Origin of the sequence: Roseateles terrae, from assembly GCF_014192155.1 — a bacterium.
In the GTDB taxonomy this organism is placed as follows: Bacteria; Pseudomonadota; Gammaproteobacteria; order Burkholderiales; family Burkholderiaceae_C; genus Roseateles; species Roseateles terrae.
Window position 1 is genome coordinate 229711 of the sequence record NZ_JACHXO010000008.1, and the last position, 106220, is coordinate 335930.

Genomic DNA, 106220 nt, shown 5'->3' on the forward strand with positions numbered 1-106220 from the left:
TGCTGGTGACCGGCTACAGCGACGTGGCTCAGAGCGCGAGCGAAGAAGGCTATCCGGTGGTCCGCAAGCCTTACGACCTGGCTTCGTTGCTCAGTGTGCTGGGACGAGGTTAAGGGGCGCGCGCCACCCGGCCTGCGCTGACGGGCACCAGGCACAGCAGTCCGGCCAGCAGCCAGAAAGCGGTGGAGAGTCCCACGCCCTGGGCGATGAAACCGATCAGCGCCGGGCCGAGCAGCACGCCGGCATAACCGGTGGTGGTTACCGCAGCCACCGCAAAGGCCGGTGGCATCGCGCTTTGCTGGCCGGCACGGCGGAACAGCACCGGCACCAGGTTGGAAGCGCCCAGGCCCACCATCACGAAGCCGACGGCGGCCAGTGCCGCCACCGGCGCGAGGATGACCACTGCCACCCCGAGCGCGCCGAGCAGACCGCCGGCGATCAGCGTGGTGCGGTCACCCAGCCGGGAGACCAGCGCATCGCCGGTGAAGCGGCCCACCGTCATCGCGACGGAGAACAGCATGAAACCGAGTCCGCCGTGGGCGGTGGAGACCAGATTCGTGCTGGTCATGAGCAGGGCGCTCCAATCCAGAACCGCGCCTTCAACCAGGAAGGTCACGCCGGCCAGTGCCGCCAGCAGCAGCACGATGCCGCGCGGCGCGACGAACAGTGGTCCGTGGCTGGCGCTGGCGGTGATGAGCAAATAGGGCCAGGCCATCAGCATGGCGGCCGCCATCAGCACTCCGCCCAGCAAGGTGGCGTGCAGTGGCTCGAAGTCCAGTGACAGCAGCAGCGTCATGAAACCCGCACCGGCGAAGCCACCCACGCTGTAGAGCGCATGAAACCCGGACATCAGCGGCCGGCGGCTCTGCTTTTCCACTTCCACCGCATTGACGTTCATCGCCACGTCCAGCGAGCCCAGGCACGCGCCAAAGACGGCCAGGGCCACACCCAGCGTGAGCGGCGTCGACAGGACGGACAGCAGCGGCAGCACCAGCGCCATGCCCAGGCCACTGGCGACGATCAGGGCCTTGGTGCCGTAGCGGGCGCTGATCATGCCGGCCATGACCATGGCCGAGACGGAGCCCAGTCCCAGGCACAGCAGCAGCGCGCCGAGTGCGCCTTCGTCAATGGCGAGGCGATGACGGGCGAAGGGCACCAGCGGCGCCCAGCAGGCCACGCCGAAACCGGCCACCAGAAAGGCCAGCCGGACGGCGAGGCGGTTTTCCGGACGGTCGTTGTGGGCGGCGTCGCTGCGCTCGCTCTCGGGCGGGATCGGGCCGGAAGCGGCGTGCGAAGAGCTGCCATCAGCGCCCGTGGGCCCGGCTTGGGAAGTGACGCTCATCAGAGAGACTCCGCCTGAAGGATGTGAAGACCGCCGTCGCGCAGCGGGCGAATCAGTCGGTCATCGGCGTCATGCTCGATCACCACGGTGTGCAGCTCGGACAGGGCCGCGAAGGGGTAGTGCACCGGCGCGCCGAGCTTGTCGCTGGAGAGCAGGGCGGTGCGCTGGCGGCTGCGGGCCACCAGGGTGCGTTTGAAGACGACTTCGTTGAAGTGGGTGGCCATGGCGCCGTCTTCGACAGTGAGGCCGCAGACGCCGACAAAGCAGCGGTCGATGCGCAGTTGCTGGAGGCTGTGCACCGCTGCCGCATCGACGCTGCCGCCCAGGTGCGGGTCGACCTGCCCGCCGATGAGCAGCAGCCGCAGGTCCTGACGCCGCAACGCGGCGGCGGCGACGTCCACGCCATTGGTGGCGATGGTGAGGTCGGCATCCTCCGGCAGATGTTCGATCATCGTGACGTGGGTGCTGCCGCTGTCGAGGAAGACCAGCTCGCCGGGTTGGACGAGTGCTGCGCCGGCGCGGGCGAGGGCGGTCTTGCGCTCGGGATGCTCATGCAGACGCGCCGTGATGGGGCGGTCGTGGCTGGGAATCGGGATGGCGCCCCCATAGACACGGCGGCACAGACCCTGCGCCGCCAGAGCGCGCAGATCACGGCGGATCGCGTCTTCCGACAGGGCGAATTCAGCCGCCAGCTCGGCTGCCACCACGGGCTGGCCGGCGGCGAGGCGGTCCGCAATGAGGTCACGGCGGGCGCGGGGAAGGTCGGGTGCAGTCATGGCATCAGGAGCGATTTACCGCTCTATGATGCCAGAGGATTCGCGTTTGTGCACGTTGTTGCACGATGTACGCGAGCGAGGAGCATGGCGATGCTCCCCCCAGTCACCTCACCCGACCTGACTGCAAGGGAGGCGACGAGACCGCCGCGCAACCGCTCGTCGCGGCCTTTTGCGCCGGCCTTCTGCGCCGGCCTTTTGCGGCGACCTCAGCAGCCACCTTGGCGGTCAGCCGGTTCGAGCCACCTGTAGGGAGCGGTGATCCACCTCGGCAAGCGTCACACGCGTCGACAACGCATTGAGCGCAATCGCGTTCATCAGCGGGCTCACCGTACTGCACGCATCCTTCAGCACCGTGATGGACCGGTAGTGATCTGCCTGACGGGACAGCGCCGTGTGGGTGACGCAGTTGTGGGTCATCATGCCGCACAGCACCAACGCATCGACGCCGAGCCGCTGCAAGGTCTCATGAAGTGGCGTGCGTTCGAAGCTGTCTGCAAATCGCTTCACGATGACCGGCGCATCCGGCGCTGCGGCGCGGACGGCGGGATGCAGCGCGGCGCCCTCGGTGCCTTCGTTGAAGAAGGGCGCGGTGCCGCGCGACGGGTCGGCGAGATGCTGCACGAGGACGACCGGCATCTGCAACTGGTGCGCCTGCGCGATGGCGCGCAGCACGGCGGCCAGCGCGGCGTCGGTATCGGCCAGCGGGAACGCTCCCTCAGGGAAGTAGTCGTTCTGCAGGTCGATCACGATCAAGGCCGGGCGGTTTGACGGTGGGGTCGCGGGAGATGTTGCTGACCCGGTGGCCGGGGCGGTGGGCGAGGCAGTGGTTTGGGCGGTGACGTGGGCGGTGGCACTCATGGAAGAACTCCTGGTGAGAACATGACCGCATTCTTCGCAGCTGGAGCCTTCGCGGCCAGTGGCCCGAATTCCGTTCACCGGTAAGATCGGGCCAATATGGGCAGGATCGATCCTGCCAAGGACCGTCGCGCATGAGTTCATCACCTTCTGTCCAGGCGCGCATCCGCGTGGCCGTCATTGCCTTCGACGGCATCAGTCCCTTTCATCTCGCCATTCCCGGCGTGGTGTTTGGGGAATCACTCACGGACGCCAATCCGTTTGAGCTGCGACTGCTGCGGGCTGACCCAGAACCCTTGCGCACCCGCGCGGGCTACAGCATCACCGGCCTGAAGTCGCTGAATGCGCTCAAGGACATCGACATCGTCGTGGTGCCGAGCTGGCGTGATGTCGATGAGCGACCGCCGGAACGCCTGCTTCGGGCGCTGCGCAAAGCCCATGCCGACGGCGCCTATGTCGTGGGCCTGTGTCTGGGCGCTCATGTGCTGGCCGAGGCGGGGCTGCTGGAGGGCCGCACGGCCACGACCCATTGGCAATATGCGCAGGACATGGCGGCGCGTTTTCCGGCCGTCACGGTGAATGCCGATGTGCTGTATATCGAGAGCGATCGCGTCATGACGTCCGCCGGCACCGCAGCCGGGCTGGATGCCTGCCTGCAGATCGTGCGCCAGCGTCTGGGGAGCGACCGGGCCAATCAGGCGGCGCGGCGGCTGGTGATTCCGCCGCACCGGGAAGGCGGGCAGGCGCAGTTCATCGAGCAGCCGGTGCCAGCCAGAGAGGGCGGGAGCCGTTTGACGGGTCTGTTCGACTCGGTGCGCTCACGCCTGCACGAGGCTCACGATGTGGACAGCCTCGCGGCCGAGGCCTTCATGAGCCGCCGAAGCTTCACGCGGCAGTTCAAGGCGCTGACTGGAACGACGGTGCTCAAATGGCTGCTGACGGAACGGCTGCAGTTTGCGCAGCAACTGCTCGAGCGCAGTGACCGGTCCATCGAGGAGGTCGGCACGCTGGCGGGATTCGGCTCTGCCGAATCCCTGCGACTTCATTTCAGGCGGGCATTCCGGACCACCCCGACGGAGTGGCGACGGCGTTTCCGCCATCAACCCGCTCAGAGCTTGTAGTTCAGCGTCACGGCGGCATTGCGCGGGGCGCCATAGATGGCACCGTAGGCGATGCCCCGCAGGTACTTCTTGTCCAGCAAGTTGTTGACGTTCAGACGGATCGACGTCTTGTCGTTCAGGTCATAGCTCGCGAAGGCGTCTGCGACCATGTAGGCCCCTTGCGTCGCATTCGGTCCTACAACGACCGACTGCCAGCGTCCGGCCACGCCCAGACGCAGACCCGGCACCGTGTCCATGCGGGTGTCAAACACGGCATTGATGGTGGTGCGCGGCACCCAGTTGTAGATGGCATTGCCATCCGGACCAGTCAGGATCAGCCGGGTGTAGCCGACGGTCATCTTGCTGTCGCGGCTCAGCCGGCCGGTCGCTTCGAATTCAAAGCCCTTGGACCGCACATCCTTCGGCACATAGAACGCCGTCTTGTCGGCCAGATCGCCCGCATAGGTGGCCAGGCCGAGCTGCTCGGCCTTGAAGAGCGCAAAGGTGGTCAGCAGCTGCTTGTTCAGCCACTCGGACTTCACCCCCACTTCCACGTTCTTGCCTTTGACCGGATCCAGGTAGTTCTTGTTGGCGTCCGTCTGGTCCTGGTTCTGGAAGATGGTGGAGTAGGACACATAGCCCATCACATCGGGTGTGAAGTCGTAGGTCAGGCCGGCGTAGGGGGTGGTCTTTTTGGTGTCCGGATAGTTGACGGCATTGGCGGCATTGCCATAAGCCGACGACCCTTCACGCTCCAGCTTGATCGCATTCACGCCCAGGATGGTTTTGAGGTTCTCCGACAGGGACAGTCGAACGACGCCGTACAGGCGGGTCAGCGTCTGTTCACCGCTGCGGTCGAAGGTCCGGGCGCCCCAGGTCGGCTCGGTATAGGCGTCGCCGCCATACGGGAAGGCGGGCAGTGGCAGATACATCTGAGCAGCCGGCGCAGCGAAGAGGTCGGTGCTGGTGGTCTGCGTGGAGCGGCTGATGCCGAACATCGTCGAATGGGCACGGCCCATGGCGTTGAACGCACCGCTGACGCTGAGGTCGAACAGGCGGTTGTTGGTCCTGGTGGACGCGTGATAGGGCCAGCCATACAGACCAGTGTTGTCGAGATTCAGCCCGCCGCCATTGGTGTAGGCATACAGCAGCTTGGTGTTCTCTTCGTTGTGGCGGAAGTTGGAGGTCGCCTTCAGCTCCCAGCCCTTGGCCAGCTCGTGGGTGTATTCAACGAATGCGCTTTGCGACTTCGTGTTCCAGTAGGTCCAATCGACCGAGGTGGAGGCGGACTGATCGAATTCGGCCTGGGTGCCGTCCACGCGCTTCACGATGAGCGATCCCCACATCGGCGAGTGCTGCTTCGAGTCGTTCAGCGAGACGCCGAAGGTCAGGGTGCCGGCCCGGCCAATCTGGCCATCGACCACGCCGTAAACGGTGGAGCGCTTGTCGTTCAGTGCACGCAGATAGGAATCCTTGTCCTCATGCACAACCACCAGTCGACCGGCCCAGCGGCCGTCTTGCGTCAGCACCTTGTTGTAGTCCAGCGCGCCGCGCAGCTGGCCCCACTGGCCGTAGGTCAGGTTCACTTCGCCGCCGTCCACATTGGTCGGACGCTTGCGGATGTAGTTGATGGTGCCGGAGGCATTGCCCACACCCGTCAGCATGCCGTTGGCGCCGCGGATCAGCTCGATGCGTTCGAACAGGTAGGTGTCCTGCTGGCCAACGACAGTGCCCCAGTCATTGGTCATGCCGACACCGTCGATCTGGGTGAGCTGCACTTCGAAGCCGCGCGAATTGAAGGTGGCGCGGTTGGTCTCGTACTGATCGACATTGACGCCGGTGGCCAGCTTCAGGGCGTCATTGGCACCGGTCAGGCCGAAGTTGGCCATGTCGTCCTTGTCCAGGGTGCTGATGGACTGCGGCGTGTCCTTGATGGCGATCGGCAGGCCGACCGCACCCTTGGACAGCCGCGTTTCGCGCTTGACCTGCACGTAAATCCGGTCCAGCGAGCCGTCCGCCGTGCGGGTGGCGGCGCCGCTGGCGCTGGTGCCAGTGCCTGCGGTGCTCGCTGTGGCAGCCGCGGCTGCGGCAGCGTTCGCAGTGGAGGGCGCGGGCTGGGCAGAGGCTGCCGCTTCCTGGGCGCGTGCGTCTCCCAATGCCAGGCAGGCAGCAAAGGCGCAGGCGGTCATGAGGAAGGGGTGCGTCATCGAGTTCTCCATGTAGAGGTGACACCACCGTCACCCAGCCGCGGAGTCTAGATCTAAATGCGAATAATTCTTAACCTACCAGTCTGAAGCGTGCGAATGGAGAAAATCCGTGTGGTTTTTCAGCAAGTTCAGCCGGTGAAGACCAGCGACAGCTGCTCAGGCGCCTGGGCGCGACGAGCGGGCGCCGCCTGGGGCTGTGGCTCGGTCGCTTTCAGGTAGTCCGCGAGGAAGCGGGCGGTTTCCGGCGAGCGGATCAGCTCCAGCGCCATGACGGCTTCCAGATCCGGCGGGGCCACGCTCATCACCTTGCTCAGCTGCAGGAAGCGCGCTTCCATTTCGAGGTAGTGACGCTCCACGGTCAGCTTGCGGCCGAACAGGCCCATGACCTGACCGACGCGCAGCACGTAGTTGTCCAGCAGCGCCACATCGGTCGCGCCCGACCACTTCCGCACGATGCCCGAGGCCGACTTCGGACCCAGGCCCGGCAGGGCCATCAGCCAGTCGCGCAGTTCCCGGCCCTGCAGGGTGGCCGGCACGTCGAAGATGGCGGGCAGAGTGATCGACAGGTACTTGGCCCGTTGTGCCGCGAGGCGATAGGTCACCTGCTGGTCGCCGACCGTCAGCGGCTCGCTCAGCCAGTCCAGGACCTGCGCTTCCGTCACACCGGCCTGTGCAAATGCACCCAGTCCGCGCAGCCGCTCGAAGGCGGCCTGGGCCACCGCAGCGGTCACGCCCTGACCGCCCAGCAGCCATGCGCCCACTTCTTCCGCCAGCGTGCGGCTGGAACGATAGATCGGTGTGTCCTGCTCCAGACGCCAGGTCAGCGCCCGCTGCAGCCAGTACGCCGCGGCGGGGAATTCATCGGCATGGCCCCAGCGCACGCCGGGCATCACTGGCTGGTCGGGGGCGGGGATTTCGCGCTGCAGGGAACCGTGTCGGGTCAGGATGGCAAGAATCTGGGTCATACGGAAATGCTCCGGGGAGCAACGGGATAGGTGTCGTGCAGCCATTGGGTGAACGCATGGCGTTCAGCCGGGTCCATGGCTCTCACTCGGTCTTGCAGGCGCTCCATGCGCCGTTTCAATGTCTGCCGTTCGCGAAAGTTGTCTCCGCGGTGGCGGCTGTCGTGTAGCTGGTCGGGTGGCTCGAAGTTGAACCACAAGGTCTCTGTCCTGACGTCGGTATGGGTCTTGGCTTGAAAGCTTCTCTGATTCCATCCGCCGAGCAGCTCGTCATACAGCGGATGGGCATATCCCGACACGATCACCGGACAGGGCAGCCTGGCCAGCAAGGAGAGCAGCTCCACATGGTCCTCGACCTGGTAGTCGCATCGATACACGCGGGGCTGACGTCGGGTCTCCGGGTGATAGGGCGGGTCCACATAGACCAGTTCGTCCCCCAGAAACGAATAGCGGGCGAGGAATTCCTCCGCCCGCCCGCATATCAGTTCAAGGTCTGGATACGCAGAGTCCGTGGGCGGATCGGCCGTCCGTGCGCGCCATTGGGCGACCACACGTTCATCGGCATCAATGCCGATGGAATGCTCGGCGGGCCGCTTGTTGCGCAGGACGGCACCGCCGCCCAGATGCGTCTCGATGTAGACGCGATGCGGCGGCATCAGGTTGATGATGTGCTGATAGGTTTTGCCCTTGCCGCCTGGATACTTCATGGGCTGAATCATCGTCAGAAATGACGATGATGTCAATGGGTGAGCGATGGGGGCGGGCACTGTCCAAGCGCTGTCCCGGGGATGAACCGGCGATGTCCCGTGGCATGCGGATTGCCAAGTTTGCACCCATGAACATCGATCACAACGAAGACAGCGACGTCCTTCTGGGTGTTGCATCGGGTCTGGCGGCTGGCCTGGTCGGCGCGCTGGTGATGACAGGCTTTCAGTCGGCGCTGGCGCGCGGCGGGGTCACTTCCGGCGTGAAGGGGTCTCCCTCCACCGAGAAGGCCGCCAACCGGGCGTCACGGCTGGTGACCGGGCGGCCGGTGCCGTACGGCCGGCGGGAAGCCGCAGGCGAGGCGGTGCACTACGCCACCGGTTCGCTGGTGGGCGGGCTGTACGGCGCCGCAGCGGAACTGCAGCCGGTGGTCACGGCCGGGCAGGGGGCCGCCTTCGGGGTGGTCGCCGCGACCGTCGTCGATGAGACGCTGGTGCCCGCCTTCCGGCTGGGCGACCCGGTCTGGCGTGCGCCCGCCGCGTCCCACCCCTATTCGTATGCATCGCATGTGGTGTATGGGACCGCCACCGAAGGCGCTCGCAAACTCTTCCGCCGTTTCTTCGGCAAGGTGAAGGAGGGGGCAGATCAGATCCGCCGTTCCGGCTGGACGCTGCGCGAGGCCCTGCGTCAGGGGGCGTCGATGAGGCAGACCGAAGCGCTGGCACGTGCGCGGGATGCGCGGGCGGTGAACGAGGGATCGGCCTCTGCATCGAACGAGCTGGCCGCCCTGGACGGCACGCGGGCGCATCGAAGCGATGCACGTCGACCATCTGCCTCCCGTCAGACGCTGCTGATGGCCTTCCTGCTCGGCGCGACGGCGGGTCCGCGCACCAGCGCTCCCATCACTGCCGTGACCTGGGCGGCGCGGCTGGGTCTGATCTCGGTGAAGGATTCGCCGCTGTCCGGTCTGGCCAGCAACAAGGCTGTGGCCGTAACCACACCGATGGCGCTGGGCGAGCTGGTGGTGGACAAGCTGCCGTCCACGCCGGACCGCACGCAGCCGGTCGGGGTGGTGGCGCGGGTCGCCAGCGGCGCGGTGTCGGGGGCCGCGCTGGCCGGCGGTCGGTCCGCGTCTGCGGCGCTCGCGGGTGCCGCGGGTTCGATCGTGGCGACCTACCTCGGGCATGCGATCCGTACCCGGGTCTCGCGCGCACTGGGCAACGATTGGGCGGTGGCCGCGACGGAAGATCTGCTGGCTTACGGCGGCGCCGCGATGGTGTGCGTCGCCTCACTGGCTCCGGATCGGGACGACGACGCGGCGTGAAGCCCCTTGCTGCGGGCCGCGTCCGGCGACTGCGGCGTATGCAGCGCTTCACGGATGCCTGGAAAAAAACCGCCCCTCGGGGCGGTTTTTCATGGCGGACGCGAGGAGCGCCGCTCCGAGGCTTAACGACGCGAACGTCGCTGCAGACCCAGGAGCGCGGTGAGCATCAGCAGCCCGAATCCCCACGCCATGGAGAACGCGCCGCCACCGCCGCCGCCGGAGCTGCTGGTGGAGCTGCTACCGCCGGTCCCGCTGGTCCCCGCCCCGCTCCCCGATCCACTCCCCGACGCGCTCACCGTCAGCGTCTGCGACGTGCTGCTGGTGTAGCCATTGCTGTCCGTCACCGTCAGTCGCACGACCACCGTTCCCGCCGCTGTGGCGTTCAGTGTGGTGGTGGCGGACGTCGTGGAGCCGGTGAAGCTGGCCAGACTGGTGCCGCTGGTGATGTCCCAGAGATAGCCGGTGAGGCTGGCGCCGGTGCCCGCCTTGGAGGCGCTGCCGTCCAGCGTCACGAGGGTGCCCACCGAGGGCGTCGTCGTCGAAGCGGTGAAGCTGACGGTCGGCTTGGCGGCGGCCACGGTGAAGGACTTGCTCGTCGTGGCGCTGCGGCCGCTGCTGTCGGTCACCGTCAGCTGCACGGTCACCGTGCCGGCACCGCTGGTGAGCAGTGTCGTGGACGCGCTGGTGGTGCTGCTGCTGAAGGACGCCAGGCTGCCACCGCTGGTGATCTGCCATAGGTAGCTGGAAATGGTGCGGCCGGTCGTCACGGTGGAGCTGCTGGCATCCAGCGTGAGCGACTCGCCGGCCAGCACGGTGGTGGCCGATGCGGTGATCACCGGTGTGGGCGGCATCGCCTGGGCGGCCGCCACGGCGGCCCCGGCGTTCAGCATGCCGGCGCCGCAGGTGAAGACGGTGCAATAGCACTCGCTCGTCTGCGGCGTCGCATCCGGGGCGCGGCAGGCGCTCACGCCGGTCTCGGCACCCGGGAAGGCGGTGGCGGTGCTCTTGATCAGCGACGTGACTTGCGCCGGGGTGAGGTTGGGATTGGCTGACACCATCAGGGCGGCCGTGCCGGCCACCAGCGGGGCGGAGAAGCTGGTGCCCGCTGCATATTTGGCGCCGCCGTCGGTGTAGCTGTCCGCGCCCGGCACGGTGGTGCCGGTGTTGGTGGCGGTGATGATCGGATAGACGCAGGTGCCACTGCTGTTGACGCAATTGCCGCCCGGGGCAGCGATGGTGGCGGCGGTTCCCAGATCAGAGAAGCCGACCTTGGTGCCGCTGTGACGCAGGCCCACCACACCGATCACACCGACGCAGTTCGCCGGGGTGCCAACGGCCAGGCCGTCGTTACCGGCAGCGGCCACGACAACCGCCCCTGCAGCGGTGACATCGCTGACGGCGGACAAATAGGCGATGTTGCAGCTGCCCGAGCCCCCCAGGCTCATGTTCAGCACCTTGGCCGGTACGGCCGGCGAGGGAATGCCGGTGCCGCTCAGGCCTGCGGCCCAGCGCATGCCGGCCTGGATGTCGGAGTCATAACCGCCGCATTTGCCGAGCACACGCACCGGCATCAGCTTCACATTGGGCGCGACGCCCGCCATGCCGATGCCGTTGTTGGTGGCCGCGCCGATCAGGCTGGCGGTCTGAGTGCCGTGCCAGCTGCTGTCTTCGACGGTGCAGTCCTTGAGCGTGCCGGAAGCGGCTTCGGTGGCGGTCACCCAGTCACCGGGGTCGGACGGATCGCTGTCGCGGCCGTCGCCGTCATTGGCGATGGTCGTGTCGGAGATGAAGTCATAGCCCGCGACCAGCTTGGAGGCCAGGTCCGGATGGGTCTTGACGATGCCGGTGTCAAGTACAGCGACCACCACATTGCTGTTGCCCTGGGTGACGGACCAGGCCGTCTCCACATCGATGGCCGACTTGATGCTGCTGGTCGGGGCGCGCAAATACCACTGACCGGCCACCGGCGTGGTGGTGGTCTGGTTGTCCGCGTAGAGGGGGTCGTTGGGGGTGTTGACGCCCAGGGCAAAGCGGCGCTGGTCGACCACGGCCCATTCCACATCGCTGTCAGCAGCGAGCTTGTCCGCCAGGCCCTGCGAGCTCATGCCCGATGCGGTCAGCACCTGGCTGTTCGGACTGATGGAGCGGCCGTCCTTCAGCGCGACGCCCAGCCGCGCGCCCATGGCGGACGCCAGCTGGGGACCAGCCATGGCGCTGGCGTGGCCGCCAGTGTCGACGCTCAGGGCGGTGGCCCGGCCGGTGCTCAGCACCGATGCATTGTTGCGGTACTTGACGATCACCCGGGCCGAGACGCTGCTCGCATCCGCCGCAGGCATCTTGCGGGCCACGACCTTTTCCTGCTCGCCGGAGACCGCAGCCCCCAGCAGACCTGCCCCGGCCAGCAGGGCCAGTGGCAACAATGTGCGACGCAACAATGACATGTGTTCCCCACCTAAATCGGCCAGTGGCCGCAGTGGCGGCAGTCTATGCGGGGGCCGGGCGAGTCACAGTTGCGAATGTTGGCTGGTTCGTGTCAGTTTGAACACGAAGACGATCTGGATCCAGCGGACCGGGCACCGGCAGGATGGGCGCCCGGGATCCACGTCAAGGATTTAGCGGCGGGCGCCCAGGTCCATGGTCCAGTAGGTGCCGTAGTCGTTCTTGGTGGAGGCGGCCAGGCGGCAGGACACACCCACTTCCTGGAAGGTCGGATTCATGATGTTGGCGCAATGGCCCGGGCTGGCCAGCCAGCCCTTCATCACCGAGTCCACCGAGGTCTGACCGGCCGCGATGTTCTCGCCGAGGGCGGTCCAGGGGTAGCCCACCGCGGTGACCCGTTGGCCCAGGGTGCTGCCGTTGGAGCCGGTGTGGCTGAAGAAGTTGTTGGTGGACATGTCGATCGACTGATTGTCCGCAGCCTGCGCAAGCAGGGCGTTCCAGCCGAGCGGCGTGGTGGCGGCAAAGGTGCCTGAGGTGCCGCAGTTGGCTCCGGCCGCGCGGGCGGCGTTGATGGCGTCCAGCAGCTGCTTCTGGAAATCGGCGTCGGCGGCCAGCTTGCAGGTGGCCTGGCCATCCGGGGCGGCGCCTGAGCCAGAACCGCTGCTGCCGCTGCCGCTGCTGCTGTCGCTGCCGCCGCCACCGCAGGCCGCGAGCGTCAGCGTCAGCAGCAGTGCGGGCCATCCGGCGCGCCGGGTTGCAGCGGTCGAGACGGGGGAGGTGCGCGGGGTGCCGGCAGCGCGGCCGTGTGTCAGAAACGTGTCCATGCCGGAATCATAGAAAGTGACATCCGATACGTCTGGAACCAAACGTATCGCTGGGCGTACAAGCGCCGAAGATGTGCAAATGTTCATGAATCCTCCGCCGGATGCAGGCGACGGTAGGCATTCAAGTGTCGCAAGGACGCCTGCGTTCGTCCGAGCCGTTCCATCAGGACGCCAAGATTGAAATGGGCGTCGGCCAGGCCCGGGTCGAGAACCAGCGCCCGTTCGTACGCCCCCACGGCGGCCAGCAGGTCGCCGGTATCTTCCAATGCGGTCGCTCGGTTGAAATGGATCAGCGGGGTGTCGCCGCAGTGGTCCAGGGCTCGCTCGTACAGAGCCACTGCTTCCCGGCAGCGATGGGTTTCGCAGAGCATGGCCCCGAGATTGACGTAGGCCACGTCCAGGCAGGGGTTGTGCGCAATGGCATCGCGGTAAGCGGCTTCTGCGGAGGCGGCATCGGTTGCTTCCAGCTGAAGCGCCTGCTGAAAATGGCGCCAGGCGACGGTGTGGGCCTCTTCAGCGGAGCGGTCGCTTCGGGGCAAGGGCCTTTGTGGCGCTGAGGCTGAGGCTGCCAATGTCGATGTCGATGTTGGCGTCGATGTCGATGTTGGTGCCGTTGTTGATGTTGATGTTGATGTCGGCGACCGTGACGGTGTTGGTGCTGGTGTTGTTGGTGTCGGGGCAGAGGCGGCCGCGGATTCGGATGCAAGCGGGGATGCAGAGGCGGATGCAGGACCCTGGACAGAATTGGCCACGGCGGAACGCGGATCCGCGCCTTCATCCAGCGGCAGCAGCAACTGACCGGACAGGGCGTCGCGCCGCGTCCCTGCGTCGCTCGCCTCGATGGCGCGTCCGCTGGCACGCAGCCGCACGCTGGCCAGATGCGCATCGTCCGCCAGCGAGGCCTGGACCGTGCGAAGGGCTTGCACCACCTTGCGATGCGGAATGCGCGCGTCGCGCAGCGCCTTGGCGGTGCGCAGCACCACCATGTCGCGAAGGCTGAATCGCCAGTCGTTGGCGGCGGTGCGGGCGGCGGCGGGGGCGGGGTGCAGGATGTCCTCCTGCACCAGCGTTTCAATGAAGCGCCGGCTCAGCCCGACGAGTTTTTCCGCCTGACGCAGGCTGTAGCCGCTGTCCAGGGCCGACATCACTTGCGGGCGCGGCTGCGCGGTGCCGGCGCGGCCGCAGGCTCCGGCGCGGTGACGGCGCGTTTGGCCGGCTTGCGGGTGGCGGAGGGGGACGCGGCGGTGGCGCTGGCAGTGGCGGGCTTGAGCTTGGTGACGTTGGTCTTCTTCTTCTGCAGGCTGGACCGCAACGCGTCCATCAGATCAATCACCTGACCGCTGGCGGGTTCGTCCTCGCCATGCGCGGAAGCCACGATCTGCTTGCCTTGCACCTTCTCATCGATGGCCGCCAGCACCCGGGCCTTCTCTTCATCCTGGAACTGGTCCGGGTCGAAGGTGTCGGCGGCGATCTGGTCCACCAGTTGCAAGGCGAGCTGCAGTTCGGTGCTCGAGACGTTGGCGGTCTCAATGTCCAGGTCGGCCAGCGAGCGGACCTCTTCGGCATACCGCAGCTGCTGCAGGATCAGTCCGTCCTCATTCGCGCGCACCTGCACGATGTACTGCTTTGCCTTGAAGGCCCATTTGGCCAGTGCGCACCGGTCGGATTGCCGCATGGCCTCGGCAAGCAGCGCGTAAGGCTTGGCGCCGCGTTTGTCGGGCGCCAGCAGGTAACTCTTGTCGTAGAACAGCGGGTCGATCGAACTCAGCGGCACAAAGCTGACGATGTCGATCACATGGCTGCTGCCTTCTTCCAGGTTCTTCAGCTCCTCGGGTGCGAAGAGCACGAAGTGATCCTTCTCCACCTCATAGCCCTTCATCATGTCCTTGCGCTCCACGACCTTGCGGGTGCGTTCATTCACATATTGCTGCTTCAGGCGGGAGCCGTCCTTGTCCAGCAGATGAAAGCGCACGTCGGAACCGGACTCGGTGGCGGAGTACAGGCGCACCGGCACGTTGACGAGGCCGAAGCTGAGGGTGAGCGAGGCAATCGATCGGGCGGATGTGGCCATGGCGAACTCCTGGGACGTCCGGTGCCGCGGAGGCGGTCGGTGTCCGATCCAGGGTACGGCGGACCCAGGCGCGCAGACATCAGGCAGCGCTCCGTCCTCATGTAGGACGACAGGAGGGGATGTGGCGAGGCTTGTTTCCGCCGACTTCAACGGGGGCGATCGCCCGCCCGAGGTGTTCGGAAGGTGATGGACCAACGCATCGCATCCACCGGCGCGACGCTGTGCTGCCAGCCCCAACGCGCCACGCCCGTGATGGCGTAGACAGCCCGTGGCTCGACCTGCAGCCGCACGACGTCTTCCTTGCGTGGTGATACCGGGGGGTAAGGACGAAAGCGCAGCGTCGCCGGGCCGCCCAGCGAAACGCCGAAGATCTGCTCGAACTCGGGCACGTCGCGGTGCCAGCCCAGCGGTGTCCCGGGGGTATAGGCGGCCACCAGGGTGTGCACCAGGGACTCGGCCGGCACGCCCGCCCATGCCGCCACACGATCCCGCAGCGGATGCAGCGCTTCAATCAGCGGCTGGGCGGGCTCGAGGCGATTGGTGTCGTAGTCGAAGCTTCCGCCATAGCTGATGACCTGACGGCGTGCGGTGTACTGCTTGTAGCGAGCGGCCGCCAGCGGCAGCGCCGTCACGATGTCGAGCAGCTGGGCCTCTTCCTCGCGGGACAGAAAGCCTTCCTGCAGACGCAGGCCGTCCGGCAATTGGTCGGCCGGAATGGGCAGGTCGTCAAACAGGCCCGATTGCGAAGGAGCGGCGGTCATTGCCACCTATTGTGGGCCCTCACCATGCCACCGCCACCGCCCACACCACGGCCCTCCAACGTCACCGCGCCAGGGAACCCCGCTTCTCCGCAAAAGAAGACGTCGTCCCAGCAGGCGCGATGGCGCGGCGCCTTAAAGGTCCAAGGCCTGCGTCAGGTCGCCCATCGGCTTGCCGCCGTTGGCCGTCAAGGCCTGGTCGCGGGCCGCCAGCCCTCGCAGCGGCGTCAGTCCGTAGCGCCGCGTGATCAGCCGCAGCACGGAGGCGGTGTCGTACTGGGTGTGATCCACCGTGCCCATCTTCGAATACGGCGAGATCACCAGCGCCGGCACCCGGGTGCCAGGGCCCAGCTTGTCGCCCTTGGGCGGGGCGACGTGGTCCCATTGACCGCCGTTCTCGTCATAGGTGATGACGATCACCATGTGCTTCCACTGCGGGCTCGCCTGCAGTTTGGCCACCAGATCGGCAATCTTCTGGTCCGCATTGGCGATGTTGGCATAGCCGGGGTGCTGGTTGTAGAGACCTTCAGGCTTGTAGAAGGTCACCGACGGCAGCGTCCCTGCCGCCGCATCGGCGACCAGATTGTCGTAGTCCTTCAGATGGGCCGCACGGTCGGTGGCGTGGGTCACCGGATCCATGTCGGCGTAGTAGTTGAAGGGCTGGTGATGCGGCTGGAAGTCCACCGCATCGGTGCTGGCCACGCCGCTGCTGTTGGCCGCGTAGATCACGCTTCGCTTGACGGTCGGCGCCTGCGCTCCGTCCTTCAGCGCCGCAGTCCATGCGCCGCCGTACCAGGCCCAGCTGACGTTGCGGGCGGTGAGCTGGTCACCAATATGGGTCTGTGTTTGCGCAGGCAGCGTCGTGGGCTTGGACGGGTCGGCATACAGCGCGTCATTGCCATTCACATCCACCGGGGCATTGCCGCTGGGCTGGAACGGCGCCTGCATCGTATTGACCGCATAGAACTTGCCGTCACCAAAGTAATTGGCCGGTGTGATGTTCCCGGAAAGCTGGAACACCGGCGCGGCGTCCAGCGCCGATGCCTTGGAACTCACCGCCACCGACAGCTGGTGGGTGTAGCTGCCGTCCGCGTTCTTGTCGAGCACCGCGATGGTGGGCTTGGCGGCGGCGGTGTCCGCATTCGGATATTCCGGCGCGCAGGCGCAGATCAGGTATTGGTGGTTGAGGAAGGAGCCGCCGAAAGCGCCCTGGAAGAAGTTGTCCGCCAGGGTGTATTGCTGCGCCAGCTTGTACAGCGGTGAGGCGCTGTAGTCGAAGTAACCCATCAGCAGACCGCCCGAATCGCCCCAGGCGGCGAACTGGTCGTTCTTGCCGTCGTGGATCTGCATCTGGTTTTCGAAGAAGCGGTGATAGAGGTCGCGGGTCACCACCGTGCCGTCGATCGTGGCATTGGCGCTGGCGCGGAATGCGGTGCCGATGTTGAACGGCGCATTGGGCAGGCCGGCGCTCTGGGCCTGCGTCACGGTGACCGTGCTGCCGGGCGCCGTGACGCCACCCCACACCGGCGGCAGCGTGGCCAGCGTGGTGGTGCCGTCGCGGTCTTTCTGCGGCACGTAGGCGGCGGTGACCGAGCCGTCAGCATTCAGCACCGTGTTCAGGCCATTGGCATTGGGAAAACGGCCATACAGGTTGTCAAACGCACGGTTCTCGGCGTAGATCACCACGATGTTCTGGATCTTGTCCTGCAGCGCCGCGGTGGTGTCCACCGGTGACGACGAGTCACCGCCGAAGCAGCCGCTCAGGCTGAGCAGCGCGCCGATCGCGACAGGCGTCAGCAGCGTCGGCCTGAGTGCGCGCACGGATGAGCCGGCCGGTGACCGGACAGCTGAGCGGACAGCTGAGCCGACAACGGCGGACGGTCGAGTCGTCGAAAGGCGATGTGCGCGATGCTGGGTGACGTGGCAGAAAGGCAACTTCATATCGGTCTCCTGAGACGGGCCATTCGGAAAAAACGAACCGGGCGGAGATTGGGGCTGTCACATGACATGTACGTGTCACACCGCGTGGGTACACAGCCCAGCGCGCACAGGCTTTGGCGGCCTGTTGTGTTTGCGGGTCGTTTCGTTGCTCGACATGAGCGCCATGTGTCTGCGAGGTTTCGCTGTGAATGTGTCATCGAGGTGTCTTCTGGGTGTGGTGAGGTCCCTGCGGCCTTGGCATGGGTCTTTGCGCGCTGCGGTGGCGGGCGTGCTGCTGATGCCGGTGCTGGCGCTGGTGACCGGGGCGGGGGCCCAGGCGCCGCCCGCAGTGCCTTTCTATGCGCCAAGCTTTCCGCATCAGCCGGATGCGGCACAACTGACTGCACTGGGCCGCCAGCTGTTTGCAGAGAAGGCGCTGTCCGGCAGTGGGCGGATGTCCTGCGCGTCCTGCCACGATCCCGCACATGCCTATGGACCGCCCAATGGCCGTGCGGTGCAGTGGGGCGGCAATGGACTGCGTGGCGTGCCCGGCCTGCGCGCAGTGCCCTCCCTGATGTATCGCCAGACCACCCCGCCATTCAGCGAGCACTTCTTCGACAACGACGGCAATGACTCTGAAGATCAAGGTCCCACCGGCGGCTACGCGTGGGACGGTCGTGCCTCATCGGCGCACGAGCAGGCGGAGGCGCCGCTGCTGTCCCCGTTCGAGATGGCCAACCGGGGCCGCGCGCAGGTGGTGAAGCGTCTCGCGGCTTCGCGATCCGCAGCAGCGATGCGGACGACCTTCGGCCCGCAGGTATTCGACGATCCGGCCGTGGCCTGGAAGGGCCTGGTCCTCGCACTGGAAGTCTTCCAGCAGAGCCCGCAGGACTTCGCGCCGTTCAGCAGCCGCTACGACGACTATCTGCGTGGCCATGCCACCCTGACGCCGGCCGAAGCGCGAGGCCTGCAGGTCTTCAACGATGCCCGGAAAGGCAATTGCGCATCGTGTCATTTGAGCGAGGTCAAGCGCGGCGCGTTTCCGCTCTTTACCGACATGGGCCACATCGCCCTCGGGGTGCCGCGCAATCCGGCCATTCCGGCCAACCGCCAACCCGACTGGTATGACCTCGGGCTGTGCGGTCCACTGCGCCAGGATCTGCGGCAGCACACCGACTACTGCGGCCGCTTCAAGACCCCCTCGCTACGGAATGTCGCCACCCGGCGGGTGTTTTTTCACAACGGCGCGGTGACCCGGCTGGATCAGGCGGTGCGCTTCTACGCCGAGCGTGACGTCCACCCCGAACACTGGTACCGAAAGGACGCACGAGGCCAGGTCCGCAAGTTCGATGACCTGCCGGCCGCCTATCACCGCAACGTCAATCAGGAGCCGCCGTTTGGCGGCTCACCCGGTGGGCGGGCGGCCATGAGCGATCAGGATATTGCCGACGTGGTGGCCTTCCTCAAAACGCTCACCGACCGTCCGCCGCGCGCCCCTTGATATGGTCTTGGCCCGACGCCCTGCAGGACTTCCCAACGATGGTCACAATGGCTTCATCCGACGATTCATTCACGCCTCTGGCGTGTCCCACCATGACCGATCTGTCCCGTTTTCCCATCACCCAGAAATGGCCCGCCCAGCATCCGGACCGGCTGCAGCTGTATTCGCTGCCCACGCCCAACGGCGTGAAGGTGTCGATCTTCCTGGAAGAGGTGGGACTGCCGTATGAGGCGCATCTGGTGAGCTTCCAGACGAATGACCAGATGTCGCCCGAGTTCCTCTCGCTGAACCCCAACAACAAGATCCCGGCGATCCTGGATCCGCAGGGGCCGGGCGGGGAGCCGCTGGCGCTGTTCGAGTCCGGCGCCATCCTGGTCTATCTCGCCGAAAAGACCGGGCAATTGCTGCCTGCGGATCCGACGCGCCGTTATGAGACGCTGCAGTGGGTGATGTTCCAGATGGGCGGCGTCGGCCCGATGTTCGGCCAGCTCGGCTTCTTCCACAAGTTCGCCGGCAAGGAATTCGAGGACAAGCGTCCGCGCGACCGCTATGTGGCTGAATCCCGGCGGCTGCTGGGCGTGCTGGACCAGCGCCTGACCGGCCGCGGATGGATCATGGGCAACGACTACACCATTGCCGACATCGCCCTCTGGCCGTGGGTGAACACTCTGGCCAACTTCTACGAGGCGGGTGATCTGGTGGGCCTCTCGGACTTCAAGGAGGTGCGACGCGTGCTGGAAGCATTCCTGGCGCGGGACGCCGTGCAACGCGGGTTGAATTCACCGGCCCGAAGCTGAACGGCGCAGCGGACCCACTGCTCATCAGGTCGAGCCTGACGGCATCGGCATGACGGCATCAGCCGGACAGGCAAGGCCGGATAGGAGAGGCCTGACAGGGGTCCAGCAAGGAGACGCCTGGCCGGGCGTCTCCGCCTGCGCTCTCAATAATGCGGGGGCAATTCGTCGCGCAGGCTGCGCGGGCCGTCGCCACGGCCGTCGGGCATCTGCCGGCGCAGCTGGGTGATCTCCCGCACCAGCGCTTCGATCTGCTGCTGTTGCAGCGCCACCTGGGCATTCAGCGTGTCGAGCAGGTCCTCGGTGAAGCTGGCCTTGATCTCCAGCTCGGTGATACGCTGCTCCAGCTCGGCGGCGGCGTCGGGAGAGGAGGGTGAAGCCGACTGCGTCTGCGATCCCGCTGACGCTGCCGATAACGAAGGCGATGACGATGACGATGCGAATTCCTGGCTCATGGCCCGGATTGGAACACCATTGACGCCCGTATTGAGCGCCCGTATTGAGCGACCCGTACTGAGCGGCCCGCACTGAGGGACTCGCCAGCCGGCACGAACACGGCCCTCGTCGCGAAGGCCGTCCGTACGCGCCGCTCAGATCAGCGCTGGTTCATCAGCTCGGCAATCACAGGCACCGGTGCGCTGCCATAGCTCAGGAACTCCTCGTGGAAGTCCTTCAGCTTGAAGCGGTCGCCCAGCGCCTGGCGCCGCTGCTCGCGCAGCTCCATGATGTCCGAATAGCCGCTGAAGTAGCTGGTCAGCTGCACCGACGTCAGCTGCACACGGCGCCACTTCTCGCGCGCCTCCCGTTCGGTCTGAAAGGCCTGACGCATCAGCAGGTCCAGCGCCTCGTCCTGGCTCATGCCCAGCACATGCACGCTGTAGTCCAGGAGGGTGTTGGTGACGCTGCGCAGATTCCACTTGCTGTACATCAGCCACATCTCCGGCGCCTGGTTGCCGTAGCCGGACTCCAGCATCATCCGTTCGCCGTAGACCGCCCAGCCTTCCACCATCGCGCCGTTGCCGAACAGCGCCTTCACCAGCGAGGGCGACTTGTTGGCATGCACCAGCTGCGTGTAGTGCCCCGGCACCGCTTCGTGGATGTTGAGGATCTGCAGGATCCAGTGGTTGTATTCGCGCAGCGTGCTTTCGGCCTGGGCGTCGGTGAGGTCGTCCAGCGGCGTGACGTTGTAGTAGGTGCGGTCCTGCGGCCGATACGGGCCGGGCGCCTCGATGCCGGCGCCCGCCACACCCCGCTGGTAGACCGGCGTCTCACGCACCATCAGCGGCTTGCTCGGGTCCATGGTGAGCAGGTCGTGATCGACGATCCAGCGCTCCAGCTGCGGAATCTGCGCACGGATCTCGGACACGAAGTCCTCCCGCTTCACGTGCTGCGCCGACAGCGTGTGGATCACAGCGCCGATCTTGGCAAAGCGGTCCGTCGGCTTGGGCGCGTCGCCCTGGGTCTGCGACCAGAGCTGGTCGGCCAGGCTGTCCATGCGGGTCAGCAGGGCTTCCCGCGCCGCGAGCGCCTTGCGGTACATCTGCTCGGCGCTGTGGGCCGATTGAATGTCGTAGCTGAACTTCTTGTCGTAGAGCGCCTGTCCGAGGCGGAAGCTGCGCGCCGAGCCATCGGCCTTCAACGCGGCCAGACGCTGCGTCAGCTGCTCGCGCCAGCCTTGCACGGCGGTGCGCGCGGCGGTCAGACGCTGCTGGAGCTGGGTGCGGTCGGCCTTGCTCAGGCCCTTGGCCGCTTCGCTGTCGAGCGCCTTCTGGATGTCGTCGAGCACGCTCAGCACGCCGGGCGCCTGGTCGATGGCCAGCTGGGTATGTTCCAGCGTCGGCTGACGCAGGCTGGCCGCGCCGGCGCGGTAGTAGGCGGGCACCTGGGCCAGACGGCCTGAGAGCGCGCGCAGGCGCTGCGGGAGCGGTGCGTAGTCGGTGTTCAGCACCAGGTCCAGCAGGCTGGCCACGTTGACGTTGGCCGGGTTCCATTCGAACTCGCGGAGTTCGGTCAGCGCGAAGTGGTCGCTACGCAGCTTGTTCAGCAGTTGGCCCAGATCGGTGCGCGACGCGGCGCTCAGGCGCTCCGGCTGCACCGCTTCGAAGCGCTGCAGCCATTGCCGCACGAAGCGCAGCTGGGCGGCGCGGCTCTTGTCGTCCGGCACGTTCAGCCGCGCAGCGAATTCATAACGGCCGGCGGCGACGGCAGCGTCCGGGTCCAGGCGCCAGAGGGCTTCGATGAAATCGTGGGCCAGGCGCTGGAAGCGCTGGTCGGCAGGGGAAGCGGTGGAGGAGGGGGCAACGACTTGAGTGGGGGCGGCGGATGCAGCTGCGGCCGAGGGCGCCACGTCCGCGCTCGATGTGAGCGCGGACGCTGCGGATCCAGGAGTGCCCGCGGGCTGCGCGGCCCCGGGTCCGGCGGCGAATGCGGCGCCGCTCAAGGCGGTGACGGTGGCGATGGCCGTGACGGCCGTCAGCACGGTGGTCGCTACCCGCGTGCGGGCCGCGCGGGCCGGCACCGCGTCCGTGGCCCGAGGGCCTTGTGGTTCGAGCCGCTCACGCGCCTGAATCTCATGAGGCGCCGAGAAGCGCAAAAGGGGTTGCAGCGGCGGCAACACGGGCGAGCCCAGGCGGGTGCGCAGGAAAGCGAAGAGGGGTGCAGTCATGGAGCGCGAGCATAACGACCGCGTCGGCGCTGCCAATCGCGTCAACCCCACCTGCGCGGCCGTCGTGGCGATGATCGCCCGGTCGTCGCAGCGTTCGCGGCATTGCCGCGGCGGCGATCATCGCCCCGCCGCGGGTGCGGCGAAGCGATGACGCCTGGTCAGCTCAACATCCAGCTGCTGATGTGGAAGGTCAGCCACGACGCCAGGTAGGCCAGACCAAACAGATACGCCAGCATGATCGCGGGGATCTTGTAGCCGTTGGTCTCGCGCTTCACCGCCGCGATGGTGGACAGGCACTGCGGCGCAAACACATACCAGGCCAGCAGCGAGAAGGCGGTCGGCAGGCTCCAGGTCTGCACGATCAGCGGCGTCAGCGCCTGCGCGGCATCTTCAGCGGTGGCCGACAACGAATACACCGTGCCCAGCGCACTCACCGCGATCTCCCGCGCAGCAAGACCCGGCACCAGCGCGAGGCTGATCTGCCAGTTGAAGCCAATCGGCTCGAAGACCACGGCCAGTGCCCGGCCCAGCATGCCGGCGATGCTGTATTCGATCGGTGCGCCGGTGGCGCCGGGCGGCGGTGCCGGGAAGCTGGACAGCAGCCACAGCAGCAGCGTCAGCGCCAGGATGATCGTGCCCACGCGCTTGATGAAGATCTCGGTCCGCTGCCACAGCCCGATGGCGATGCTGCGGCCATGCGGCCAGTGGTAGCTGGGCAGTTCCATCATCAGCGGACGCACCTGACGGCCGCTGCTGGTGAAGCGCTTGAGCACCCAGGCCACGCCCATTGCAGCCACGATGCCGGCCATGTACAGCGCAAACAGCACCAGGCCCTGCAGACCGATGCCGCCCCACACGGTGCGCTCCGGAATGAAGGCGCCAATCAGCAGCGCATACACCGGCAACCGCGCGGAGCAGGTCATCAGCGGCGCGATCAGGATGGTGACGAGGCGGTCGCGCGGATTGGCGATCGAGCGGGTGGCCATGATGCCGGGGATGGCGCAGGCGAAGCTGGAGAGCAGCGGAATGAAGCTGCGGCCGGACAGGCCCACCGAGCCCATGATCCGGTCCAGCAGGAAGGCCGCGCGAGGCAGATAACCGGACTCTTCCAGGATCAGGATGAAGAAGAACAGGATCAGGATCTGCGGCAGGAACACCAGCACCGAGCCCACACCGGCGATCAGTCCGTCCACGATCAGGCTGCGGAAGTAGCCTTCGGGCAGCAGCGCGCCGACCTTCTCGCCGAGCCAGGCGATGCCACCTTCGATCAGCTCCTTGGGCGGCTCGGCCCAGGAGAACACCGCCTGGAACAGGAAGAAGAGCAGCACGGCCAGGATGATCGGGCCCAGCACCGGATGCAGCACGACGCGATCGACCTTGTCGCTGGGCAGCTCGCCCTGGTGGCTGTCCAGCTTCAATTCGCGCAGGATCGTGCTGATGCGTTGCTGGTCGTCGCCTTCCGCCGGGGCGATGGGCGACTCGCCTGCGGCCGCACTCGAAGCAGCACCTGAAGCAGCACCTCCTGCGGCAGTCGCTGCAGCCACCGCACCCGTCGCCTGCCCAGCGGCCTGCCAGGTCTCCGGCTGGTCCAGCACCGCACGCAGTTCATCGAGGCCGTGGCCATCGGTGGCCACCGTGCGCACCACCGGCACGCCCAACAGCTGGCTGAAGCGCTGCGTGTCCACCTGAATACCGCGACGGGCGGCCAGATCGGACATGTTCAGCGCCACCACACACGGCACGCCCTGACGCTGCACCGCGAAGAACAGCCGCAGATTGCGACGCAGATTGGTGGCGTCCAGGACACACACCACGAGGTCCGGGCGCTTTTCGCCCTGTGCGCGGCCGGCCAGCACGTCGACGGTGACGCGCTCGTCCGGCGAACGGGGATACAGGCTGTAGGTGCCAGGCAGATCCAGCACCCGCAGCAGCTTGCCGGCCGCGGTGCGCAGCCGGCCTTCCTTGCGCTCGACCGTCACGCCCGCGTAGTTCGCCACCTTCTGACGGCTGCCGGTGAGACGGTTGAAGAGAGCGGTCTTGCCGCAGTTCGGATTCCCCACCAGCGCCAGCAGCGGACCGGCAGGATGGACGTGGACAATCGCCTCACGCATGGGAGGCTCCGTTCGTGCCGTTCATGGCCGACGTCGGCACGATGCAGGAAGCGTCTTCATCCAGCCCCAGCAATTGGACACAGTCCGCTTCCGCACGGCGCAGCGCAAACGTCGACTGCCCGATGCGCACCACCAGCGGATCGTGGCCGGGCATTGCACGTGCCAGCACGGCCACATGTTCACCGGCCACAAAGCCGAGTTCTTCCAGCCATTGCTTCCATTCCGGCGCGTAGGCGGGCGGCTGCAACGCTTTGACGCGGTGCGCCTCGCCGATGGCGGCGTGGGCGAGGGTAGGGATCGGGACAGCGCTCATGTGTGGGGAATCCAGGCGAGCCGAAAGAGCTGGCGAAGTGACAATTCTAAATGAAAGTAATTCTCAACTCTGTGCAGGATGTTGGGAAGCCGGATGGCGAGCATTGGGCGATTGGCGCTCGTCGCTCCGCACCGCGCGGCGTCCCCATGGGCTGCACCTGTCCGGCGCCCGCCCGTTGCCGGAGGTTTAGAGCCGACGCCCCAGTCGCCGAGGGGCCGCAAACGTTTAGCGTTTTCCTTAGACTCGTCTACACTCCGCGATCCTTAAAATCCGCCCCGCTCCGTCCTGCCTGCGCCTGTCTCCGACGCCTCCCTGCCTGCATGCCTGACTTTGCGAAGCCCGTGGCACCTGCCCGCGCTGCAAGGTCTTTGGCAACGGGGTGGCCCGGATCGTGCATGCTGACGGACTTGTGTTTGGACTCTTCCCTCGTTGAATCGGGACTGCAATGAAGCCTTCCATGTCGCTTTCCTCGCTCATGTCCGGCCTGGCGCTGGCACTGATGTCCGGCACGGCGCTGGCGCAAGCCACCACGCCGGCGGTCATCTTCGACATGGGCGGCAAGTTCGACAAATCCTTCAACGAAGCGGCTTACCGCGGCGTCGAGAAGTGGAAAGCCGACACGGGCGGCAAGTACTTCGAATTTGAGATCAGCAACGAAACCCAGCGGGTGCAGGCCATCCGCCGCATGGCCGAGCGGGGCGCCAGCCCCATCATCTCGGTGGGTTTTGCGCAGGCCTCCGCCCTGAACCAGGTCGCCAAGGACTTTCCCAAGACCAAGTTCGTCATCATCGATGAGAAGGTCAACCAGCCCAATGTGCAGTCCGTGCTGTTCAAGGAACAGGAAGGCAGCTTCCTGGTGGGCGCACTGGCCTCGCTGACCAGCAAGACCGGCAAGGTCGGCTTCATCGGCGGCATGGACATCCCGCTGATCCGCAAGTTTGAATGCGGCTACGAGCAGGGCGCCAAGGCAGCGAATCCGAAGGTCGAGCTGTTCAAGAACATGACCGGCACCACCGCCACGGCCTGGAACGACCCGACCCGCGGCGGTGAGCTGGCCAAGGCCCAGTTCGCCAAGGGTGTGGACGTGGTCTTCGCCGCTGCCGGCGGCACCGGCGTGGGCATCTACCAGGCCGCCAAGGACGCCGGCAAGTTCGCCATCGGCGTGGACAGCAATCAGAACCACCTGCAGCCCGGCACCATGCTGAGCTCCATGGTCAAGCGGGTGGACGTGGCCGTCTACAACGTGCTGAAGGAATGGAAGCCCGGCATCCTGGTGCTCGGCCTGAAGGAAGGCGGCGTTGAATACGCGCTGGATCAGGACAACGCCAAGCTGATCCCGCCCGCGGTCAAGACCAAGCTGGACGCCTACAAGGCCGACATCGTCGCCGGCAAGATCAAGGTGGCCGATTACATGGCCGACAACGCCTGCAAGAACTGATTTCCCGGCGTTCACCATGACTGAGTCCTCACGCGGCGGACCCGCGCCCGCGGTCCGCCTGTGCGACATTTCCAAGCGCTTCGGCGCGGTGCAGGCCAACCGGGCGGTCAGCCTGTCGGTCGCGCCGGGCACGGTGCATGGCCTCGTTGGCGAAAACGGCGCCGGCAAGAGCACCCTGATGGCGATCCTCTACGGCTACTACCATGCCGACGAGGGCCACATCGAGATCAACGGCCAGCGTGTCCAGATCGCCAATTCGCATCAGGCCATCGACCTGGGCATCGGCATGGTCCATCAGCACTTCATGCTGGTGGACACGCTGTCCGCGCTGGACAACGTCATGCTGGGCGCCGAGCCCGCCTTCTTCCTCTCGCGTGCCAAGCGTCAGGTGCGCCAGCAGCTGGAAGCGCTGATGCGCGACACCGGCCTGCAGGTGCGGCTGGATGCCACCGTGGCGGACCTGCCAGTGGGCGAGCTGCAGCGGCTGGAAATCCTCAAGGCGCTGTACCGCGGCGCCCGCATCCTGATCCTGGACGAGCCGACCGCGGTGCTGACGCCGCAGGAAACCGACCAGCTCTTTGAAGTGCTGCGTCGCCTGCGCGAGCGCGGCACCACCATCCTGCTGATCACCCACAAGCTGCGCGAAGTGATGGCGCTGTGTGATGCGGTGACGGTGATGCGCGCCGGCGCAGTGGTCAAGACTGCGCTGATCGGCGAGACCAGCCCCGAGGACCTGGCCGAAAGCATGGTCGGCCGCAAGGTCAACCTCGGCCGCGCCGGGGGCGCCGCGCAGCCGCGGTCGGACCAGCCGGTGCTGCAGGCCGATGGCCTGAGCGTGGCCAGCGGTGCCGGCGTGCACCTGTTGACGAATGTGAAGCTGGCGCTGCGCCCGGGCGAGATCGTCGGCGTGGCCGGCGTCTCCGGCAATGGGCAGAGCGAGCTGCTGGAAGTGCTGGCCGGCATGCGGGCGCCGGATGCCGGCTCGCTGCATCTGGCCGGCCGTGAATTCCGCGCCGCCGCCTGGCTGGACCCGCGCACCGCGCGCGACCTCAAGCTGGCCCACGTGCCGGAAGACCGCCACCTGCTGGGCATGGTGCTGAGCTTCCCCGCCTGGGAAACGGCTGCGCTGGGTTATCACGAGCAGGGCCAGTACTGCGCCGGTCCCCTGGGCCTGGCGATGAACCAACGCCACCTGCGGGCCCAGACGGCACGCATGATGGAGGACTTCGACGTCCGTCCGCGCAATGCGGAACTGGGCTCGTCCAAGTTCTCCGGCGGCAATCAGCAAAAGCTGATTCTGGCGCGCGAGATCGGCCAGCAGCCGTCGGTGCTGCTGGTGGGCCAGCCGACCCGCGGCGTGGACATCGGCGCGATCGAATTCATCCACAACCAGTTGCGCCGCCTGCGCGACGCGGGCTGCGCCATTCTGCTGGTGTCCAGTGAGCTGGACGAGATCCTGGCCCTGGCCGACCGCGTGGTGGTGATGAATGCCGGACGCATCACCGGCGAGCTCAGCATCGAACAGTGCACCGAGAAGACCCTGGGCCTGCTGATGGCCGCCACCCCTGACCCCGCGGACGCACCCACCGAGGCCGCTGCCGCGAAAGCTTCCTCATGAGTCAAGCCTTGCAAATGCCGCGCTGGATGGATCTGGTGCTGCTGCCGCTGTGGAACCTGCTGATTGCCCTGCTGGTGGCCGGCGGCGTGGTGCTGTTGATCGGCGCGAGCCCGGTTCAGGCGCTGTCCGTGCTGCTGGAAGGCGCGCTGGGCAGCGCGCGTGGCCTGGGCTATACGCTCTACTACACCACCACTTTCATCTTCACCGGTCTGGCGGTGGCCGTGGCCTTTCACGGTGGCCTGTTCAACATCGGCGGGGAAGGGCAGGCGACGCTGGGCGGTATCGGCGTGGCGCTGCTGTCGCTGTGGCTGGGACCGAAGCTGCCGGCGGTGGTGATGCTGCCGCTGGCGGTCCTTGCAGCGGCGGCCTTCGGCATGCTGTGGGCCGCCGTTCCGGGTTACCTGCAGGCCTGGCGTGGCAGCCATGTGGTGATCACCACCATCATGTTCAACTTCCTGGCGGCCAGCCTCAACGGCTACCTGCTGGTGAACTGGCTGCGTCCCGCCGGCTCGATGTCGGTGGAAAGCTCGGACTTCGCCCCCTCCGCCCGCATGCCGGCCATCCATGAACTGGCTGCACGCTTTGGCTGGGAACTGCCGTCCTCGCCGCTGAACCTGTCCATCGTGCTGGCGGTCCTGGCCTGCCTCTTTGTCTGGTGGTTCCTGTGGCGCAGCCGCGCGGGCTACGTGCTGCGCGCGGTCGGGGCCAATCCCTCGGCGGCGCACTATGCGGGCATCCGTCCGCGCTGGCAGGTGCTGGCGGCCATGGGCCTGTCCGGCGCACTGGCGGGCCTCGTGGGCATCAACGAAATCGCCGGCGTCCAGGGCAAGCTGACCCTGGACTTCGTCGCCGGCGCCGGCTTCACCGGCATCGCGGTGGCGCTGATGGGCCGCAATCATCCGGTGGGCATCGTGCTGGCCTCGCTGCTGTTCGGCGTGCTGTATCAGGGCGGCGTGGAAGTGTCTTTTGAAGTGCCGGGCTTCAGCCGCGAGATGGTGGTGACGGTGCAGGGCCTGATCGTCCTGTTCGCCGGCGCCATGGCCATGGTCAGCGCGCCGATGTTCGCGCGCCTGTATACGTTGCTGACACGCCGCTCGCGCCGCGTGGCCGGCGAGGGGAAGTCCCATGGATGAGGTGCTGATCGGGTCGGTGCTGGCCTCGACGCTGCGCGTCACCACGCCGCTGCTGTTTGCGGCGCTGGCCGGTCTGCTGTGTGAGCGTTCCGGTGTCGTTGACATCGGGCTGGAAGGCAAGATGCTGGCCGCGGCCTTCGCCGCCGCCGCGGTGACGGCGGTCACGCATTCCGCGCCGATGGGCATTGGCGCCGCCATGCTGGTGGCCTGCGCCATGTCGGCGCTGCACGGCTTTGCCTGCGTGACGCATCGCGGTGACCAGGTCGTCTCCGGCGTGGCCCTGAACATGGTGGCCGCAGGGCTGACGGTGGTGCTGGGCATCGCCTGGTTTGCGCAGGGCGGCCAGACGCCGCCGATCGACGCCAGCCAGCGACTGACCGGCCTGTTGCCGCAATTCGCCGAGCCGGTGCCGGGCAGCTGGGTGGGTTCCGTCATCGGCCATGGCCTGCTGAGCCACAACCTGCTCGTCTATCTGGCCTTCGCGCTGGTGCTGGTGGTGTGGTTCTTCCTGGAGCGGACCCGACCGGGCCTGCGACTGCGGGCGGTGGGCGAGAACCCGGCGATGGTCGATGCGGCAGGGGTGTCCGTGCCCCGCCTGCGCTACACCGCGCTGATGCTCAACGGCCTGCTGTGCGGCCTCGGGGGCGCCTATCTGACGCTGGCGCAGAACGCCTCGTTCTCGCCGAACATGACTGCCGGTCGCGGCTTCATCGCCCTGGCCGCGATGATCTTCGGCAAGTGGAAGCCGCTGCCGACGCTGGCAGCGTGCCTGCTCTTCGGCTTCCTGGATGCCATCGCGATTCGCCTGCAGGGGGTGTCGCTGCCGGGCATCGGCGAGGTGCCGGTGCAGGCCATCCAGGCGCTGCCTTACATTCTGACGGTGGTGCTGCTGGCCGGCTTCATCGGTCAGGCCGTGGCGCCCAAGGCGCTGAGCAAGCCCTATGTGAAGGAGCGTTGAGGCGCCCTCCGGCAGCCCATCCACCTTGCGTCGCTGTCCGGACCTGAGCGCCGGGTGATGCAACGGTGCAGGCCAGGCGACCGACAATCCGTCGCTCCGGCTTCAGGCGCCGGGACTTGCCTGCCGGAACCCAGCCGCGCCATGCAGCCACGCCCGGCCCGCCCGGTGACTCACGCAGCGCGCGGCGCCTTGCATGCCGTGAGTCGCCGGTCCCAGGACCTCACCGGCCCAACGATATCGAGGAAGGAAGAGACATGATGCAGATCCCCGGCCTGAACGACGCCTTGGTGCAGCAACTGCTGACCGCCGCCATGAATGCGCGTCAGCATTCGTATGCACCGTATTCGAAGTACCTTGTGGGCGCCGCCGTGCTGGACGAGCAGGGCCGCATCCACGCCGGCTGCAACATCGAGAACGCCGCCTATCCGCAAGGCTGGTGCGCCGAGACCACCGCGCTGGGTCACATGATCATGGCCGGTGGCCGCATCGCCCGCGCCGTGATGGTGACCGGCGCCGGCAGCGAGATCATCACGCCCTGCGGCGGCTGCCGTCAGAAGCTGCGTGAGTTTGCGCAGCCGTCCGACCTGATCGTCATCGCTGGCGACAGCACCGGCGTGCGCGCCCACTGGACGCTGGAGCAGCTGCTCCCCGCCAGCTTCGGCCCCGACCATCTCAAGAACGCCTGAAGGAGAACCTCATGTCCATGCCCTTGCAAGGCGCCGCCCTCGACGCCGCCATCACCACCAGCCTCGCCACCCTGAAGGCCACCTTCGGCGACCAGGCACCGGAAGTCGCCGTCGTGCTGGGCTCCGGCTGGAGCGGTGCGGTGGATCAGCTGCAAGACCAGCAGCACCTGCCCTACGCGCAGCTGCCGGCCTTCCCGCAGCCCAAGGTGGAAGGCCATGTGGCCGAAATCACCGTCGGCCGCGTCGGCCAGCAACGGGTGGTGATGCTGCGCGGCCGCGCCCACACCTATGAAAGCGGCGACTGCACCGGCATGGCCGGCGCCATCCGCAGCCTCAAGGCCTGGGGCGTCAAGCTGCTGCTGCTGACCAATGCGTCGGGCAGCCTGCGCTCGCACTTGCCGCCGGGCAGCCTGATGATGATCTCGGATCACATCAATGCACCGCAGCGTTCGCCGCTGACCGGCCTGCCGGGCAACGACCGCTTCACCGACATGAGCGCCGCCTACGATGGCGAACTGCGTCAACAGGCGGTGAAGGTGGCCCAGGCGCACAACCTGGTGCTGGGGCAGGGCGTGTACGTGTGGGCAGTGGGCCCGCAGTTCGAGACGCCGGCCGAGATCCGCATGTTCTCCGCCTGGGGCGCGGATGCCGTCGGCATGAGCACCGTGCCGGAAACCATCCTGGCCCGTCACGCCGGCCTGCGGGTGGGCGGCCTGGCGCTGATCACCAACATGGCGGCCGGCCTGTCCGAAGAAGCGCTGACCCACGCGCTCACGCTGCAACAGGCCAAGGCCTCCGGCGACCGCGCGGCCGCCTTCCTGGGGCAGCTGCTGGCCTCGCTGACCACGATGGAATCGCTGCGCGCCTGAGCGCAGCAGGGGCACGGCGGCGTGAGAGGCGCGGCCGGCCCGTCTGGGAGCAGTACATGAAGACCGACATGAGTCTCGAACAAGCGGCGCGTCTGGCGCTGCAATGCCTGGATCTGACCAGCCTCAACGACGGCGACACGCCGGCGACCATCGACGCGCTGTGCCGTCGCGCCATCGGCGCGGACGGTCGCGGCCCCGTGGCGGCCGTGTGCGTCTGGCCGCGCTTCGTGGCGCAGGCCCGTGCCGCCTTGCCGGCGGGCATCCAGGTCGCCGCCGTGGCCAACTTCCCGGACGGCAGTCTGGACCTGCCGCGCGTCCTGGCGGAGATCGCCGCCATTGCCGAAGCGGGTGCGCAGGAAGTGGACGTGGTGTTGCCCTATGCTGCGTTGAAGCAGGGCGAAGCCAGCGAAGTGGCTGAATTCCTCGCAGAGGTGCGCCACGCCACCCGTCCGCTGACACTGAAGGTGATCATCGAATCCGGCGAACTCCAGACCACCGAGCTGATCAAGGAAGCGACCCGCCTGTCGCTGATGGCCGGCGCGGACTTCATCAAGACCAGCACCGGCAAGACAGCCGTCTCGGCGACGCCGGAAGCGGCCCGTGCGATGCTGGCCGAAATCCAGTCCAGCGGCCTGGGCAACGCCGGATTCAAAGCCAGCGGTGGCATCCGTTCGGTGGCGGATGCGCGCGGCTATCTGCAGCTGGCGGCCGATGCGCTGGGCGTGGAGGCGCTGCAGCCGCGCCGCATGCGTTTTGGGGCCAGCGGTCTGCTGGACGATATCGAGGCCGTGCTCGCGGGGCAGGCGAGCCAGGCGGTGCAGGGCGCTTATTAGGCTCGGCTGTGCGGCGCTCGGGCGGCCGCATAAAATCTCCCGGTCCACCAGCCTCGCCTCCGAGGCTGGTTTCATTTTGATCCCTCATCATGTCGCTCCCCACCTCCACTCCCTCCGATCCCCACGGCGCCGGTCCGCAGGACGATGCCGCCCCTGGCGGTGCCGAGGGCGACAACAGCCCTGAAGGCGTGGCCCATCGCGCTCGCATCCGCAGCTTTGTGGTGCGCGCCGGCCGCATGGGCACCGGCCAGATCAAGGCGCTGGCCGAGCTGGGTCCGCGCTATGTGCTGCCCTTCGAGCAGCGTCCCCTGGACACCGCCCAGGTCTTCGGCCGTCAGGCGCCGGTGGTGCTGGAGATCGGCTTCGGCATGGGCGGCGCCACCGCGCAGATTGCGCAGAGCCTGCCGGATCACGATTTCATCGGCTGCGAGGTCCATGAGCCCGGGGTGGGCGCGCTGCTCAAGCTGATCGGCGAGCAGGACATCCCCAACATCCGCATCTTCCAGCACGATGCCGTGGAAGTGCTGGAGCACATGATTCCGGAGGGCTCGCTGGCCGGCGTGCACATCTTCTTTCCGGACCCCTGGCACAAGAAGCGCCACAACAAGCGCCGCCTGATCCAGCCGCCGTTCGTGGCCAAGCTGGTGCGGCATCTGGCGCCCGGCGGTTACCTGCATTGCGCCACCGACTGGGCGCCGTATGCGGAGCAGATGCTGGAAGTGCTGGGCGCGGATCCGGACCTGGTCAATACCGCCCCGGGCAACGGCTATGCGGAGAAGCCGACCTACCGCCCCCTGACCAAGTTCGAGAACCGGGGCCTGAAGCTGGGCCATGGGGTCTGGGACCTGGTGTTCCGTCGCAAGTAAAACCGCAGGTCCGGTCCCGGCGATCTTTCATGACTGTTTCGTGCGCCCTGTGAGCGCACGGTACGGGCCCTTCGATGACCAAGGTCAGTTGACCCGCGACGCCGTTGCCGGCTGAAACCCGGTGCGGCGGCTGCGCTGATAGAGTCGCACGCTATGTCCGAATCCAACCCCTTGGCCGGCAAGCATCTGCTGCTGGGCCTCTCCGGCGGCATCGCCTGCTACAAGATCGCCGAATTGACCCGCCTGCTGGTCAAGGCTGGCGCCACCGTTCAGGTCCTGATGACGGAGGCGGCCGAGTCCTTCATCACGCCGGTGACGATGCAGGCGCTGTCCAACCATCCGGTCTACACCAGCCAGTGGGACGCCCGGCCGGACAACAACATGGCGCACATCAACCTGAGCCGTGAAGCCGATGCGATGCTGATCGCACCGGCCAGCGGCGATGTGATCGCCAAGCTGGCGCAGGGGCGGGCGGACGATCTGCTCACCCTGACCGCGCTGGCCCGTCCGGCGCACCGCTGCGCGCTGCTGATTGCGCCGGCGATGAACCGCGAGATGTGGGCCCATCCAGCCACCCAGCGCAATCTCCGCCAGGTGCAGGACGATGGCGCGGTGGTGCTGGGCGTGGGCCACGGCGACCAGGCCTGCGGCGAAGTCGGTGATGGCCGGATGCTCGAGCCGCATCAGCTGCTGGAGCTGGTCATCTCGCACTTCCAGCCGAAGGTGCTGGCCGGGCGCAAGCTGCTGATCACCGCCGGCCCGACCTACGAAGCCATCGACCCGGTGCGCGGCATCACCAACCGCTCCAGCGGCAAGATGGGCTTTGCCATTGCCCGTGCCGCGGCCGAAGCAGGTGCGGATGTGACGCTGGTGGCCGGCCCGGTACACCTGCCCACGCCGCTGGGCGTGCGCCGCATCGATGTCATGAGCGCGCGCGACATGCTGGAGGCGGTGATGCCACTGGCCACCTCGCATGATGTGTTCGTCGCCACCGCGGCGGTGGCGGACTGGCGTCCCGCGCAGACGCAGGCGCACAAGATCAAGAAGAATGCGGCGCCCGGCGAAGCGCAGGTGCCGCATCTGGCGCTGGCCGAGAATCCGGACATCCTGGCCACCGTCGCCGCGCTGCCGCAGCCTCCGCTGTGTGTCGGCTTTGCGGCCGAGAGCCAGGACCTGGTCAAGCACGCACGGGAAAAACGTCAGCGCAAGAATGTGCCGTTGATTGTCGGCAACCTCGGTCCGGCCACCTTTGGTCAGGACGACAATACGCTGGTGCTGGTGGACGCGCGCGGCGAGCGGGAGCTCTCCCGGGCCGACAAGCTCACCCTGGCACGCGAACTGGTGCGAGACATCGCCCAGCGCCTGACGACCTATCCTGCCTTATGACCACCATTGACCTGAAAGTCCTCGATGCCCGCATGGCGGAGCATCTGCCTGCCTACGCCACGCCGGGCAGCGCCGGCCTGGACCTGCGCGCCTGCCTCGATGAAGCCTTGACCATTGCCCCGGGCCAGACGCATCTCGTGCCCACAGGCCTGTCGATCCACATCGGGGATCCGGGCCTGGCAGCGATGATCCTGCCGCGTTCGGGCCTGGGGCACAAACACGGCATCGTGCTGGGCAATCTGGTGGGGCTGATCGACTCGGATTACCAGGGTCAGCTGATGGTCAGCGTCTGGAACCGTGGCCAGGACAGCTTCACGCTGCAGCCGATGGACCGGATGGCGCAGCTGGTGATCGTCCCGGTGGTGCAGGCCCAGTTCCGCCGCGTGGATGACTTCGACGCGTCCTCGCGCGGGACCGGCGGCTTCGGCTCCACGGGCAAAGGCTGATCGGCCAGGGCTGACGCCGCGGCAGCGACCCAGCCACGGCGACCCAGCCACCGCTACCCGGCACGGGCCGAAATGACAACGGCCGGGGAGACCCGGCCGTGATGGAACGAGCGCGCGGCATCAGGTGCGCGCGGGCGGCGACTCAGTGCACCGGCTCGTCCGGCGCGGGGCCATCCAGCACGGTCACGCCGGCATCGCCCAGCGTGCCGGCTTCAATTTCTTCTTCAGTGGCTTCGCGCACGTCGCAGACGGTCACGTGAATCCGCAGGCCGATGCCCGCCAGCGGATGGTTGCCGTCCAGCACCACATGTTCCGGATAGACCTCGGTCACGGTGTAGATGCGGTCGGCCGGCATGTCCGGGGTCGAGGCGCCTTCCGGCAGGCCTTCGAACTGCATGCCCACCACCACGTTCTCCGGCATCACCTCGCGCGGCTCGAAGCAGACGAGGGCGCTGTCGTAGTCGCCAAATGCGTCTTCCGGCTGGAGCGCAACGCTCACTTCGTCGCCGGTGACATGGCCCGTCAGGGCTTCTTCGACCTTTGCAAACAGGTCATCGCCACCGTAGAAGAATTCCATTGCGGGATTCAGTTCTTCCACGGACTGGCCTTGGGCATCTTCCAGTCTCCACGTCAGGGAGACCACGCAGGGGGCAGTGATTTGCATGCGCCAATTCTCGCATGGGCCGATGCACCGCGGGCAGCGCGGGATTTGCGCAGAACGGGGTGAGCGCCGGGGACTGGCACGGTGTCCGGCGGTTCACAGGCTGCCAATCCGGGGACAATGTCGGCATGACAGCCAAGACTTCTGCCAACACCTCCGCCAAGACCTCCGACGTGACTTCCCCGACCGCTGCTTCCGATGCCGTGTCCGCCAGCGGCATCGACATCCACGCCCCGACCGAACTGCTGGGCGGCCTGAGCCCGGAACAGTTCATGCAGCGCCACTGGCAGAAGGAGCCGCTGCTGGTGCGTCAGGCCCTGCCGGGCGTCACGCCGCCGATCGACCGTGCCACCGTGGCGCGGCTGGCCGCCAGCGATGAGGTGGAAAGCCGCCTCGTCAGCCAGCAGCCGCAGGACCGCTGGTCCTTGCGCCAGGGACCGATCGCCAAGCTGCCGGCCTGGACCAAGCCCCAGTGGACAGTGCTGCTGCAGGGGCTGGACCTGCATGTCCCCGCGGCCGAAGCGCTGCTGAGCCGCTTCCGCTTTGTACCGGAAGCGCGGCTGGATGACCTGATGCTCTCCTACGCCAGCGACGGTGGCGGCGTCGGCCCGCATTTCGATTCCTATGACGTCTTCCTCATCCAGGTGAGCGGCCGCCGTCATTGGCATATCGGCCGTCGCGGCGTGGCCACCACCGGCACCCTGCGGGACGATGTGCCGCTCAAGGTGCTGGCCGACTTCACGCCGGAGCAGGACTTCATCCTGGAGCCGGGCGACCTGCTGTACCTGCCGCCGGGCTGGGCCCATGACGGCGTGGCGGTGGGGGGCGACTGCATGACCGCCTCGGTGGGTTTCCGTTCCCCGTGGCGGGCGGAGCTGGCCAATGAATTGCTGGTGCGACTGACCGATGAGGGCGACGAAGATGAAGCCCCCGGCTCCGACCTGATGTACGCCGATCCTCGCCAGCCGGCCACTGGCGCCCCCGGCCAGATTCCCGAGGCGCTGCTGACCTTCGCTCGCGAAGCGGTGATGAAGGCGGTGCAGGAGCCGCTGGCGCTGGAGCGTGCCCTGGGCGAGGCGCTGACGGAACCCAAACCGCATGTCTTCTTCGAAGCCGGGGAGGGCCTGCCGGAAGGCGTGGATGTCCGTCTGGATGCCCGCAGCCGCATGATGTATGACACTGCCCACATCTTCATCAACGGTGCCGCGTTCCGGGCGGGTGGCCTGGATGCCACGTTGATGCGGCGCCTGGCGGATCAGCGCCGCCTGACCGCCGCCGATGTGGCGGCACTGAGCGAAGACGCCCGAACGCTGCTCGACCAATGGGCCGAGGACGGCTGGGTGCAAATCGACTGAAGGACTGAGGGACTGAGGCACTAAGGAACTGGCATGGCATTGAAAGACGGCGTCTTTGAATCGCGGGACGAGATACAGCAAGTCTTGCGGGAGGTCTTGCAGCTGTGTGCCACCGAGGGCGGCCGCGAGCTGTGCTGGATGGACACCGATTTCACCGACTGGCCGCTGTCCGACGGGCCGCTGCTGGAGGCCTTGCATGCCTGGGCCCTGCCGCATCGTCATCTGCGGCTGCTGGCGGCCGACTATGAGCCGTTGCGCCGACAGCATCCGCGGTTTGTGCAATGGCGCCAATTGCATGATCACGTCATTGCGGCGAAGGCATTCGACCGTGCAGAGGCGGTGGAGCGCAGTCAGCCGTCACCGATCGGGGTGGTGCTGGCACCCGGATTGCTGGTCTTCAAGCGATGGACGCCCACTCGGGCGTCATTGAGCCTGCGCAATGCCCGCGAAGAGGCCACGACCCAGGAATGGTTTGACGCTATTGAGCAACGCTCTACCGATTCATTCGCAGGCAGCACTCTAGGCTTGTAAGGAGATTACAAACTGATGGCTATAATCGTTGGCTAGGCGAGGAAAGCGCTCGAGGTTTTCCCCGTCTTGGTCTGCTTGAAGCTCGTGCATGCGTACTCGATCTGGATTAACCCGACGGTGGTCCTCCTGGACTGTTGTACGACTTCATTAATTACCGGTAATTGATTGTTCGTCTAAAAGTTACTTGAGGACAAGTATGAAAAAGTCGATCCTGTTGGCCTCCCTGCTGGCCGCTGTTGCACTGACCGCTTGCGGCAAGAAGGAAGAAGCTCCGGCTCCTGCTCCTGTCGCTACCCCCGCTCCGGAAGCTTCGGCTCCCGCATCGGCTCCGGTGATGGACGCTGCTTCGGCTCCGGCCATGGACGCTTCGGCTCCCGCTTCGGCAGCCAGCAACTAAGACGATCTTTTCGTCCTGAAAAAGCCGCCCGGGCTCTGGCCCCGGCGGCTTTTTCTTTGCCCGTCCTTTGTGGGCCTCGTCTGCGTCCAGTAAATGCGGCTGAAGCGCCGGACTGTCGTCGCGGAGGTTTTCTCTGGACGGGGTTTCATACTCTCCGAAGCAGACGCCGGGTATTCAACCCCGAATTGAATACCCAAAAAAAACGCCGCCCGAGGGCGGCGTTCGTTCGTCGGGGCGCTCCGATCAGCGCAGATCTTCCATCAGCAACTGCAGGATGCGCTTGGCCATCTCGTTGGTCTGCTGCTGGCCCTTGTCGTCCAGGATGAGCACGGTCGAGCGCTCGCCCTCGGACTGCACCGCCACCCGGTAACGCACCGAGGTCGAGGCCTTGTCCGAGCCGAACAGGCGCGACCAGAAGCCCGGTTCATCCTTGCCAGCCTGGTTGGGGTCGGCATAACGGAGGAAGAACAGGCCCTGCTTGCGGTCGCGGTCTTCAATGGTGAAGCCATGGCGGTCCAGCGACTGGCCCACCCGGCGCCAGGCGCGGTCAAAGCCTTCGTTCAGGGCGATGCTGTTGGGCACGTCGGCCAGCGAGCGTGGCACGGCGCCCGGACGGGTCTCAGGCGCTTGCGGTTGCTGCTGGGCCGTTGCCACGGCCTGGGCAGCGTCTTCCTTGCCGCCGAGCTTGAGCAGCAGGCGCGACAGCATGATGGATTCCAGTTCCGGATCCGACGGGCGGGGCTGCCAGGCGGTGTCGTCCTTCTGGGTGTTGGTGTAGACCTCGACCATGCCCCGGTGGGCAATGTAGATGTCCGTCCCGCCATTGGGATTGCGCTCGACGCGGGTGCGGTATTTGTCCCGCTCGCCGGTGGAGTAGACCGAATCCAGCAGCGTGCCGATGCTCTTGCGGATGAAGTCCAGCGGCAGCTTGGCGCGGTTTTCGGCCCAGTTGGTTTCCATCACGCCCACGGCGGGATCTTCGGTTTCCACCTGCAGGCCACGCTCCACCCAGAAGGCCTTGAGCTGGGGCCAGAGTTCTTCGGGTGTCAGGCTGCTGTGCACCCAGCGGCTGTTGCCCAGACGCTGGAATTCGGCGTCGCCGGCCTTGGACAGGGCCACCGCGCTCGACACGGCGCCGGAGGAGCGCTGCGCATTCGTCGGCTGGCTGGCCAGCTGAGCGGCGCTGACGGTACCGCCGGCCGGGCGGGTGTCACGCGGCAGCTGGGTCAGGTCCGGCGGCACATCCAGGCCGGTGGTCTGCTTGGCCTGGGTCTTGTAGTCGACCTTGTCACCGGTGGTCATGCTGTCCAGCGAGCTGCACGCCGCCAGCGAGGCCACCGCCACCAGGCAGGCCAGGCGCACCGGGGTGGAAGCGCAGGTATCGGAAAGGGAACGAGTCACGCTAGACATCTCCGTATGGTCACCGCGGCCCAGCCGCATTCAGAAACAAGGTGAGTGATTAGAGCAGGCTTACAGCAGGCCGGCTTCTTTCAAGGCGTCGCCCACCAGCTGCTGGCCCTGGGCCGTCAGCGGGGTCAGGGGCAGGCGCAGATGGTTGCCGCAGCGACCCATTTGGGCCAGGGCCCACTTGGTGGGGGCCGGGCTGGGCTCGCAGAACAAATGCTTGTGCAGGCTCAGCAGCTTGAAGTGGAGCTGCGTGGCCTCGCGCACGCGGCCTTCGATGGCAGCCATGCACATGTCGTGCATGTCGCGCGGGGCCACGTTGGCGGTGACGCTCACATGGCCGCGGCCACCCAGCAGCATCAGGGTCACGGCGGTGCCGTCATCGCCCGAATAGATGCCGAAGTGCCTGGGTGCATGCTTGATCAGCCAGGCAGCGCGCTCGATATTGCCGGTGGCTTCCTTGATGCCGAACACGCCGGGCAGGGAGGCGCAGCGCAGGGCCGTCTCGGGGCTCATGTCCGCCACGGTGCGGCCGGGCACGTTGTACAGCATCATCGGAATGTCCACCGCTTCGGCGATAGCCTTGAAGTGCTGATAGATGCCTTCCTGCGATGGCTTGTTGTAGTAGGGGACCACCGACAGCGTCGCGTCCGCACCCACCTGCTTGGCAAAGCGGCTCAGTTCGATGGCCTCGGCCGTCGAATTGGCACCGGTGCCCGCCAGCACCGGCTTGCGGCCCTTGACGTGCTCCACGGCCACGCGGATGACCTCGCGGTTTTCTTCCATCGTGACGGTGGGGGACTCGCCCGTGGTGCCCACCACGCCGATCACGTCCGTGCCTTGGTCGATATGCCAGTCGATCAGGGCGCGCAGCCCGTCGAAGTCGATACGGCCGTCTTCATGCATCGGCGTCACCAGGGCGACGATGCTGCCAACAATTGCGTTCATTGAGGATTCCTCGAGATCTGGCGGATTCTACTGAAGCGGCGGACGGTTCCCGGACAGTGCCCGCCCGCCCCACCGGCTGGGGGGTGTCAGACCGGGCTGCCGGAGGGCGGGGCCAGGACGTAGCGGGGGTGGTCGCCCGGGTCGGTGCCGCGCGGGTGCACGGCAGCAACGCGCTGGACATAGCGGCCGTTGACCGCCGAGGAGGACCCGGTGGGCGCAGGGGCGGCACCGGCATCGAGGAAGCCGTCCTCAAAGCCCACGATCCGCATCCCTTCGCACACCCTCAACAGCTCGCCGGGCTGCAGCAGGAACTCGGCCCGGGACGGTCGGCCGACGGTCTGCTGTCCGTCGGTAAAAGTTTCGTAAATCAGCCAGCCCCCGGGCGCCACGGCCGCCTTGATCAGCGGCAGCAGGGGACGCCAGAGGTAATTCGTGACCAGGACCAGATCGAACTGACGGCCGGCCAGCGGCCAGGGGGCGTTTTCGATGTCCGCTTCCACGGTCTCCACGCCGGGCAGGCCGTGAAGACTGGCCAGGGCCTGCGCATCCCGGTCCACACCGGTGACGGACAGGCCAGCCTGCGCCAGCAGTCGGACGTGACGGCCATGGCCGCAGCCGACGTCCAGCGCGGTCAGCCCCGGACGAGCCCAGGCCTGACGCCAGCGCAGCACCCAGTCGCTGGGCGGGCTGCTTCGGGTGGCATGGGCGAGGGCGGAGGTCGGACCGGGTGAGAGGCCGGGGGGCAGGCCGGGCGTGGAGGCTGCACTCATTGCGGCCGCTGCTCCCGCTTCAGCGCCTGCATCGCCAGACGGTCCACCAGCGACGGCGCCAGCAGCTTCAGCCAGCGCCCCAGTTTGCCTTTGGTGGTCATGACGATGTCCCGCTCCCGCGCCAGCGTCCCGTTCAGGATCAGCCGCGCGCAGGTCTGCACACTCATCGCGCCGCGTTCATTCAGGCTGCTTTGTCCTGCCGCTTCACCGCGCGCATTGAACCCCCGGTACCGGATCTGCGTATCCACCACGCCCGGATAGGCAATGGTGACGCTGACCCCGTGCGAGGCCACCTCGGTGCGCAAGGCCTCGAAGAAACCGGTCATTGCGAACTTGGTGGCCGAATAGGCGGTCCGGCCGGGAATGCCCAGCAAACCGGCCAGGCTCGACACCGCCACAATGCGCCCACGGCTGGCCTTGATGGCGGGCAGGGCGGCCTGGGTGATCCAGGCCGGCCCCCACAGGTTGATCTGCATCAGGCGCTGATACCAACCCAGGTCCTTGACCTCGTCAAACAGCGCATGGGCCGACATGCCGGCGTTGTTCACCAGCACGTCGATGCTGCCGAAGGCGCCCAAGCTTGCATGGACGAGGGCCTGGCAGTCGGTCTGGTCTTCCACGTCACACAGCTGCACCAGGGTGCGGGCGCCCAGCGCCTCGCATTCGGCCGCGACGGCTTCCAGCTTGTCGCGCGTGCGGGCGGCCAGTACCAGCGACAGCTTGGAGCCGTCCCGCTGCGCCCATTGCCGTGCCAGTTCGGCGCCGATGCCATCCGAGGCACCGGTGATGATCACCACCATGTTGTCTCCACGCTGAGTTCGAGTTGTCGCTTCAGAAGCAGCCCCAGAGCTGGTCCGCAAAGTGTTGCATCAGCGAGGGCTGGGCGTAGGCCAGGAAAACCAGCGTCAAGGCGGTCGCCACGGCCAGTGCCGCTACTGCCTGCCAGAGCCGCCGTCGCATGGCCGCGGTCCTCGTCAAATGCCGGCAGCCGCCGCCCGACCGGGCGCACCGGGCCTGGCAATGGCGCCTTCCCGCACCGGCAGGTTGGCCAGCAGGGCCATCACACCCAGGGCGATGGCGAGCCACCACACCACGTCATAACTGCCGGTGGCGTCATACAGCTTGCCGCCCAGCCACACGCCCAGGAAGCTGCCGATCTGGTGGCTGAAGAACACGAAGCCCCCCAGCATCGACATGTGCTGCACCCCGAAGATCTGGGCCACGATGGCATTGGTGGGCGGCACGGTGGAGAGCCACAGCACGCCCATCACGGCGGAGAAGACATACACGCTCCAGGGCGTCAGCGGCACCTGCAGGAAGATGAAGATGGCGATCGAGCGCAGTCCGTAGATGGCCGACAGCACATAGCGTTTGGGCATGTGCTGCCCGAGCGTGCCCGCCGCATAGGTGCCGATGACGTTGAACAGCCCGATCAGCGCCAGGGCCGCGGTGGCCACCTGCGGCGACAGGCCGTGGTCCTTCAGGTAACTGGGCATGTGCACGCCGATAAACACCACCTGGAAGCCGCAGACGAAGTAGCCCAGCATCAGCAGCTGGAAGCTGCGGTAGCCAAAGGCCTCCTTCAGCGCTTCGCCGATGCTCTGATGCGGCCCGCTTGCCGCGCGGCTGCCCGCAGGCTCCCGCAGACCGATGGCCAGCGGAATGATCAGGCAGGCCGCGATAGCCAGCACAAACAGCGCGTTCTGCCAGCCGGTATGCCCGATCAGCCAGTTTTCCACCGGCACCATCAGGAACTGGCCGAACGAACCGGCGGCGGCGGCCACCCCCATCGCCCAGGAACGGCGCTCCGGCGCCACCTGCCGGGCGATGACGCCGTACACCACCGCATAGGTGGTGCCGGATTGGGCCAGGCCGATCAAAAGGCCGGCGCTACCGAGAAAGCCCGCCGCGGTGCTCGAGACCGCCATCAGCGCCAGACCCGCCGCATACAGCAGCGCGCCGCCGACCAGGATCCGCATCGCGCCGAAGCGGTCCGCCAGCATGCCGGCCATCGGCCCGGCAAAGCCCCAGGAGAGGTTCTGCACTGCCAGGGCCAGCGAGAAGGCCTCGCGGGTCCAGCCGCGGTCCATGGTGACGGGGGTCAGCCACAGGCCGAAGCCGTGGCGAATGCCCATCGAGAGGGTGACGATGGCGGCGCCGCATAGCAGCACCTGACGCAGGCTGAGGGTCTTTCGCTCGGCGGCCGGGGCGGGTGGGGACGTGTCCATGGGTGTGGGCGTGCCTGTGGCGGGAGGTGCGGATCCTGGTCCGGGTCGGGGCGTGGGCGACGGGGGCCGGGCGCTCATGCAGTCGAATGTAGCGTCACCGGGACGCCCAGCCTGTCACCGAGGGAACCTTCACGCTCAGGGAGAGCCCCAGGTCACTTCTTTGTCGAACTCTTCGTCGAGGACTTCGACGCCTTGCTGCTTGACGCCTTGCCGGACTTGCCCGACTTCGACGACCTGGAGCCCTTGGCCGACGCCCGGTGCGCCGCTTCGCCTTCGGCCAGCGTGCTGTCGCTGCCCGCCGTGGCGGCCACGTCGTCCAGCTGCGTCAGCACCCGGCCCTGCTTGATGCGCAACAGCGGCTTGTCCAGGGCGGCGAGGTCGTCCAGCGGATTGCTGTTCAGCACCAGGAAGCTGGCCTCGCAGCCCGGCTGGAAGCAGCCCAGCTTGCGCTTGGGGAACAGCGCGCGCGGCGTGTCCTGGGTCGCCAGGCGCAGCAGCGTGGCCTTGTCCAGCACCCCCAGGCTGTCCAGGTGATGCACCTCGCTCAGGGCATTCCCGGTGAAGAGGTCCGACCCCACCAGCAGCCGTGCACCGGCCTCCTTGAGTTTGGCCAGGTTGCGCTTTTGCACCGCTTCAATGCGGGCCAGCAGCTCCGGCGCCGGCTGGAACAGCTGGGTGGCGACCGTGGCGGTGATCACGCCGATCTTGCGTTCCGCCGCCATCACCGCCACTTCCGCCGAGATCTCGTGGGTTTCGGGCGCCTCGCCATGCTGCGGGAAATACCCCGGCAGCTCGGCAATGAAGTCGACGCCGGCGCGCACCGCGGCCTCGAAGTCCTTGGCGCTCTCCACATGCGCCACCACCCGCAGCCCATCCTGGTGGGACAGGCGCACCACCTCCGCCAGCACCTCCGGCGTCACGCCCAGCTTGCCGCGCTGCTCGGCCTGCTCGCGCAGCTCGGGCCGGTCGTGGTAGCCCATGATGACCTTGACCAGGTCGGTGCGCCGATCCTTCACCAGCGGCCACTTGCGGGACACGTCCGCCGGGATGTCCATCACCAGCACGGCCTTGTCCACGATCTGGTCCAGCGTCATCGGCGGCTGGGCCGACTGCAGCATGGCCAGCGGCTGGCCGTCCGAGGAGGTAATGCAGGCGGTCGCAAACAGCACATCCGGCGTGTCCGGCTGGTCGATGCGGCCGCGGATGGGGTCGATGGCGGCCGGGTCGGCGCACAGCATCGCGGCATAGAACACGCCGTCCCGCAGATAATCCTGCCCGAAGCGCTCCAGCCCCCAGGCGCCCTGCAGATTGTGGTTGTGGGCCTCGGCCAGCGGCGGCACCAGGGTCTGGCCCTTGAGCTCCATCAGCCGGTTGACCTTGCGGGGCCGCTTGTCGGTGAACACCCCGTCATCAATATAGAGGGTGCCACGCTGCAGCTTTTCGCCGTCGAACCACTGCGCATGGCGCAGCTCGATGGCCATTTCCGGGCTGGCCTTGAAATCGGCCGCCTGGGCACCGGTCATCAGCGCCGCCGTGACCAGAACACCGGACAGCACATCAGCCAGGGGGGCCAGCAGACCGGCCGCGAGACGAGGGGACTTGAACATCAGGCAGAGGACCAGGAAATCAGCCGCCGATGCTACGTCAGCATGTAACCGCCCTCCGGGCAACGAAGTAACCGCATGTTCTGAGATGCGCCCTATGAACGACTTGTGTGAAGAATGCCCGCCGCAGGGGGGACGGTCGAGACGGGGATGCTCCCCTAGAATCCCGCCCCATGGCAACCAAAGCAGTCACTTCCCCCGGCAGCTACAGCGAAGGCTCGATCCGAGTCCTGAAGGGTCTGGAGCCCGTCAAGCAGCGCCCGGGCATGTACACCCGCACCGACAACCCCCTGCACATCATTCAGGAGGTGATCGACAACGCCGCTGACGAGGCTCTGGCCGGCCACGGCAAGCGCATCACCGTCATCCAGCACACCGACGGCTCGGTGACCATCGAGGACGATGGTCGCGGCATTCCGTTCGGGCTGCACCCGGAAGAGGGCGTGCCGGTCGTCGAGATCGTGTTCACCCGGCTGCATGCGGGCGGCAAGTTCGACAAGGGGGCCGGCGGCGCCTACAGCTTCTCCGGCGGTCTGCACGGCGTGGGCGTGTCGGTCACCAATGCGCTGGCCAAGCGGCTGGAAATCACCGTCTACCGGGAAGGGCAGGTGGCGACCCTGGCGTTCTCCGGCGGCGACGTCATCGAGCCGGTGCAGGTCCGCAAGGCCGACCTGAAGGCCGGGGATCGCAAGCAGGGCACCACCGTGCGGGTGTGGCCGGATGCCTCCTACTTCGAAAGCGCCGACCTGCCCAAGGGCGAGCTGGTGCATCTGCTGCGCTCCAAGGCGGTGCTGATGCCCGGCGTGATCGTCAGCCTGACGCAGGAAAAGACGGGCGACGTCCAGACCTGGACCTACAAGGGGGGCCTGCGCGACTACCTGATGCAGTCGTTGCCCGCCGACCCGATGATTCCGCTGTTCGAAGGGGAGCACTATGCCTCCGCCAACGAAAGCGAGAACTTTGCCGAAGGCGAAGGCGCGGCCTGGTGCGTGGCGTTCACCGAAGAAGGCCAGGTCATGCGCGAAAGCTATGTGAACCTGATCCCGACGGTGGCCGGCGGCACCCATGAGTCCGGCCTGAAGGACGGTCTCTTCGGCGCGGTCAAGGGCTTCATCGAGATGCATGCGCTGGCGCCCAAGGGCGTCAAGCTGATGGCGGAAGACGTGTTCTCCCGCGCCAGCTTCGTGCTGTCGGCCAAGGTGCTGGACCCGCAATTCCAGGGCCAGACCAAGGAACGCCTGAATTCGCGGGATGCCCTGCGGCTGGTGTCCGCCTTCGTCAAGCCGGCCCTGGAGCTGTGGCTCAACCAGCATGTGGAGCACGGCAAGAAGCTGGCCGAGCTGGTCATCAAGCAGGCCCAGACCCGCCAGCGCGCCGCCCAGAAGGTGGAAAAGCGCAAGAGCAGCGGCGTGGCCGTGCTGCCCGGCAAGCTGACCGACTGCGAAAGCACCGACCTGCTGCACAACGAGCTGTTTCTGGTGGAGGGCGACTCCGCCGGCGGTTCGGCCAAGATGGGCCGGGACAAGGAAACCCAGGCCATCCTGCCGCTGCGCGGCAAGGTGCTGAACGCCTGGGAAGTGGAGAAGGACCGGCTCTTCGCCAACAACGAGATTCACGACATCTCGGTGGCCATCGGCGTGGACCCGCACGGCAAGAACGACGATCCGGACCTCTCCGGCCTGCGCTACGGCAAGATCTGCATCCTGTCCGACGCGGACGTGGACGGCGCCCACATTCAGGTGCTGCTGCTGACGCTGTTCTTCCGTCACTTCCCCAAGCTGATCGCGACAGGCCACGTGTACGTGGCGCGTCCGCCTCTGTTCCGCGTCGATGCACCGGCCCGCGGCAAGAAGCCGGCGGCCAAGCTCTATGCGCTGGACGAAGCCGAGATGCACGCCATCCTGGACAAGCTGCGCAAGGAAGGTGCCCGCGAGGGCAGCTGGAGCATCGGCCGCTTCAAGGGCCTGGGCGAGATGAATGCCGAGCAGCTGTGGGACACCACGCTGAATCCGGAAACCCGCCGCCTGCTGCGCGTGGCCTACGGCGAGTTCGATTTCGGGGATACCGAAGGCGCCTTCAACAAGCTGATGGGCAAGGGCGAAGCCGCCGCCCGCCGCGAGCTGATGGAGCTGCACGGCGACTCCATCGAAGTGGACGTGTAAGCACACGGCGTGGCCATGACGCTCCACACCCGGGTCACCTTGCGCCCGACGATGCTGTCCGACCTGGACTTCGTCGTGGGGGTGGAGCAGGACGCGGCCAACCGTCCCTTCATCACGCCGTGGGAGCGCACGCAGCACGAAGGGGCCATCCGGTTTCCGGATGCCCGGCACTTTGTGGTGGAACTGGATGCTGCGAGCGTCGGTTTCGTCATCCTGCAGGGCTGCCGCAATCCCAACCGGTCGGTGGAACTCAAGCGCATCGTGCTGCTCTCCAAGGGCCAGGGCGTCGGACGCGAATGCGTGCGCAAGCTCAAGGCGCTGGCCTTCCGGCATTTCGGGGCGCACCGCTTCTGGCTGGATGTGAAGGGTCGCAACACGCCGGCGTGGCAGCTGTATCTCAGCGAGGGCTTTGTCGAAGAAGGCCGGCTGAGGGAGTCCGTGCGCATCGAAGGCGAGGCGGGCCCGGATGGTGTGGATGTCTTCGACGACCTCATCGTGATGTCACTGCTGCGGCGCGAGTTCGACGAGCGCCTGGCGCAGGGAAGGGAGCCGTCATGAACCGGATGCGTGCTGCACTGTTGCTGTCGCTGGGGGCCTGGACCCTGGGCCTGGCCGCCCCTGCCCGGGCCGAGCGGGCGGAACTGTGGGGTTATGTGGATGGCGCCGGCATGGCTCACTTCGCGCCCCACAAGGTCGATGCACGCTACCAGCCGGTGCTGTCCCCGGCGAGCCCGACCCAGCGGGTGCCCGGCAAGCTGGACAACGGCGCCCGGTTGCTGACCTGGCTGGACATCTCGCCGGAGGTCAAGGCGGTCACGCCCTACCTGCGCGAGGCCGAAGCCCAGACCGGCGTGCATGTGGAATTGCTCAAGGCCATCATCGCGGTGGAATCGGGCTTTCGCAGCGATGCCGTGTCGCCCCGCGGCGCGACGGGTCTGATGCAGTTGACGGCAGTCAGCGCGCAGCGCTATGGAACCGCCGAGGAACTGCGCCGCCCCGCCGCCCTGCTGGAGGCGCGCACCAACATCCTGATCGGCGCCCGGATGCTGGCCGATCTGATCCGTCGCTTCGGCCGCATTGATGGCGCGCTGGCGGCCTGGAATGCCGGTGAAGGCACGGTGCGTCGCGCCGGTGGCGGCGTGCCGGACATCGATGAAACCCAGGCGCATGTGCACCTGGTGCTGGAGCTGTACTGGTCGCTGCTGCAGCGGCGCATGGGCGCGCAGGCGCAGCAGATGACGCTGCAGCCGGTGAACGCTCCCCAAGAATCCAATGACCGGCCTGGCCGGTGAACCTGATGACTCAAGAGACTTTTGACTTCGAAACCCAACCCCCAGGCGTGCCGCCCTCGGGGGATGCACTGACGCTGGCCCAATATGCGCAGCAGGCGTATCTCGAATACGCCCTGTCGGTGGTGAAAGGCCGTGCCCTGCCGGCCTGCAGCGACGGCCAGAAGCCGGTGCAGCGTCGCATCCTGTTCACCATGGAGCGGCTGGGCCTGACCTTCACCGGCGCCACCGGTGCCAAAGCGGTCAAGAGCGCGCGGGTGGTGGGTGAAGTGCTGGGTAAATACCACCCGCACGGCGACCAGGCCGCCTATGACGCGATGGTGCGCATGGCGCAGGACTTCAGCCAGCGCTATCCGCTGATCGATGGCCAGGGCAATTTCGGCAGCCGCGATGGCGACGGCGCCGCCGCGATGCGCTACACGGAAGCGCGACTGTCCCCCTATGCTCGCCTGCTGCTGGACGAGCTGGACATGGGCACGGTGGACTTCCAGCCCAACTATGACGGCGAGTTCCAGGAACCCCGCGAGCTGCCGGCACGTCTGCCGTTTGTGCTGCTCAATGGCGCCTCCGGCATTGCGGTGGGCATGGCCACGGAAGTGCCCAGCCACAACCTGCGGGAAATCGCGGCGGCCGCGGTGGCACTGCTGAAGAACGACAAACTCAGCGACGATGAACTGCACAGCCTCCTGCCGGGTCCGGACTATCCGGGCGGTGGCCAGCTGATCAGCTCCGCCGATGAGATCCGCGCCGCCTACGGCAGCGGCCGGGGCAGCCTGAAGCTGCGGGCCCGCTGGAAGATTGAAGACCTCGCCCGCGGCCAGTGGCAGCTGGTGGTGACCGAACTGCCGCATGGCGTCAGCGCCCAGAAGGTGCTGGAAGAAATCGAGGAACTAATCAATCCGAAGGTCAAGGCCGGCAAGAAGACGTTGTCCCCCGAGCAGCTCCAGCTCAAGGGCAGCATCGCCGCCGTGCTGGACAAGGTGCGGGACGAATCCAACAAGGACGCGCCGGTGCGTCTGGTGGTGGAGCCCAAGAGCCGCACCATCGACCAGCAGGACCTGATCAACACGCTGCTGGCCCACACCAGCCTGGAGACGTCGGCGTCGGTCAACATGACCATGGTCGGCGGCGACGGCCGGCCGATGCAGAAGAACCTGCGCACCATCCTGACCGAATGGCTGCAGTTCCGCATGGGCACCGTGACCCGCCGCACCCAGCATCGTCTGGACAAGGTGCGCGACCGCATCCATGTGCTGGAAGGCCGGCACCAGATCCTGCTGCACATCGACGAGGTCATCAAGATCATCCGCAATTCGGATGAGCCCAAGCCGGCCCTGATCGAACGCTTCAAGCTGAGCGACCGGCAGGCCGAAGACATCCTGGAAATCCGGCTGCGTCAACTGGCGCGGCTGGAGTTCCTGAAGATCGAGCAGGAGCTCAAGCAACTGCGCGAGGAAGCGACCAAGCTGGAAGAGATCCTCTCCAATCCGTCGGCGCTACGCCGCACGGTGGTCAAGGAAATCGAGGCGGATGCCAAGCAGTATGGCGACGACCGCCGCACGCTGATCCAGGAAGACAAGCGCGCCGTGGCCGAAGTCCGCATCGTGGACGAGCCGGTGACGGTGGTGGTCAGCCTCAAGGGCTGGGTGCGGGCGCTCAAGGGCCACGAAGTGGACCCGGGCGCGCTGGCGTTCAAGGCGGGCGATTCGCTGTATGGCGTCTTCCCCTGCCGGTCGGTGGATCCGCTGGTGGTGCTGGGCAGCAATGGCCGCGCTTACTCGGTGCCGGTCTCCGCGCTGCCGGGGGGGCGCGGTGACGGCCAGCCGATCACCACGCTGATCGAGCTGGAATCGGGCAGCCAGATTGCGCACTACTTCGCTGGCGCAGCCTCGCAGCGGCTGGTGCTGTCGGGCACCGGCGGTTTCGGCTTGGTGGCGGAAGTGGGCGATTTGGTCGGTCGCCAGAAGGCGGGCAAGAGCTTCCTGAGCCTGGAAGGCCAGGAACTGCCGCTGCCGCCGTCGGTGGTGCCGGCGGGCGCCACGCAGCTCGCCTGCCTGACGCTCACCGGCCGCCTGCTGACCTTCAGCATGGACGAGCTCAAGCATCAGCCCAAGGGCGGTCGCGGCCTGACGCTGATCGACCTGGAGCCCAAGGACGCGCTGATCAGCGTGGCCGCGTTCTCGCAGGCCCTGCTGGTGCAGGGCAGCGGCCGCGGTGGCAAGGCCAAGGAAGAGGTGCTCAAGGGCGCGGCGCTGTCGGCCCATGCCGGCAAGCGCGCGCGCAAGGGCAAGGCGGTGGATGGCCTGCAGAAGGTGATGCGCGTCCTGCCCGCGTGATGACGCGTGCGTGGCCCGCCTGGGGCCGACGCCCAAGGCCCGTGGCGTCAACACACCGGTGATGAGGGGAAGGCTGAGAAGGCGTGAGGGTGAATCCTGCCTCAGCCGTCCCTCCGCCGTTCCCTCCCTGGAACGTTCTTCAGCCTTCTTCCTCCGGCGCCTGGCGTTCGGCCCGGGCTGTCCGTTGCACTCGGGACCGGCGCAGCCCGATGCGCCCTTCGCCGGAGTGATCGACCAGCGTCAGGCCGATCAGCCGCGACACCACCGCCGCCAGGTACATCACCCCGGCAAACATCTCCAGCGTCGTGATGGCGCGCGCGAGCGGACGCACCGGAATGACGTCCCCGATGCCGGTGCTGGACAGCAGGGCAAAGCTCAGGAAGACCAGCTCGGTCCAGGTGCGGGGCTCTGCGGGATTCACCGCCGCAGAGAAGCTGCCCGGCTGGATGGCCTGCACCACCACAAACACATAAGCAAACGCCCACGCGAGCAGGGTGAAGGTCGCTCCGGCGGCGAAGAGCTCGTCGGTGGTCGCATGCTGGTCGCCCATCATGTAGGCGATGAGACTGCCTGCGGCGTAGAAGTAGAACAGCGCCTCCAGGCCGGACGACCACGGCAGCAGGTCCGGCCGATCCATCAATCCCTGGATGAGCAGCAGCACGATGGCCGGCAGTGCGATGCCCACGCTCAGCCACAGCAGTCCCGGGGTGCTGCGCACCATGCGGGTGGTGAAGATCAGGACGATGATCCCCATCGCGCTGAGCGCCAGCGGGCCGGCCCGGCTGCCTTCCACCAAGGGGTAGAGCACCAGGCCCAACAACTGGACCAGCAGCAGGATGGCGGACGGGTGGCGGCGGGTGAGGGCGAGGTAACGGATCATGCGCATGGCGCGATTCTGGCTGCGCGCCGCGCAATGCCGAGAGGAACCGTGCCACGCGTTGCGGTGACGACGCGTGGCGGCGACGACGCGTTGCGTAAAGACGCCTCACTCGCCGGAAGGCGCGTGCCTCGTTTCCGAGGCGGCGCATCAGGCGCTGAAGTAGAACCGCTCGGCGAGTTCCGCCAGCAGGCCGGGGTAGCTCGGGGTCCAGCCGAGTCGTGCCTGGGTCGCGTGGGCCGTGCCGGTCAGGTCGGCACCGGGGAAGTGGCTGAACCACGGTCCGAAATGTTCCGGGGCCTCCTGTGCCGACAGCGACACCGTCGGCACCCCCAGCCCCCGCCCGATTGCTTCGGCGATCTCACGGAAGGCAATGCCGGCCTCGCCGACCGCGTGCAGGCGCTCGCCCGCATCGGCGGACTCCAGCGCCAGTCGATAGAGCCGCGCCGCATCGAGGCGGTGCACCGCCGACCACTGGTTGGAGCCTTCCCCCACATAGGCCGACACACCGCGTTGCCGCGCGATCTGGATCAGCATCGGCACGAAGCCATGGTCCCCGGCGCCGTGAACCGAGGGGGCCAGCCGCACCGTGGTCGCCCGCACGCCACGCGCGGCCAGCGATTGCGCCGAGGCCTCCGACACCCGCGGATACGCCTCGCTGCGCGGCGGGGGCAGGTCGTCTTCGGTGGCCGGCCGGCCTTGAACCAGGCGGGCCAGGCCGCTGGTCACCAGCAGCGGGCGCTGGCTGCCGATGAGGGCCGATCCCAGCGTCTCGATCGCCTGCGCATCCAGGGCGCAAGCCTGGGCAAAGCGGCTGAAGTCATGGTGGAACGCGGTGTGGATCATGCCGTCGGCCCAGTCGGCGCCTTCGCGCAGCACCGCGTAATCTTCCAGCGTGCCTCGCAGCGGCTGGGCGCCGACCCGCGTCAACTGCTCTGCCGCCGCCTCGGTCCTCGCCAGGCCCCGCACCTCATGGCCGAACGCTGCCAGCTCAGCCACCACCGCAGAACCGACAAAGCCGCTGGCACCCGTCACAAACACTCGCATGGCAATACTCCATTCAATGAAGTCGCGACTCTGCCTGGGAGGTTTATCCAGTTAAAGTAGTGTCGTTATCCAGGTATGGGATTCAACAGGATCTGTTCATGTCGCCTCTCAAAACTGGTCCCGGAGCAGCCGCGTCGAGCGTTGCGGAGGCTGCGGCCACGGTACCCGCGATGCCCACCGCTGCGAAGGCTCCCGCTGAATCGGTCCCTCCACCCGGCAGTACGACGCCGCTGGGCCAATACCTCAAGGACTGCCGCATCCGCATGGACGCGCAGGCGCTTGGTTACTCGACCCGTCGGCGCCGCACCGCCGGACTGCGGCGGGAGGAAGTGGCGCTGCGGGCGCACATCAGCCCGACCTGGTATACGTGGCTGGAGCAGGGCCGCGGCGGGGCACCGTCGGCCGAGGTGCTGCACCGGATCGCCAGCGCGCTGATGCTGACCGATGTCGAGCGGGAGCACCTGTTCCTGCTGGGGCTGGGTCGCACACCGGAGGTGAGCTACCGCGGCGCCGGAGACGCGACGCCACGCCTCCAACGTGTGCTGGATGCCCTGGATTTCTGCCCCGCTCTGGTCAAGACGGCCACCTGGCAGGTCGTGGCCTGGAACCGGGCGGCCGCGCTGGTGCTCAGGGACTACGGCAGCCTTGCTCCGCGGGATCGCAACATCCTGCGCCTGATGTTCCTGGAGCCCGCGGTGCGGGAGGCGCAGGAGGACTGGATGTCCGCCGCCCGCTTCGTGGTGGGCGCGTTCCGGGCGGATGTGGCCCGCGCCGGGGCCATGGAAGCCGCGACGCCGCTGATCGAAGAATTGACGCAGCGCAGTCCGGAGTTCGCTGCGTTATGGCGGGACAACACCGTGCGTTCTTACGGCGAGGGCACCAAGCAGCTGCGCCACGCGGTGGTGGGCCGGCTGCAGTTTGAATACTCGTCGATGACGATTGATGGTCGGCCAGATCTCGCGATGGTGGTCTTCCATCCGCTCACGCCGGAGGATGGGCAGAAGATCGGACGGTTGATGTCCGGTGACCCCACCATCGCTTGACGGGCTCATGAGCGCAGCGCGCTGAGCTCAGTGCTCAGTGCGCAGTGCGCAGTGCTCAGCATTCAGAGCCGCGCCATCGCCTTCGCGCATTCCGGCACCAGCGCCGGCCCGCGGTAGATCAGGCCGGTGTAGAGCTGCACCAGGTCCGCGCCGGCCTGAAGCTTGGCACGGGCGTCCTCGCCGCTGAGCACACCGCCGACGCCGATGATCGGGAACTCCCGGCCCAGCGCCGAGCGCAGCAGGCGGATGACCCGGTTGCTGGCTTCGAACACCGGCGCACCGGACAGGCCACCGGTCTCTTCTGCATGCGGCAGGCCTTGCACCGCATCCCGCGCGATGGTGGTGTTGGTGGCGATCACGCCGTCAATGCCATGCCGACGCAGGCTGGCCGCGATCACCGACACCTGGTCTTCATCCAGGTCCGGCGCGATCTTCACAAACAGCGGCACACGGCGGCCGGTGCTGTCCTGCAGCTGCAGGCGGCGGGTCTGCAGCGGGCCGAGCAGGGCGTCGAGCGCTTCATCGCTCTGCAGCTGGCGCAGGTTCTTGGTGTTGGGGCTGGAGATGTTGACGGTGATGTAGTCCGCATGCGGATACACCCCTTCCAGGCCGAGCAGGTAGTCGTCGACCGCCCGTTCGATCGGCGTGGCGGCGTTCTTGCCGATGTTCAACCCCAGCAGCCCGCCGGCAGCCCGGAAGCTGTAGGAGCGATGGACATTGCGCACAAAGCTGTCCAGCCCCTCGTTGTTGAAGCCCAGGCGGTTGATCAGGGCCTGCTTCTGGGGGAGGCGGAACATGCGGGGCTTGTCATTGCCCGGCTGCGCCTTGGGGGTGACGGTGCCGACTTCCACGAAGCCGAAGCCCATGGCGCCCAGGCCGTCGATGCAGCGGCCGTTTTTGTCCAGACCGGCCGCCAGGCCGATGCGGTTGGGGAAACGCAGGCCGGCCACGGTGACCGGGTCCTGGACCCGGGTCTGCGCCCAGGCGCACTGGGCGGGCGTGTTCTGGAGGCGGGCAATGGCGCCCAGCGTCACTTCATGGGCATGTTCGGCGTCCATGCCGAACAGGAAGGGACGCGCAAGAGAATAGGGAATGAGGGACATGACTGCATTTTAGGGGGTGGCCTATGACCGACCGTTGCAGGGGCGCGCCAGCCGATGAAGTCCCCTCGGCGAGGGAGGGCGGCCCCGCGGGGCCGCTGGCGGGCGGATAATCGCGGCAGTTACCGGCTCTACACAGCCCACTGCCATGAATACTCTTGATCATCCGCAGCATGACCGGGAAGTCGGCTCCGCCGACGCCACCCGCGATGCCACCCGTACCGACGACACCCGCATCGACGCCGTCCGCCCCCTGATTTCCCCGGCCCTGCTGCTGGACGAGCTGCCGCTGCCGGAGTCGTCGCTGCGCATTGTGGAGTCGGCCCGACAGGAGATCAGCGACGTGCTGCACGGCCGCGATGACCGCCTGCTGTGCGTGGTCGGCCCGTGCTCCATCCACGATCATGGCCAGGCCATGGACTATGCCCGTCTGCTCAAGGACCTTCGCGCCGAGCTGGACAAAGACCTGCTGATCGTCATGCGGGTCTACTTCGAGAAGCCGCGCACCACGGTTGGCTGGAAGGGCTACATCAACGATCCGCATCTGGACGGCAGCTTCCACATGAACGAAGGCCTGCGGCTGGCGCGCAAGCTGCTGCTGGACGTGACGGCACTGGGCCTGCCGGCCGGCACCGAGTTTCTCGATCTGCTGTCGCCGCAGTACATCTCCGACCTGATCGCCTGGGGCGCCATTGGTGCCCGCACCACGGAAAGCCAGAGCCACCGGCAACTGGCGTCCGGCCTGTCCTGCCCGGTGGGTTTCAAGAACGGCACGGACGGCTCGGTGAAGATTGCGGCGGATGCGGTGCTGGCGGCACGCGCCAGCCATGCGTTCATGGGCATGACCAAGATGGGCCTGGCCGCGATTTTCGAGACGCGCGGCAATGACGATTGCCACCTGATCCTGCGCGGCGGCAAGGCGCCGAACTACGATGCGGCCTCGGTGCAGGCGGCGGCGGAAGTGCTCAAGGGCGCGGGGCTGCGTCAGCAGCTGATGATCGACTTCTCGCATGCCAATTCGTCGAAGAAGTTTGAGCGCCAGATCGACGTGGGTCATGACGTGGCGGCGCAGATTGCGGGCGGCGACCACCGGGTGTCCGGCGTGATGATCGAGTCGCACCTGCAGCCGGGCCGGCAGGACCTGATGGCTGGCCAGACGAAGGCCGACCTGCTGCCGGGGGTGTCCATCACCGACGCATGCCTGGGCTGGAGCCAGACCGAGCCGCTGCTGCGCGAACTCGCCGCGGCTGTGCGTCAGCGCCGCGAGCAGGCGAAGTAAGCCGTTCAAGCCGGGTTGCCGAGGGGCCGATCCTGAACCTCACCGAGTGGGCCGCCGTCGCCGCCGATCCGCGGATCTACCGCGGGTTGGAGGTGGTGCACCTGGTCGGGCTGTCCTCACTCTTTGGCGGCCTGTTGCTGCTCGAGCTTCGCCTCCTGGGGCTCCAGCCGTCCCTGGATGTGCAGGCGCTGATGCGGCTGGCCGTGCCGGTGGCGCTGATGGGCTTTGTGCTCTGTCTGCTGAGTGGCGCCGCGATGTTTGCGAGCCAGCCGGAGGAGCTGTGGGTCAACAGCGCCTTCCGGTTGAAGATGCTGCTGATCCTCCTGGCCGGCGCCAATGCCCTCGCGTTCCACTTCCGGGGCGGTGTGTCCCGCAGCGATCGCCTTGCCCGCGCGCAGGCGCTGGGGTCGCTGCTGCTATGGCTGGCGGTGCTGGTCTGCGGGCGGTGGATCGCGGTGGTGTGACTGATCAGTCGCTGGCGGCTGCGTTGGCTTGGGCAGTCAATTCGGCGCAGGCGTGCATCAGCTCTTCAAAGCCGAGCGCCTTCCCCACCATGAGCTGATCCTCGAGCATGCTGGCGTAGTCTTCAGAGAGAGCGTCACGCGCCCGACCTGTCGGGACGATCCGTAGTGCGCCGGCGACTGCGGCGAAATAGTCAATGGTCTGACCCTCGGCGTCCTTCTCACTGAAGAAACACGACTTGTGCGCTGCCACCGCATGAGCCACCGCACGATCGTGGACGGCGGCTTTGAAATGGCCGCTCCGCATGATGGCTGCGAGGTCGTGCCAATGGCGCGCGTATCGTTCCCCACGGATTCGGCCCTGGGCGCAGTAGACATGAGCAGCGGTCGCCTTCTCCCAGAACGTGCGCGCCACACTCATGACGGTCGGAGACGCCGAGGGAAAGGTGACGTCAGGGAAGTGGCCATCAATGTCGCAGGTGACCGGCATGGCCGCATGAGGTTCACCTGTTGCCCTCCCGCCGAACTCGAGTGTGACGACTGGGGCGACATACCCGGTGCCTTGCTTCACTGCACGATAGCGAAGCAGCAATTTGTCCATATCTGATCCTGCGAGCTCTAGCGTCGCGTCGGGCACGCTGCTGTCCAGCGCGGCCTGAATCAAGGGTTGCACCTCACTTCGAATCCAGTCGGGAAGACGGTCACGAACGGCTTTGGACCATTTGGCCGCCTGGCTGCGGCTACCGGGTAAAAACTCGTCAGCGCCCGTCAGGTCGCCAATGAGCTGTCGGATGTCGTAGGTGAGGTCGAGATCCTCGGAAAATCTGTCGATGAGTCGGTAGGCTTTGGACAGCGATGTGCCGCCTTTGAACGTGAGGCATTGTCCAATGGGGGTTTGGAATACTGCATTGAGTGTCCAGACCACCCAGATGTCTTTCTCCAGCAAATGCGCGGGCCGTCCAGTGCGCTCCTGACCGAGATTCAGAAGAAGGCGCTGGTCGTCGCGGCTGAGGTCGAAGTAAAACTCAGCCACGAGTCGCTTCTTCACCGATCGCCTTGGCCATCCAGGCCGGCAGCGCTGAGCGCTTCGCAGCGAGTGTTTGCCATTCTGCGGCAGGCAGTGTCTTGTGCAAGGTGACCAGTGACCGCTGCACATGCGCTGGCCCCATCCACGCCAGAGCACGGACCGCAGCACCTGCCGGTCCGCTTCCCAGCGCCAGCATCCAGCGAGGCGCGTGTTTGACCGCAATCTCGTACCGGCCCAGCTTCAGTTTGCGGCTGCGGCCAGAGGTCAGATACACCTCCCGGATGGGAACCTGTTGCGTCAGGCCCAGCGCATTGGCCGCACTGGCGCCATGAGGGGCGACCAGCTCTCCACGTTGCTCGGCCAACGATGTCAGCACTTTGTCGGACTCGGGCGCTCGGGGGCCGAACCGGCTTTCCAGCGGCTTTACATAGGTAGCGCGCGCCACCCGGAGCAACTTGCCTTGTTTGGTCAATCGCGAGAAAGCCTGGTCCACGGCCGCTCGGCTCCCGAGATGCAGGAACTCCTTGGGCGACAGCACGCCACCTTCAGGCAGAGATGCCGCATGCAGCAGGATCAATTGGGGAAGGGAGTTCATGCCAGGGCCTTTCATGTCAGAAGTTTATACAAATTTCTGACACTCGTCTTGAGGCCATGGTTTTTCGCACTCGGGGGGGTTTAGGCGGGGTGGGCGTCCCGCAGGGAGCGAATTGGCTCAACGCATCGAAGCGGCGTGTATGGGTGCACGCGATAATCCCGTATCCCCCCCCCGCCTCCAAGCTCCCATGACCCAAGACGAATTGAAGACCCTGGTCGGCCAGGCCGCTGTGCAGTACGTGACCCCGCACACCATCGTGGGTGTCGGCACTGGCTCCACCGTCGACAAGTTCATCGACGCGCTGGCCGCGAGCCAGATCCGTATCCGCGGCGCGGTGTCGAGTTCCGTGCGCAGCACCGAGCGCATGAAGGCGCTGGGCATTCCGGTGCTCGAGGCTTCCGAGGTCGAGTCGCTGCAGGTCTATATCGACGGCGCCGATGAGATCGATCACCGCGGTCACATGGTCAAGGGCGGCGGTGCCGCGCTGACCCGCGAAAAGATCGTGGCCGATCTGGCCGAGCGTTTCATCTGCATCGCCGATGAGAGCAAGCTGGTCGACACGCTCGGCCGCTTCCCGCTGCCGGTCGAGGTCATCCCGATGGCCGCCGCCCAGATCGCCCGTCGCTTCAAGGCCATGGGCGCGACAGCCACGCTGCGCGCCGGCTGCGTCACCGACAACAGCTGCCACATCCTGGATGTGCGCGGTCTGAGCATCACCGACCCGGCGGCGTTCGAAGCGGACGTGACCCTCTGGCCGGGGGTGGTCACCGTGGGTGTCTTCGCCCGCAACAAGGCTTCGGTTTGCCTGCTGGGCACTGCCGAGGGCGTCAAGACCTTGACGTTCTGACGCAGGCCGCGGGTGCCGGGCACCCGCTCCGCTGCATCATGAAAAATGGGGACCCTGCGGGGTCCCCATCGTCTTTGGCGGCGCGCCTGTCGCAGGCACGCATCCCGTCGGTCGTTCAGCGCAGCCGGAACACCGAGATCGCCCCGGCCAGCCGCTGCGACTGTTCCTTCAGGCTCTCCGCGGCGGCGGCAGATTCCTCCACCAGCGCGGCGTTCTGCTGGGTCATCTGGTCCAGATGGCCAACGGCAGCATTCACCTGGTTGATGCCGTCGCTCTGCTCACGCGCGGCGGCGCTGATCTCGCCGATGATGTCGGCCACGCGCTGCACGCTGGCGACGATGTCGGTCATGGCGCCGCCCGCATCCGACACCAGACGCGAACCGGACTCCACCCGCTCGACGCTCGCACCGATCAGCGACTTGATTTCCTTGGCCGCTTCCGCGCTGCGCTGTGCCAGTGAGCGCACTTCACTCGCCACCACCGCAAAGCCGCGACCCTGCTCGCCCGCGCGGGCCGCTTCCACGGCCGCATTCAGCGCCAGGATGTTGGTCTGGAAGGCAATGCCGTCAATCACGCCGATGATGTCGGCAATCCGGCGAGAGCTTTCGGTGATGGCGCCCATGGTGGCCACCATCTCGCCCATCACCGCCCCGCCGCGCTGAGCCGTTTCTGCGGCCGAGCTGGACAGCTGGTTTGCCGTCATGGCGCTGTCCGCCGTCTGGCGCACGGTGCCCGTCAGCTGCGTCATCGAGGCGGCCACCTGCTGCAGGTTGGACGCGGTCTGCTCGGTGCGGGCGCTCAGGTCGTGGTTGCCGGTGGCAATCTCGGCGCTGGCCGTGCCAATGTTTTCAGCGGAGCTGCGCACATCCCCGATCAGCTTGAGCAGCTGCTCCTGCATGCCGCTCAGCGAGCCTAGCAACTGGCCGGTCTCATCGGCGCCGCCTTTGGGCACCTGACGGCTCAGGTCGAAATGCGCAATCGCATCGGCCACGCCCGCAGCGCCCCGCAGCGGATGGGTGATGGAGCGGGTCAGCGTCACGGCGAACCACACGCCCAGCGCCAGCGCGATCAGCGAGAACACCAGCAGCGTGGTGCGGGCGTTCGCGTTGGACTGATCCACCTTCTTCGCCGCCTCGTCCAGTGAGCTGCGCTGGTTCTGGACGATGGCCTGAATGGCCTCCTGGAACCTGGCAGCGGCCGGCTGGAACTGCTGGTCGAAGATCTGGCGGGCCTTCTCCGCATCGCCGCCTTTCTTGGCGGCCATGACGGCGTCACGGCTGCTCAGATAGGCCTTGCGGGCTTCGCCCAGTTTCTCGAACAGCACCCGCTCTTCGGGCGTCTTCATGAAGCCGTCCAGCTTCTTCTGGAGCTCACCCGCCTGCTTGGTCGACTCAGCGACGCTGGGCGCGAAAAACTCGGTCAGGCTGGTGTCGGCGCTGATGGCAATGGCCGTCGTGCGGTTCACGCCGTTGGTGATGTTGCGGTTCCAGTCGCTGGCGGCGCGTTCGGCCACCAGATCGTCGTTGAACATCGTGTTGGTGTCGTCCGCCACCCGCTTGAGCGCCACGTAGCTCAAGCCCGAGCCGACGAAGGAAATCAGGAGGACGAGGCCGAGGACCAGGCCGAGTCGCTGGCCAATCGTGCGGCCGGCAAGCGTTGAGATCATGAAGTGCTCCCCTTGATGAGGTGTCTGTCTATTCGCGGAAGCCGGCCCATGCATCAGGTCGGTGCATGGCGGCTGTTACGCCCTGTGACGGGGCATCTTCGCGTCTTATCGGCGTTGCAGGGAGAGTCTTGAGGGCAACAATTCCACGCTTCTTTCGAGCGCATGCCAACAGCCGTGTCAAAGCGGTTGTTTTGTCAAAGATCGGTGCGGACTGCGAGCAGCAGGATCACGGCGATTTCCTGGGGTTTCGGGAAATCAGGCAGCATGGATCGCAACATCCGACCCTGGAGAATTCATGTCTGATTCGAACTCGTCCGTGCCGTCGCATTCGGGCTCGACCTCGACCTCGGCCTCACCGGCAGCGGCGCGTTCGGCCGCGTCCGCTCCCTCAGCATCCTCTGCCGCCACGCGTTCGGCGTCGCAGGCTCCCTATCTCCAGGTCATCGCCCACTACCACGCCAAGCCTGGGTTGGGTGATCAGGTGTGCGCGCTGCTGGGGGAACTGACCGCCGCCACGCGTGAGGAGCCGGCCAATCTCTCGTATGACTTTTTCCGGTCCCCCCAGGACCCGGACCGCTTTGTGATCCTCGAGCAGTACACCGATGCGGCCGGCCTCGATGCGCACCGCGCCTCCGAGCATTTCCAGCGACTGGGTTTTGGCACCATCATCCCGATGCTGGTGTCCCGCGCCGTGACGAGCGCGATGGTGCATCCGGCGGAACCGGGCCAGCCGGCGCATGCGGTGAGCCGCTGAGCTGCTAAGTGACTGCACCGCTAACGCGCTCAGCTGGTGACCTGCTGACCTGCCGAGCCGCTGAACTGCTGAGGTGCTGAGGTGCTGAGGTGCTGAGGTGCTGAGGTGCTGACCTGCTGAGCTGCTGACCTGCTGAGCTGCTGAGCTGCTGACCTGCTGAGCCGCTAAACCGCCTCAGGTCGAGCGCCGTTGCAGCTTGGCGCCGAAGCGTGCCGGGTCCAGAAGGTCCACCAGATCCGCCTCCAGCGGCAGCGGCTCGCCGGTAATCTGCGCAGCGACCAGCTCGCCGCACAGCGTGGCCCAGGTGATGCCGCGTGAAGCGAGCCCGCCACACACCATCAGCCCCGCATGCCGCGGCCAGAACCGCGCCTGCTCGGCCCGCTGGCCGGGCACGCTGCAGGGCAGGGCGCCGACAATCGGCAGACGGTCCGGCACGAGGCTGCGCCAGCCGACCCGGCCCATCACTGGCAGACGGCCGTCCTGCGCAGCTTGCGACGGGCTCACGCCATCCAGCTGCAGGCCGGGCAGCAATTGCCCCAGGCGCTGAAGGTTCTGGATCTGGTCCTGAATGCGTAGCGTCGGATCTGCGTCGCCGGCATCGGCACTGGCGCCAAAGGCCAGACGACCATCCGGCAGCGCGAGTGCATAGCCCACGCCAGCGACCGGCAAGACCGGGGTCACGGATGCCGTGCCCGGCGCCACCAGGCTCAGCTGCCCGCGCTGCGAGACCCAGGGCCATGCAGGACCCGCCAGCCACGGCGCCGCCAGGGCCTCGTTCGCGGTGCCTGCGGCCAGGACCACGGCGTCCGCTTCGGCAAGCACGCGTCCGTCCGCATCCAGTGCCCGCCAGCATGACGCGGACGGGCCCGGGGAGGGCAGGACGGCGCCACCTGCGCCACCTGCGCCACTCGCGCCGCTTGCGCCGCGGGTGCCGAGGATGCCACCTGCTTCGGAGATCGCGGAATCGCCGCCAGAAGCCACCCGCTGCAATGCCGCGACTCGCGCACCTGTCACAGGCTGTGCGTGCGCTTCCCTCAGCCAGGTCGCCACCAGGGCCGCAGGCGACACCGCGCCGCCGCCCGGGAAGCACCAGGCCGGCTGCGACAGCGGCAGCCCCGCCAGGCGCGACGCCTCAGTCGCAGACAGCGCCTGGACATATTGCGCCGGCAGACCGGTCCTGGCCAGCAGCGCCTGCATGATCTCCAGAGCCTGCTGAGCCTGCGGATTCAGCAGCGCCTGCATTTGGGCCGCTGGCCCCCCTTCACGCTCGACGCGCAACAAGCCCCATTGCAACCACGGCAGGTCGGCCTGCACCCGTTGGAGCTCCCGTTCCGTCGCGAGTGCTGCGGTCCGGTTGAACCGTGCATGCGGCCCATCATCCGGATGGAGGGTGCCGTGGAACAGGCCGCCGGGATTTCCGGACGCCTGTCCGGCCGGCCCGCCGCCCGCCTCCAGCACCGTGCAGGTCAGCCCGCGGCGGCGCAAGGCACGTGCGCAGGCAGCGCCTGCCAACCCGGCGCCGATGACGAGCACCTGCCGCGCCTGAGGCGCCGCCGCCAGCCGACCCGGCGCCACTGGCGGCCGGTGGCGCGGCGCAAACCGTGCGGTCGTCATTTCGCGGCGTCGGGCGAATCCCGGGTCCAGACGAACCTCAAAACCCGCCGCCGTCAGCCCATCCAGCAGCCGACGCGCCAGACACCAGGTCGCGACGGTGGCATCCGGCGCCGCCAGCCGGCTCATCTGCTTGAAGATCTCCGGCACCCAGAGGTCCGGATTCTTCGACGGCGCAAAGCCGTCCAGATAAAACGCGTCCACTTGCGCCACGAGTGAAGGCAGCCATTCCAGCGCATCCCCCAGCGCCAGCATCAGCCGCACCTGACCACCGTCAAAGTCCAGCGTGTGCAGGTTGGGGGTGAGCGGCGGCCAGGCGTCGATCAGTGCCCGCGCCAGCTCCGGCTCCGGCGATGCAGCCTGGGCACGCGCCAGGTCCTCGCGTCTTAGCGGATGCTTCTCGAGGCTGATGAAGATGAGCCGGTCGCAGCGCGCCGGATCGGCCCGCCAGGCGGCCCAGGTCGCGAGGAAGTTGGTCCCCAGGCCAAAGCCGGTTTCCAGCACCACAAAGCGGGTGCGCCCGGACCATCGAGCCGGCAGCTGATTGCCGCCCAGGAACACATGGTGGGCCTGGCCGTAGGCGCCGGAGGGGGTGTGATAGTGGTCGCCGTAGGTAGGCGAGAGCGGAGCGCGGGCGTCAGAGAAATCGACGACAGCTGGAATGATGGGCGCGGTCTTCATGGCGAGGCCCGAAGTATGCCGCGCAAAGCGTCGGGCAATGGGTCGCGCAGAGGGTCGCGCAATGGGTCGCGCAAGGGATCGCGCAAAGGGTCCTGCACCTTGCCGCGTGCATTCCGGTGAACGAGCCCACGGCCGGAAATGCAACCGGCCCATGAAGGGCCGGGGAGGGACAGCAGGCCAGGACGGACCCGGCCAGCCATCAGAAGCGAGCGATCCCGGTGCACGGCCGGAATCGACGGATCGGCTGGCCGATCAGCTCTGCGACTTCGGACGCGTCAGCGCGCCGCCGGAAGCACGGCCGCCCTGGCCCGCACCACCCGCCGGACGGCGATCGCCCTGGCGACCGGCGCCCTGGCCTTGATGCGCCGGACGCGCCTGGCCTGGAGCGCCTGCCGGGCGGCCGGAGCCACCACCAGCACCGCCCTGACCTTGACCCTGGCCGCGACCGCCCTGGCCACCCTGACCGCCGGAGCGGCCCGAGCCCTGGGCCGGACGACCGCCACCGGAACCGCCCGGACGGCCCTGACCGCCCGCGGAGCGAGCACCGTCACGACCGCCGCCATCACGATTGGCATCACGACCGCCATCGCGGCCACCGTCACGGTGTCCATCACGGCCGCCGCCACCGCCGCCACGGCGCTGACCACCGCCGCCGCCGCCCGACGGACGGCCGGAACCACCGGAGCGGCCAGCACCCCCATTGAGCACCATCCGGCCCAGCACGATCGGTTCCGGCTTGGCATTCGGATCCGGCTCGAAGCCCGGCACCACCTCGCGGGGAATCTCGCGCTTGATCAGCTTCTGGATGTCGCGCAGGAAACCTTCCTCGTCGACACAGACCAGCGACAGGGCTTCGCCCTGGGCGCCCGCACGGCCGGTACGGCCGATGCGGTGCACGTAGTCTTCCGAGACATTGGGAAGCTCGTAGTTCACCACGTGCGGCAGTTGGTCGATGTCGATGCCGCGGGCCGCGATGTCGGTGGCCACCAGCACCTGCAGATCGCCGCTCTTGAACTCGGCCAGCGCCTTGGTGCGCGCACCCTGGCTCTTGTTGCCGTGGATCGCCATGGCGCTGATGCCCTGCTTGTCCAGGAACTCAGCCAGGCGGTTGGCGCCATGCTTCATGCGGGTGAAGACCAGCACTTGATGCCAGTCGTGCTGGCGGATCAGATGCGCCAGCAGTTCCTTCTTCTTGTCGCGATCCACCGGGTGGATCTTCTGGGCGATGGTGTCCGCCGTGGCATTGCGACGGGCCACTTCGATCAGGCCCGGCTTGTCCAGCAGACGGTCGGCCAGCGCCTTGATCTCGTCACTGAAGGTGGCCGAGAACAACAGGCTCTGCTTCTTGGCCGGCAGCAGGGCCAGCACCTTCTTGATGTCGTGGATGAAGCCCATGTCCAGCATGCGGTCGGCTTCGTCCAGCACCAGGATCTCGACGTGGGACAGGTCCAGCGTGCCTTGCTGCGCGTGGTCCAGCAGACGGCCCGGCGTGGCCACCAGGATGTCCACGCCCTTGCGCAGCTTGTCGATCTGCGGCTGCATGCCGACGCCACCAAACATGACCATGCTGGTCAACGGCAGGTATTTGCCGTAGGTGCGCACACTTTCTTCCACCTGAGCGGCGAGTTCGCGGGTGGGCGTCAGCACCAGGGCGCGCACGGCGACACGGCCGCGTCCGTCCTTCACCGGCTTGCCGGTGGAAAGACGCTGGAGAACGGGGAGGGTGAAACCGGCGGTCTTGCCGGTGCCGGTCTGGGCGCCGGCCATGAGGTCGCCGCCGCTGAGCACGGCCGGAATGGCCTGGGCCTGGATGGGCGTGGGAGAGGTATAACCGACTTCGGCAAGGGCGCGAAGCAGGGGCTGGGACAGGCCCAGTGCATCAAAACTCATAAGGCTGCTTTGTTGTGGTGCCCACGCGGGGATGCCGTGCGGGACTTGTGCAGCACACCGTCCGGTGAGGAGGTGCCAGTCTTCGGCTGCTGTGGAGATGGCTGTGAAGAGAGGTCAGGGCGACTTCTGCCTCATGGGGCAGGCTGGCCTTGGACAGCACTCAATACATCGGGCCGCGGCAAGACTGTGGCCGCGGCGTTGGTTCGTATTGTAGCCGAGGCACGCCCCACCTCCGGAGGGAGCAAGACCCCCTTGGCAGGATGTGCGAGTAGCAACTTCAGGCCTTCCCCCACCTCGTGGGGACCTGTGCAAACCGTGGGCACACCCTCTGCGGGACGACTGCAAAAAGTCTGCAAATCGCCCGGAATAACAGGCGCAGATCGCTCGAATTTGTCGGCGGACGCGGTCGTGTATCAGGCTCGTAAAGCGAGGGTAAAAAGCACTGGGAGACCGGCCCAGTTCCGCCTCTAAAGACGATTCTGTCGGCATAGTCTTGCCGCAGTCACCACTTGTGCCCCCGTCCCACAATGAGTTCTCCCTTCCCTGATCCCGCCATCGGCACCCACCTGCTGCTGTTGGACCCGGACAGCCATGCTCGGCTGCGTTGTGCCGCCTTGCTACGGGCGTGGGGATATCGCGTCACGGACAGCAGTGAACCTGCGCTGCTGGACCGCATTCCTTTACTACCGGTAGACCTGTGTTTGCTGGATCCCAGCGATGCCCGTGAGGCCGGCTGGTCGGCACTGACGCGCCTGCGTCAGCGGTCCCGCCTGCCGGTGATCGTGTTGCTGCAACATGACAGCACGCTGGAGCGGGTGCTGGCCCTGGAACGCGGCGCCGATGCGGTGGCACCCAAGGACGGCGAACCGCGCGAGCTGCAGGCCCGCATCAAGTCGTTGCTGCGTCCCCGCGAAGGCGATCCCACAGAAGTGCTGATGTTCGGCCGCTTCAAGCTTGAACCGATGACGCGCCGCCTGTCCGGTCCGGGCGGCTTCTGCGTGGTGCTGTCGCAGAGTGAATACAAGCTGCTGCGCGCCTTCCTGGAGCGCCCGCATAGCGTGTTGCAGCGGCAGGAGCTGCTGCACCTGGCGCGCGGGGACGGCGTCACGGCGCTGGAGCGAAGCGTCGATCTGATGGTCTCGCGCCTGCGCCAGAAGCTCAATGACGATCCCAGCTCGCCACTGATCCGCACCGTGCGCGGCGTCGGTTACCTTTTCGATCCGCCACTACGCTGACGGCCGCGGAGGGGTCAGCCGTTCAGCGCCCGCTCGATGAAGTCCCGCGGCACCTTGGGCTTGGACACCCGTACGCTGAACCAGCGCCGCACGTCCTGCTCCAGCCCGATGCCGTGCATGAAGTTGTAGAGCGCCTTCTTCAGGGCGTCGCCCATCGCGTCGTGGTCGGTCCCGGTCGGGTCGACAAAACCGACATCGTTCTTGGCAAACGGGGCGGGCGGCAGCGGCAGCAGCTCCACGCCGAAAGCCTCGGGATTCTTGCCCACCGGTGAATGCACCGTGCAGGCGAAGCGGTGGAAAAAGCCGCTCTGGATGCAGCCGTTCTCAAACAGCTGCCGCACATATTCCAGCGCATCCACCGTGTCCTGCACCGTCTGGGTGGGGAATCCGTACATCAGATAGGCATGCACCAGGATGCCGGATTCGGTGAAGGCACGGGTCACCCGCGCCACCTGCTCCACCGACACGCCCTTCTGCATCAGCTTCAGCAGACGGTCGGAGGCCACCTCCAGGCCGCCGCTGATGGCAATGCAGCCGCTGTCCGCCAGCAATTGGCAGAGCTCGGGCGTGAAGGTCTTTTCAAAGCGCACATTGCCCCACCAGCTGATGGAGACGCCGCGGTCGATCAGTTCCTGCGCCAGCGCCCGCAACACCTTCGGCGGTGCGGCTTCGTCCACGAAATGGAAGCCGGTCTGGCCGGTTTCCTTCACGATGGCTTCGATGCGGTCCACCAGCGTCTTGGCGGAGGCGGCTTCGTAGCGGGAGATGTAGTCCAGCGTGATGTCGCAGAAGCTGCACTTCTTCCAGTAGCAGCCGTGGGCCACCGTCAGCTTGTTCCAGCGGCCGTCGCTCCAGAGCCGGTTCATCGGATTGAGCATGTCCAGCAGGGACAGATAGCTGCCCAGCGGCAGGCCGTCCCAGGTGGGCGTGCCGACGTCCTCGAAGGGCACGTCAGGTTCGGCGAAGTTGATGTAGCGGACGAAGGCGTTGGCGCTGCTGGTCCCGTTGCCGGTGTCGCCGCCGACCCCGCCGACCCCGCCGACCCCGTTGCTGGCCTTGGTCACGACGTCCTGTTCGTTGCCGGTGCTGGCGTCGGCGGGGGCGTCAGCCACGGTCGGCACGTCGCCCCCGTCAGCTGTCGCGTGCGGAATGGCGCCGAGAGGTGCGTCGTCCTTCGACTGCCGCACGAAGGTCCGCACCAGCCGTTGCCGCCCGCGCTTGCCCGCCAGATGTTCCAGCAACGCCAGCAGCGGGCGTTCACCTGCATCCAGCGTCACATAGTCGACGTAATCAAACAGCCGCGTTTCGGTCAGCTCCCGCAGCTCGGTGTTCACAAAACCGCCGCCCAGCACCACCGGTACATGAGGCCGCACCCGCTTGATCGTCTGGCCGATGCGCAGCGCTGCATACACTGCACCCGGGAAGGGCACCGACAGCAGCACCACATCCGGTTGTTCAGCGTCGAGGGCTTCCAGCGTCAGCTGCTCCAGCAGCTGGTCCACCAGATTGGGCGGCGCGGACAACGCATCGTGCAACGGGTCAAAGGTCGGCTGGCTGGTGGCCAGCTGCTCGGCATACCGCACGAATTCAAACCGTGCATCCACCGACTCGCGCAGCACATCCGCCAGGTCATTCAGGTAGAGCGTCGCCAGGTGTCGCGCCCGGTCCTGCAGCCCCAGCGCCCCGAACGCCCAGGCCAGCGGATCTTCCCCTTCCTCGGACACATACACGTCCAGCGACTGGAACCGCGCCCCTTCCGGCAGAAAGCCGCGGGTGTTGATGCGGTGGGCCAGCGTGGTGTCGCGTCCCTGCAGGAAAGCGATCGTGGCGGAAATCGTGGAAAAGTACCGGTCGAAGTTGCCTGCGAAGTGGGTCGAGGCCGGTCCGCGATCCTGCGCGGGAATGGCCTGCACCGCCGCCAGGACCTGCTGCAGCCCCTCGCGTGAGAACAGCCGCAGCACCAGCGCCAGCGCCAGGTCACGCTGGGTGGCGGTCACCCCGCGCGAGCGCAGGAAGCCCGTCAGATAGGCGGTGGAGGGGTAAGGCGTGTTGAGCTGCGTCATCGGCGGGATGAGCGACAGCACGCGAAGGGACGACACGGACATGCAGCAACTGTAGAAGCAAAAAAACAAACCCGGCGAAAGCCGGGTTTGCGGGAAGGCCACGCAGGGCCTTCAGCAGACGAATGCTGCCGGAATTACTTCTTGGCGGCCTTCTTGGCGGCGGGCTTGGCGGCCGGCTTGGCAGCAGCCTTGCGGGCAGCAGCCTTCGGATCCACGGCGGCCTTGAAGCCAGCGCCCGGGGTGAACTTCGGCAGCTTGGCGGCAGCGATCTTGATCTTGTCGCCGGTGCTGGGGTTCACGCCGGTACGGGCGGCACGAGCGTGCTGCTTGAAGGAGCCGAAGCCCGGGATGGACACTTGGCCACCCTTCTTCACCGTAGTGACCACGGCGTCCAGCAGCGTTTCCAGGATGCGGCCGGCTTCGGCCTTGGTCAGTTCGTGCTTGGAAGCCAGGTGTTCGATCAGTTCGGTCTTGTTCATTCGATTGACTCTTGCAAGTTAAGCCCGGCGTGTCGCCGGACGCCGCGTATTGTGCGCGAGAAATCACCAGTGCAACTGCGGGTTGCCCCGCAAATGCACGAGGAAAGCTCGCGGAAAGCACGATCGAAGCACGATGAAATCGCACATCCGGGGCCAGGTCTTGAGGAATCCCCGTGTTGATCGGGGTTTGCGACGATTCGTCAGCGAGTGAAACCATCCCGCGCCGTGTGCCCCGACAGACGCGCCGCCGCTACACCAGCAGTCGGTGGACGAGGTCCGGCGTGCTCGCTGCGCCATATTTCTTCATCAGGCGGGCCCGGTAGACGTCCACCGTCCGCGGGCTGACGCCCAGCTTGCGGCCGATCAGCTTGCTGGTCAGCCCCTCGATCAGCAGCGCGGCGATCTCCCGTTCCCGCGGCGTCAGTTCCGCCTTGAGCTGTCGCCGCGCGGACAGGTCCTCGAAACTCCAGATGCCGCTGGCATGCGGCTGGGCCGGGTCCAGCGCCCGTCCCGAGACGTGACACCAGAACAGCTCACCGGCGCGCGGCCCGCCCACACGCTTCATCACCCGTTCGTCGGCGTAATAGCCGTTGGCATCGAGACTGGCGAGGATGCGCTCGCCGGTGCGCTCGAATTCCACCGGGCTCGGATAGAGCAGGGCGAAGCTGTGGCCGATGAGCTGGTCGCGTTCGGCCCCGAAGATGGCCAGCAACTGGCGGTTGCAATCCCGGATCAGGCGGTGTTCAGAGATCACCAGGCCAATGGGCGCCTGGTCGAAGGCAGTACGGTAGTCCAGCGGCATGCTCAGGTGGAAAGCAGGGCATAGGTGGTAGTGGCCTGGACGGCCAGGCGGTCCTGATCGTCCAGCAGGTCGATCTGTCCAAAGGCCAGCTGGCGGCCCTGGCGCAGCAGCCGTGCGTCGATTCGCAACTCGCTGCCAGTGACCGGTCGCAGGAAGGTCGTTTGCAATTGCACGGTGGTCATGGGCCGGAATTCCCCCAGTTCGCTCATCATCAGCAGCACCATGGCGGTGTCAGCGGCGGCCATGCTGGCCTGACCGCAGAGCACGCCGCCGCCGTGGATGAGATCGGGGGTCAGCGGCATCGTCAGGCGCAGTCGCCCCGGCTCGGCATGGACGGGTTGCACTCGCAATGCGAGGATCCAGGGCGCAAAGATGCGGGGCATCTGCTGCTGCAGGGCGTCCAGGCTGATCGGCATCGGGTCCTCGCGGCGGTCGGGTTAGTCAATTCTACGTACCCGCTACTTAAGCGCTTACGTAGTACGCTTTTTCAAGGGGAACCTCTGCATCACTCCCGCGAAGCGGAGTCAACAGGAGACATTGGATGAACAAGCTTTATCCCAGCGCCGCGGCGGCGCTGGACGGCATCGTGCGCGACGGCCAGTTGATGGCCGTGGGTGGATTCGGTCTGTGCGGCATTCCTGAAGCGCTGATCGCGGCGCTGCGGGACAGCGGCGTCAAGGATCTGACCGTGATTTCCAACAATGCGGGCGTTGATGGCTTTGGCCTGGGCCAATTGCTGGAGACGCGGCAGATCCGCAAGATGATTTCCAGCTATGTCGGCGAGAACAAGGAATTCGAGCGCCAGTACCTGGCGGGCGAGCTGGAGCTGGAATTCACGCCGCAAGGCACGCTGGCCGAGAAGCTCCGGGCGGGCGGTGCCGGCATTCCGGCTTTCTTCACTCGCACCGGCGTGGGCACGCTCGTGGCCGAGGGCAAGGAAATCCGCGAATTCGACGGCCATGCCTATGTGATGGAGCGGGCGCTGAATCCCGATGTGGCGCTGGTCAAGGCGCATGTGGCGGACAAGAGCGGCAACCTGATCTTCCGCCGCACCGCCCGCAACTTCAATCCGGCCTGCGCCATGGCCGGCAAGCTGACGGTGGTGGAGGTGGAGCAGGTGGTGGAAGTGGGCGACCTGGATCCGGACGCCATTCATCTGCCCGGCATCTACGTGCATCGCATCGTGCACAACCCGACGCCGGAAAAGCGCATTGAAAAGCGCACCATCCGCCCTGCCGCCTGAGGAGATCAACATGCCCTGGACCCAAGACCAGATGGCGGCTCGCGCCGCCGAAGAACTGCAAGACGGCTTCTATGTGAATCTCGGCATCGGCATTCCGACGCTGGTGGCCAACTTCGTGCCGGCCGACAAGGAAGTCTGGCTGCAGAGTGAAAACGGCATGCTGGGCATTGGCCCCTTCCCGACGGAGGAAGAGGTGGATGCCGACCTGATCAATGCCGGCAAGCAGACAGTGACCACCATCCCTGGCAGCTCGATCTTCGGCAGCCATGACAGCTTCGCCATGATTCGCGGCGGCAAGATCAACCTGTCCATCCTCGGCGCGATGCAGGTGAGCGAGAAGGGCGACCTGGCCAACTGGATGATTCCCGGCAAGATGGTCAAAGGCATGGGCGGCGCCATGGACCTGGTGGCCGGCGTGCCGCGTGTCATCGTGCTGATGGAGCATGTGGCCCGCAAGAAGGACGGCACGGAAGACCTGAAGATCATTCCGTCCTGCACGCTGCCGCTGACTGGCGTGGGGGTGGTGAACCGCATCATCACCGACCTGGCCGTCATGGATGTCACCCCGGAAGGCCTGAAGCTGGTGGAACTCGCCCCGGGTGTCACCCGCGAGTTCGTGCAGAGCAAGACGGGTGTGCCGTTGCAGTAAGCCGTCTCTGACCTGGCTTTGACCAGGCCTCTCTGCACGCCAGATTCCGCGGCCCCAGCGACACAGCGCGCTGGGGCCGCGGTGTTTTCAGCAGGCCAGCTGGTCACTCGCCGATGCATGAATGAGACAGCCGCTCGAACGCGTGTGGCCCGTGCTTGTTACGTTCAGATCGAAAGTGCATGTAAGCTTTGAAATGACTTGATGCGCAGGGCTTGCCGAATCAGGGTTACTACGAGAAAAATGGGTGGCGGTGAGCTCTGACTGACGATGTACGGCTTACCCCGCTCTGCAGTTTTCGCGCAGTGCAGAAATCACATCTTTCCGGTTTGTTTCCGCACGATGCACCTGTTATACAAATGACGGTGCGCAAACCGCGCAGTCCCGACACCATGCGGTCATCCACTGAAGCCCATGTGTCGCGATGCACACCATTGAAACCTACGGCGCCCCGGCGCCTGACCTGGCCGACGCGCCCCGCGTTGCCTCCTCACACCAGCTCCAAACGGCGCTCACCGGCACTGACGAGCCGGTCTTCCGTCCTGGCGCCCTGACGGCGGCTGCGGCGGCGGCTGCCGTGCTGGCCGCCTGCGGCGGCGGCGGTGCCTCCGACAGCGGTGACACGCCCAACACGGTGCCGCAAAGCGCCAAGCCAACCACCGACATCGAAGCCGCGCGCTTCCTCGGCCAGGCCGGTTTCGCGGCCAGCGATGCAGACATCACCAAGCTCAAGGCGGACGGTTTCACCGCCTGGCTGGATCAACAGTTCAATGTGCCGCGTACCACCAGCCATTACGACTGGCTGGTCGCCAAGGGCTACGGCGCGGAAAGCTACAAGTACAGCCTCTCCGGCATGGATGCCACGCTGTGGCGCAAGCTGATCGGCTCGCCGGACCAGTTGCGTCAGCGGGTGGTGCTGGCGCTGTCCGAAATCTTCGTGGTGTCGATGAACGGCATCCCCGTGGCCTGGCCGCAGTTCGCGACGGCTGCCTATGTGGACATGCTGGAAGCCCGCTGCTTCGGCACCTTCCGTGACCTGCTCGAAGGCGTGACGTTGTCGCCGGCGATGGGCGTCTATCTCGCCATGCGCGGCAACCGCAAGGAAGATCCCAAGACCGGCCGCCAGCCCGACGAGAACTATGCGCGGGAGGTGATGCAGCTCTTCACCATCGGCCTGAACCAGCTCAATGCGGACGGCACGCCCAAGACCAGCAACGGCAAGACGGTCGACACCTACACGCTGGACCAGATCACCGCGCTGGCGCGGGTCTTCACCGGCTGGGACTTCGACACGACCGCACCGAACGGCAACGACTTCGCCTTCATGAACCGCCCGATGGTGCACACCGCCTCGCGGTTCTCCACCGGTGCCAAGCAGGTGCTGGATGTGACCATTCCGGAGAGCGCCGACGGCCCCACCGCGATGAAGACCGCGCTGGATACCCTGGTGGCGCATCCGAACGTAGGCCCCTTCATCGGGCGTCAGCTGATCCAGCGCCTGGTGGCCTCCAACCCCAGCCCGGCCTATGTGCAGCGCGTGGCCGCCGTTTTCAACAACAACGGCAAGGGCGAGCGGGGCGACATGCGCGCCGTGATCCGCGCCGTGCTGCTGGACAACGACGCCCGCACGCCCGCCGCCGATCCGGGCGTCGGCAAGCTGCGCGAGCCCATCCAGCGTCTGGTGCAGTGGGCCCGCACGGTCGGTTTCACCTCGCCGGGCGACCTGTGGGCCATCGGCGACTGCAGCAATCCCTCCAGCCGTCTGGGCCAGAGCCCGCTGCGCAGCGGCTCGGTGTTCAACTTCTTCCGTCCCGGCTACGTGCCGCCCAACTCCCAGTTGGGCACCAACAATGTGACCGCGCCGGAATTCCAGCTGTGCAATGAGAGCACGGTGGCGGGTTACCTGAACTTCATGCAGACGCTGGTCAATGGCGGCATTGGTGACATGAAGCCCGACTACACCGCCGATCTGGCGCTGGCCGCCGATGCGGCGAGCCTGGTCAAGCGTCAGGCGACGCTGCTGGGCGGCGTGTCCGAGGCGACGTTGACCACCGTCACCACCGCGGTGGGCACCATCGCCGCCACGACCGATGCCGGCAAGCTCAACCGCGTCAAGGCCGGCTGGCTGCTGCTGCTGGCCTCCCCCGACTACCAGATCCAGAAATAAGCGGAGCTCCCCATGGCCCATGTGTCCCGCCTGGCGTCGCTCAAGCGCCGCGAATTCCTCAAGCATGCCTCCGCCCTGTCGGTGGCCGGTACCGCCGCTCCCTGGGCGCTGCAGCTCGCCGCCATCAATGAAGCCGCGGCGGCCACCGCTTCCGGCGACTACAAGGCGCTGGTCTGTCTGTTCCTCTACGGCGGCAATGACTACGGCAACACCGTGGTGCCGTATGACAGCGCCAGCTATTCGTCCTACGCCACCATCCGTCAGACCCTGGCCACGCCGCGTGACCAGCTGGCCGCCACGGTGCTGAATCCCTCGGTGGCCCTGCCGGACAGCCGTCAGATGGCGCTGGCGCCGACGCTGTCGGCCATCAAGCCGGTCTTCGACGCCGGCCGGCTGGCGGTGATGCTGAACATCGGCACGCTGATGCAGCCCACCACCCTGGCCCAGTACAAGGCCCAGAGCGTGCCGCTGCCGCCCAAGCTGTTCTCGCACAACGACCAGCAGAGCCTGTGGCAGTCGTCCAAGCCGGAAGGCGCCATCTCCGGTTGGGGCGGTCGCCTGGGAGACCGCTTCCTGTCGAGCAACGGCAGTGCCACCTTCACCTGCATCAATGTCTCCGGCAATGCGGTGTTCATGTCGGGCGGCCAGGCGGTGCAATACCAGATGAGCAGCGGCGGCGCCGTGGCCATCAATGGCGTGACCCGCAGCCTGTTCGGCTCGCAGGCCTGTTCCGAAGCGCTGCGCACGCTGGTGACGGGGGACCGCAGCCACTGGATGGAGTCGGAGCTCAATCGCGTCACTGCCCGCTCCATCAATGCCCAGGCGACGGTCAGCACCGCGCTGGCCGGGGTCAACCTGACGACGCCATTCGACACCTCCTCGCTGTCGTCGCAGCTGAGCATGGTGGCCAAGCTGATTGCGGCCCGTTCGTCGCTGGGCGCGTCGCGTCAGGTGTTCTTCGTGTCGCTGGGCGGTTTCGACCTGCACGATCTGCTGGTGGACCAGCATCCGAAGCTGCTGCAGCAGGTGGGCGGGGCGATGGCCAGTTTTGATGCCGCGCTGCAGGAACTGGGGGTGGCCAACAATGTGACCACCTTCACCGCTTCCGACTTCGGTCGCACGCTGAGCTCCAACGGGGACGGCTCCGACCACGGCTGGGGCAGCCATCACCTGGTGATGGGCGGCGCGGTCAAGGGCGGACGCTTCTACGGCACGCTGCCGTCGGTGTCGGTCAACGGGCCGGACGACGTGGGCCAGGGCCGGCTGCTGCCCACCACCGCGGTGGACCAGCTGGCCGCCACGCTGGCGCTGTGGATGGGCGTGAGCCCGAGCGACCTGCCGTCGGTGTTGCCCGGCATCGGCAACTTCAGCAACCAGAACCTGGGTTTCATGAACGCCTGACGTTTGAACCGGACACCGAGCGGCAAAGGCAGCTTCATGCCCCCTTTGCCATTTGAGTTGTCACGAGAAAACCTCTCTGAAGCCGACATCGGACTGCCCCCCAGACTCAGGGGGCGCCACCCCTAAAAAGATCACTTCGCAGAAGTTGCGACATCTCGTAACATCCAGTCGTTGCTCCGCTATTCGCACAAGTATTCGAAGATGCGAAAACGGAGTCGCGTTCCACACGCCTGACAACGGAGGCAGCCATGGATGGAATGCTGGGGAGGTCCCAGGATCTGGATTGGTGGTCGATCTACCACGGGCCCGAGCGCCGTCGCGGTCATGACAAGTGGTGGCGAAATGCACTCGACGCGATTGACTTGGGCGTCTGCCTGGTCAGCCTGGGCGGGCGGCTGGTGTATGCCAACTGGACCGCGCGGGAGCAGCTGGGCACCGAAGCACCGGTCCAGGTGGTGGATGGGCAGGTGGTCGCCTCCGACCGCAACGACCAGCAGCGTCTGGAACAGGCGCTGCTGGATGCGCAGCAGCGCAGCCTGCGGCATCTGATCTGTCTGGGGCGCGGCGCGCATCGACTGTCGCTGTCGGTGCTGCCGATGGTGGATGGGCAACAAACGCATGCCCTGCTGGTGCTGGGCAAACGCAACCTGTGCGGAGAACTGCCAATGCTGGCTTTTGCGCGCGAGCATCAGCTGACGGCCGCCGAGCAGGGGGTGTTGCAGGCGCTCTGCGAGGGCCTGCAGCCGCAGGAAATCGCGCAGCGGCATGGGGTGGCCATCTCGACCGTGCGGACGCAGATTGCCAGCGTCCGGGCGAAGACGGCCACCGAAAGTATTCGGGAACTGGTGGCGATGGTGGCGCAGTTGCCGCCGCTGCAGGGCGTCTTGCGGGCAATCGAATACCGCTGAACGGCGGAGGGCGAGGCGCCCTCGCACGAAGCCGCAGCGCCACGCACGACGCCGCAGCGCCACGCACGACGCCGCAGCGCCACGCACGACGCCGCAGCGCCACCCATTACGCCCGCCGTGGCTCCAGCGTCTTGCTGTAGAGCGATGCGCCCGTCAGATCCTTGAGCGTCACCGTGAGCGCGCGGCTGCGAGCGTCGATGTCGACCTGGCCGAAGAACTGGAGACCGTCGGCGGGCGGTGAATTCGCTTCCTTCGGCGCCTTCTCATACATGACCTGCATGCCGAAGGTGGCGTCTGCCTTGTTCGGGCCGAAGCCGCCGGCATGCAGCGGGCCCGAGACGAATTCCCAGAAGGGCAGGAAGTCGCTGAACTGGGCGCGGGCCGGGTCGAAGTAGTGGGCAGCGGTGTAGTGCACGTCGGCGGTCAGCCAGACCACATTGTGCAGGCCCAGCTGCTTGATGCCGCGCAGCAGCCGGGCGATCTCGATTTCGCGGCCCCGTGGTGCGCCGTTGTCGCCGTTGGCAATGGCTTCCCACTTGTCCAGGCCCGCAGCGTCCTTGCCGTCCCCCACCTGAAGGCCGATCGGCATGTCGGCGGCAATCACCTTCCACACCGATGGGGAGCGGCGCAAACCGTCCAGCAGCCAGTCGACCTGGGTGCGGCCCAGGAAAGCACTGGTGGCGTTTTCTTCGGTCTCGAGATTGGCGCCGTTGGGGCCGCGGTAGCTGCGCATGTCCAGCACAAAGACGTCCAGCAGCGGGCCTTGCGGCAGGTGGCGGTAGACGCGTTCAACCTCGGCATCCCCGAAGCGGCGCATCGGCGCATAGTCCAGGAAGGCACGGGTGCCGCGGGCGACCAGCAGCGGCACATTCTTCTCGGTATAGCGCGGATCGGCGGAGACATCCTTGCTGTCCGAATAGTTGTTGCTGATCTCGTGGTCGTCCCATTGCCAGATCTGCGGCACCTCGGCGGACATGCGGCGAATGTGCTCGTCCATCAGGTTGTAGCGGTAGCGGCCCCGGTATTCGTCGAGCGTTTCGGCCACCTTGCTGGTCTGCTCGGTGACGAGGTTCTTCCAGACGCTCCCGTTGGCGAGCTTGATTTCAGCCGGGATGGGGCTGTCGGCGTAGATGGTGTCGCCGCTGTGCAGGAAGAAGTCGGGGCTGAGGCGACGGATCTGCTCGTAGATGCCGATACCGCCCCATTCCTGGTTGATGCCCCAACCCTGGCCCATGGTGTCGCCGCTCCAGCAAAAGCGGACATTGCGCAGCGGGGAACGACCGGCGGCACCGGGCAGGCGCAGGTGGCCCTCAAGCGGCTCGGACATGACCCGCTCGTTGTGGAGGTCCTGGAGCATGACGCGGTAAAAAATCTCCTGGCCCGGCGGGAGCCCGCGGAGGTCAACGCGTCCGGTGAAGTCACTGTCCGGCAGCAGGAAGGGGCCGCGGACGCGCTGGGCATTGGCGAAACTGGCGGTGGTGGACCACTCCAGCCACATGCGGGACGGGCGGTCGCCGCGGGTCCAGAGGACGGCGGCATCGGCCAGCGGGTCGCCGCTCTGGATGCCGGAGGGCATCTGGGGGCGCATGCCGTCGCGGGTGATGATCGCGGGGGCCTGGGGCGCTGCGGATTGGGCACGCACGGCCAGCGGCGTCAGCAGGGAGGCGCCTCCGAGCAGGGCGCTGGCATTGAGGAAGCGGCGGCGGTCCATGAGCAATCTCCCGTGTGGCAAAGCCGCGATGCTCGTTCGGGGGCATGACAGGTCGGTGACGGCGGCGACGTGCGTGGCGATGGAGCGCACAGGGGAGTGGCTATCATCCCCCGCATGCTGACAATCGAACAACTCCTCGCCTTCCTGGCAGCCGCGCTGCTGATCACCGCATCCCCGGGGCCGGACAACCTGATGGTGCTGAGCATGGGGCTGTCGAAAGGGCGCAAGCACGGGATGGTGTTCGGGCTGGGATGTGCACTGGGGTGTTTGAGCCACACGGTGCTCGCCGTCATCGGAGTGAGCGCGCTGATTGCGGCGTCTCCGGTGGCGTTCACCGCATTGAAGGTGTGTGGCGGGCTCTATCTGGTGTGGATGGGCGTGCGGGCCCTTCGCAGCTCCGGCGCGATGAAGCTGGATCAGGCACCAGTGGAAGAGTCGCTGTCGCGGCTGTTCTTCAAAGGCGTCTTCGCCAATGCGATCAATCCAAAGGTGGTGCTGTTTTTCCTGTCGTTCCTGCCGCAGTTCGTGATCACCGGGCGCGGGGATGAGAGCCTGCAGTTGGCACAGTTGGGGCTGGTGTTCACCGCGCAGGCCGCGGTGCTGTTCGGGGCGCTGGGGTTCTTCTCGGGCGCGATCGGGCGGTGGATTCAGCGGCGGCCGGGGGTGGGGCTGTGGCTGGATCGGGTGGCGGGGGCGGTGTTTGTGGGGCTGGGGTTAAAGCTGGTGGTGGGGCGGTGAGGGACAGTGTTTCGCAGTGAACACGGCATGCGCGGAGCCGGGTACCTTTTGCTTCATGTCCCTTCTGCCCGGCTGCGCCGGCCATTCATTCCTTGACTTCCGCAAAAGGCACCCGGCTCCGCGCATGCCTGCACCGCGCACTTCGCAAGACCTGCGATCCGTGTGGTGGCTCCACATGAAAAACGCCCCCGGAATCCGTCAGGAACCAGGGGCGGTCAGCGAGTGTCGAGTCGTCAGTGCGCTGGCGTGCGAGGACGCCGCTTGAGCGTCAGCAGTGCCCCCAGGGCAATCAGCGTATAGAGCAAGCCGCTCCAGATCTCATAGGGCTGACCCAACAGGGTGTAAGCCGAAGCCTTGCTGCAGGAAGCTGTCACCATGAAGACGCTCGGCCAGCGGGCCTCCAGGTCCAGCGCCGTCAGCACACGATCGGCAAAGGTCATGTCGCAACTGGCAAGCTTCGCGGCGACCTCATGCTGGTAGCCGGCGGCCACCAGTCCCGCAACGCCCAGTGCCGCAACAAGAAGCAGGGCGATGACGCGCGCAGCCTTCACCCGCTGCAGGCACCAGCCAAGAACGCTGACCACCGCAATCAGGATGAAAATGCCGCGCTGCATGACGCACCACGGGCACGGCTTGATGTCGAACTGATACTGGGCGACCAGGGCCGCCGCCAGCGCGGCCAGCGAAACAACCGCCGCGGTGGCCAGCATCCGCGGCGGCGTGAGGAGCATGCGCATCAGGCGCGAACCTCGGCAATCAGCTCGATCTCGACACAGGCCCCCGTCGGAATCTGCGCCACACCAAAGGCGCTGCGGGCATGCGCGCCCACTTCAGGACCGAAGACCTCCACAAAAAGCTCCGAGGCACCGTTGGTGACCAGGTGGTGCTCCGTGAAGTCCGGCGTGCTGTTCACCAGGCTCATCAACTTGACGATGCGGGTGACCTTGCTCAGGTCTCCCACCGCCGCTTGCAAGGTGCCCATCAAATCAATCGCAATGGCCCGCGCAGCCGCCTTGCCAGTGGCCGTGTCCGTGTCCTTGCCCAGCTGCCCCACCCACGTCTTGCCGTCCTTCTTGGCAATGTGACCGGACAGAAACACCAGGTTTCCAGTGCGAACAAACGGCACATAGGCAGCCGCCGGCAGCGCCACGGGGGGGAGGGTGATGCCGAGTTGCTGCAGGCGTTCTTGGACGGTGGAGGCGGCAGAAGTCATGAGAAGACGAAAAGGGTTGCGGAATGCGTCGAATCCTACACCGCGGGTCCGGCCATCGCAGGCAGGGGCCGGTGGGCCCCATTTCGGGACGCCCGGCAACAACTGGTTGCGCCCTCGGCCTGAAACGTAGCAATTCGTCGAACGAGGCACGGCGTTTGCCATCAGGCTGTCATGCAATTGCTCGAAGTACCCGTTCCTGTGCTGAACGCGTCGGTCGACGCCGACACGCTCGCCTTGCGCCGCCTGGGCGACTGCCTGCGACAGAGTCAGGGGCTGTCCCCGGGCGCGCGCCTGCGGTTGCTGATCGACGCTCGGCTGGACGAGCTGCCCAAACCTGGCCAGGGACAGACGCTGGAGCGTTGGCGGATGCTGGGCCGGGTGGCGGCCGACGACCTCGCACTGGCCAAATTGTTTGAATCCCATACCGATGCCCGGGCGATTCTGGCGGAACTGGACACGCCCGGGGCCGCGCGCGGCCCGCGCGTGGCTGCGGCCCCCGTGCTGACCGAGGTCGTGGTGCCCGCGGACTTGTCCCGGACGCCGTTGTCGAATTCGCCCCCTGCGGCGGGCACGACGCCGGCACCGCCGGCCTATGCCGTCTGGGCCGCCGAGGCGCCGGACGCGCGCGTGGAAGCCGCTCGCGCTGCTGATGGACGTGTGGTGCTGCAGGGCCGCAAGGTCTGGTGCTCGGGCGCGAATGATGTACAGCGGGCCTTGCTGACGGTGTGGATGACCGATGGCAGCGGGCCCTGGCTGGCCGACGTGGATCTGCGCCAGCGCGGCGTGCAGCGGGACGATTCGTCCTGGGCTGCCGTCGGCATGGCCGCCACCGGCACGGCCAGCGTGAGCTTCGATGAGGTGCCCGCTCGCCTGCTGGGCCGGGAAGGCGCCTATCTGCATCGGCCCGGCTTCTGGCAGGGCGGGGCCGGCATCGCCGCCTGTTGGCATGGCGCCCTGGAGGCGCTGGCGGAAGCGCTGCGCTTGGCCGCCAGCCTGCGGCAGGGCGAAGCCTGGCATCTCCAGTTGGCCATGGGCCAGGTCGATGCCCTCCTGAGCGCCAATGCGGCGCTGCTGCGGGAGACTGGTCACTGGATCGATCAACACCCCACTGCGGACGCACGGGCCTGGACCCTGCGCGCCCGCACCGCCACCGACGAAACCGCTCAGCAGGTTCTGCGCGCCGTGACCCAGGCCCTGGGACCCGGACCCTTCTGCCGCCATGCTCATCTGGCCCGACTGATGGCCGACCTGCCCGTATTCCTGCGCCAAAGCCACGGCGACCGCGATCTGGCCGCCCTGGGTGCACTCGCCGTGCAAGGCCCTGACACCGATCTCGGCGACGGCGCAGGCCTGACGGATGGGGTGGCTTTGCAGCCCTGGCGGCTGTGAGCGCGCTGGCCCCGATGAGTGCCCCGTTCAGCTCGATCGCGACACATGGCAAGCCGCTCGCGCTTCACGCGAAGAGAGACCGCATGACGCCGCATCCATCCCATCAAGCGACTGGCGACATCGGCCATATGGGCGACATCGGCGACCGACGCATCGAAGGCGCGGGTACCAGCGAGACGCAATGGTGGGCCCAGCCCACGTTGCATCGCCTGCCTGCGGTGGACGTGCACGCACTATTGAAGGGCGCGAGCCGGCTGGTGGTCGTGGCGCCCCATCCGGATGACGAAGTGCTGGGATGCGGCGGGCTGCTGGCCATGGCGGCACAGGCGGCAACATCTTCGGTGGCATCGGCGGCGGGTGGCGACGACCATTCCCTCGAAGAGAGCCAGCCTGTGCTGATCGGCGTGACCGATGGTGAGGCCAGCCATCCCGACTCCCCCCAATGGACGCCCGCCGAACTCGTCCGGCAGCGCGCCTGTGAACGCGCGCGCGGCCTGACTGCCCTGGGCAGCGGGGTGTCCCTGCGGCTGCTGCGGCTGCCCGACGGTCAGGTGGCCGATCAGGAAGCGCAGCTGATGCAGAAACTCGCGCCGCTGTTGATGCCGGACGACCTGGTCGTCACCACCTGGCGCCGGGACGGCCATCCGGACCACGAAGCCTGTGGACGCGCTTGCGCCGCGCTGGCCGACCGTATTGGATTCCGCCTGCTGGAGATGCCGGTGTGGATGTGGCATTGGGCCTCGCCAGGGGATGTCCGCGTGCCCTGGCATCAACTCGTCCAGCTGCCATTGCCCGAAGACATCCGGCAGCGCAAGCAGTCCGCTTTGCGGGCCCATCGCAGTCAGGTCGAGCCTGACGGGCACCGGCCGCCTGTGCTGCCCGCCAGCGCCATGGAACGGCTGTTGCGTCCCGCTGAATTCTTCTTCCGCGAGGAGACGGAATGACTTCCGCCCCTCCCGCTACACGGCCTGCGTCCTTCACGCGCGCGCAGCGATCCTTGTGGACCGCTCCCGATCTGCCCGAAGGCACTGAGTCATTTCGGGCGGCTCGTCCGTGCAACGATGAAGAGCCTGACGAAGGCGCATCCGCCATGCCGCCGACGCCGCTGATCCGCCACATGGACCAGCTGTTCCAGCGTGCCGACCCCTGGAACTACCGCTCCAGCCCCTACGAAATCCGCAAGCGAGCCGTGACGCTGGCCTGTCTGCCGCAATGGCGCTATGGCAGCGCCTTCGAACCCGGCTGCGCGAACGGCGTGCTCAGCGAGCAGCTTTTGACGCGCTGCGATGCTCTGCTGTGCGCGGACGCCAGCGCCGCAGCGTTGCGCCGGGCCGCCGAACAGGTCGGCGATCGGACGGGTCTGACGTGGCGCCGCATGACGGTGCCCGACGAGTGGCCGGACGAACGTTTCGACCTGATCGTGCTGAGCGAATTGATGTACTACCTGGATCTGGACGCGTGTGGCCAGGTCGCCGAACGCTGCCTCGCCAGCTTGCGCCCTGGTGGCACGGTGCTGGCCTGCCACTGGCGTCATGCGGCGGACGATTTCCGGTGCACCGGCGAGGGCGCGCATGCCGCGCTGCGCGGGGTGTTCGAAGGATCTGGCGTCATCGGTCATATGCGCATGCATCGCGAACGGGATTTCCTGATTGACGTGTGGACCAAGGGCCGTGTGCCACAGCCCGACGCAGGAACGTCGCCATGATGGGCGTGGTGGTCCCGGCCCATGACGAAGAAGCGTTGATCAGCCCGTGCCTGCGATCGCTGCAGGTGGCGGCCTCTCACCCGGACCTGTCCGCAGAGCCGGTGCTCATCCTGGTGGTGCTGGACGCCTGCACCGACCGTACCGGTGAACGAGCCGCCGCCCACGGGGTGGAGACACTGGTGGTGAATCACCGCAATGTCGGCATGACCCGCGCGGCCGGAGCACTGGCGCTGATTGAGCGCGGTGTGACCTGGCTGGCGTTCACCGATGCAGACACGGCCGTGGATCCCGCGTGGCTGGCTCGTCAGGCCGTCTGGTCCCGCAGCAAGTCCGCCGACGCCGTGTGTGGCGTGGTCACAGTGGACGACTGGGAGGGATTCCATCCGCTGGAGCGGGCCCATTACGAATCCCTCTATCACGACCGCGAAGGTCACAGTCATGTGCATGGAGCGAGCCTGGGCATTTCGGCGGAGGCGTATCTGCGCACGGGCGGCTTCGCACCGCTGGCTTGCCACGAAGACGCCGACCTCGTTCAGCGCTTGAATGCCATGGGCGGCACCATTGCGCGGACCAACACGGTCCGTGTGTCGACCAGTGCGCGCCGCGCGGGGCGCATCGTGGGTGGATTCGCCAGCTATCTGAATCAGCTGGGCGCCGCTGCGCTCGGCACCAGGGCGGCCTCCGCAGAGCCGCAGGGGCTGTAATGGACTGGTTGGATGCGATTCAATGGCCCGCGATGGCAGTGACGCTGCTGGCCGGCTGGCTGGTGGGCGCCAAGAGCCCCGCCAAGCGGCTCTGGGGCTTCTGGATTTTCGTGCTGAGCAATTTCCTGTGGATCGTGTGGGGCTGGCACACCCAGGCTTACGCACTCATCGCGCTGCAGGTCGGGCTGTTCTTGATGAACCTGCGCGGCATTCGAAAGAACGATCAGGACGCATCCCGGTAAACGCCGCACAGCGCCTGGAAGTCCAGCGCATTGGTCGCAGCAGCGCCGGACGCGGTGTTGTCGAAGATGACCCAATGCTGGGCAGCGTCACTCCAGCGGAGCAGTTCATCCGCTCTCGATTGCAACCAATCGTCGTCGTAAGACGACCAATAGAGCCGCGGTGCGCCATGCCATCGTCGATACACGAGGGCGCCAGCGCCATCCCCGCTTGCTCCGAGCCAACCGCCGGGCAGATCGCCATCCGGATGGCGTGACGGGTCTGCCGCCACACGGCCGATGCGTGCCGCACGCAACTGCTCGTCCGCTTCCGGCGTGAACCAGCTGGCGTGGCGCGGCTCGCAGACGGCGGGCACCGACGTCAGGCCGGAGAGCAGGCGGAAGAATGCCGCGGCGGTGCGCCGTTCCCACGCGAGTGACGGCGGCAGTTGGATCAGCAGCACCCGCAGGCGCGGGCCGAGCTGGGCGATGCCTTCGAGGAACGGCACCAGCAGCTCCCGCGTGCCGACCAGTGCCGCTTCGTGTGTCACGGCTTTGGGTAGTTTGACCGAGAACTGGAAGTCCGGCGGCGTTTCAGCGGCCCAGCGGGCGTAAGTCTCCGGCTGGTGCGGCCGGTAGAAGGAGCTGTTGATCTCCACCCCATTGAGCGTGCGGGCGTAACGCTGCAGATGGCTGCCCACGCCCGGGAAGGCGCTGGCTTCAGCGCGGGGAATGCTCCAGCCGGCGGTGCCGACGGTGAGGGTGGGGGACGAAGGCATAGGGCGGGTCGCAGCGAAGGTGTGGGAGAGCGTTGGCAGCGGCGGGGGCAGCGGAGATGGCAAAGGCATTGGCAGGAGCGACATGGCCGCTAAGCCCTTTGTATGGCAACAGCAATGCCTGCTCGAAACGGGTGTGGCCCTGCAACACCTGCGATCCGAGGTGCTTCAAGGGCTCGCTCTTGTGAGGGGCCGGAGGTCCCCCAATCGATCCCTCCATCGGATGGACGGCCGGTCCCTTTGATGCGAAACAAGGTGCAGGCTGCCGTCGCCGCCACGATCGCAGGTGCCTTTTCTGGCGCCCATCATGACCGCCTCCGCCCACGACCGCCCAAGTCCCTCTGCATCGCCATCCGCGCGGCGACCCGGGGCCGCGCACCGTCCAACGGCTGCGGACCGTCCGGCGACTGGTAATCGTCCAGTGGCTGCGAACCGTCCCGCGGCTGCGCAGCGACCAGTGGCTGCCCAGCGATCGTCCACAGCCTGGCAGTGGACGATTGCCATCGTCTCGCCGCTGTGCGGCATCGGCATCGTTCATCGGCTGCCACGCCTGCCTGAGGGTTGGGAATGGGCCACCGGGGCGTGGACCTTCCTCCTGTGCGTAGCACTGGCGCTGCGGTGGCGCCGATGGTGGCTCTGGGCAGTGGCTGCGCTGGTGCTCGGTTTCCTTTGGTGCGCGTTCCGGGCGCAGCTGCGCATGGACGATCTGCTGCAGCCGGCGCTCGAAGGGACCACCATCCCCGTGCGCGGCGTTGTGGATGCGCTGCCTCAGCGAGTGATGGGCATGGGCGGTACGGAAGGATGGCGGTTCGAGTTCCGCGTGATTCAGGATCGCCCCGCCGCATCCGCCGCATCCGCCGCATCCGCCACATCCGGCACATCCCCCGCGTCCCCCGCGTCCCCCGCGTCCCCTGCATCCTCTGGTTCCGCCACATCCCCCGGTGCCGCCACCTCCACACCGTCTCCACCCCGCTTGCCGCCCCGCGTCCTGCTCTCCTGCTACGCCATGCCGTCCCCGCCCCAGGTGGGGGAACTATGGTCCCTGCAGGTCAAATGGCGGCGACCTCGTGGTTTGATGAACCCGCATGGCGGCGACAGCGCGCTCTGGATGCTCTCCCAGAACATCCCCGCCATTGGCACCTGCGCCAGCAAAGGCCAACAGCGGGAAGCTGCCGGCACCACCACGTCCGTGGACGCCTGGCGGCAGCGATTCCGCGACACCTTGCGCCAGCACGTCACCGACCCGCGCGGTGCTGGCGTCCTTGCGGCGCTCAGCCTGGGCGACCAGGGCGCCGTCTCCCCGGCCGATTGGGCGCTGTATCGCGACACCGGCGTCGCCCATCTGCTTTCCGTCAGCGGCATGCATGTCACCATGTTCGCGTGGATGGCCGGTGGTCTTGCCGGCTGGTGCTGGCGACGCAGCGCCCGCCTGTGCCTGCGCTGGCCCGCGCCCCGGGCGGCCCTGTGGATCGGCACGGCCGCGGCCTGGACCTATGCGCTGTTCTCCGGCTGGGGCGTGCCGGCGCAGCGGACCTTCGGCCTGCTGCTGATCCTCGCCGTCCTGCAGCAGTGCAGGGTGGCGTGGCCGTGGTCGATGAGTCTGGCCGTCGCCGCCCTGGGCGTGACCCTCGCCGATCCGTGGGCCCTGACGCAACCCGGCTATTGGCTCTCCTTCGGGGCCGTGGCACTGCTGATGTCGTCGGGGGGACTCACGTCCATCCATGACACAGCGAAGGGATGGCGGTCCGCCTTGCTTGCGCAGGTGCGCGCGCAGTGGGTCATCACCGTGGGCCTGGCGCCGCTGACCCTGCTGCTCTTTCAGCAGCTGTCGATCGTGGGCATGGTGGCCAATGCGGTGGCCATTCCGCTGGTCTCCTACGTCATCACACCGCTGGCGCTGCTGGGCATCGGCTGGTCTCCGCTCTGGGAGCTGGGGAGCTGGTGTGTCAGCGGATTGAACCTGTGGCTCGAATGGCTGGATCGCGCCAGTTGGGCCGTGTGGTTTCTTCCCTGGGCCCCGTTCTGGGCACAGGCGCTCGGCCTTCTCGGTGGGCTGGTGCTGGCCCAGCCGTGGACCTGGACCCTCCGACTGGCCGGACTGGGGCTTTGCCTGCCGCTGCTCTGGCCGGTGGTCCACCGGCCACCCGACGGGACCTTCGAACTGCGGCTGCCGGACGTGGGGCAGGGCAGTGCGGTGCTTGTGCGCACCCATCGCCATACCTTGACGTTTGACAGCGGCCCCGCCTGGGGACTGGAGGCAGACGCAGGCGATCGGGTGCTGCTGCCGCTGTTGCGAGGTCTCGGGGAACGCCGCATCGACCTGCTCATGGTGAGCCATGCAGATCAGGACCATGCCGGGGGTAGCGAACGCCTGCTCAAAGGGGTGGCCGTGACCCACCGCCTCGGCGCAGTGCCAGAAGGACGCCCCTGCGAGCGCGGCCAGCAATGGACCTGGGACGGCGTGCAGTTTGATGTCCTGTGGCCGCCCCCGGGCCTGGCAGGCGATCTCAAACGCAATGCCAGTTCCTGTGTGCTGCGGGTGGCCGCAGGTGGCCGGCGCCTGCTGCTGACCGGCGATATCGAAGCGGCGCAAGAGGCGCGGCTGGTGGAGGGGGAGGGCCTTGAAGGGCTGGCATCGGACGTGCTGGTCGTGCCCCACCACGGCAGCCGGACGTCGTCAACCGCGGCGTTTGTGACGGCCACAGCCCCGGCGGTGGCTGCGGTGCAGTCGGGTTATCTGAATCGCTTCGGGCATCCTCGGCAGGACGTCGTGGCGCGGTATCAACAAGCGGGCGCAGCCTTGGTGAATACGGCCACCTGCGGCGCCTGGACCTGGCGGAGTGACCGGTCGGACATTCCGCCGTATGAAGCCTGCGAACGCACACGTCGCAAGCGATACTGGCACGGCAGCGGCTGAGTCACTCCCACACGGGACCCCAGGGATGACTTTGGTCAGGTGAGCACCCGCAAGTCCTGAGGCTATCCTCTGCCGATGCCAATCGACCCACCGGTAACCGTCGCAGCTGGGCGGGCACCTGCCCTTGCGGCAGGTGACGCGCCCGCTGCGTCCGCATCCGCGCCTCAGTCTCCCATCGTTGGGGTGCTGATCGGGCGTCTGATGGGGTTTGCGGATCACGGGCGCTGTCCACTGGTCCTCCTACCCACGCCCCATGAGGGGGTCGCCCGTCGGGCCCGGACCAGTGTGGACCTGCACGGCTCCCATGTGGGGCGTGAGGTGGTCCTTGCCTTCGAAGCGGGAGATCCCTCACGGCCGATCGTGATGGCCCTGCTCCGCGATGGCAGGGACGACCTGTCCGGGCTTGACTCGGTGCCTGCATCAGCGAATTGGGAATTGCAGGTGGACGGCGAGCGCTGCGTGCTGACGGCCCGGCACGAACTGGTCCTGCAATGTGGCAAGGCGCGCCTGGTGCTGCGAGAGGACGGACGGGTGGAATTGCGCGGCGAAACAGTGATCTCCGAAGCCACGTACGCCAACAAGGTGCGTGGCGGGTCGGTGCAGCTCAATTGATTCGTCCGTCCTCCGATGAGTGCACTTGGCATCCAGCCCACCCGACTCACGCAGCTGGATCTGCAGGTTCGTTCCCCTGACGAAACAACGTCGCGGGTGAATGGCCATGTGCTCGCGAGCCATGTGGACGAGGCCGCGGCAGCGTGGCGTCGCCGTGCGCGTCTACTGGACGGGCCGCATGTCCGCCTGCGCCACCTTGCGCGATTCGACGAGCGGCTGTTTGCCCACCTTGCAGGGATCCGGATCGCCGGCGAGGACGGCTGGAGGGCTGTGCGGTCCGCTCAGGGCGATGGCGATGAAGGCGCGGTGGCAGTCCTGGCCTGGGTCGCGTTTGCCGACGGGGATGCGGGCCGCATGCAGGCCGCCTTGCCGGTGATGCTGGCGGATGCCACCTTCACCCGGGCATCCGTGCGTGCAATGGGATCGCTGGCACCGGCGCGTCTCGTCGAATCGATGCGAGCCCTGGCGGATTCCTCGTTGCCTGCACACCGCGCGCTGGCGCTGGCGGTGCAGGTCTTTCAGCGCCGTGATCATGGGACGATGCTTCGAAACGCCTTGGACGATGCGGACGCCGGCCTGCGTGCGGAGGCGCTGCGTGCCACCGGACTGCTGGGACGCGCAGACCTGGTGCCGGCGCTGATCGACACCTTGCGCCATGATTCGTCCGGCAGTTGCCGACAAGCGGCGGCGGAATCGCTGCTGGTGCTCGGGACGCAGGAGCAGGTGTCTCAGGTGGTTGACGCCTGGTTGGGGGACGTCAATGCCGGTCGCATCGGACGGCAGGGGCTGGTCTCATGCGTTCGGGCCAGCGCTCCGGAGCAGGCTCGCTCACGTATCCGGCAGTGGGCAGCATCGTCCAGGCATCGGCGCGAGGCGCTCGTGGGTGCAGCCGCCCTTGGGGACCCCGCCGCCATTCCCTGGATGATCCAGCAGATGAGCGACCCCGAGGTCGCGCGCCTGGCGCTGGAAGGATTCGCCACCATCACCGGCGTCGATCTCGAACTCCGCATGTTCAAGGCAGCAGGAGCGGGCGAAATGCAGGAGATGCCCTGTCATCCGGAGGATGAGGATCTGCCAGTGCCGGACGTCGCGGGCTGCCAGGCATGGTGGCGGGCTCACGCCCACCGTTTTGAAGCCGGTCAACGCTACCTCGCCGGCCTGCCGATGTCCTCGCGGTCCGACTGCCTTGCCGTGCTGCGGGACGGCACGCAGCGGCAGCGCCGCGCCGCCGCGCTCGAGCTATCGCGACTCCAGCCGGGGCTGCCGTTGTTCCAGGTGGAAGCATTGGCGATTCGACAGCGGAGGGAACTCGGGCCATGAGGTTCACGAACGCCACGGCGTGGGTCAGCGGGTGGACCCTGGGCTTTGAGCGCGACGGGCGCGAGCGCCTGGTCGTTGTGAGCAAGGCCAGCTACCGTTTGCCCAGGGACGGCGAGACGCCGCAGTTGCTGCCCCAGGCCGTGGCCTTGGTGACGGCCGATGTCCACCACGGTGATCCCGCCACCACGGCTCCGCTGCACGAAACGGACTTCGCTCAGACGAAGCCGGGCTGCGATGTCCTGCTGGTGGGAAGCGCCTGGGCACGCAACGGTCGGCCAGCGCCCCGCGTACCGGTCCTGCTTCGCGTCGGGCGAATGGAAAAGATGCTGACCGTCACCGGCCCTCGCCAGTGGCAGGGCCGTTGGACCGGTACCCAGGCAGGAGACCCGGCGCCGTTTGTGCAGCAGCCATTCAGCTATGACCAGGCGTTCGGCGGGCGTCAGCTGGCGGAAGACGGGCAAACTGCAGTGGGGCAATGTGACCGCAATCCGGTCGGTGTCGGTTTCAGTCTCAGCCCTGGTCAACTGGACGGACAGCCCATGCCGATCACGGAAGAAGTGGAGCATCCCATCACCTCCGCCCGCAACGACTGGCGGCCGATGGCGTTTGGTCCGATCGGTCGCCACTGGCTGCCACGTCGGCAGTATGGTGGCACCTATGACGAGGCCTGGCAACGCGCCCGCGCGCCGTTCTGGCCAGACGATTTCGACGACCGCTACTTTCAGTCGGCCCCGCCCGATCAGGTCATCGACCCGCCGTCCGGCAATGAAGAAGTGGTGCTTCAAAATCTCACACCGGATGGCTTGCGACGTTTCCGCCTTCCGGAGACACGGGTGCCTGTGCTCTTCATTCCCCATCGAGGCCGCGACTACCGGATGGATGCGCGGCTCGACACTGTCGTGTTCGAGCCTGATGCGGAACGTTTCACGCTCACCTGGCGGGCCACGCTGCCATTGGCCAACAGCGTCTTCGATGTCAAGGAAGTGATTGTGGGCGAGATGCCTCAGGCGTGGCATCGGGCGCGCCGCTTCCCTGGCAAGACCTACTACGCCAGCCTGGGGGCACTGGTCGCCCAGCGGCGGCGCACGGGACGGCTGTGATGCGCCATCCACCTCCCTGCATCATGGCGAGCGGGCTGGTCACGCCTGTCGGATTCCGATCGGAAACCACCCTGGCGGCCCTGCATGCGGGCGTGAGCGGCATTCAGGCCCTGGGGTTTCGGCATATCAGCGGACAGGCGTATCGCGGGGGACGGGTCGATCTCAGTCAACGCTGGTCGGGCACGTCCCTGCTCGCGGGTCTGCTGGCGCCAGCCATCCATGAATGCCTCGGCGCGGCGACCGTGCCAGTGGCGGAGATTCCTTGGCTGGTCGGCACTTCGGCCACTGACCGCATCGGTCGCCCGGCAGATCTGGATCGGGCCCTGCTCCCGGAGGTCGCGCATCGCCTGAATGTGCCGCTGCCACCTGGAAGCGCCACGGCGCCGCGCGACGCGATGGGTGCCGCTTTTGCCTTGCAACGGGCGGCAGCCCTGATTGCCGAGGGGCAGGCGCAGCAAGTGGTCGTCGCGGGGGTGGACAGCTTTCTGGATCAGCGCCTGCTGGACGATCTCGACCAGCGGCTGCGCCTGCTGGGGCCCGGCCGTCTCAATGGGTTCCTCCCCGGCGAGGGGGCGGCCGCGGTGCTGGTGTCGGCGGCCGATGCGATCCCCATGAACCGGAGTGGCGTCCTGGCGGTGCGCAGCCTGAGCCTCGCGCAGGAACCTGCCCCCGTGGGTTCGGGGCGACCCTTCCGCGGTGAAGGGCTGACTGCCGCCGTGGCGGGCGCGCTGGAACAGGCGCAGGTGTCGATGGATCAGATCGACTGGCGGATGACCGATGTGTCGGGTGAGCATTACGGCTTCAAGGAAGCGATGCTGGCCGCCCTGCGCCTGGACCGGCGTGATCGCGACCAGGCCCTGGATTTGTGGCATCCCATCGAATACACAGGGCATCTCGGTGCGGCCATGCTGCCGCTGCTGCTGGCCTGGGCGCGGCATGCGCTTGCGCTGGGCTACGCTCCCGGGCCGCGAGCCCTCCTCCATGTCGGGGAAGACGCCGGGGGCCGCGCGGCGCTGGTGGTGGAGGCGCGGACGTCGGGGCGGACGCCCTGGGCCAGCGATGGGCTGGCCCTTTCGCTGCTTGATGTGGGTGATTCGAACAAGGAATTCGCAGCATGAGTGCTAACGTGTTTGCCAACGGCCGCGAGGTCTCTGCGGTGAAGGACTCCAACCAGGTGATCGCCGCAATGCCGGATGTCTGCCTGTCGCCGCCAGGCCCACCGGCGGGACCGATCCCCTTGCCCTACCCGGTGACGTCGCAGGCGTCTGACACGACTGACGGCACCCGGACAGTCCTCATCGGCGGTGATCAGGTCGGGATCAAGAATGCCTCCTGCTTCAGTCAGTGCAAAGGCGACGAGGCGGCCACCCGGTCCTTCGGCATGAATGTTGGCTCTCACACGCTCGGGGGCAAGACGGTCGCGCAGGCCTGGTCCTTCGACGTGCGCTTCGAAGGGCAGAACGCGCTCCGGCTGCTGGATCTGACCACAAGCAACAACGCCTGAATCATGACTACGCCGAGCGTTGCTCCCATCACGGTCAAAACCGGCACCGTCGCACCGCTCGATCCGGCATTGAATCAGTGCAAGGAGCTGGCAAGCCAAAACAAGAAGGCGCGCGATGATGTCAAAAACCAGCTCAATGCCCAGAAGAACGCCAATGGCGGATCGCTGAACCAGGCCGATGCAGCCACTTTGGCCAAAGCCGAAGGCTCGGGTATGACGTTCTCGTCGGCGTTCAGTCAGGTGCCCGGCACGGAGGGCATGATCACCGCCTGCAGCAGCGGGATCGCGCAGGGCAAGTCACCGGACCTGATCGTCGAGGGTGGCACTGTGGAACAGAAGGGCGGCCTGAGCAAGAAGATCCGGACCGACTGCGACTCTGCCCATGACGAAGCCAAGGAGGTGGCCGGTGTGCTCTGCGACAAATCGCATGTGCATCCCGGCGGTGGCGCCGGCGCCCATGCGGAGCCCAAGATCGTCAATCACCTCACCAACCTGGTGGGCGCGGAGAAAATGAAGGGGGGATCCCTGCTCTTCAACATCGACTGGCAGAGCGCCAAATACGGTCCGTCTGGCATGCCCTGCCAACACTGTTTTGCAATGCTCTGCCATGCGGCCCAGGAGTGCGAAATCCGCATCTTCATCTGCAGTCATGATCACCAGCCGGTGGAACTGTCGAAGGACGACTGCAAAGACGACGACGCCTATACCAATCTCTGCAAACGCGTGGACGGCGGCCCCCGCCCAGGGCGATAGACTGGCGCGCGCGACCTCATTCAAGGACGGAACGACATGATTCGATTCAAGACGGTGGACCCGGTGGTCTCTGCCCGCCTGGGTGCACTGCCGCTCGATTATGAGTGGGACTCGGTGATTTCGAACGGCTTCATTGCCGCCTCAGATGAAGATCATCCGCGGCTGGCCGATGCGATTGAAGCGCTGAACATTCATGGCGCGGCCGATCTGGCCATTGCGGCTGTGGAATGGTGCATGGCGCGCACGCAGGCGCACGTACCGCCGCAGGATGGACTCTGGCGATTGCAGTCCGCGTGGGCGGCGACGGTGGACCCGCACTTCAGCACCTTGGCCGGCTCGGAGCTGAACCGGGTGGCGGAGGACGACCTCTGGACCCGGCCGGAGCGGCGCGCCCGCGGCACGTTGGAAGAACTGTGTGAGGTGCTGACGCGCGGGCGGACGGCCAAGGTCCGCCAGACGGCCCTGGGGGCCGTCCTCATGGCGGAGCACCTGTGCGGCCGGGATCCGGCATTCGCGCCCTGGCTGGCCGGCTATCTCGCCCTCAAGACCGGGACCTGCCCGCGTGAGGCGGACGACAAGGACTACACGCACGTCGACACGACGCTCACGTCGGACAGCATGCTGACCGCACCGGATCGGGCCGAGCGACTGGACGGTTTGAGCGTCAGCGGCAATCCCTACCTGGGCGCGTCTGGCGCCGTCCCGGCCATCGCTGGGGCTGGTCAGCCCTGATCGGTCGGTCATGCTGTCGCGCCCTGCGTGGGTTCAGGTGGCATCGACTGCCACGCTCCAGTTCGGCTGGGATGATGCGGTCGGCGGGGTAGAGCGCTTTGCATGGAGCACCGCCAGTGCGCAGGCCGTTTCTGCGGCCTTGCGCATGGCGCCGCGTGGCCGCATGGCACTCGCGCTAGGGCTGTTCGAATGGATCGTGTGGCGGATGGACGGTCTGCATGACCGGACCGAGCCGTTGACCGTCCTGGAGGCCGGCTGGTGCGCGACGGCTGACCCGCGCTACCTGCGGTTCTTCGAGCTGTCCCGTTCGGCCTGGATCGGACCGGTGGAAGGGCCGCTGTGGATGGGCATGACGTGGCTGCATCATGCCCTGTCGGGCGGCGTTGACCGCCCCAGGGATCTGTATGACGGCATTGACCTGTTGACGCGGCTGTCGCTTCACGTGCAGCCCGTCCCCGCCGCTCTGATCGGCTGGCTGGCTCCGGTGCTGGACCGGCTGGTCACGGAATGCCCGGCGGTGCCTGACGATCCACTGGCAGACCTGTTTGGGCGTGATCCTGCGTCACGCATGGGGCCCTGGGTCTCCCGCCACTGGCTGGACCCGATGACACCGGTGCACGCTCAGGACGGCTACCAATTCCTGTCGCAGTTGCTGGCACAGGCCCGCGCGGACGCCAATCCCTTCCTGGCCGGGTGGGACGACCTGGCTGATGCCGGTTTTTCCGGAACGCCTGACGTGCCGCGCTGAGGCGGTGCGACTGCTCTTTCATCCTGCCACCATGCCGCACCCTGAGCCCCGCCGAATGCCTGCCCACGATGCCCAAAGGGCGAGCCGATCGCTGGCACCTTCGGGGCAGCGACAGGCCGTGACGGGCAGCAGGTCGCCATGCAGCCCAGCCGACCCCATCCAGCAGGCGATTCAGGCGATGGCTGATCGCAGCCCGCAGGCGGATCGCGCCGGGCAGTGGCAGCGGCAGGCGGACCGGCGCTCCCCCACCGCGCAGCGCATGCGCGTCTCGCATTCCAACAGCTTCTATGGCCCGCACCGCGAGGGCACCGATTTTCCGTATCACTACACGGTGTCGATCATTCAGTACGTCGATACCCACGGTGTGCTGGCGGCCGACGATGAGTGGGTCACGCTGTGCGTGCCGGTGCTCTATAGCGGCATGTGGTCCATGCGCTGGTTCGAGCTCTCGGGGGCAGACCTGAGGGCCATGCGGAGCGAGATCCAAAAGCGCACGCCGGAGGCACGCGAACAACACGCGGAAGAAGTCAGGACGCGCGGGGATGTTTCCTTCGATGTGAACGCCGGGGGCGACTCGAAAAACTGCGGCTATTGCGTGCTGGCCCGGCTGCTGAGTGCCAAGTCCGCGGACGAGGTCAGCCGGGACATGGAAGAGAAGGACTATGGCGGCGGCATGGCCAATGACGGCTTGTCGATCTGGCACATCCAGAAGGTCTTGCAGTGGTATGGGCGCACGGTCGGCATGATGGCGGAGGGATTGACCCGGGAAGAGCTGCGGCACTGGATTCAGCGGACGACTCAGGACGATCAGGGCTATGACTTCGTTGTCTGGTTCCCGGCCCACTTCGTCCTGGCGTGGGTGTTGAACGACGGCACCATCCTGGTCGAGGACCCACAGACCCATGACATCTTCGAATTCGATGTGCTGTCCGATGCCACCTTCATGACGTTCGCCGTGAAGCGCTGAGCCGACCGCATGGACCTCGAGTCTGGGCCCCCAAAAGGTGGCCCTGTGAATCGCACAGCCGCACGCAACTCTGATAGCTCCCGCGCTGCCGATCCGCTACCAGATCGGCACAACAAATCAGGACGTGACCGTCATGCAGCCCAGTACCGGAACCACCGTGAGCGGCTCCCTGCGGGTGGCTTCCGCCGACCATCCCACCACCTTGATGGTGATCGTCGCCGGCTCCGGCGGGACGGACCGGGACGGCAATGCCTACGGCGCCACGTCCGGCAGCAACAACCTGCGCCAGTCGCCGCGCTGGTGTCGTATGAACGCTGGCTGTCCCGACCGAGCGGTGGCGCCTGGGTTGCCGTCCAGGGATGCCGGTGAGGCCTCTGACGTCAGCAGGAACGTCTGCTGACAATGGTCGCCGTGGCCGGTTGTGACAATGACGCACGGACGCCACGAGATTCGGTTTTGAGGCTCGCCAGTCGGGTTAGAGTGGGGACGTCACCCACTCGATCCCGCACTCACATGCTGCTCCAGGATGTGCCCAGCCCGATTGATCTGACCCGTATGGAAGACGCCCGCGAATGGGCGGACCAGGCCATGGTGAAACGCCCCTGGCGCACCGAGTTCTTCGCCGAATTCGCCCGTGTGCTGGATGAAGGGGAAGCCCTGCAGGTGCTCGAACTGGGCTCTGGACCCGGCTTCCTGGCCCACCACCTGTTGACCGCACTGCCGCAGATTCGCTACACCGCACTCGACGTTTCGGCGGCCATGCATGCGCTGGCAGCCGAGCGTCTGGGTGATTTGCAGTCACGCGTCCGGTTTGTCGAGCGTAACTTCCGGGAGCTGTCCTGGGTGGACGGACTCGGCTCGTTTGACCACATCGTCACCCACCAGGCCGTGCATGAACTGCGCCACAAGCGTTATACGCCGATGCTGCATGAGCAGGTGCGGGCACTGCTGGCACCGGGTGGGCGGTATCTCGTCTGCGACCACTTCGCCGGTCCCGGTGGCATGAAGAACGATCAGCTCTACATGACCATCGACGAACAGCGCGATGCCCTGCAACGCGCTGGCTTCGTGCGGGTGGAGCCGGTGCTGCTCAAGCGCGGGCTCATGATGTATCTGGCGAGCTGAGACGTCAGGGGCGTATGTCCGAGGCCGGCCCCGATGCTGGCGCTGCAGGTGTCGGTGTCGGTGCCGGTGCCGGTGCTGGTGCACTCGACTGCCCCGCCTGACGCCAGCTGGCCAGCGTCGACGCAAACTCGATCACCGCCATCGCGTAATAGCTGCTCTGGTTGTAGCGCGTCACGGTGTAGAAGTTCTGCGTGCCCGCCACATACACCGGTGCGGCGCCGCCCATCTGCAGCTCGATCAACGCCAGCGGCCCCACATGCCCCAGCCCTTCGATGCTGAGGTCGGCGCCGGCCGCCAGGAACTGGTTCACATCCAGCTGCGGCAACACGTCGCTCACCAGCAACTGCGCCCGTGCTGCCGTGTCCACCGGCGGCTTCACGTTGTAATGCGTCGGCATGCCGGGCTTCCAGCCGTGCTCGCGCAGAAAGTGGGCCACGGAGCCGATGGCATCCACCGGGCTGTTGATCAGGTCGATGTGGCCGTCGCGGTCGAAGTCGACCGCGTACTTGCGCCAGCTGCCCGGCATGAACTGGCCCCAGCCCATCGCGCCCGCATACGAACCCTTCATCGCCAACGGGTCTAGTCCGTTTTCCCGGGCGAGCATCAGGAACTGGCGCAGTTCCTCCCGGAAATATCCACTACGGTCCCGCGCACCCGGGGGCAACGGCGAAGGGTAGTCGAAGGCCAGTGTGGTCAGGGCGTCCAGCACCCGGTAGCCGCCCATGATGCGGCCGTAGAACGTCTCGACGCCGATGATGGCCGCGATGATCTGCGCCGGCACGCCGTAGGTCGCTTCCGCCCGCGCCAGCTCCGCTTCATTGGCCGACCAGAAGGCCAGGCCCGCCTGCAGGCGCTGCGGTTCGATGAATCGTTGCCGGTAGGCGCCCCAATCCTTGGCCTGGCCGGGCGCGCCGGGCAGGATCAGACGCTGCACCGACGCCTGGACACGCGCCTGTGCCAGCAGGTTGCGCAGTGCCTGGGCGTCATAGCCCAGCGCCGCGGCCTGCTGGTCCGCAAACTGCATCAGATCGGCGCGCTCTCCGAAGGCGGGGGCCTGCGGCGCCGGACGGAGCTTGAGCGGCTTTTTCTTGCCTGCGGTGGCGGCGTCGGCCAGCAGCGGCATCGTGGCCAGGGTGGGAAGGGCGACGGCCCAGGAAGCGCGGAGAAGGGTACGACGGCGAAGAGTCATGCGAACTGCCAGAAAGTCGGTCGTTGTGGACCTGGCACAAGCCAGACCCGGTCAAAAAGGGGCGGCGGCGGTGAGCGTCATCGGTCAGCACCCTTGGTGGATGAGACCGGAAGGCCCTGCGGGGACCGCGGTCAAGAGGCCGCGGGACCTCGGGAGGTCTCTTCCTTCGGCCCGAGTTGCCGCTTGAGCGACTCACAGGCCGCGAGGAACTGTTGCTGCCATTGTGACGTGCCCACGGCCTGATCCTGTCGGTAGCGCTGCGCATCCAGCGCGAGTAGCGCCTCCGCCAGCGGCTGGGCACGGTCGCCGTGGCGGCTGCGCAGGGCCTGGGCCCACTGCCGCGGGGTGTCCTGGTCGGTGGTGGTCACGCCGAGTCCCTCCAGCGCGCGTCGGATTTTGAGTCGTTGCCGGGACCACGGATCATGCGGACGCCGCTGCCAGGCCGCCAGAGCGGCGCCGCCCACCGCCACGCCAGCAATGGCCATCCCGGCCAGTTGCACCAGCAGGGTCCAGTTCGGATCGTCAAAGCCGAGCCGCTTGAGCAGGTCCATCTGCTCGCCGGTGGAGAAGTTCAAGACCCGCTGCTGCCATTCGTAGTTCAGCGACTCCCAGGCCCGGCGCATCCGCTGCAGGGTGCCGGGGCTCACGGTGTCGAAGGCCCCGGCGATGGCGCCCGGCGGCCTCACCAGCCGGCGGCCCTGCACCCGCTCCGGCGCCACCGCCGCGGTCGGGTCCACCCGCACCCATCCGTTGCGAGGCGTCCAGTATTCCGCCCAGGCATGGGCCTGGGCCATGCGCACCACCATGTCACCGTCCTGCAGTTCCAGATCAGCGCCCTGGAAGCCGGTGACCACCCGCGTTGGCACCCCGGCCGCTCGCATCAGCACCACATACGCCGCCGCGAAATGCTCGCAGAAGCCCAATTTGCGGTCGAACCAGAAGTCGTCAATCGAATGCGGCGTGACTTCGCCGTAGACGCCCGGTGTCAAGGTGTAGCTGTAGCCATTGACGCGGATCTGTTGCAGCAGGTCGTTGCTCACTGCCGCCGCGCGGTCCGATTCATTCAGCGCCGCATACCGCTTTTTCAGCTGGGCGCCCTGGCTGACGGCGCGCGGGTTCAATGCGTCCGGCAGCTGCAGGTCCTGTGCGACCTCAGGCCAGGGCTGACCGGCGCCCCAGGCGGCCTTGGGCCAGGCTTCATAACTGAGGCGCAGCCGCTCCGTCACCGGACGCGGGGTGACCCACTGCCCTTGCGAACCCCGCACGAGCGTCATGTCCTGCGCCTGCAGTCGGTCCTGCGGCGGGGGCGGGCTGAACTCCAACATCGGCAGCACGGAGACGCGCAGCGGCTCCATCGTCACCTGGAAGCGGTAGACCGGACCGGTCAGCTGGATGTCGTCCTTGCGCTGCACCCAGTAGCCGCGGCCGGCCGTCCAGCTGCGGCCGTCGAAGCGGGAGAGCACCTGCGCGCGGAAGTACAGCTGGTTCTGCGGCGGCACGGCCCCCGCGAACCGCAGGCGCATGGCGATGCTGTCGTCCTGGGACACCTCCGCGAACGTGCCGAACTCCATGGTGTCGGACAAGCCGGTGCGGGCGCCGGCATCCTTGGGCAGCCCCCACAGCGGCGGCAGGCGCGGGAACAGGGTGAACAGCAGCAGCATCACCGGCAGGCCGAAGGCGGTGTTGCGCGCGGCGATGCGCGCGGCCAGCTTCAGGCTGGGCACGCCCTGCGGCATCTGCGCCAGCACCAGCGCCGACAGCAGCCCCCAGACGCACAGCAGCGTCCACGCCGCCGTCAGCAGGGACTGGGAATAAAGGAACTGCGTCAGCACCAGGAAGAAGCCGAGGAAGAACACCACAAAGGCGTCCCGCCGAGCCCGCAGCTCCAGCGTCTTCAGGCCCATCAGCATGGCCAGCAGGGTGATGCCGGCTTCACGTCCGAGCAGGGTGCGGTGGGTGGTCCACGTCAGCACCATCATCAGCGCCAGGGTCGCCACCAGCGTCCAGCGGCCGGGCAGGGCGCCGCTGCGCCAGGCCAGCCGCGCACGCCAGGCAAGCACGATCGCCGTGACGGCGCTGCACCACCAGGGCAGGTGGCCGGCGTGGGGCATCAGCGTGGCGGCGATGACGGCCAGCAGGAACAGCGTGTCCCGCGCTTCCCGCGGCAGCGGGCTGTTCCGGCGGCCCCAGGGCGGGTCGCGGCCGGGCTCGCGCGAGGGGGAGAGCACGGCGCTCATGCACGCTCCTGCTGGAGGGTCAGGGCTTCCATGCAGACGCGGAAATGATCGGGGCCGAGATCCGGATCGAGCGTCTGCGCGCCCAGCCGCAGCCCATAGGGCAGCCCGGCTTCTTCGGCGCGCTGGATCCAGGCGGCCAGTCGGGACAGGCGCGCTTCAAACGCCAGGCCGCGGGTCTGGTCCAGATCCAGCCATTGCTCGCTGGCGCGGCTGCCGAGCCGTTCGCGCACCAGCAGCGGCGCCGCCCCACTGTTGATGCCGCCGGAGGGCGGCTGCGGCTGGGCCAGGGCCATGGCGGACTTCTTCCAGAGGATCTGCCGCGGAGAGTCGCCGTGGCGGTAGGGACGCAGGCCGGGGTCTTCGCCCAGCCCCGGCTGGCCCTGGCCCTGCGGCAGTGCTTCCTCGCTGGCGCCGGCAGGTGGGGCGTCGATTTCCGGAGCGGGATAGACCCAGGCCACGGCGGCGGGACGCCACAGGCTCCAGGCGCCGAACAGCCCCAGCGGAAAGCGGGACTCCACCCGCAGCACCGGCAGCAGATGCCGGCCCCGGGTGGGGAAACTCACCTGCAGATGCAGCTGCGCATGACCCTCGGCGGGGACATCGGTAAAGGCAGTGTCGGCATACCGGCCGTCCGGCAGGCGCATGCCGACGCCGTAGCGCGCCTTGCCCGGGTTGTGCAGCCGCACATCCAGTTGCAGCGGCTGGCCGGCATAGGCGGCGGCGGGCTGCTTCAGATCGAGCTTGAGGCCCCGCAGGTTGTTGTGGGTGCTGTGCATCGAGGCCAGCCCGGCGCCGGTGAGCAGGAAGGTGAGCATGTAGCCCAGGCTCAACTGGTCGTTGATCGATGCCAGCAGCAACAGCAGCAGGGTGGCGCAAAACGCCATACCCGGCCGGCTGGGCAGGATGTAGAGATTGCGCTGGGTGAGGGAGGTGGTGTCGCTGCGCGGATGGCGCGCTTCCCACCAGCGGTCCCAGCGGTCCTGCCAGGGCCAGCGCCAGCGGATGCCTTTGGCCATCGGGAGCTTCAGACGTTGCAACATGGGTGCCGCATCAGACGGTTCAGACCGCTCACCGCCGGCCTCAGGGCAGCGGCACCGCCGCCATCATCGCCCGGACCTGTTCGCGTGCGCCTCGGGCGCTGCCGCCGCGCGGACGCAGGCGGTGGGCGATGGTCTGGGGCAGGATGGCCTGCAAATCGTCCGGCGAGACGTAATCCCGGCCGCTCAGCAGCGCCTTGGCCCGGGCCGCCCGCAGCAGGGCCAGCCCGGCGCGCGGGCTGAGGCCCTCCTGGAACCATTCGCCGGAGCGGGTCGCTTCCAGCAGCGCCTGCAGGTAGTCCAGCAGGGATGGCGCCACATGTACCTGCAGCACCTGACGCTGCAGCGCCTGCAGCTGTTCCGGCGTCATCACCGGACGCAGCTGGCGCAGCTGCTCCCGGCTGTCCTGGCCGGTCAGCATCTCACGCTCGGACTGCCGGTCCGGATAGCCCAGGCTGATGCACATCAGGAAGCGGTCCAGCTGCGATTCGGGCAGCGGGTGGGTGCCAAGCTGCTCGCTGGGGTTCTGGGTGGCGATCACAAAAAACGGTCGGGGCAGCGGATGGGTCACCCCGTCCACGCTGACCTGATATTCCTCCATCGCTTCCAGCAGCGCGCTCTGGGTCTTGGGACCGGCGCGGTTGATTTCGTCGGCGAGCAGCACCTGGCTGAACACCGGGCCGGGATGGAACTGAAAGGCGGGGGCGCCGGTCGCTGCCGCCGCCGGGTTGTAGACGCTGACGCCGAGCAGGTCGGCCGGCATCAGGTCGGTGGTGAACTGGACGCGGGAGAAATGCAACCCAAGGGAGATCGACAGCACATGCGCCAGGGTGGTTTTGCCGACGCCGGGCAGGTCTTCGATCAACAGATGACCGCCGGCCAGCAGACAGGCCAGACAGTCCTCGGTCTGGGCCTGTTTCCCCTTGATGATCGTGCTAATCTGACGACGCAGGTCGGTCAGTGGTTGAGACGTGAGCGTCATGGTGGCTTCGGAGTCCATCGGCGCACCATAGCGCAAAATCGCATCGCATTTCAGAGCAGGTCCGGCGTGTTCTTGGGAGTGTTTCACACAGATGACTACCGCCTACCTCAGCCATCAGGACTGCCACCGTCATGAGATGGGCGGCGGCCACCCGGAATGCCCGCAGCGGCTGGATGCCATCGAAGACTGGCTGATCGCCCACGGCATGGACGCGGCCCTCGATCGCCACGATGCGCCCAAGGTCGACCTGGCCTGTCTCACCCGCGCCCACACCGCCCGTTACGTGGCGGAGATGCAGGCCTTGCTGGAGGGCCTGGAGCGCGAATCCGCCGGCGGGACGCCGGTGCCGCCGCGCGCCCTGGACCCCGATACTTTTGCCAATGGTCACACTTGGGCGGCGGCGCTGCGAGCGGCCGGTGCGGCGGTGAAGGCCACCGACCTGGTGCTGGACGGCCAGGCCGAGAACGCCTTCTGCGCGGTGCGTCCGCCGGGTCACCATGCCACCCGGGAACAGGCCATGGGCTTTTGCTTTTTCAACAACGTGGCGGTGGCGGCGCGCCATGCGCTGGACGTGCGCGGGCTGGACCGGGTGGCGGTGGTGGACTTCGACGTGCACCACGGCAACGGCACGGAAGACATTCTGGCCAACGACGACCGGGTGCTGATGGTCAGCATCTTCCAGGACCCGCTGTATCCGTACAGCGGTGGCGAACCGCTGGGGCCCAATATGGTGAATGTGCCGGTGCCGCCCTATACGCGGGGCCCGGAGGTGCGGGAGATGATTGAAGCCTTGTGGATGCCGGCGCTGGAGCGCTTCAAGCCGCAGATGGTGTTCATCTCCGCCGGTTTTGATGCGCACCGGGAAGACGACCTGGCGCAATTGGGGCTGGTGGAAGCCGACTATGAATGGATCACGATGCGCATCATGGACGTGGCCAAACGCCACGCCAAGGGCCGCATCGTGTCCTGCCTGGAGGGGGGCTACCACTTGAGTGCCCTGGGACGGAGTGTCGGCGCGCACCTGCGCACGCTGGCCGGACTTTGATTGCTTGATGAATCCCGATCTGACGTTTTCTTCGCTGAGTCATTCCCTCAACCTGACCGAACTGAAGGCCTTGATGGCCCAGCTGGCCCAGCCCACCGCGCTGGTGGAACTGGGCCTGCTGATCGCCTGTCTGGCTGCGTCGTGGCTGGTGGTGCATCTGCTGAGCCGGCGGTTTCCAGCGGCGCAGGGGCCACAGTCGGTGCTCCTGGGCCGCCAGGTGTTCGATGGGCTGCTGTTCCCGGTGCTCGCCCTGCTGCTGGCCTTCGGGGCGCGTGCGCTGATGCCGGTGCTCGGGCAGCCGGTGGCGCTGCTGCGGCTGGTGATTCCGGTGCTGATGTCGCTGGTGCTGATCCGTTTCGTGGCGCGTGTGCTGCGGGCGGCCTTCCCGAATTCGGCGGGCACCCGGCTGCTGGAGCGCAGCGTTTCGTGGGTGGCGTGGATGGCGTCGGTGCTGTGGATCGTGGGCGCGCTGCCGGTGCTGCTCGACGAGCTGGACCACATCCCCGTGCGCTTCATGAAGCAGGGCAACCGCATCCCGACGCTGGCCGATGTGCTGGGCGATGTGCTGTCGGTCGGCCTGGTGATGATCTTTGTGTTGTGGTTGTCGTCCACCGTGGAATCGCGGTTCCTGCGCGGCAAGGTGGTCGATCTGTCGATGCGCAAGATCGCGGTCAACATCACCCGCACGGTGCTGCTGGTCACCGGCGCGCTGGTGGGGCTCAAGACCTTCGGGCTGGACCTGAGCGCCTTGTCCTGGCTGGGCGGTGCGGTGGGCGTGGGGCTGGGTTTCGGGCTTCAGAAGATCGCGGCCAACTATGTGTCGGGCTTCATGATCCTGGCGGAGCGGTCGCTGCGCATCGGGGACATGGTGAAAATCGATAACTTCGAGGGCCGCATCAGCGACATCAAGACCCGCTACACGGTGATCCGCGCGCTGGGCGGGCGGGAGGCCATTGTTCCGAATGAAACGCTGATCACCAACCGGGTGGAGAACCTGTCGCTGGCCGATCCGCAGGTGCTGGTGAGCACGGTGGTGCAGGTGGCGTATGGGACCGATCTCGATGCGCTGTTCCCGCAGCTGATCGACGCGATCAAGCAGGTGCGGCGGGTGTTGAGCGACCCGGGGCCGAGCGTGAACCTGAGCAACTTCGCGGCGGACGGTCTGGAGTTGACTTGTTCGTTCTGGATCTCTGACCCGCATAACGGGCAGGGCGGCGTGAAGTCCGAGGTGAACCTGGCGATCCTGCGCCTGCTGAATCAGCTGGAGATCGAAATTCCGTATCCGCAGCGGGTGGTGAGGACGGTGGGGCAGGGCAGCGTCGCCTGACGCTGTCGCCCACCGAATTCAGCCCGGTGCCATCCCAGTCTGTGTCAGGCGACCCAGCGCGATGGCCAGCGAGCGGTCGTCGAACAGCCGCAGTTTTCGGCTGGCCGCATCTGTACCGCCGCGCCAGTGGCGCAACCCCTCCCTGACCGCTGCAAGGTGAGGCTCAACCCCTTCGCGAGCCAGCAGCCAGTCAACGGTAGAGAGCAGCTCCATGCCAAATGGGGACTCGAATCCGTCGATGATGGCAGAGGTAGCTTCAAGCGCCTCGCTATACGCCTTTGCTTCTGTCCGCAGGTAGGTCTGGACGACGTCCTTGCGTCCGTCGTCGAACCAGACGACTGCCAAGGGGTCCGCGTCGCTGATCCGCTTCTCCGCGTGAAGATAGCTGCCGTCAAGGTTGTTCAGTAAATGGTCAAGCCGGTTGGCGTAGGGACCATACCTGTGAGCAACGAACTGCAGGTTCAGCGGGTTGTCTCCTGGATTGCAGCGATCAATGGCGCGTTCGAGAAACCATGCGAGCTTCTGGATTTCCAACAGGCTGCATTCCATGCCCACGACCCAATATCGACGCACCAGTTCGGCGATGAGAGCGCGTGCCGGGGTCAAGGTCTCAACGCCGGAGCGCTTCGCCACGTTTTGGTACTGATCGGTCGGTTCGAAGATCAGGATCTCCGTGTCGAGGTCGCCCAGGGCGGCTTCAATGCGTTGCCGGACCTCGGGCCAGGGAAGGCCGCCATTCCCGGCCCCAAGGGGCGGAATGGCGATTGACTTGACCTGCTGCTGAATCAGAAACGCTCGAAGGTCCTGCAGTCCCTGCTCGATCCACCCCATTTGCGAGCGGGCGCGCCAATGTTGTTTAGTCGGAAAGTTGACGATCCAGCGTAGGCCGTCCAGTTCAGCGACCTGTGTGATGAACATGGAGCCCGTGCGCACTTCTTCCGCGCGGCATGCGGCGGCATAGCGCCGAAAGTTCTCTGGGAATCGCTTCTTGAACATGAGCGCGATGCCCTTGCCCATCACGCCGACCGTATTGACGGTGTTGACCAGCGCCTCCGTGCGGGCCTCCAACAGGTTTCCCTGGGTGAACCTGATCATGAAAAATACCAGTCCTGTCTGACGTGGATCGGAAGTTGCAGATTGCGCTGTGATCCGCGAGGTCTGCGTAGTAGTTCGACCACTGATAGTAGGCATGGCTGTCAGTGAAGAGGAAGGGGATGTCGAGGCTGGCGATGTGATGAAGGCTGGACACCAGGATCACGATCTCCTCGTTTCGGCGCCTCTGAATGCCGCCCCACCCGGTGTTGATGTTGCGAAGCATGGGCGAGAACGGGGTGAAATAGAACGGGATGTAGTCGTTCAGATTGCCGCCAGGTGGCAGAGGCACCTGGTGGTTCGCCCGCTTGTTGATGAGTTCCTGGTTACCGATGGAAATCCAGGCGGGGGACTGCGACTCCGCGTTGCCGCAGTGCAGACCGTGATCCAGCACCCAAGCGAGATTGTCTCGGTGGACGATTCGCCAGATGAGTGCCTTCTTCGGGTTGAGGCTGGTGTAAATCACGGCGCGGTCGTCCTCATCGTTCAAGTCGGCGTCGCTCGATGCTGACAGACGACGGTCCCGCTGAAAATGACTTGGAGAAGTCGCAACCTGGCGCGATGCGCACGCAGGAATTGAGCTAGCCCCCTGATTCACCGGACACGGTCTATCGCTTATCTTTGAGGATAGGAGTAAGACTGTGAATACGACTAGGAATACGCCCATCGAGG

General features: G+C 66.8%; 98 protein-coding genes and 1 pseudogene (1 of these 99 running past the window's edge). 53 read left to right on the forward strand and 46 right to left on the reverse strand.

Translation table 11 applies throughout. The annotated features are described in order from the left end of the window. Positions 1–113, forward strand: the final stretch of a protein-coding gene (locus FHS28_RS20325) for an ATP-binding protein (protein ID WP_088453656.1). 1951 nt of this gene lie to the left of the window's left edge; the window shows 113 of its 2064 coding nt (coding positions 1952–2064); the start codon falls outside the window, past its left edge; it ends in the stop codon at positions 111–113. Here the strand turns inward: FHS28_RS20325 and FHS28_RS20330 are convergent. The 3 genes from FHS28_RS20330 to FHS28_RS20340 form a co-directional block, all read right to left on the reverse strand. Further along, complete coding sequence (locus FHS28_RS20330) at positions 110–1342, reverse strand: MFS transporter (RefSeq protein WP_246410394.1); 1233 nt, start codon at positions 1340–1342, stop codon at positions 110–112. The two genes, FHS28_RS20325 and FHS28_RS20330, sit on opposite strands and share 4 nt — an antisense overlap. Further along, positions 1342–2118, reverse strand: a complete 777-nt coding sequence (locus FHS28_RS20335; protein WP_088453657.1) for a DeoR/GlpR family DNA-binding transcription regulator — start codon at positions 2116–2118, stop codon at positions 1342–1344. The genes FHS28_RS20330 and FHS28_RS20335 overlap by 1 nt, the downstream gene beginning before the upstream one ends. A gap of 225 nt (positions 2119–2343) precedes the next feature. After that, a complete protein-coding gene (locus tag FHS28_RS20340; RefSeq protein WP_310736836.1) occupies positions 2344–2865 on the reverse strand; it encodes a cysteine hydrolase family protein in 522 nt (173 codons plus the stop codon). 242 nt (positions 2866–3107) lie between these two features. On the opposite strand from FHS28_RS20340, the gene FHS28_RS20345 reads away from it, so the two are divergent. Next, positions 3108–4094, forward strand: a complete 987-nt coding sequence (locus tag FHS28_RS20345) for a helix-turn-helix domain-containing protein (protein ID WP_088453659.1) — start codon at positions 3108–3110, stop codon at positions 4092–4094. Here the strand turns inward: FHS28_RS20345 and FHS28_RS20350 are convergent. The 3 genes from FHS28_RS20350 to FHS28_RS20360 form a co-directional block, all read right to left on the reverse strand. Then, entirely contained in the window at positions 4082–6280 is a 2199-nt protein-coding gene (locus FHS28_RS20350) for a TonB-dependent siderophore receptor (protein WP_088453660.1), read from the reverse strand. The two genes, FHS28_RS20345 and FHS28_RS20350, sit on opposite strands and share 13 nt — an antisense overlap. A 128-nt stretch (positions 6281–6408) precedes the next feature. Next, the gene (locus FHS28_RS20355; RefSeq protein ID WP_088453661.1) at positions 6409–7245 is read right to left on the reverse strand and encodes an 8-oxoguanine DNA glycosylase; all 837 of its coding nucleotides are present in this window, start codon (positions 7243–7245) and stop codon (positions 6409–6411) included. Continuing rightward, complete coding sequence (locus tag FHS28_RS20360; RefSeq protein ID WP_221194104.1) at positions 7242–7961, reverse strand: DNA adenine methylase; 720 nt, start codon at positions 7959–7961, stop codon at positions 7242–7244. Before FHS28_RS20360 ends, FHS28_RS20355 begins: the two co-directional genes overlap by 4 nt. A 116-nt stretch (positions 7962–8077) precedes the next feature. Between FHS28_RS20360 and FHS28_RS20365 the strand changes: the two genes are divergently transcribed. Then, a complete protein-coding gene (locus FHS28_RS20365; RefSeq protein WP_184295304.1) occupies positions 8078–9271 on the forward strand; it encodes a DUF4126 family protein in 1194 nt (397 codons plus the stop codon). Positions 9272–9393: 122 nt separating this feature from the next. On the opposite strand, the gene FHS28_RS20370 is transcribed toward FHS28_RS20365, so the two are convergent. The 6 genes from FHS28_RS20370 to acpA all read right to left on the reverse strand — a co-directional run bounded on the left by FHS28_RS20370 (position 9394) and on the right by acpA (position 17304). Continuing rightward, positions 9394–11712, reverse strand: coding sequence for a S8 family peptidase (locus tag FHS28_RS20370; protein ID WP_088453663.1), 2319 nt, complete (start codon positions 11710–11712; stop codon positions 9394–9396). Between the two features lie 171 nt (positions 11713–11883). Continuing rightward, the gene (locus FHS28_RS20375; RefSeq protein WP_088453664.1) at positions 11884–12534 is read right to left on the reverse strand and encodes a CAP domain-containing protein; all 651 of its coding nucleotides are present in this window, start codon (positions 12532–12534) and stop codon (positions 11884–11886) included. 83 nt (positions 12535–12617) lie between these two features. Further along, on the reverse strand, positions 12618–13679 hold the full coding sequence (locus FHS28_RS20380) for a tetratricopeptide repeat protein (protein ID WP_088453665.1): 1062 nt from the start codon (positions 13677–13679) through the stop codon (positions 12618–12620). Beyond that, positions 13679–14605 carry a non-homologous end joining protein Ku gene (ku, locus tag FHS28_RS20385; protein WP_088453666.1) on the reverse strand — a complete coding sequence of 309 codons (927 nt, stop codon included), beginning with the start codon at positions 14603–14605 and terminating at the stop codon, positions 13679–13681. Before ku ends, FHS28_RS20380 begins: the two co-directional genes overlap by 1 nt. A gap of 146 nt (positions 14606–14751) precedes the next feature. Next, complete coding sequence (locus FHS28_RS20390; protein WP_088453667.1) at positions 14752–15366, reverse strand: alpha-ketoglutarate-dependent dioxygenase AlkB; 615 nt, start codon at positions 15364–15366, stop codon at positions 14752–14754. 132 nt (positions 15367–15498) lie between these two features. Further along, positions 15499–17304, reverse strand: a complete 1806-nt coding sequence (acpA, locus tag FHS28_RS20395; RefSeq protein ID WP_088453668.1) for an acid phosphatase — start codon at positions 17302–17304, stop codon at positions 15499–15501. A 247-nt stretch (positions 17305–17551) separates the two neighbouring features. On the opposite strand from acpA, the gene FHS28_RS20400 reads away from it, so the two are divergent. Beyond that, entirely contained in the window at positions 17552–18784 is a 1233-nt protein-coding gene (locus tag FHS28_RS20400) for a cytochrome-c peroxidase (RefSeq protein WP_246410395.1), read from the forward strand. 92 nt (positions 18785–18876) lie between these two features. Beyond that, complete coding sequence (locus FHS28_RS20405) at positions 18877–19581, forward strand: glutathione S-transferase N-terminal domain-containing protein (protein ID WP_088453670.1); 705 nt, start codon at positions 18877–18879, stop codon at positions 19579–19581. 143 nt (positions 19582–19724) lie between these two features. Here the strand turns inward: FHS28_RS20405 and FHS28_RS20410 are convergent, their stop codons facing one another. From FHS28_RS20410 to FHS28_RS20425, 4 genes are all read right to left on the reverse strand, one after another. Further along, positions 19725–19925: a SlyX family protein gene (locus tag FHS28_RS20410; RefSeq protein ID WP_246410412.1), complete on the reverse strand. Its 201-nt coding sequence runs from the start codon at positions 19923–19925 to the stop codon at positions 19725–19727. 248 nt (positions 19926–20173) lie between these two features. After that, a complete protein-coding gene (locus FHS28_RS20415; RefSeq protein WP_088453672.1) occupies positions 20174–22243 on the reverse strand; it encodes a DUF885 domain-containing protein in 2070 nt (689 codons plus the stop codon). 158 nt (positions 22244–22401) lie between these two features. Then, positions 22402–24354, reverse strand: a complete 1953-nt coding sequence (gene feoB / locus FHS28_RS20420) for a ferrous iron transport protein B (RefSeq protein ID WP_088453673.1) — start codon at positions 24352–24354, stop codon at positions 22402–22404. Further along, positions 24347–24667 carry a FeoA family protein gene (locus FHS28_RS20425; protein ID WP_088453674.1) on the reverse strand — a complete coding sequence of 107 codons (321 nt, stop codon included), beginning with the start codon at positions 24665–24667 and terminating at the stop codon, positions 24347–24349. The genes feoB and FHS28_RS20425 overlap by 8 nt, the downstream gene beginning before the upstream one ends. A gap of 457 nt (positions 24668–25124) precedes the next feature. On the opposite strand from FHS28_RS20425, the gene FHS28_RS20430 reads away from it, so the two are divergent. The 10 genes from FHS28_RS20430 to dut all read left to right on the forward strand — a co-directional run bounded on the left by FHS28_RS20430 (position 25125) and on the right by dut (position 34900). After that, entirely contained in the window at positions 25125–26105 is a 981-nt protein-coding gene (locus FHS28_RS20430) for a BMP family lipoprotein (RefSeq protein ID WP_088453757.1), read from the forward strand. A 16-nt stretch (positions 26106–26121) separates the two neighbouring features. After that, positions 26122–27723: an ABC transporter ATP-binding protein gene (locus tag FHS28_RS20435; protein WP_088453675.1), complete on the forward strand. Its 1602-nt coding sequence runs from the start codon at positions 26122–26124 to the stop codon at positions 27721–27723. Continuing rightward, complete coding sequence (locus FHS28_RS20440; RefSeq protein WP_088453676.1) at positions 27720–28856, forward strand: ABC transporter permease; 1137 nt, start codon at positions 27720–27722, stop codon at positions 28854–28856. The genes FHS28_RS20435 and FHS28_RS20440 overlap by 4 nt, the downstream gene beginning before the upstream one ends. Next, the gene (locus tag FHS28_RS20445; RefSeq protein WP_088453677.1) at positions 28849–29814 is read left to right on the forward strand and encodes an ABC transporter permease; all 966 of its coding nucleotides are present in this window, start codon (positions 28849–28851) and stop codon (positions 29812–29814) included. Before FHS28_RS20440 ends, FHS28_RS20445 begins: the two co-directional genes overlap by 8 nt. A 254-nt stretch (positions 29815–30068) precedes the next feature. Next, a complete protein-coding gene (locus tag FHS28_RS20450; RefSeq protein ID WP_246410397.1) occupies positions 30069–30500 on the forward strand; it encodes a cytidine deaminase in 432 nt (143 codons plus the stop codon). Between the two features lie 11 nt (positions 30501–30511). After that, complete coding sequence (locus tag FHS28_RS20455; protein WP_246410399.1) at positions 30512–31369, forward strand: purine-nucleoside phosphorylase; 858 nt, start codon at positions 30512–30514, stop codon at positions 31367–31369. Positions 31370–31437: 68 nt separating this feature from the next. Continuing rightward, positions 31438–32202 carry a deoxyribose-phosphate aldolase gene (gene deoC / locus FHS28_RS20460; RefSeq protein ID WP_088453678.1) on the forward strand — a complete coding sequence of 255 codons (765 nt, stop codon included), beginning with the start codon at positions 31438–31440 and terminating at the stop codon, positions 32200–32202. An 89-nt stretch (positions 32203–32291) separates the two neighbouring features. Next, positions 32292–33068 carry a tRNA (guanosine(46)-N7)-methyltransferase TrmB gene (gene trmB, locus FHS28_RS20465; RefSeq protein WP_088453679.1) on the forward strand — a complete coding sequence of 259 codons (777 nt, stop codon included), beginning with the start codon at positions 32292–32294 and terminating at the stop codon, positions 33066–33068. Between the two features lie 153 nt (positions 33069–33221). Further along, positions 33222–34454, forward strand: a complete 1233-nt coding sequence (coaBC, locus tag FHS28_RS20470) for a bifunctional phosphopantothenoylcysteine decarboxylase/phosphopantothenate--cysteine ligase CoaBC (protein WP_088453680.1) — start codon at positions 33222–33224, stop codon at positions 34452–34454. Continuing rightward, positions 34451–34900 carry a dUTP diphosphatase gene (dut, locus tag FHS28_RS20475; protein WP_088453681.1) on the forward strand — a complete coding sequence of 150 codons (450 nt, stop codon included), beginning with the start codon at positions 34451–34453 and terminating at the stop codon, positions 34898–34900. Before coaBC ends, dut begins: the two co-directional genes overlap by 4 nt. Before the next feature lie 142 nt (positions 34901–35042). On the opposite strand, the gene FHS28_RS20480 is transcribed toward dut, so the two are convergent. Then, the gene (locus tag FHS28_RS20480; protein WP_088453682.1) at positions 35043–35564 is read right to left on the reverse strand and encodes an FKBP-type peptidyl-prolyl cis-trans isomerase; all 522 of its coding nucleotides are present in this window, start codon (positions 35562–35564) and stop codon (positions 35043–35045) included. 215 nt (positions 35565–35779) lie between these two features. Here FHS28_RS20480 and FHS28_RS20485 point away from each other — a divergent pair, with 215 nt between their 5' ends. From FHS28_RS20485 to FHS28_RS20495, 3 genes are all read left to right on the forward strand, one after another. Further along, positions 35780–36916 carry a JmjC domain-containing protein gene (locus FHS28_RS20485; RefSeq protein ID WP_088453760.1) on the forward strand — a complete coding sequence of 379 codons (1137 nt, stop codon included), beginning with the start codon at positions 35780–35782 and terminating at the stop codon, positions 36914–36916. A gap of 33 nt (positions 36917–36949) precedes the next feature. After that, on the forward strand, positions 36950–37447 hold the full coding sequence (locus FHS28_RS20490) for a hypothetical protein (protein ID WP_088453683.1): 498 nt from the start codon (positions 36950–36952) through the stop codon (positions 37445–37447). A gap of 196 nt (positions 37448–37643) precedes the next feature. Then, on the forward strand, positions 37644–37844 hold the full coding sequence (locus tag FHS28_RS20495; protein ID WP_088453684.1) for a hypothetical protein: 201 nt from the start codon (positions 37644–37646) through the stop codon (positions 37842–37844). Positions 37845–38087: 243 nt separating this feature from the next. Here the strand turns inward: FHS28_RS20495 and bamC are convergent, their stop codons facing one another. The 7 genes from bamC to FHS28_RS20525 form a co-directional block, all read right to left on the reverse strand. Further along, the gene (bamC, locus tag FHS28_RS20500) at positions 38088–39245 is read right to left on the reverse strand and encodes an NlpB/DapX family lipoprotein (protein WP_310736834.1); all 1158 of its coding nucleotides are present in this window, start codon (positions 39243–39245) and stop codon (positions 38088–38090) included. A 69-nt stretch (positions 39246–39314) separates the two neighbouring features. After that, positions 39315–40196 carry a 4-hydroxy-tetrahydrodipicolinate synthase gene (gene dapA, locus FHS28_RS20505; RefSeq protein WP_088453685.1) on the reverse strand — a complete coding sequence of 294 codons (882 nt, stop codon included), beginning with the start codon at positions 40194–40196 and terminating at the stop codon, positions 39315–39317. Positions 40197–40282: 86 nt separating this feature from the next. Next, on the reverse strand, positions 40283–40966 hold the full coding sequence (locus FHS28_RS20510) for a class I SAM-dependent methyltransferase (RefSeq protein ID WP_088453686.1): 684 nt from the start codon (positions 40964–40966) through the stop codon (positions 40283–40285). Further along, positions 40963–41766, reverse strand: coding sequence for an SDR family oxidoreductase (locus FHS28_RS20515; protein ID WP_088453687.1), 804 nt, complete (start codon positions 41764–41766; stop codon positions 40963–40965). Before FHS28_RS20515 ends, FHS28_RS20510 begins: the two co-directional genes overlap by 4 nt. A gap of 31 nt (positions 41767–41797) precedes the next feature. Beyond that, positions 41798–41926 carry a hypothetical protein gene (locus tag FHS28_RS24490; protein WP_259373086.1) on the reverse strand — a complete coding sequence of 43 codons (129 nt, stop codon included), beginning with the start codon at positions 41924–41926 and terminating at the stop codon, positions 41798–41800. Between the two features lie 14 nt (positions 41927–41940). Further along, positions 41941–43194, reverse strand: coding sequence for an MFS transporter (locus FHS28_RS20520; protein ID WP_088453688.1), 1254 nt, complete (start codon positions 43192–43194; stop codon positions 41941–41943). Positions 43195–43346: 152 nt separating this feature from the next. Next, entirely contained in the window at positions 43347–44801 is a 1455-nt protein-coding gene (locus FHS28_RS20525) for an amidohydrolase family protein (protein ID WP_088453689.1), read from the reverse strand. A 170-nt stretch (positions 44802–44971) separates the two neighbouring features. Between FHS28_RS20525 and FHS28_RS20530 the strand changes: the two genes are divergently transcribed. Genes FHS28_RS20530 through parC form a run of 4 tightly spaced genes read left to right on the forward strand, consistent with a single transcriptional unit; the run spans position 44972 to position 50585 of the window. Continuing rightward, entirely contained in the window at positions 44972–46960 is a 1989-nt protein-coding gene (locus tag FHS28_RS20530) for a DNA topoisomerase IV subunit B (protein ID WP_088453690.1), read from the forward strand. 15 nt (positions 46961–46975) lie between these two features. After that, entirely contained in the window at positions 46976–47518 is a 543-nt protein-coding gene (locus FHS28_RS20535) for a GNAT family N-acetyltransferase (RefSeq protein WP_088453691.1), read from the forward strand. Continuing rightward, positions 47515–48252, forward strand: a complete 738-nt coding sequence (locus FHS28_RS20540; protein ID WP_246410400.1) for a lytic transglycosylase domain-containing protein — start codon at positions 47515–47517, stop codon at positions 48250–48252. Before FHS28_RS20535 ends, FHS28_RS20540 begins: the two co-directional genes overlap by 4 nt. A gap of 5 nt (positions 48253–48257) precedes the next feature. Beyond that, positions 48258–50585: a DNA topoisomerase IV subunit A gene (parC, locus tag FHS28_RS20545; RefSeq protein WP_088453762.1), complete on the forward strand. Its 2328-nt coding sequence runs from the start codon at positions 48258–48260 to the stop codon at positions 50583–50585. A gap of 139 nt (positions 50586–50724) precedes the next feature. On the opposite strand, the gene FHS28_RS20550 is transcribed toward parC, so the two are convergent. Beyond that, positions 50725–51471: an ion channel gene (locus FHS28_RS20550; RefSeq protein WP_221194108.1), complete on the reverse strand. Its 747-nt coding sequence runs from the start codon at positions 51469–51471 to the stop codon at positions 50725–50727. Between the two features lie 141 nt (positions 51472–51612). Further along, complete coding sequence (locus tag FHS28_RS20555; RefSeq protein WP_088453693.1) at positions 51613–52509, reverse strand: SDR family oxidoreductase; 897 nt, start codon at positions 52507–52509, stop codon at positions 51613–51615. Positions 52510–52679: 170 nt separating this feature from the next. On the opposite strand from FHS28_RS20555, the gene FHS28_RS20560 reads away from it, so the two are divergent. After that, entirely contained in the window at positions 52680–53552 is an 873-nt protein-coding gene (locus tag FHS28_RS20560; RefSeq protein WP_088453694.1) for a helix-turn-helix transcriptional regulator, read from the forward strand. 62 nt (positions 53553–53614) lie between these two features. On the opposite strand, the gene FHS28_RS20565 is transcribed toward FHS28_RS20560, so the two are convergent. Continuing rightward, the gene (locus FHS28_RS20565; protein ID WP_088453695.1) at positions 53615–54655 is read right to left on the reverse strand and encodes a quinone-dependent dihydroorotate dehydrogenase; all 1041 of its coding nucleotides are present in this window, start codon (positions 54653–54655) and stop codon (positions 53615–53617) included. A gap of 145 nt (positions 54656–54800) precedes the next feature. Between FHS28_RS20565 and FHS28_RS20570 the strand changes: the two genes are divergently transcribed. Both FHS28_RS20570 and FHS28_RS20575 read left to right on the forward strand, forming a co-directional pair. After that, positions 54801–55931: a 3-deoxy-7-phosphoheptulonate synthase gene (locus FHS28_RS20570; protein WP_088453696.1), complete on the forward strand. Its 1131-nt coding sequence runs from the start codon at positions 54801–54803 to the stop codon at positions 55929–55931. Positions 55932–56023: 92 nt separating this feature from the next. Next, the gene (locus FHS28_RS20575) at positions 56024–56395 is read left to right on the forward strand and encodes a hypothetical protein (RefSeq protein ID WP_310736837.1); all 372 of its coding nucleotides are present in this window, start codon (positions 56024–56026) and stop codon (positions 56393–56395) included. A gap of 4 nt (positions 56396–56399) precedes the next feature. Here the strand turns inward: FHS28_RS20575 and FHS28_RS20580 are convergent, their stop codons facing one another. After that, complete coding sequence (locus FHS28_RS20580) at positions 56400–57425, reverse strand: nucleotidyl transferase AbiEii/AbiGii toxin family protein (RefSeq protein ID WP_088453697.1); 1026 nt, start codon at positions 57423–57425, stop codon at positions 56400–56402. Then, the gene (locus FHS28_RS20585) at positions 57418–58014 is read right to left on the reverse strand and encodes a DUF6088 family protein (RefSeq protein ID WP_088453698.1); all 597 of its coding nucleotides are present in this window, start codon (positions 58012–58014) and stop codon (positions 57418–57420) included. The genes FHS28_RS20580 and FHS28_RS20585 overlap by 8 nt, the downstream gene beginning before the upstream one ends. Positions 58015–58201: 187 nt before the next feature. Here FHS28_RS20585 and rpiA point away from each other — a divergent pair, with 187 nt between their 5' ends. Beyond that, a complete protein-coding gene (rpiA, locus tag FHS28_RS20590) occupies positions 58202–58861 on the forward strand; it encodes a ribose-5-phosphate isomerase RpiA (RefSeq protein WP_088453699.1) in 660 nt (219 codons plus the stop codon). 115 nt (positions 58862–58976) lie between these two features. Here the strand turns inward: rpiA and FHS28_RS20595 are convergent, their stop codons facing one another. Continuing rightward, positions 58977–60527 carry a methyl-accepting chemotaxis protein gene (locus FHS28_RS20595; RefSeq protein WP_088453700.1) on the reverse strand — a complete coding sequence of 517 codons (1551 nt, stop codon included), beginning with the start codon at positions 60525–60527 and terminating at the stop codon, positions 58977–58979. A gap of 442 nt (positions 60528–60969) precedes the next feature. On the opposite strand from FHS28_RS20595, the gene FHS28_RS24335 reads away from it, so the two are divergent. Next, positions 60970–61281, forward strand: a complete 312-nt coding sequence (locus FHS28_RS24335) for a putative quinol monooxygenase (RefSeq protein WP_310736838.1) — start codon at positions 60970–60972, stop codon at positions 61279–61281. Between the two features lie 174 nt (positions 61282–61455). Here the strand turns inward: FHS28_RS24335 and mnmC2 are convergent, their stop codons facing one another. Then, positions 61456–63573: a tRNA (5-methylaminomethyl-2-thiouridine)(34)-methyltransferase MnmC2 gene (gene mnmC2 / locus FHS28_RS20605; protein ID WP_088453702.1), complete on the reverse strand. Its 2118-nt coding sequence runs from the start codon at positions 63571–63573 to the stop codon at positions 61456–61458. A 252-nt stretch (positions 63574–63825) separates the two neighbouring features. Continuing rightward, complete coding sequence (locus FHS28_RS20610; protein WP_088453703.1) at positions 63826–65463, reverse strand: DEAD/DEAH box helicase; 1638 nt, start codon at positions 65461–65463, stop codon at positions 63826–63828. A gap of 527 nt (positions 65464–65990) precedes the next feature. Here FHS28_RS20610 and FHS28_RS20615 point away from each other — a divergent pair. Then, positions 65991–66698 (forward strand): winged helix-turn-helix domain-containing protein, encoded by a 708-nt coding sequence (locus FHS28_RS20615; RefSeq protein WP_088453704.1) that lies wholly within the window; start codon positions 65991–65993, stop codon positions 66696–66698. A 14-nt stretch (positions 66699–66712) separates the two neighbouring features. On the opposite strand, the gene FHS28_RS24340 is transcribed toward FHS28_RS20615, so the two are convergent. From FHS28_RS24340 to FHS28_RS20640, 4 genes are all read right to left on the reverse strand, one after another. Next, positions 66713–68803, reverse strand: coding sequence for a B12-binding domain-containing radical SAM protein (locus FHS28_RS24340; RefSeq protein WP_246410402.1), 2091 nt, complete (start codon positions 68801–68803; stop codon positions 66713–66715). 92 nt (positions 68804–68895) lie between these two features. Next, the gene (locus tag FHS28_RS20630) at positions 68896–69240 is read right to left on the reverse strand and encodes an HU family DNA-binding protein (RefSeq protein ID WP_088453705.1); all 345 of its coding nucleotides are present in this window, start codon (positions 69238–69240) and stop codon (positions 68896–68898) included. A 250-nt stretch (positions 69241–69490) separates the two neighbouring features. Then, positions 69491–70042, reverse strand: coding sequence for a LuxR C-terminal-related transcriptional regulator (locus tag FHS28_RS20635; protein ID WP_088453706.1), 552 nt, complete (start codon positions 70040–70042; stop codon positions 69491–69493). Between the two features lie 2 nt (positions 70043–70044). Then, positions 70045–70458 carry a PaaI family thioesterase gene (locus FHS28_RS20640; protein WP_088453707.1) on the reverse strand — a complete coding sequence of 138 codons (414 nt, stop codon included), beginning with the start codon at positions 70456–70458 and terminating at the stop codon, positions 70045–70047. Between the two features lie 125 nt (positions 70459–70583). Between FHS28_RS20640 and FHS28_RS20645 the strand changes: the two genes are divergently transcribed. From FHS28_RS20645 to FHS28_RS20665, 5 genes are all read left to right on the forward strand, one after another. Further along, complete coding sequence (locus FHS28_RS20645; RefSeq protein WP_088453708.1) at positions 70584–71285, forward strand: CoA transferase subunit A; 702 nt, start codon at positions 70584–70586, stop codon at positions 71283–71285. A 10-nt stretch (positions 71286–71295) separates the two neighbouring features. After that, positions 71296–71934: a CoA transferase subunit B gene (locus tag FHS28_RS20650; RefSeq protein ID WP_088453709.1), complete on the forward strand. Its 639-nt coding sequence runs from the start codon at positions 71296–71298 to the stop codon at positions 71932–71934. Between the two features lie 421 nt (positions 71935–72355). Beyond that, positions 72356–74098 carry a DUF1800 domain-containing protein gene (locus FHS28_RS20655; protein ID WP_088453710.1) on the forward strand — a complete coding sequence of 581 codons (1743 nt, stop codon included), beginning with the start codon at positions 72356–72358 and terminating at the stop codon, positions 74096–74098. 12 nt (positions 74099–74110) lie between these two features. Continuing rightward, positions 74111–75499 (forward strand): DUF1501 domain-containing protein, encoded by a 1389-nt coding sequence (locus FHS28_RS20660; protein ID WP_088453711.1) that lies wholly within the window; start codon positions 74111–74113, stop codon positions 75497–75499. A gap of 248 nt (positions 75500–75747) precedes the next feature. Further along, positions 75748–76407, forward strand: coding sequence for a helix-turn-helix transcriptional regulator (locus tag FHS28_RS20665; RefSeq protein WP_088453712.1), 660 nt, complete (start codon positions 75748–75750; stop codon positions 76405–76407). 106 nt (positions 76408–76513) lie between these two features. Here FHS28_RS20665 and FHS28_RS20670 read toward each other — a convergent pair whose 3' ends face one another. After that, complete coding sequence (locus tag FHS28_RS20670) at positions 76514–78118, reverse strand: alkaline phosphatase D family protein (RefSeq protein ID WP_088453713.1); 1605 nt, start codon at positions 78116–78118, stop codon at positions 76514–76516. 114 nt (positions 78119–78232) lie between these two features. Between FHS28_RS20670 and FHS28_RS20675 the strand changes: the two genes are divergently transcribed. Next, a complete protein-coding gene (locus FHS28_RS20675) occupies positions 78233–78856 on the forward strand; it encodes a LysE family translocator (RefSeq protein WP_088453714.1) in 624 nt (207 codons plus the stop codon). A 233-nt stretch (positions 78857–79089) separates the two neighbouring features. Here FHS28_RS20675 and FHS28_RS20680 read toward each other — a convergent pair whose 3' ends face one another. Beyond that, complete coding sequence (locus tag FHS28_RS20680) at positions 79090–79566, reverse strand: disulfide bond formation protein B (RefSeq protein WP_184295310.1); 477 nt, start codon at positions 79564–79566, stop codon at positions 79090–79092. Between the two features lie 26 nt (positions 79567–79592). Continuing rightward, positions 79593–80069, reverse strand: coding sequence for a RidA family protein (locus tag FHS28_RS20685; RefSeq protein WP_088453716.1), 477 nt, complete (start codon positions 80067–80069; stop codon positions 79593–79595). Between the two features lie 171 nt (positions 80070–80240). On the opposite strand from FHS28_RS20685, the gene FHS28_RS23905 reads away from it, so the two are divergent. The 5 genes from FHS28_RS23905 (at position 80241) to FHS28_RS20710 (ending at position 84109) form a co-directional block, all read left to right on the forward strand. Then, on the forward strand, positions 80241–81458 hold the full coding sequence (locus FHS28_RS23905; protein ID WP_221194109.1) for an acyl-CoA dehydrogenase family protein: 1218 nt from the start codon (positions 80241–80243) through the stop codon (positions 81456–81458). A gap of 83 nt (positions 81459–81541) precedes the next feature. Then, on the forward strand, positions 81542–82402 hold the full coding sequence (locus FHS28_RS20695) for a PIG-L deacetylase family protein (RefSeq protein WP_246410403.1): 861 nt from the start codon (positions 81542–81544) through the stop codon (positions 82400–82402). Positions 82403–82548: 146 nt separating this feature from the next. Beyond that, the gene (locus tag FHS28_RS20700) at positions 82549–83163 is read left to right on the forward strand and encodes an SAM-dependent methyltransferase (protein WP_184295312.1); all 615 of its coding nucleotides are present in this window, start codon (positions 82549–82551) and stop codon (positions 83161–83163) included. After that, complete coding sequence (locus tag FHS28_RS20705) at positions 83160–83867, forward strand: glycosyltransferase family 2 protein (protein ID WP_088453720.1); 708 nt, start codon at positions 83160–83162, stop codon at positions 83865–83867. The genes FHS28_RS20700 and FHS28_RS20705 overlap by 4 nt, the downstream gene beginning before the upstream one ends. Then, positions 83867–84109, forward strand: a complete 243-nt coding sequence (locus FHS28_RS20710) for a hypothetical protein (protein WP_088453721.1) — start codon at positions 83867–83869, stop codon at positions 84107–84109. The genes FHS28_RS20705 and FHS28_RS20710 overlap by 1 nt, the downstream gene beginning before the upstream one ends. Here FHS28_RS20710 and FHS28_RS20715 read toward each other — a convergent pair. Beyond that, the gene (locus FHS28_RS20715) at positions 84091–84864 is read right to left on the reverse strand and encodes a DUF72 domain-containing protein (protein ID WP_088453722.1); all 774 of its coding nucleotides are present in this window, start codon (positions 84862–84864) and stop codon (positions 84091–84093) included. The genes FHS28_RS20710 and FHS28_RS20715 overlap by 19 nt on opposite strands. 454 nt (positions 84865–85318) lie before the next feature. Between FHS28_RS20715 and FHS28_RS20720 the strand changes: the two genes are divergently transcribed. The 12 genes from FHS28_RS20720 (at position 85319) to FHS28_RS20775 (ending at position 96639) form a co-directional block, all read left to right on the forward strand. Continuing rightward, positions 85319–87778, forward strand: a complete 2460-nt coding sequence (locus tag FHS28_RS20720; protein ID WP_088453723.1) for a DNA internalization-related competence protein ComEC/Rec2 — start codon at positions 85319–85321, stop codon at positions 87776–87778. 201 nt (positions 87779–87979) lie between these two features. Beyond that, positions 87980–88390, forward strand: a complete 411-nt coding sequence (locus FHS28_RS24825; RefSeq protein WP_510647999.1) for a DUF6484 domain-containing protein — start codon at positions 87980–87982, stop codon at positions 88388–88390. A 15-nt stretch (positions 88391–88405) separates the two neighbouring features. Next, on the forward strand, positions 88406–89710 hold the full coding sequence (locus tag FHS28_RS20730) for a TIGR02270 family protein (protein ID WP_088453725.1): 1305 nt from the start codon (positions 88406–88408) through the stop codon (positions 89708–89710). Next, complete coding sequence (locus FHS28_RS20735; protein ID WP_088453726.1) at positions 89707–90810, forward strand: DUF2169 family type VI secretion system accessory protein; 1104 nt, start codon at positions 89707–89709, stop codon at positions 90808–90810. Before FHS28_RS20730 ends, FHS28_RS20735 begins: the two co-directional genes overlap by 4 nt. Continuing rightward, complete coding sequence (locus FHS28_RS20740) at positions 90810–91928, forward strand: hypothetical protein (protein WP_088453727.1); 1119 nt, start codon at positions 90810–90812, stop codon at positions 91926–91928. The genes FHS28_RS20735 and FHS28_RS20740 overlap by 1 nt, the downstream gene beginning before the upstream one ends. Then, on the forward strand, positions 91925–92314 hold the full coding sequence (locus FHS28_RS20745; protein ID WP_088453728.1) for a DUF4150 domain-containing protein: 390 nt from the start codon (positions 91925–91927) through the stop codon (positions 92312–92314). The genes FHS28_RS20740 and FHS28_RS20745 overlap by 4 nt, the downstream gene beginning before the upstream one ends. Before the next feature lie 3 nt (positions 92315–92317). Next, positions 92318–93067, forward strand: a complete 750-nt coding sequence (locus tag FHS28_RS20750) for a hypothetical protein (protein WP_088453729.1) — start codon at positions 92318–92320, stop codon at positions 93065–93067. Positions 93068–93103: 36 nt separating this feature from the next. Continuing rightward, the gene (locus FHS28_RS20755; RefSeq protein ID WP_088453730.1) at positions 93104–93799 is read left to right on the forward strand and encodes a hypothetical protein; all 696 of its coding nucleotides are present in this window, start codon (positions 93104–93106) and stop codon (positions 93797–93799) included. A gap of 10 nt (positions 93800–93809) precedes the next feature. Further along, the gene (locus tag FHS28_RS20760; RefSeq protein ID WP_088453731.1) at positions 93810–94547 is read left to right on the forward strand and encodes a hypothetical protein; all 738 of its coding nucleotides are present in this window, start codon (positions 93810–93812) and stop codon (positions 94545–94547) included. A 178-nt stretch (positions 94548–94725) separates the two neighbouring features. Beyond that, positions 94726–95514: a hypothetical protein gene (locus FHS28_RS20765; protein ID WP_088453732.1), complete on the forward strand. Its 789-nt coding sequence runs from the start codon at positions 94726–94728 to the stop codon at positions 95512–95514. 133 nt (positions 95515–95647) lie between these two features. Next, positions 95648–95914 (forward strand): hypothetical protein, encoded by a 267-nt coding sequence (locus tag FHS28_RS20770; protein ID WP_088453733.1) that lies wholly within the window; start codon positions 95648–95650, stop codon positions 95912–95914. Positions 95915–96027: 113 nt separating this feature from the next. After that, positions 96028–96639, forward strand: a complete 612-nt coding sequence (locus tag FHS28_RS20775) for a class I SAM-dependent methyltransferase (protein WP_221194111.1) — start codon at positions 96028–96030, stop codon at positions 96637–96639. A gap of 4 nt (positions 96640–96643) precedes the next feature. Here the strand turns inward: FHS28_RS20775 and mltB are convergent, their stop codons facing one another. From mltB to FHS28_RS20795, 4 genes are all read right to left on the reverse strand, one after another. Next, positions 96644–97828, reverse strand: coding sequence for a lytic murein transglycosylase B (gene mltB, locus FHS28_RS20780; protein WP_088453734.1), 1185 nt, complete (start codon positions 97826–97828; stop codon positions 96644–96646). Positions 97829–97959: 131 nt separating this feature from the next. Continuing rightward, positions 97960–100065 carry a transglutaminase TgpA family protein gene (locus FHS28_RS20785; RefSeq protein ID WP_088453735.1) on the reverse strand — a complete coding sequence of 702 codons (2106 nt, stop codon included), beginning with the start codon at positions 100063–100065 and terminating at the stop codon, positions 97960–97962. After that, positions 100062–101105, reverse strand: a complete 1044-nt coding sequence (locus FHS28_RS20790; protein WP_246410404.1) for a DUF58 domain-containing protein — start codon at positions 101103–101105, stop codon at positions 100062–100064. The genes FHS28_RS20785 and FHS28_RS20790 overlap by 4 nt, the downstream gene beginning before the upstream one ends. A gap of 40 nt (positions 101106–101145) precedes the next feature. After that, positions 101146–102084 (reverse strand): AAA family ATPase, encoded by a 939-nt coding sequence (locus FHS28_RS20795; protein WP_088453767.1) that lies wholly within the window; start codon positions 102082–102084, stop codon positions 101146–101148. A 91-nt stretch (positions 102085–102175) separates the two neighbouring features. Between FHS28_RS20795 and FHS28_RS20800 the strand changes: the two genes are divergently transcribed. Both FHS28_RS20800 and FHS28_RS20805 read left to right on the forward strand, forming a co-directional pair. After that, positions 102176–103129, forward strand: coding sequence for a histone deacetylase family protein (locus FHS28_RS20800; protein WP_088453736.1), 954 nt, complete (start codon positions 102176–102178; stop codon positions 103127–103129). A 7-nt stretch (positions 103130–103136) separates the two neighbouring features. After that, entirely contained in the window at positions 103137–104456 is a 1320-nt protein-coding gene (locus FHS28_RS20805; RefSeq protein WP_088453737.1) for a mechanosensitive ion channel family protein, read from the forward strand. 18 nt (positions 104457–104474) lie between these two features. On the opposite strand, the gene darG is transcribed toward FHS28_RS20805, so the two are convergent. Together darG and FHS28_RS24780 are read right to left on the reverse strand one after the other, a co-directional pair. Next, a complete protein-coding gene (gene darG, locus FHS28_RS20810) occupies positions 104475–105551 on the reverse strand; it encodes a type II toxin-antitoxin system antitoxin DNA ADP-ribosyl glycohydrolase DarG (RefSeq protein WP_088453738.1) in 1077 nt (358 codons plus the stop codon). A 103-nt stretch (positions 105552–105654) separates the two neighbouring features. Continuing rightward, positions 105655–106215 (reverse strand): annotated as a pseudogene (locus FHS28_RS24780) (DUF4433 domain-containing protein); the annotation flags it as partial. Between the last annotated feature and the right edge of the window lie 5 nt (positions 106216–106220).

What these genes read in the sequence shown, in the direction of transcription:
- FHS28_RS20330 (WP_246410394.1), bottom strand. Translation starts at nt 1,342, where the DNA reads ATGAGCGTCACTTCCCAAGCCGGGCCCACGGGCGCTGATGGCAGCTCT.
- FHS28_RS20335 (WP_088453657.1), bottom strand. Translation starts at nt 2,118, where the DNA reads ATGACTGCACCCGACCTTCCCCGCGCCCGCCGTGACCTCATTGCGGAC.
- FHS28_RS20345 (WP_088453659.1), top strand. Translation starts at nt 3,108, where the DNA reads ATGAGTTCATCACCTTCTGTCCAGGCGCGCATCCGCGTGGCCGTCATT.
- FHS28_RS20350 (WP_088453660.1), bottom strand. Translation starts at nt 6,280, where the DNA reads ATGACGCACCCCTTCCTCATGACCGCCTGCGCCTTTGCTGCCTGCCTG.
- FHS28_RS20355 (WP_088453661.1), bottom strand. Translation starts at nt 7,245, where the DNA reads ATGACCCAGATTCTTGCCATCCTGACCCGACACGGTTCCCTGCAGCGC.
- FHS28_RS20360 (WP_221194104.1), bottom strand. Translation starts at nt 7,961, where the DNA reads ATGATTCAGCCCATGAAGTATCCAGGCGGCAAGGGCAAAACCTATCAG.
- FHS28_RS20365 (WP_184295304.1), top strand. Translation starts at nt 8,078, where the DNA reads ATGAACATCGATCACAACGAAGACAGCGACGTCCTTCTGGGTGTTGCA.
- FHS28_RS20370 (WP_088453663.1), bottom strand. Translation starts at nt 11,712, where the DNA reads ATGTCATTGTTGCGTCGCACATTGTTGCCACTGGCCCTGCTGGCCGGG.
- FHS28_RS20375 (WP_088453664.1), bottom strand. Translation starts at nt 12,534, where the DNA reads ATGGACACGTTTCTGACACACGGCCGCGCTGCCGGCACCCCGCGCACC.
- FHS28_RS20380 (WP_088453665.1), bottom strand. Translation starts at nt 13,679, where the DNA reads ATGTCGGCCCTGGACAGCGGCTACAGCCTGCGTCAGGCGGAAAAACTC.
- ku (WP_088453666.1), bottom strand. Translation starts at nt 14,605, where the DNA reads ATGGCCACATCCGCCCGATCGATTGCCTCGCTCACCCTCAGCTTCGGC.
- FHS28_RS20390 (WP_088453667.1), bottom strand. Translation starts at nt 15,366, where the DNA reads ATGACCGCCGCTCCTTCGCAATCGGGCCTGTTTGACGACCTGCCCATT.
- acpA (WP_088453668.1), bottom strand. Translation starts at nt 17,304, where the DNA reads ATGAAGTTGCCTTTCTGCCACGTCACCCAGCATCGCGCACATCGCCTT.
- FHS28_RS20405 (WP_088453670.1), top strand. Translation starts at nt 18,877, where the DNA reads ATGACCGATCTGTCCCGTTTTCCCATCACCCAGAAATGGCCCGCCCAG.
- FHS28_RS20415 (WP_088453672.1), bottom strand. Translation starts at nt 22,243, where the DNA reads ATGACTGCACCCCTCTTCGCTTTCCTGCGCACCCGCCTGGGCTCGCCC.
- feoB (WP_088453673.1), bottom strand. Translation starts at nt 24,354, where the DNA reads ATGCGTGAGGCGATTGTCCACGTCCATCCTGCCGGTCCGCTGCTGGCG.
- FHS28_RS20425 (WP_088453674.1), bottom strand. Translation starts at nt 24,667, where the DNA reads ATGAGCGCTGTCCCGATCCCTACCCTCGCCCACGCCGCCATCGGCGAG.
- FHS28_RS20430 (WP_088453757.1), top strand. Translation starts at nt 25,125, where the DNA reads ATGTCGCTTTCCTCGCTCATGTCCGGCCTGGCGCTGGCACTGATGTCC.
- FHS28_RS20435 (WP_088453675.1), top strand. Translation starts at nt 26,122, where the DNA reads ATGACTGAGTCCTCACGCGGCGGACCCGCGCCCGCGGTCCGCCTGTGC.
- FHS28_RS20440 (WP_088453676.1), top strand. Translation starts at nt 27,720, where the DNA reads ATGAGTCAAGCCTTGCAAATGCCGCGCTGGATGGATCTGGTGCTGCTG.
- FHS28_RS20445 (WP_088453677.1), top strand. Translation starts at nt 28,849, where the DNA reads ATGGATGAGGTGCTGATCGGGTCGGTGCTGGCCTCGACGCTGCGCGTC.
- FHS28_RS20450 (WP_246410397.1), top strand. Translation starts at nt 30,069, where the DNA reads ATGATGCAGATCCCCGGCCTGAACGACGCCTTGGTGCAGCAACTGCTG.
- FHS28_RS20455 (WP_246410399.1), top strand. Translation starts at nt 30,512, where the DNA reads ATGTCCATGCCCTTGCAAGGCGCCGCCCTCGACGCCGCCATCACCACC.
- deoC (WP_088453678.1), top strand. Translation starts at nt 31,438, where the DNA reads ATGAGTCTCGAACAAGCGGCGCGTCTGGCGCTGCAATGCCTGGATCTG.
- trmB (WP_088453679.1), top strand. Translation starts at nt 32,292, where the DNA reads ATGTCGCTCCCCACCTCCACTCCCTCCGATCCCCACGGCGCCGGTCCG.
- coaBC (WP_088453680.1), top strand. Translation starts at nt 33,222, where the DNA reads ATGTCCGAATCCAACCCCTTGGCCGGCAAGCATCTGCTGCTGGGCCTC.
- dut (WP_088453681.1), top strand. Translation starts at nt 34,451, where the DNA reads ATGACCACCATTGACCTGAAAGTCCTCGATGCCCGCATGGCGGAGCAT.
- FHS28_RS20480 (WP_088453682.1), bottom strand. Translation starts at nt 35,564, where the DNA reads ATGCAAATCACTGCCCCCTGCGTGGTCTCCCTGACGTGGAGACTGGAA.
- FHS28_RS20490 (WP_088453683.1), top strand. Translation starts at nt 36,950, where the DNA reads ATGGCATTGAAAGACGGCGTCTTTGAATCGCGGGACGAGATACAGCAA.
- FHS28_RS20495 (WP_088453684.1), top strand. Translation starts at nt 37,644, where the DNA reads ATGAAAAAGTCGATCCTGTTGGCCTCCCTGCTGGCCGCTGTTGCACTG.
- dapA (WP_088453685.1), bottom strand. Translation starts at nt 40,196, where the DNA reads ATGAACGCAATTGTTGGCAGCATCGTCGCCCTGGTGACGCCGATGCAT.
- FHS28_RS20510 (WP_088453686.1), bottom strand. Translation starts at nt 40,966, where the DNA reads ATGAGTGCAGCCTCCACGCCCGGCCTGCCCCCCGGCCTCTCACCCGGT.
- FHS28_RS20515 (WP_088453687.1), bottom strand. Translation starts at nt 41,766, where the DNA reads ATGGTGGTGATCATCACCGGTGCCTCGGATGGCATCGGCGCCGAACTG.
- FHS28_RS24490 (WP_259373086.1), bottom strand. Translation starts at nt 41,926, where the DNA reads ATGCGACGGCGGCTCTGGCAGGCAGTAGCGGCACTGGCCGTGGCGACC.
- FHS28_RS20520 (WP_088453688.1), bottom strand. Translation starts at nt 43,194, where the DNA reads ATGGACACGTCCCCACCCGCCCCGGCCGCCGAGCGAAAGACCCTCAGC.
- FHS28_RS20525 (WP_088453689.1), bottom strand. Translation starts at nt 44,801, where the DNA reads ATGTTCAAGTCCCCTCGTCTCGCGGCCGGTCTGCTGGCCCCCCTGGCT.
- FHS28_RS20530 (WP_088453690.1), top strand. Translation starts at nt 44,972, where the DNA reads ATGGCAACCAAAGCAGTCACTTCCCCCGGCAGCTACAGCGAAGGCTCG.
- FHS28_RS20535 (WP_088453691.1), top strand. Translation starts at nt 46,976, where the DNA reads ATGACGCTCCACACCCGGGTCACCTTGCGCCCGACGATGCTGTCCGAC.
- FHS28_RS20540 (WP_246410400.1), top strand. Translation starts at nt 47,515, where the DNA reads ATGAACCGGATGCGTGCTGCACTGTTGCTGTCGCTGGGGGCCTGGACC.
- parC (WP_088453762.1), top strand. Translation starts at nt 48,258, where the DNA reads ATGACTCAAGAGACTTTTGACTTCGAAACCCAACCCCCAGGCGTGCCG.
- FHS28_RS20550 (WP_221194108.1), bottom strand. Translation starts at nt 51,471, where the DNA reads ATGCGCATGATCCGTTACCTCGCCCTCACCCGCCGCCACCCGTCCGCC.
- FHS28_RS20555 (WP_088453693.1), bottom strand. Translation starts at nt 52,509, where the DNA reads ATGCGAGTGTTTGTGACGGGTGCCAGCGGCTTTGTCGGTTCTGCGGTG.
- FHS28_RS20560 (WP_088453694.1), top strand. Translation starts at nt 52,680, where the DNA reads ATGCCCACCGCTGCGAAGGCTCCCGCTGAATCGGTCCCTCCACCCGGC.
- FHS28_RS20565 (WP_088453695.1), bottom strand. Translation starts at nt 54,655, where the DNA reads ATGTCCCTCATTCCCTATTCTCTTGCGCGTCCCTTCCTGTTCGGCATG.
- FHS28_RS20570 (WP_088453696.1), top strand. Translation starts at nt 54,801, where the DNA reads ATGAATACTCTTGATCATCCGCAGCATGACCGGGAAGTCGGCTCCGCC.
- FHS28_RS20585 (WP_088453698.1), bottom strand. Translation starts at nt 58,014, where the DNA reads ATGAACTCCCTTCCCCAATTGATCCTGCTGCATGCGGCATCTCTGCCT.
- rpiA (WP_088453699.1), top strand. Translation starts at nt 58,202, where the DNA reads ATGACCCAAGACGAATTGAAGACCCTGGTCGGCCAGGCCGCTGTGCAG.
- FHS28_RS20595 (WP_088453700.1), bottom strand. Translation starts at nt 60,527, where the DNA reads ATGATCTCAACGCTTGCCGGCCGCACGATTGGCCAGCGACTCGGCCTG.
- mnmC2 (WP_088453702.1), bottom strand. Translation starts at nt 63,573, where the DNA reads ATGAAGACCGCGCCCATCATTCCAGCTGTCGTCGATTTCTCTGACGCC.
- FHS28_RS20610 (WP_088453703.1), bottom strand. Translation starts at nt 65,463, where the DNA reads ATGAGTTTTGATGCACTGGGCCTGTCCCAGCCCCTGCTTCGCGCCCTT.
- FHS28_RS20615 (WP_088453704.1), top strand. Translation starts at nt 65,991, where the DNA reads ATGAGTTCTCCCTTCCCTGATCCCGCCATCGGCACCCACCTGCTGCTG.
- FHS28_RS24340 (WP_246410402.1), bottom strand. Translation starts at nt 68,803, where the DNA reads ATGTCCGTGTCGTCCCTTCGCGTGCTGTCGCTCATCCCGCCGATGACG.
- FHS28_RS20630 (WP_088453705.1), bottom strand. Translation starts at nt 69,240, where the DNA reads ATGAACAAGACCGAACTGATCGAACACCTGGCTTCCAAGCACGAACTG.
- FHS28_RS20635 (WP_088453706.1), bottom strand. Translation starts at nt 70,042, where the DNA reads ATGCCGCTGGACTACCGTACTGCCTTCGACCAGGCGCCCATTGGCCTG.
- FHS28_RS20640 (WP_088453707.1), bottom strand. Translation starts at nt 70,458, where the DNA reads ATGCCGATCAGCCTGGACGCCCTGCAGCAGCAGATGCCCCGCATCTTT.
- FHS28_RS20645 (WP_088453708.1), top strand. Translation starts at nt 70,584, where the DNA reads ATGAACAAGCTTTATCCCAGCGCCGCGGCGGCGCTGGACGGCATCGTG.
- FHS28_RS20650 (WP_088453709.1), top strand. Translation starts at nt 71,296, where the DNA reads ATGCCCTGGACCCAAGACCAGATGGCGGCTCGCGCCGCCGAAGAACTG.
- FHS28_RS20655 (WP_088453710.1), top strand. Translation starts at nt 72,356, where the DNA reads ATGCACACCATTGAAACCTACGGCGCCCCGGCGCCTGACCTGGCCGAC.
- FHS28_RS20660 (WP_088453711.1), top strand. Translation starts at nt 74,111, where the DNA reads ATGGCCCATGTGTCCCGCCTGGCGTCGCTCAAGCGCCGCGAATTCCTC.
- FHS28_RS20665 (WP_088453712.1), top strand. Translation starts at nt 75,748, where the DNA reads ATGGATGGAATGCTGGGGAGGTCCCAGGATCTGGATTGGTGGTCGATC.
- FHS28_RS20670 (WP_088453713.1), bottom strand. Translation starts at nt 78,118, where the DNA reads ATGGACCGCCGCCGCTTCCTCAATGCCAGCGCCCTGCTCGGAGGCGCC.
- FHS28_RS20675 (WP_088453714.1), top strand. Translation starts at nt 78,233, where the DNA reads ATGCTGACAATCGAACAACTCCTCGCCTTCCTGGCAGCCGCGCTGCTG.
- FHS28_RS20680 (WP_184295310.1), bottom strand. Translation starts at nt 79,566, where the DNA reads ATGCTGGCCACCGCGGCGGTTGTTTCGCTGGCCGCGCTGGCGGCGGCC.
- FHS28_RS20685 (WP_088453716.1), bottom strand. Translation starts at nt 80,069, where the DNA reads ATGACTTCTGCCGCCTCCACCGTCCAAGAACGCCTGCAGCAACTCGGC.
- FHS28_RS23905 (WP_221194109.1), top strand. Translation starts at nt 80,241, where the DNA reads ATGCAATTGCTCGAAGTACCCGTTCCTGTGCTGAACGCGTCGGTCGAC.
- FHS28_RS20695 (WP_246410403.1), top strand. Translation starts at nt 81,542, where the DNA reads ATGACGCCGCATCCATCCCATCAAGCGACTGGCGACATCGGCCATATG.
- FHS28_RS20700 (WP_184295312.1), top strand. Translation starts at nt 82,549, where the DNA reads ATGCCGCCGACGCCGCTGATCCGCCACATGGACCAGCTGTTCCAGCGT.
- FHS28_RS20705 (WP_088453720.1), top strand. Translation starts at nt 83,160, where the DNA reads ATGATGGGCGTGGTGGTCCCGGCCCATGACGAAGAAGCGTTGATCAGC.
- FHS28_RS20710 (WP_088453721.1), top strand. Translation starts at nt 83,867, where the DNA reads ATGGACTGGTTGGATGCGATTCAATGGCCCGCGATGGCAGTGACGCTG.
- FHS28_RS20715 (WP_088453722.1), bottom strand. Translation starts at nt 84,864, where the DNA reads ATGCCTTCGTCCCCCACCCTCACCGTCGGCACCGCCGGCTGGAGCATT.
- FHS28_RS24825 (WP_510647999.1), top strand. Translation starts at nt 87,980, where the DNA reads ATGGGGTTTGCGGATCACGGGCGCTGTCCACTGGTCCTCCTACCCACG.
- FHS28_RS20730 (WP_088453725.1), top strand. Translation starts at nt 88,406, where the DNA reads ATGAGTGCACTTGGCATCCAGCCCACCCGACTCACGCAGCTGGATCTG.
- FHS28_RS20735 (WP_088453726.1), top strand. Translation starts at nt 89,707, where the DNA reads ATGAGGTTCACGAACGCCACGGCGTGGGTCAGCGGGTGGACCCTGGGC.
- FHS28_RS20740 (WP_088453727.1), top strand. Translation starts at nt 90,810, where the DNA reads ATGCGCCATCCACCTCCCTGCATCATGGCGAGCGGGCTGGTCACGCCT.
- FHS28_RS20745 (WP_088453728.1), top strand. Translation starts at nt 91,925, where the DNA reads ATGAGTGCTAACGTGTTTGCCAACGGCCGCGAGGTCTCTGCGGTGAAG.
- FHS28_RS20750 (WP_088453729.1), top strand. Translation starts at nt 92,318, where the DNA reads ATGACTACGCCGAGCGTTGCTCCCATCACGGTCAAAACCGGCACCGTC.
- FHS28_RS20755 (WP_088453730.1), top strand. Translation starts at nt 93,104, where the DNA reads ATGATTCGATTCAAGACGGTGGACCCGGTGGTCTCTGCCCGCCTGGGT.
- FHS28_RS20760 (WP_088453731.1), top strand. Translation starts at nt 93,810, where the DNA reads ATGCTGTCGCGCCCTGCGTGGGTTCAGGTGGCATCGACTGCCACGCTC.
- FHS28_RS20765 (WP_088453732.1), top strand. Translation starts at nt 94,726, where the DNA reads ATGGCTGATCGCAGCCCGCAGGCGGATCGCGCCGGGCAGTGGCAGCGG.
- FHS28_RS20770 (WP_088453733.1), top strand. Translation starts at nt 95,648, where the DNA reads ATGCAGCCCAGTACCGGAACCACCGTGAGCGGCTCCCTGCGGGTGGCT.
- FHS28_RS20775 (WP_221194111.1), top strand. Translation starts at nt 96,028, where the DNA reads ATGCTGCTCCAGGATGTGCCCAGCCCGATTGATCTGACCCGTATGGAA.
- mltB (WP_088453734.1), bottom strand. Translation starts at nt 97,828, where the DNA reads ATGACTCTTCGCCGTCGTACCCTTCTCCGCGCTTCCTGGGCCGTCGCC.
- FHS28_RS20785 (WP_088453735.1), bottom strand. Translation starts at nt 100,065, where the DNA reads ATGAGCGCCGTGCTCTCCCCCTCGCGCGAGCCCGGCCGCGACCCGCCC.
- FHS28_RS20790 (WP_246410404.1), bottom strand. Translation starts at nt 101,105, where the DNA reads ATGTTGCAACGTCTGAAGCTCCCGATGGCCAAAGGCATCCGCTGGCGC.
- FHS28_RS20795 (WP_088453767.1), bottom strand. Translation starts at nt 102,084, where the DNA reads ATGACGCTCACGTCTCAACCACTGACCGACCTGCGTCGTCAGATTAGC.
- FHS28_RS20800 (WP_088453736.1), top strand. Translation starts at nt 102,176, where the DNA reads ATGACTACCGCCTACCTCAGCCATCAGGACTGCCACCGTCATGAGATG.
- FHS28_RS20805 (WP_088453737.1), top strand. Translation starts at nt 103,137, where the DNA reads ATGAATCCCGATCTGACGTTTTCTTCGCTGAGTCATTCCCTCAACCTG.
- darG (WP_088453738.1), bottom strand. Translation starts at nt 105,551, where the DNA reads ATGATCAGGTTCACCCAGGGAAACCTGTTGGAGGCCCGCACGGAGGCG.